This window comes from Streptomyces sp. RK62 (genome assembly GCF_018070255.1).
GTDB classification, from domain to species: Bacteria; Actinomycetota; Actinomycetes; order Streptomycetales; family Streptomycetaceae; genus Streptomyces; species Streptomyces nigra.
The window spans coordinates 1-109,469 of sequence record NZ_JAGPYD010000012.1 but is presented as its reverse complement, the minus strand read 5'-3'; the positions used below and the strand labels follow the sequence as shown (position 1 = coordinate 109,469).

Here is a 109,469-nt window from a genome sequence, read left to right as displayed (position 1 = left end):
GGCCCGCCCGCCGCGGACGACGACGCGCTCGACACGCTGCCCGCAGCGCACCTCGCCGCCGAGCGAGCGCAGCCGCCGGACCAGGGCGTCGGTGAGGGCGCCTGACCCGCCGGCCGGCACGGGGAAGCCGTAGGTCTGGCCGAGCATCGTCATCAGCCAGCCGAAGCCGCCGCTGCCCGCCGACTCCGGGGCGAGGTCCGCGTGCAGGGCGTTCCCGGCGAGCAGCACCCGGCCGCCCTCGCCGCGGAACTCCTCCTCGCCGAGCCTGCGCACCGGCAGGACCAGACTGCGCGCCATGCGCAGTCCGCCGGCGGCCCGCAGCCGCAGCGCGAGCCGTGCCCCCGCGCGCACCGGAGGGAACGGCGTGAACAGGGTGCCCAGCAGGTCGGGGCGCAGTTTCTCCCAGATGTCGTGCAGCCGCCGCCAGGCGTCCCCGTCGCCCGGGGCGAACGCCTCGAGGGACGCGGCGGTGACCTCGACATCGCGGTCCAGCAGGGCGCAGCGGCCGTCCGTGAGGGGGTGCGCGACCACGCTGGGCGCATGGCTCCACCGCAGGCCGTGCTCCTCCAGGCGCAGTCCGGCCAGGATCGGCGAGGCGGCGGCGAGCGGGTAGAAGGAGCTGAAGACGTCGCTGACGAAGTCGGGGTCGACACCCCGGTCGTGGCGGACGGCGCCGCCGGGCTCCGGCTGCTCCTCCAGCACCTCCACCCGCCATCCGGCGTCCGCGAGGACGTTGGCGGCGACCAGCCCGTTGGGGCCGGCGCCGATGACCACGGCGTCAGGCATGCCCGGCTCCACGGGCCTCCGCGGGACCGGCGGTGTCCTGGCGGTCGGGCCGCTCGTCAGGGGCGGCCTCGCTCTCGCAGAGCCGGGCGAGGCGGGCCAGCATGGTGCGGTGCCGGAGCTGGATCAGCACCTCGAACCCGGCGTTGTGCAGCGTGCCACCGGCCCCCTGCAAGGGGTGCTCGTCCACGATGACCAGCGTCTTCCTGCCCCAGGGCCGGACCTCGATCGAGATGCGCGCGGTACCGAGCGGGCCCGCCTTGGCCTCCAGCTCCAGACAGCGGCCCTCCTCGTAGCGGCGGACGACCGTCTCGTTGACCAGCCGGGCCGGGCCGACCTTGATCTCGTAGCGGATCGCCGAATCCATCTGCGGCCACTGTCCGCGTACGGGTTCGGACCGCGCGGTGCCCACGACCCACTCCGCGTACCGGGTGCCGTCCGCGAGGACGTCCCAGACGGCACTCGGCCCGACGTGTATCAGACGATGGCGTTTGGCCACGGAGACCTCCCAGATGCCAGGACCGTGTGTCGGTCGACTCCGGCGCCCCGAGTTCCCGCACTCCGGGTGTCCAACCGGCGCCGTATGCTGCCCCCGCACACGAGGGACGGGAGACCGCGATGACGGAGACGGCCAGGGCCGGGACGACGGTGGCCGAGGTGATGGCCGAGCTGGCCGCGCTGGAGGACCCGAAGACGCGCGCGGTGAACGAGCGGCACGGCGACGACCACGGCGTGAACCTGGGCAGGCTCCGGGCGATCGCGAAGCGGCTGAAGACCCGGCAGGACCTCGCGGAGGAGCTCTGGGCGACCGGTGACTCGGCGGCACGGCTGCTGGCGCTGCTGATCTGCCGGCCCAAGGCGTTCGGCCGGGACGAGCTGGACGCCATGCTGCGCGAGGCCCGCACCCCGAAGGTGCACGACTGGCTGGTGAACTACGTGGTGCGCAAGAGCCCGCACGCGGAGGAGCTGCGGGTGGCCTGGTTCGCCGATCCGGACCCGGTCGTCGCGAGCGCCGGCTGGGCGCTGACCACCGAGCGGGTGGCGAAGCGCCCGGACGGCCTGGACCTGGCGGGACTGCTCGACACCGTCGAGGAGGAGATGAAGGACGCCCCGCCGCGGCTGCAGTGGGCGATGAACCACTGCCTGGCCCAGATCGGCATCGAGCACCCTGAGCACCGGGCCCGGGCGATCGCCATCGGTGAGCGGCTGGAGGTCCTGAAGGACTATCCGACGTCCCCCGGCTGCACCTCGCCGTTCGCCCCGGTGTGGATCGACGAGATGGTGCGCCGGCGCGCCGAGTCGTGATCTTGCGCACAAGGGAGTGGACCGCCCCGGGCGTCAAGGGTGATCGTTGACGGCATGACGGACCTCTCGCCCCAGACTCCCCGCACGCCGTCCGCCGAGGCGGTGGAGGTCCGTCGCTTCTGGGAGGGGCTGGGGCTGCCCGGTCTGATCGACGTGCACACCCACTTCATGCCCGAGCGGGTGCTGCGCAAGGTGTGGGGGTACTTCGACGCGCTCGGGCCGCTGACCGGCGGTGTCGAGTGGCCGATCACCTACCGGCACGAGGAGGGTGAACGGGCCGATCTGCTCCGGGACTTCGGGGTGCGCGCCTTCACCGCGATGCTGTACCCGCACAAGCCCGGCATGGCCCGCTGGCTGAACGGCTGGGCCGTCGACTTCGCCCGCCGCACCCCCGGCTCCCTGCACACCGCGACCTTCTTCCCCGAGCCCGGCGTGGAGACGTACGTCCGGGAGGCCGTGGAGGCGGGCGCCCGGGTCTTCAAGGCGCATGTGCAGGTGGGCGCGTACGACCCGGCGGACGAGCTGCTGGATCCGGTGTGGGGGCTGCTCGCGGAGGCCGGCGTCCCCGTCGTGGTCCACTGCGGCTCGGGCCCCGCACCCGGCAAGCACACCGGGCCCGGCCCGATCGGGCAGGTGCTGGCCCGCCACCCCGGACTGCCGCTGATCGTCGCGCATCTGGGGATGCCGGAGTACGAGGACTTCCTCGGTCTCGCCGAGCGGTACCCGCGGGTGCGGCTGGACACCACGATGGCGTTCACCGATTTCTCCGAGGAGATGGCACCGTTCCCGCGCCGCGCCCTGCCCCGGCTGGCGGCGCTCGGCGACCGTGTCCTGCTCGGCTCGGACTTCCCCAACATCCCCTACCCGTACGCGCATCAGCTCCGGGCGCTGGAGCGGCTGGGGCTCGGCGAGGAGTGGCTGCGGGCGGTGTGCCACGACAACGCGGCGGCGCTGTTCGGCATCCGGTGAGCCGGACGGGCGGACGGGCGGACGGCCCCCGTACGGGGCTGTTCCGCCGAAGTGACTGGTGCGCACACGCTTCCGTGTGGTTCCCTGACTCCATGACCGTGCTCGTGACCCGCCGCCACGTTGACTACGTGCGTGTCACCACCACGGCCTGTTCCGTCGTGAGCTGACCTCGTCCTCCGACGTTCGAACCGCTTCTCCCACCGCGTCACGCCGACTCCTGACCCCTGCCCTTCTTCGGGCCGGTCCGGTCGGCGCGCGGTGACTTCACCTCCCCTTTCACCGTCCCAGGCATCGCCGCACCCGTACCCAGGGAGAGCCATGAGCCAGCCCCTCGACTCCGTCACCGCCGGCCACACCCCCGAGGACGCCCCGACCGGGCCCGACACCGCAGCCTGGTCCTTCGAGACCAAGCAGATCCACGCCGGCGCCACCGCCGATCCCACGACCGGCGCCCGCGCGACACCGATCTACCAGACGACGTCGTTCGTGTTCCGGGACACGCAGCACGCGGCCGACCTGTTCTCGCTGGCCGAGCCCGGCAACATCTACACCCGCATCCACAACCCCACCCAGGACGTCTTCGAGCAGCGGATCGCGGCCCTGGAGGGCGGGGTGGCCGCCGTGGCGCTGGCCTCCGGGCAGGCCGCCGAGACCCTCGCGATCCTGACGCTGGCGGGCGCGGGCGACCACATCGTCTCCAGCGCGTCGCTGTACGGCGGCACGTACAACCTGTTCCGGCACACCCTGCCCAAGTTCGGGGTGGAGGTGTCGTTCGTCGAGGACCCCGACGACCTGGACGCCTGGCGGGCGGCGATCCGGCCGGGTACCAAGGCGTTGTTCGCGGAGACGCTGGGCAATCCGCGCGGCAACGTCCTCGACGTACGGGCGGTCGCGGACGTGGCGCACGACGCCGGGGTGCCGCTGATCGTGGACAACACCGTGCCGACCCCGTACCTGCTGCGGCCGTTGGAGCACGGGGCGGACATCGTCGTGCACTCGGCGACCAAGTTCCTCGGCGGGCACGGCACCGCCATCGCGGGGGTGGTCGTCGACGGCGGCACCTTCGACTTCGGCGCGCACCCGGAGCGGTTCCCGGACTTCACCGAGCCCGACCCCAGCTACCACGGTCTGCGGTACTGGCCGGCGCTCGGTCCGGGCGCCTTCGCCGTGAAGCTGCGGGTGCAGCTGCTGCGCGACCTCGGGCCCGCGCTCTCCCCACACTCCGCGTTCCTGCTGCTCCAGGGCGTGGAGACGCTGAGCCTGCGCATCGAGCGGCACTCGGCGAACGCGCAGGCCCTGGCGGAGTGGCTGGAGCAGCGCGACGAGGTCGCCGCCGTCCACTATCCGGGGCTGGAGTCCAGCCGCTGGTACGAGGCGGGCCGGCGGTATCTGCCGCGCGGCGCGGGCGCGGTGCTCTCCTTCGAGCTGCGCGACGGTGTGGAAGCGGGCAAGCGGTTCGTGGACGCCGTCGAGCTGTTCAGCCATCTCGCCAACATCGGGGACGTCCGCAGCCTCATCATCCATCCGGCGTCCACGACCCACAGCCAGCTGGACGAGGGGCAGTTGGCGGCGACCGGCACCTCCCCCGGCCTGGTGCGCCTGTCGGTGGGCATCGAGAACCTCGCCGATCTGAAGGCCGATCTGGAGGCCGGGTTCCGCGCGGCGAAGGGCGCGTCCTGAACGCCGTGACGACCCCGTCCCCGGTCCCCCTCCCGCCGGCCTCCGGGGCCTGGCGGGAGGGGGACCCGCCCGGTCGGCGCCGGTGGCATGTGCGCGGACGGCCGCTGGCGCTGGAGGCGGGGGGTGAACTCCCCGATGTGCGGCTGGCGTTCGAGACGTGGGGGCGTCTCGCGCCGGACCGGCGCAACGCGGTGCTGGTCCTGCACGCCCTCACCGGTGACAGTCACGCGGCGGGCCCGGCCGGGCCGGGGCATCCCACGGCGGGCTGGTGGGACGCGCTGATCGGGCCGGGGCGCGCCCTGGACACGGACCGGTACTTCGTCGTGGCGCCGAACGTGCTGGGCGGCTGCCAGGGCAGCACGGGCCCCGCGTCGGCGGGCCCGTCCGGCCGGGCCTGGGGTGGGGACTTCCCCTTCCTGACCCCACGCGACCAGGTGGCCGCCGAGGTGGGGCTCGCCGACGCGCTCGGCATCGACCGCTGGGCCCTCGTGGTGGGCGGCTCGATGGGCGGGATGCGGGCGCTGGAGTGGGCGGTGACCCACCCGGAGCGCACGGACGCGCTGCTGCTGCTCGCGACGGCGGCCGCGGCGAGCGCCGAGCAGATCGCCTGGTCCGGCCTGCAGACACACGCCATCCGCTCCGATCCCGCGTGGCGGGGCGGCCACTACCACCACACCGGCTCGGGCCCCGACGCCGGTCTCGGCCGGGCCCGGCGGATCGCCCAGGTGACGTACCGCAGCGAACCCGAACTGCAGGCGCGCTTCGGCCGTTCGCCCCAGGGCACGGAGGACCCGTGGGGCGGGGGCCGCTACCAGGTCGAGTCGTATCTGGACCATCACGCGGCCAAGCTGGTGCGGCGCTTCGACGCGGGCAGCTACGTCGTCCTGTCCGAGGCGATGAACGCCCATGACGTGGGCCGCGGGCGGGGCGGGGTGCGGGCCGCCCTGCGCCGGGTGCGCGCCCGCACGCTGGTGGCGGCGGTCGACTCGGACCGGCTGTACCCGCCGTCGCAGCAGGCCGAGTTGGCGGCCGGGATCACCGGAGCGAACGTCCCACGGGTGATCGGGTCGCCGTACGGGCACGACGGGTTCCTCATCGAGACGGACCAGGTGGCCGCGCTGGTCCGTGAACTGCTGCCCGCGCCGGCCCACCGTGTGCCGCACTCCTCCGCCTTTCCGACCCCCTCTCCCCTTTCTCAGGAGCACTCATGACCGTCCAGGACACCTCCGCCGACCTCGCCTTCACCGCCGACTGGGAGGAGTGGCACCGGCAGAAGGACGCCTCCCTCGCCCGGGAGCACGGCTTCCTCGCCGTCACCGGCCTGCACTGGCTGGACGACGAGCCGCAGCGCTTCCCCGACGCGCCCGGATCCTGGTGGGCGGATGACGACGGGGTGGGCGTCGAACTCGCCGAGGGCGAGGAACTCGTCGTCGACGGCACGCCCGTACGGGGGCGGCATCTCTTCGGCGCCATCCCGGAGCGCGGCGGTGTCGAGGCCGTGTGGGGCGACGCCGTGATCGAGGTCGCCAAGCGCGGCGGGCAGGACCTGGTCCGGCCCCGGCACCCGGAGAACCCGCTGCGGGTCCGGTTCGCCGGGACTCCCGCGTACGCGCCGGATCCGCGCTGGGTGGTCACCGGCACGTACACGGCGTTCCCCAAGCCGCGTCCGACGACCGTGGGCGCGGCCGTCGAAGGGCTGCAGCATGTGTACGACGCGCCGGGCGAGATCGCTTTCGTCCTGGACGGCCGGCCGCTGCGGCTGACCGCGTTCAACGGGCACACGCCGGGCAGCCTCCAGGTGCTGTTCACGGACGCGACGTCCGGGGTCACCACGTACGCGGCCAACCGTGGCCTGCACATCGACGCGCCCGCCGCCGACGGCACGGTGACCCTGGACTTCAACCGGGCCACCAATCTGCCGTGCGCCTACACCGACCTGGCGACCTGCCCGCTTCCGCCGGCCGAGAACCGGCTGCCGGTGGCGATCGAGGCGGGCGAGCGGATCCCGTACGAGCGGATCTCCGAGTCCGCGTGACGCGTGGTGCGGGGCCTGTCAGGCGAGGCGCGCGCGGTGCGGGGCGCCTGTCAGACCAGGCCCCGCACCACGTACAGGCCGCCCACCGCCATGGCCAGGGTGCCGAGGAGCAGGCGGAGCGCCCGGTCCGGGAGGCGGGGCTGGAGGCGGGCGCCGAGGTAGCCGCCGATCAGGCCGCCGATGCCGCAGGCCAGGCCGAGGGACCAGTCGGGGGCGACGTCGGAGCCGGTGAGAGACAGCAGGGCGAAGGCGCCGGCTCCCACGACGGACGTGGCGAACGTGGACGCGAGGGCGGCCGGGGCGACCACGGCCACCGGCATGCCGCGGCCCACCAGGACCGGTCCGAGCAGGGAGCCGCCGCCGATGCCGTAGATCCCGCCGACGATCCCGACCACGAGGGCCAGCGCGGTCACGGCGCGCGGTGACGGCTCGGGGCGCGGGGGCGTCCGGGCGGGCCGCAGGGTGCGGGCGACGAGCCACAGGCCCAGCGGGGTGAGCAGTCCGGCCACCAGGAGCCGGAAGACGGTGGCGCCGGGGACGGCGAAGACCCGTACGGCGGCGCCGATCACCACACCGGGGAGGGTGCCGAGCACCAGGAGCCGTACGAGGGGGCCGCCCAGCGTGCCCTTGCGCCGGTGCCGCAGGAGGGCGCCGGGGCCGGCGACGACGTTGTAGAGCAGGTTGGTGGGGGTGACCGCCGGGCTGGGCACGCCGAACACGCTGAGTTGCACGGGCAGCAGGAAGACGGCTCCCGACACCCCGACCGGCGCGGTGACCAGGGCGATCACCAGGCCGGCGGCGAGACCGTACAGCTCCGTCGGCGCGGTCATCCCGGCTCCCTTCCCCTGGCCGGGACCCTATCCCGCGGTCGTGCGCTCCCCGTCGCCGCGCCGGGCCAGGGAGCTGGGCCACCAGGCACGGCGGCCGATGTCGAGCATCAGCGCGGGCACCAGCAGCGACCGGACGACGAGCGTGTCCAGGAGGACGCCGAAGGCGACGATGAACGCGATCTGCACCAGGAAGGCCAGCGGGATCACCATGAGAGCGGCGAAGGTCGCGGCGAGGACCACGCCGGCCGAGGTGATCACACCGCCGGTGGTGGTGAGACCGCGCAGCACGCCCTCCCGGTGCCCGTGCAGCAGCGCCTCCTCGCGGACCCGGGACATCAGGAAGATGTTGTAGTCCACGCCCAGGGCGACCAGGAACACGAAGCCGTACAGCGGTACCGAGGCGTCCGTGCCGCTGAAGCCGAGCAGGTGCTCGAAGACGAGCGTGGACACGCCGAGCGTCGCCAGGAAGTTGAGGGCGACGGTCGCGACGAGCAGCACCGGGACGAGCAGGGAGCGCAGCAGGAGCATCAGGATCAGCAGGATGATCGCGAGGACGACCGGCACGATGACCGTGCGGTCCCGGGAGGCGGTCTCCTGGGTGTCGTACTGCTGTGCCGTGTAGCCGCCGACCAGCGCGTCGGCGCCGGGGACGGCGTGCACCTCGGCGCGCAGCCGCTCGACGGTGGCCTTGGCGGCGTCGCTGTCCGCGGCGGCCTTCAGCGTGGCGTCGACGCGCACACGGCCGTCGACGACGAGGGGCTTGCCGCCCCCGGGCCGCCCGGCCTCGGAGACGGCGCCGGCGGAGGCAACGCCCTCGGTGTCCTCGGCCGCGGCGGTCACCTCGTCGACGCGGTCGGCGGCGGCGATGATGACGGCCGGGTTGCCGGAGCCGCCGGGGAAGTGCTCGCCGAGCGTGCGCTGGGCGGCCACCGACGGGGCGTCGTTGACGAAGATCTCGTCGAGCGGCACGCCCTTGGAGGACAGCTGGGGCGAGAAGGCCGCGAAGACGGCGAGGACCAGCGCGGTGACCACCCAGGTGCGGCGCGGCCGGCCGGCGACCGTGGCGGCGACCCGGCGCCATATGCCCCGGCCCTGCGCGGACTCCTCGGGCGGCTGCGGCTTGGACGGCCAGTAGGCGGCGCGCCCGAGCAGGGCCAGCACGGCGGGCAGGAACGTGAGCGTGGTGAGGACGGCGCACACGATGCCGATGGCGCCGACGGGTCCGAGCGCGCGGTTGTTGGTGAGGTCGCTGGCGAGCAGCGCCAGCAGGCCGAGCGCGACGGTGGCCGCGCTGGCGGTGATGGCGCCGAAGGACCGGCGTACGGCGGCGAGCGCGGCGGCGGCCCGGTCCCCGCCGCGGGCCAGTTCCTCCCGGAAGCGGGCGGCCAGCAGCAGCGCGTAGTCGGTGGCGGCGCCGATCACCAGGATGGAGAGGATGCCCTGCACCTGTCCGTCGACCCGGACGACGTCCCGGTCGGCCAGGACGTAGACGACGGCGCAGGCCAGCGCGAGGGCGAAGACGGAGCCCACGATGATCAGCAGCGGCAGCAGCACGCTGCGGTAGACGAGCAGCAGGATGACGAGCACCGCGCCGAGGGCGACCCCGAGGAGCAGTCCGTCGATGCCCGCGAAGGCGTCGGACAGGTCGGCCTGGCTGGCGGCCGGGCCGGCGATCTGCGCCGTGGTGCCGGACACGCCGTTCGCGGCGTCCCGCACCGCGTCGAGGGTGGTCTCCAGTTCGTCGCCGAGGTCGGGCCTCAGCTGGACGACGGCCTGCAGCGCCTCGCCGTCGTCGGAGGGCAGCGCGGGCGAGGGGCGGCCCACGATGCCCTGCTCGCCCGCGAGTCCGCCGACGGCCCGGGTGGCCTCGGCCTGCTGGGCCTTGGAGACGCGCTCACCGTCCGCCGTCCACACGACGATGGCGGGCAGGGTCTCGGACTGGTCGAAGGCCTTCCGGGCCTCCAGCACCTGGGTGGACTCGGCGCTCTGCGGGAGGAAGGCGGCCTGGTCGTTGGTGGCCACCTCGCCCAGCTTGCCCGCGTAGGGTCCGAGCGCTCCGCCGACGCCCAGCCAGACGAGCAGCAGAACGACGGGGACGAGCCACCGGGCCCAGCGCGGTGCGGTTCTCATCGGCATCCCATGCAATAGTCGAGTCAAGTTAGCTCAATGACAAAGTATCTCACTCATCGAGTGATCTTATACTGCTCTCATGAGCGGTTCCGAGGTGCCCTCCCCCACTGTTCCGGCGGACGACCCGACAGGGTTGCAATCGTTCGCCGTTCTTCTGCGCCGTATGAACAGCGAGTTCAACCGCATCGCGCAGGAGTTCGCCCAGGCCCAGGGGCTGCATCTGACGGACATGCAGGCGCTGATCGCCATCCTGGACGCGGATCCCGAGGCCGGGCCGATGACCCCGGGCCTGCTCCGTCGCCAGCTGAACCTCACGTCGGGCGCGGTCACCGCCTGTCTCGACCGGCTGGAGCGGGCCGGGCACATCCACCGGGTCCGGGCGGCAGACGACCGCCGTGTGGTGCACCTCCATTACGCCGAGCCCGCGAAGGCGGTCGCCCGGGACTACTTCCGCCCCCTCGCGCACAGCACCGACGCGGCCCGGAGCCGCTTCTCCCCCGAGGAGCTGGACGTGGTCGTGCGGTTCCTGCGGGAGCTGAACGCCGAGCTGGTCCTGCTGCGCAGCGGGCCCGCCTGACTCACATGTCCAGGACGACGTCGGTCCGGGGCCGGGAGCAGCAGATGAGGGCCTGCCCGGCCGGCGGCGGCTCCAGCGGCGCGGGCGCGTAGCCGACCTCCCCGGACAGGACCGGGGTGACACAGGTGTGGCACACCCCGGTACGGCAGGCCCAGCGGGCCGGCACATCGCAGGCGTCGGCGAGGTCGAGCAGGCTGCGCGCCCCGTCAGGGAACGGCGCCGTCACACCACTGCGGGCGAAGGTGACCCGCGGTCCGGTGCCGGGCGGGCCGGGCGGCGGGTGCGGCGCCGGGGCGGTGATCCCGGTGAGGCCGGGGGTGAGGGACGGCAGGGTCGCGAAGAGTTCGGTGTGGACGCGGGCCGGGTCGACGCCCGCATCGGTGAGGGCCTGCCGCATGTCCGTCATGAAGGAGTCGGGCCCGCAGACGTAGGCGCTCGCCTCGGCGGGTACGCCCAGGGCGCGGACGGCGTCCGGGGTGAGGCGCCCCGGGGACGCGTGGGCCCGGCGGCGCTCCTCGGGGGTGGCCGCGCTGTAGTAGACGTGTTCATGGGCGTGCGGCAGCGAGCCGAGTACGGCGTGGGCCTCTCCGCCCAGGGGGTGTTCGCGCGGTCCGCGGGCGCCGTGCAGCCACCACACCTCCCGCTCCGGCGTGCGGGCGGCGAGCTCGTGGAGCATGGCCAGGACGGGCGTGACGCCGATGCCGGCGGAGACGAGGAGCACCGGTCCGGTGCCGCCGTCCAGGACGAAGTCGCCGCGGGGCGCCGCGACGTCGAGGACCGCTCCCGGGCCCAGGGCGGTCGTCAGATAGGCGCTGGCCGTGCCGTGCGGTTCGCGTTTGACGCTGATGCGGTAGCGGCCGGAGCCGGGCGCCGCCGAGAGCGAGTAGCTGCGGATGGGGGCGGGCGGCCCGGCACCCGGGACGCGCACCGTGAGGTACTGGCCGGCCCGGGCGTCGGGCAGCGGCGTCCCGTCGGCCGAGGTCAGGTGGAGGGAGACGACGGTGTCGGTCTCGGCGACCACGTCGGACACCCGCAGACTCCGGAACCCGTCCCAGGCGGGCGCCCCACCGCCGGACTCCCCGCCCTCGGCCTCGGCCAGCAGGTCCCGGAACGAGCCCTGCCAGCCGGGACTGAGGGCGGGCACCGCGAGCGCGCGGCGCAGCAGCGCCGGGTCCCGGCCGGGGAGGTAGAGGAGGGCGTCCACGTCGGCCACACTCAGCGCGCCGGGGCCGGGCCGGGTCCGGACGATCGGGTCGCCCGCCTGGATCAGCCCTTCCCGGATGACCCGCATGTAGAAGCCGGGCCGGTGGTGGGCGACGAGCAGCGCGGGCATCTCGGGCACGCCCAGGCGCAGCCCGACGCGGTAGCAGGTCACACGGGGCTGGGTGACCTCGAACTCCGCCTCGCCGACGCGGTACCGGTCGCCGATGCACACCTCGTCGTCGGGCAGCCCCTCGACGGTGAGGTTCTCCCCGAACTGGCCGTACGTGAAGTCGTCCCGCCCCAGGTGCCGCTGCCAGTACCGGTAGGAGTCGATCTGGTACACCAGCACGGCGCGTTGCTCGCCGCCGTGCCCTTGGAGGTCACCCTGCCCGTCCCCGTCGAGGTTGAGCCGGCGGGCCATGACCGGGCCGGGTACGGAGTGCTTCCAGACGCCCGTGCGGACGGTTCTGCCCTGCCAGGGCACGTCCTGGGGCATCCCCACGTTCACCGACAGCAGTACGGGCATCCGGGCGCTCCTTCCGGTACCAGTCAAGACGGGTCGGCGTCCGGACTCATGTCGATCATTCGGCGGACGACACTCATGTCGATCACCCGGCGGGCGACGCCTCGCGCAGCCCGAGCCGCCCGCCTCGCACACGCCGGGGCCGGAACCGCACCCGGCGCCCGGTGCCGCCCTCGTCCGGGGCGGCCGCGGGGTCCCACCACTCCACGGTCGCCTCGCCGCCGAGGTGCAGGGTGCGGCCGGTGGCGAAGTCGAGGAAGAGCAGGGCCGCGGCGGGGTCGACGGTGAGGTTGCCGAGGCTGGTGAAGAGGTTGTTCCCGGCGTAGTCCGGCCACCACAGCTCCCCGTCCTCGATCCTTACGAACCCGGGCGCGCCGCCCTTGTGGGAGGCGTCGGTGCCCCGGGTGGGGTGGGTCGTGCCGAGGAAGAAGGTGTCGGCGCGCGCGATCAGGTCGCGGTCGTGCTCGTCGAGCGTGTCCCGGTCGGCCACGGGGGCCGGTTCGCCGAGAAGCGGGGCGGCGGTGTCCGGGGCGAGCAGGCGGGGCTGGATGTAGGCCGGGCAGTTCCCGAACGCCTGGTCGACCTCGACGGTCAGGGTGTCGTCCGTACGGCCGGTCAGCCGCCCGTTGACCCGGATCCGGCGCCGGAGGCCGAGGTCGATCGCGAGCAGCCCGGCCGGTTGCGGCACGGGCAGGCCGTGCAGCGGATCGCCGGCCGGAGGGACGGCGGCCACGGTGAGGGTGGTGCCCTCCCCCGCCAGGAAGCCGGGCTCCCCGGTGAGCGGGGAGATCCACAGCTCACCGTCCCGGTCCCGGGCGGTCAGGACAGCGAACGTCCGTGCGGCGAGGGCCGCCCGCAGTCCGCCGCCCAGCCACGGCGGCTGGAGCATGCCGTGCAGCCGTCCGGCCGCCTCCGTGGCACCGGCCCGTTCCTGGACGGCACGCTCCCCCTCGTGGAAGCCCGATGCGCTCATGGGGACTCCTCTCCTGCCCGCCGCGGCGGCGGGCCCGTTCGGGACGGTGGACGGGGTCAGTCGAGGACGCGGCCGAGGAAGGCGCGGATGTCCCCGGCGATGGTGTTCAGATGGGACTCCAGGGCGAAGTGCCCGGTGTCCAGCAGCCGGATGTCCGCGTCGGGCAGGTCCTGACGGAACGCCTCGGCGCCCGCCGGGCCGAAGATCTCGTCGTTGGCACCCCAGACGGCGAGCAGCGGGACCTGGCTGTCGCGGAAGTACCGGTGGACCCGCGGGTACAGCGCGACGTTCGTGAGGTAGTCGCGGAAGAGCTTGAGCTGGATCCGGTCGTTGCCGGGCCGAGCCAGGAGGGCCAGGTCGTGGGTCCAGGTGTCGGGGCTGACCAGGCTCGGGTCCGGGACGCCGGTGACGTACTGCCAGCGCACGCCCTCCGGGGTGAGCGCGAACCGCACGGGGCCCTCGGTGTCGGGGCCCGGGTTCTCGCCGTACGCGAAGACGTCCTTCCAGAAGGACGGGACGAGCCCCTCCTCGTAGCCGTTGCCGTTCTGGGTGACGATCGCGGTGATCCGGTCGGGGCTCCTCAGGGCGAGCCGCCAGCCGATGGGGGCGCCGTAGTCCTGCACGTACATCGCGAACCGGTCGACGCCGAGCTGCCGGAGCAGCCCCTCGGTGACGTCGGTGAGCGCGTCGAAGGTGTACGGGAAGTCCTCCAGGGCCGGCATCGCGGACTGGCCGAAGCCGATGTGGTCCGGGGCGACGACGTGGTAGCGGTCGGCGAGCGCCGGGATGAGCCGGCGGAACATGTGCGAGCTGGTCGGGAAGCCGTGCAGCAGCACGAGGGTGGGCGCGTCCGGGTCGCCGGCCTCGCGGTAGAAGACGTCCAGGCCGTCGACGACGGCGGTGCGGTGGTGCACTGCGTACTCCATGGTTCTAACCCTCCTAGAGCTTTTGACCGGTTACACACACAGTCGACCACGGCTCACCTAACCTGTCAACACGCTTTGAAGAGTTATCCTCGATCGAGGGCGGGCAGGCGGTAGCCTGCGCAGGTCGAGACCGAGGAGACGGAATGGAGAGCGCACGCGTGGACCAGGACGCGCTGCTGGAGCTGCTCAACAGCACCCCGGTGGTCGACGGCGACGTGGAGGACCTGCTCGCCGACCCCGAGGCCGCCCGCGCCTGGCAGCGGGCGCACGGCGGCAGCGGGACCGCAGCCGAGCGCCGGCATCTCGTCGAGGCGCGCGATCTGCTCCAGCAGGTGGTTCGCGGCGACCTGCCCGCCACCGCCCTCGCCCCGCTGCTGGAGGGCGTCACCTCGCATCCGCACGTCGGCCCGGACGGCGTGACCTGGGAGCCGAAGCCGCCCGCCGACCGGCGGCTCGCGGTCGAGGCGGTGCTGGCCTGGGGCGCGATCCAGGAGTCACTGCCCGGAAGACTGCGCCCGTGCGCCAACGAGGAGTGCCGGCGGTTCCTGCTGGACCGCAGCAAGACGAACAAGGGGCGCTGGTGCTCGATGGCCCTGTGCGGCAACCGTATGAAGGCCCGGCGCCACTACCAGCGCACCCGCGAGGCGGCCGCCCGCCCATCGGACTGACCCCGCCCCCACCACGCCGGACGGGGACGGGGCCCGCCGGTCACGGCAGGATGGCGTCGACGTATCCGCCGTCGACCCGCACCGCGCCGCCCGTCGTGGCCGACGCCTGGTCGGAGCTGAGATAGACGACCATGTTGGCGATCTCCTCCGGCTCGATCAGACGCTGGAGCAGGCTCTGCGGGCGGTACTCGCGCATGAAGGCCCGCTGTGCCTGGTCCCACGGCAAATTCTTGTCGACCAGCTCGTAGACGAAGTCCTCCACGCCACCCGTGTGGGTGGGTCCGGCGATGACGGAGTTCACGGTGACGCCGGTACCGGCCGCCTGCTTGGCGAATCCGCGGCTCACCGCGAGCAGGGCCGTCTTGGACATGCCGTAGTGGATCATCTCGGCCGGCGTCACGATCGCCGAGTCGCTGGCGATGTTCTGCACCCGCCCCCAGCCCCGCTCGGTCATCCCGGGCAGGAACCGCCGGATCAGCCGTACGGCCGACAACACGTTGACGTCGAAGTAGCGCCGCCACTCCTCGTCGCTGATCTCCAGGGGGTCGGCGGAGCCGAAGATGCCGAGGTTGTTGACGAGGATGTCCACCTCCGGCAGGAGCGCGGCCACCTGCTCGACACCCTCCTCCGTGGTCACGTCCGCCGCCACGGGCACCAGGTCGGCGCCGGGCACCCGGCTGCTGAACTCGGCGACACCGCGCTCCACCCGGTCCCGGCTGCGCCCGTTCACCCCCACCCGCGCCCCGGCCCGGGCCAGCCCGACGGCGATCGCCGCGCCGATGCCCTGGGTGGAACCGGTCACCAGCGCGGTGCGGCCCTTCAGATCGATCTGCATGCCTAGCCCTTTCCCGTGTCCGTGCGTACGTCTTCGGGTACCCCGCGGCAACCCTTGCGTACGCCCTCAACAGGCGGGCGCGCCCATACGGCGTTCAACAACGCCGGCACCGGGGACGGACTCCCGGTGCCGGCGGGCAGGGTGATGTGGGGTCAGTTGAAGGGTTCGAGGGTGATGAGGGCCTGGCGCGGGTCGCCGTCGTGGACCAGGGACTCGTGGTGGCCGACGTCGTCGAAGGCGAAGGCGTAGGCCTTGCCGTCGGACATCTGGGAGTGGATCACGCGGGCGTAGTGGTCGGTGACGCCGTCCCGGTAGAAGTTGTCCGCGTTGGCGTCGGGCTGGTTGGGGTTGACCAGCAGGGTGGAGCGGTGGAAGCCGGCGCACAGGGTGCGTGAGATCGGGCCGCGGACCTGGTCGTTGGGCGCGTCGAGCTTGCGGTGACAGCCGAAGATCGACGAGGCGTCCGGCTTCTCGAACTGGGTGACGACGGCACCGGCGCTGTTGGTGAAGCGCATGACCCCGCCGGAGACCCGGCCGAAGTACTTGGTGCCCGGCTGATCGGCGAACGGCGTCACCGTCAGGGTCGCGGAGGTGTACTTCTGCCACACCCGGTTGATGTAGTCGTCCAGCACCGAGGCGGGCAGCGCGCCGGTCTCCAGGCCGTACAGCGGGGACAGCGCGCGCAGCACGGTGCCGTCGGCGCGGGTCTGGATCAGGTTGCCCCAGCCGCCGGACTGGGACCTGAGTCCGTTGAGGACGGCGTTGTAGCCGCCCGCCTTGAGCTTGCCGGTGGTGGCGGTGCTGCCGTCGGGGCGCTGCACGCCGACCGAGTACGGCGCGGAGAGCATGTCGACCTGGGTGCTGTTGAGCCACAGCCCGCTGTCGTTGAGCGTGTACTCGGACCAGTTGAAGAGGATGTTGCGGTTCGGGTCGCTGGGGTTCTGCACGGCGGGCTGGACGAGCCCGCCGGTGGTCAGCTTGAACACCAGTTTCTGCCCGTACGAGAAGTATACGCGGCCGGAGAACTTGGGCATCCGGATGGTCGTGGACTGCCCGGCGGCGGGGCCCGGTATGGAGGCGTCCGGCGCGGGGGTCGGCGGGTTGCCGCCGGCCGGCCAGGGGTGGAAGGTGCCGTTGGCGTCGGCCCAGCCCTGCCGTCCGGAGGAGAGCTCGGTGCCGAGGTTGTAGATGTACACCTGGTCGCCGCGCGCCGAGTTGTTGGTGATCTTCAGGGGAATGGTCGCCGGGACGGCGGCGTGGGCGGGTGGGGCCGTCCCGGTCGCCAGCAGGGTGCCGCCGAGGACCGTGGCGAGGGCCATGCCCGCCGCCGCGAGCCGGCGTCGGAAGGTCTTGCGCATGCTCCGTCTCCGTTCGACTGGGGGATCGAGGATGTCTGAGAGCGCTCTCAATGTCCCGCGCTGGTATGGACCTGTCAACAACTCAACCAATATCGACTGTCCCGACTGCCAGATAGGGCACGGGAGTCGGAGATCTCCGGGGTACGGCGACGGGAGCGGGGCGGCCCAGCGAGCGGCCGCCCCGCCTGGTCGACGCCGGGTCAGGTCCCGTTCAGCCAGCGGTCCGTGACGGCCAGGGCCGCCGCCATGATGCTCAGCTGCGGATTCACCTCGGGGCAGCTGGGCAGCACCGAGCCGTCCGCGATCAGCACGCCGCGCACCCCGCGCAGCCGTCCCTCGGGGTCGGCCGGCGACCGGTCCTCGTCGGCGCCGGCCGCGGCCGTGCCGGTGGGGTGGAACGCGGACACGTGCAACTGCCGTACCGAGACGTCCGCCAGCAGGGCCTCCAGTTCCGCCATCGTGCGGGCCCGGGGGGCGTGCGGCACGCCGGTCAGGACCTCCTCGGCGCCGGCCGCGAACAGCAGGCGCCCCATGGCCCGTTGGGCGCGCAGCAGTCGGCCCGCGTCACGGCGGTCCAGGTCGTAGCGGAGCAGGGTGCCGTGCCGGCCGAGGACGCGGCCCGAGGGCCGGTCGGCGATCATCGCCCCGAGCGTCGCCAGGTGCTCGGTGTGCTCCAGGGCCTGTCGAAGGGCACGTCCGACGCCGGGGAGTACGAAGGAACTCATGCCGGGCGGCGCGGCGGTGGCCTCGATGAGGATGCCGTCGGCGTGCAGTTCCTCGACCGCGACGCTCTGCAGGACGGCCCGTCCGCCGCCGACGGGGGCGGAGAAGCGGCCCGCGACGCTGAGGGCGGGGTGGACGCTGAGGTTGCGTCCGAGTGCCGGGTGGGCGCCGAGGCCGGAGCGGCGCAGCAGTTGAGGGGTCTGGAGGGCGCCGGCCGCCACCACGACCAGCGGGCTGAGGATCTCGAGCTCGCTGCCGTCGGGGCGGCTCACCAGGACGCCCGCGGCGACGGGGCCGCCCGGCCGGTCGCGGTCGGTGAGGAGCCGCCGTACGCGGGCGCCCGTGACGATACGGGCGCCGGAGGCGCACGCCTCGGGCAGCACCGAGAGCTGGACGCTCTGCTTGGCGCCGGTCGGACAGCCGACGACGCACTGGCAGGAGCCCTGGCAGCCGGGGGCGTTGCGGCGCAGCGGTCCCGCGGCCCAGCCGAGGTTCCGGGCGCCGGACAGGGCGAGTCTGCCGTTCTCGCCGAGGACGTCGAGCGGCTGCCGGGCGACGCGCAGGGTGCGTTCCGCCTCGTCGAGGTGGCCGGCGAGACCGTCGGCGGCGGCGAAGCCGTGGGTGGTGCGCCAGCGGGTGAGGACGTGGTCCGGAGTGCGGTAGCAGGTACCGGAGTTGACGACGGTGGTGCCGCCGACCGCGCGTCCGGTGGGCACGACGAGCGGAGGGGTGCCGTACGCGATCGTGGCGCCCGCGTCGCGGTAGAGGGAGGTGAAGCGGTCGAGGGGGGTCCGGCGCGCGAACGAGGCGGTGGTGTGGTGATCGCCCTCCTCCACGACGACGACCCGCAGCCCGGCGCGGGCCAGGGTGCGCGCCGCCATGGCCCCGCCGGCGCCGGACCCGACGACGACGGCGTCGGCGGTGGACCGGCTCGGCCAGGCGTCGGAGGGCGTGCAGTCCAGGGGCGGGTCGTCGGGGACGGATCCCGACGGCGGGGGCTCGGCGGCCAGCATCCGTTCGGTCCCGGCGGCGAGCAGGACGGGCACCTTGAGCGCGTCCAGGACGGGCAGGGCCGTGCGGTGGGCGGCCAGACCGGTCAGCAGGCGTTCGCGCTCCTCGGGGGTGAGGCCGGCCAGGCGGCGTCCGGTGCGGACCATGGCGTAGGCGTCGAGCGCGAGGGCCGCGCCGTGGACACCGGCGCGGGCGGAGCGCGGCATCGCGGCCAGCAGGGTCCGCAGGCGGCCCGGCACGGCCCGTACCCAGTCGGTCGTACCGTCGTCGGCGAGGAACGCGGCGCTGAGCGCGGGGAGCGTGGCGTCGGGGCGGGTGCTCATCGCTCGCCGACCTCCGCGTGGGCGGTGCCCGCAAGCCGCCAGTGCGCCTCCGGCCGCCACCGTCCCCACCAGCGCTCCAGGGTGATCTCCGCGTCGGCGCTCTCGCTGTTGCGGCAGACCGCGGCGGACCCGTCGGGGTCGGTGTAGTCCAGGGCCAGCGTGCGCTCCGGCGGCTGGGTCACCGTCACCCGGATACGGCGGAGTCCGGCCCGGCCGGTGACCTGCCAGCGGGGCAGGGCGAGATCCGCCGTGAAGCGGCCGGCTCCCGCCCAGCCGACGGCGGTGCGCTCGGCGCGCCTCGGCCAGGTCCGCCCGCCGTGCAGCAGCCGCAGGAAGACGAGCGGGGGCAGCCGGTCGAGTCCGGGGCGGGTGGAGCGCGCGGCGACGATCTCGAGGATGTCGCCGTCGCCGAGGTCGGCGTGGAGCCAGCCCCAGCGTTGCGCGTTGCCGTGGCCGTAGATGCGGGCGCTCGCGCCGAAGGCGCCGTCGAGGCGCAGTTCTTCGTCGCCGTAGCGGACGGTGCCGGTGTAGCGGCACCTGGAGGCCGGCAACATATGGCTGGCGGGCAGCCAGGGGTGGCGCCACGACCAGCGGGGGAAGGTGTGCACCGGCGCGCCCTGCGGGGTCTCGGTGAGCGACCAGGTGACCGGCCCCGCGCTGCCGGACAGCGCTCCGGGGGCGACCCGGACGCCGTCGGCGGCGAATCCGTCGGGGTTCTCCGTCACCGGGACGGGGCCGAAGCGGGCGTGCCGCACAGGACCGTCCTGGGGGAAGACGGCGGCCCAGCCGTGCGCGTGGGCGGCCGAGCCGTCCGTGGGGGCGACGACCTCGTGGTGCAGCCACACCCCGGTGCCGGTCGCCGGGTCGGTGAGGGTCGTGTACCAGACCTCGGTGCGCCCGGGCTCGCCGTCCCAGCGCGGTGCCAGGTGCCGTCCGGGGTCGGGCGTGGACGGGCGGGGGGAGCGGAAGCTCGCGAGGAACGGCAGGAGTTGGGTGCCGAGCGGGAAGCGGAGGGTGCCCGACCCGGCCGGCCGGCCCTTCTCGTACAGGCTGTACGGCAGCACGGTCATCGAGGTGACGGGCCGTGCGGGCGTGAGGGACTTCCAGCCGTCCAGTTCCAGGCGCCGGCCCTCGAGGGTGAAGGTCAGCCGGTAGCGGATGCGGCGGCGGGTCAGCGGGGCTATCTCCAACTCCCCCACAGCCTCGGCGTCGTCGGCGCGTCCCGCGATCCGCACCCGTCCGGTGAGCCGGGCCCGGGTGGTGCGGTGCGGCAGCACCACGGCGTCGGCGCAGGCCACGAGGTCGAGGCGGACGGGCCGTTCGCGGTCCTCGCCTTCCAGACGTACACGGCCCAGCAGGGTCTCCCGGAACACCGTCCCGCGGGCGCTCACCGCTGTCCGCCCTGACCGCGGCCGGTGTCGGCCAGCCCTTCGAGCATGATGCGTTCGGTCGCCGACAGATAGGCCCCGGCGGCCGTGCGGGCCGCGGTCTCGTCACGGGCGGCGACGGCCTCGACGACGGGGGCCAGCCGGTCGTGGGCGGCCCGGGCGTCCTCGAAGGGGCCGACCAGCGCCGAGCGCACCGGGAGGTAGGCGTTGAACAGGGTGTTGGTCAGCAGGACGTACACCCGGTTGCCGGTTGCGCGGGCCAGCGCGCGGTGCACCTCGGCGTCCGCGAGCTGCGCGTCCTCGCCGCCCTTCGCGTCGGCGACGGCCGCGACGAGCCGGCGCAGTTCGGCGACCTGGGCCTCGGTGGCGCGCGAGGCGGCGCGTTCGGCGATCAACGCGCCGATGCTGTGGCGGACTTCGAAGATCTCACCGATCCAGTCGGGGCTGTGCCGCACCAGCATCGGCAGCAGGTCGGCGCCGCCCAGCCGCAGGAAGTCGCGGACGCGGGTGCCCACTCCGTGCCGGGTCTCCAGGAGTCCCGCGTGCACAAGACGGCCGAACGCGTGCTTGAGAGTGGTGCGGTTGACGCCGAACTCGTCGGCGAGTTCCCGTTCGGGCGGCAGATAGCTCCCGGCCGGGTGCCGCCCGGCGAGGATCCGTTCGCGCAGGCGCTGTTCCAGGACGTCGACGACGGTCTCGCGCGGCAGTGCTCCCATGGCGGGCCCCCAGCGTGGGTGTGGTCCGGTGATGGCGTGGTCCAGTGACTGAGCCACTGAACCACCGTGGTTGACCACGCGTCAACAAGTCGCGCACACACGGTTGTTGAATGGGCGCCGCTCAGGCGGGAACACGCAGGGCGAGGAGGGCCACGTCGTCGTCGTTGTCGGCGGGGCGCACCCGGCGCAGCACCTGGTCGGCGAGGACGGAGAGCGGGCGGTGCACGGACGCGGCCGCGTGCCGGTGCAGCCGGTCCAGACCGACGTCGAGGATCTTGCCGTGCTCCTCGACGAGGCCGTCCGTGTACAGCACGAGGGTGCAGCCGGGCTCGAGGACGGTCTGCGCGTCCGGCCGTCTGGTGCGCAGCCCCGTGCCCAGGGCGACGCCGTGCCCGGCCTCGAGGAATCTGCCCACGCCGTCCCGGGTGATCAGCAGCGGCGGCGGATGGCCGGCGTTGGTCCAGGTCAGCTGCCAGGTGCCGTCGTCCAGTGACTCGACCCGGGCGAAGATCATGGTGGCCATGCCGACGTCGGTGATGTGCTCCATCGCCTCGTCGAGGCGCCTCACGATCCGGCTGGGCGGTTCGTTCTGCGCCCAGGCGTAGGCGCGGAGCATGTTGCGCACCTGGGCCATGCCGGCCGCCGCCTCCAGGTCGTGCCCGACGACATCGCCGATGGCCAGGGCCGTGGCCCCGTCGGACAGCGGGAACGCGTCGTACCAGTCGCCGCCCACCTGCGAGGCGTCGGGAGCGGGCAGATAGCGGGCCGTCATTTCCAAGCCGGGGACGCCCGGCATCTGGGGCAGGAGATGGTTCTGCATGGTCTCGGCGACCTTGCGCTGACGCTGGTAGAGGCGGGCGTTGTCCAGGGCGAGCCCGGCGCGGCGCGCGATGTCCTCGGCCAGCGGCAGGTCCGCCGCGGTGAACGCCACCGGCTCCGTGGCCCGGCCCATGGTCAGCGCGCCCAGCACCTCGCGGGCGCCGCGGATCGGGGCGATGGCCGCCGAGTGCATGCCCGTACGGTCGAACAGACGGCGCTGCTCGACCGCGATCCCGGAGTCCGGGGTGCCGTGGTACTGCTCGGGTCCGGTGAGGGTGGAGGCCACGCCCCGCAGGGCCCGGGACAGCGGCCACTGGGACTCCGCCAGGACGGGTGGCATGGGCCCCTCCAGGTCCTCGTGCCGCTTGAGCGTCGTGCCGTCCGCGTGGACGACGAGCTCCCGCCACACCTCGTCGCGCTCGGAGAGCAGGTCCACGACCACCCAGTCGGCCAGCCGTGGCACGACCAGATGGCTGAGCCGCCGCAGCATCTCCTCGGTGTCGAGCGTCGAGGTCAGCTGGGCGGTGGCCTCGGCCAGCAGGGCCAGGCGTTCCAGCTCGGTGAGGGTGGCGGCCGGTGTCTCCGCCGGGGACGCCGGCTCCTCCGGGGCCTCCTGCGGGTGGAAGATCACCAGGGTCCAGCCGGCCTCGTCGCCGTCGGACTCGTAGGGCGTTATCAGCCAGGCGACGGCCCGGACGGAGCCGTCGGGCAGCGCGAAGTACTCCGGCGCCCCCTGCGCGGTCCTTCCCGCGTGGAAGGCCTGGCGCATGGAGCACCGACTGTGCGGCAGCCGGTGACCGTGCGGGTCGCGGTGCAGCAGGTCGTGTGCGTCGTAGCCGGTGAGGTCGCCGGAGGCGCGGCCGAGCATGCGCTCCGCCTCGGGGTTCACCGCGATGATGCAGCCGCGTTCGTCCACGACGTAGGCGCCGGCGCCGAGGGCGGCCAGGGCCCGGGACAGTTCGGCGGGCGCAGGCGGGACGGCCTCTCTGCGCATGCTCTCGGTGCCCTGCGGCCCTTCCACGTCCAGCCTCCCTGCCGATCGGTCCGGGATGCGCACGCGCGTCCGCGCGCCCTGCCGAACCACGCCCGCCGCTCCCAGTGTGCCCTCCGTATGCCCCGCGACGGCCGAAAGCCACCTTCCTTGCACGGCCGCCGTCCCGGCTGGAAGATCCACGTGACCGGAGCGTACGGCGTGGCCGTCGCGTACGCGCGCTCCGGTGGGGAGGAGCCGGCATGGAACGGCGGACGGGCGGCCCGTACGGCCTGTTCGTGGGCCTGTGCACGCTGGACGTCCTGCAGCTCGTGGACCGTTTGCCGGGGCCCGACGAGAAGGTGACGGCACGGGAGCAGCTCGTGGCCGCCGGGGGCCCGGCCACGAACGCGGCCGTGACCTTCGCCCATCTGGGCGGCACGGCACGGCTGCTCACCGCGGTCGGCGCACATCCGCTGGGCGAGGGCGTCCGGGCGGACCTGGACCGGGCGGGGGTGACGGTGACCGACCTGGCGGCGGGCCGGGCGGAGCCGCCCGCCGTGTCGTCGGTGCTGGTCACCGCGGCCACCGGGGAGCGCGCGGTCGCCTCCACCAACGCCCGTGGGCACCGGCTCGCCCCTCCCCCGGACCTCGACGCCCGGGTGGCCGCCTGCGACATCGTCCAGCTCGACGGCCACCACCCCGCCCTGGCGCTCGCCACGGCCCGCGCCGCGCGTGCGGCCGGACGCCGGACCGTCCTCGACGGAGGCAGCTGGAAGCCGGGCACGGACGATCTGCTCCCGTACGTCGACGTGGCCGTCTGCTCGGCGGCCTTCCGCCCGCCCGGCACCGCGACACCCGACGACACCCTGCGGTTCCTGCGCTCCCACGGCGTCCCCTGGACGGCCGTCAGCCACGGGTCACGCCCCCTGGTGTGGTCCGGCCCGGACGACGCCGGGACGGTGGAGGTGCCCGAGGTCCAGGTGGTCGACACCCTGGGCGCAGGGGACGTCCTCCACGGCGCCCTGACCCACGGATTGGCCCGCCTGCCCGACCTGACCGGCCCCGCCTTCGCCACCGCCCTGCGCGCGGCGGCGTCCCTGGCCGCCCGATCATGCACGTCGTTCGGGACGCGGGCGTGGATGCGGGGAGGCTGAGCGGGGGCTCACCCGGTCCGGCCCGGCGTGCTCGGCGGGCACGCCACGCTGAGCGGGCTCACCGAGCCTGCCCGGGTGGACTCGCCGGCGGTCCCCGGCGCACCCGGACGGCTGTACGGCCCACCCGCGACGAATCGGGAGCCCGGCCCTCGGCTGACGGAACCCGTGACGCGGCCGTGCTCCGCGTTCGGCTACTGGAACCTGCCGATGCGGCCGTGCTCCGCGTTCCGCACTCGGTACTGCAGCGGGGCGCTCAGCGCAGCCTTTCGGGCGGGCGGGTGCCGGAGCCGACCCGTGCGGCGGGCACCCGGTATCGGAGTGGGCCGTCAGTCCGGGTCCGGGGTCGTCGGGGGGCGCATGATCCAGCGGATGGTGCGGGTGAGGGCCTGGCCTGTGGGGCGGATCGCCAGGTCCTCCACGACCGGGACGCGGGGCAGCCACAGGAGGCGGCGGGCCCACGGGGGCAGCAGGGACACGGCGTTAACGGCCAGGCCGCCGTAGAGGGGGCGGACCGCGAGGGGGACGGGCGGCTGGAGAAGGAGGAAGCGGGCGGTCGCTCGGGCCTCCGGGGTGGCCCGGAGTTCGGGGCGGTACGCGGCGAGGCGGGCGGACAGCTCGCGTCGGTCGCGCGGCGGGTCGGTCACGCCCAGCGCCGACGCCACCCGGGCGGCGTCGGCGACGTAGCCGTCGTAGCCGGCGGCGTCCAGCGGGTGTGCGCCGAAGCGCTCGTGGGCGCGGAGGAAGCTGTCGGTCTCGGCGGCGTGCACCCAGCCGAGCAGATGCGGGTCGGCCGCGTGGTACGGCCTTCCGTCGGCCGCGGTGCCGCGGATCCGCTCGTGGATGGCGCGGACCTGGTCGACCGCCCGCTGCGCGTCCTCGGCGGTGGCGTACGTCGTCACGGCGAGGAAGGTGCTGGTGCGCTGGAGGCGGCCCCACGGGTCGCCCCGGTAGCCGGAGTGCCCGGCGACCGCCGCCATCGCCAGCGGGTGCAGGGACTGCAGCAGCAGCGCGCTCAGGCCGCCGATGAACATGGACGCGTCGCCGTGCACCGAGCGGATCGGGCGGTCGGGGCCGAACCAGCGCGGCCCCGGGGTCAGATGGATCCGGGCGCGGGTCGCCGGGCCGTCGGGGCCGGCGACCCGGCGGAACAGGGCCTGTCCCAGCTGGTCACGCACCTCGTTCAGCACGGTCGGGCTCCCTTCCGTCCTCGGCGTCGTTCAGCCGGCGGCGGCCCGGGGTCCCGCCTCCCGGTCGGAGGCCGGCCACACGTAGGGCAGGTCGTCGGCCACCCCGGGGAACAGGGCGGCATACACGCCGGGGTCCTTGCGGACCAGCGCCGAGCGGTGGCTCTCGTGGAAGGCCTCGTCGCCGAGCCACGGCGGCAGCTCACCGGCCGCCGCCAGCTCCTCCTGCCCCCGGACGGGACCGGGCCGGTGCGCGGCCAGCCCGGAGACCAGGGAGGCCGCGCAGCTGTCCTGGTGCCCTTGGTCGCGCCAGACCCGGCAGATCTCCAGGCCGTACCGCACCAGGGCCTCCTCGTAGCCGACCCACATACGGACGGCCGGGTGCCGGCGCCAGCCGTAGCCGGGCACGGTCAGGCCGCGCAGGACCTGGAGCGCCTCGACGCGCTGCTTGCCCAGCCGGCGCCGGTCCAGCAGCAGCGCCGTCCGCCCGAAGTCGGGGTCCGGCAGGAACGTCTGCATACCGCCCCGCTCACTTCTTCCGCAGCGCGGACGGCTTGTGGACGGCCGACCTGCCGGACTTCTCGCTGCGCACCTCGTACTGCGGTTCTTCCGCGGAGGCGTCCACGGTGCGGCCTGCGGCCTCCGTACGACGGGTGATCTTCCGTTCGATGGTGCCCTCGGCGGTACTCCCGTGGCTCTTCCACGTCACCTCGTCACCCTTGGACAGCCGCTCGTCGTCGGACTTCTTCGCCTTCTTCGCCACCGTGATCCCTCTCTTTCCTCATCCCCCGTCCCGCGCGGGCGGGGTCGTCGGCCGGGACCCGCCCCGAGTGCCCGGCCGGTACCGGCCCAACCGGCACGACCGCCCCGGATGCAGGGGCGCGGGCCGAGTGCTGCAATGACTTCAGGGCCGGAGCCGGGCCACGCGTATGCCCCGCCGCCGCCGGGAGCGACCGGGCCCGCAGCGTCGTGTGAGGAGTGGTCATGCACCAGGACATCGCGGACATGGGGCCCGTCGACTACCTGATCGTCGAGTTCCCCGGCAGCCGGATGACGGGTGAGGGGCTGCCCCTCCTCGTGGACCTGGTCGACCGGGGGATCATCCGCGTCCTCGACCTGGCCTTCGTACGCAAGGGCACCGACGGTTCGGTCGAGGCCCTGGAGCTGCGGAACATCGGGGACGAGGTCGACCTCACCGTGTTCGAGGGGGCCTCCTCCGGGCTGCTGGACCAGGGCGACCTGGAGGACGCCTGCGCCGCGCTGGAGGCGGGCAACTCCGCGGCGGTGCTGGTCTACGAGAACCTGTGGGCCGCTCCCCTGGCCCGTGCGCTGCGGCGCGGCGGGGCCGAACTGGTGGCGAGCGGCCGTATCCCCATGGACACCCTGGTCGCGTCGCTGGACGCGGCCGAGGCGGCGGCGCCCGCGGGCGGGTCCGTCGTCGCGCGGTGAGCGCGTCCGCCCCGCCCCGGGCACACCTCAGCAGGGAGACGAACGACATGCCAGGACTGCTCCGCGGGGTCGCCCGCACGGCCGTCATCTCCGGGACCGCCACGGCGGTGTCCAACCGTGTCTCGCGCCGCCAGGCCGGCCGCTGGGCCGAACAGGACCGGCAGCGGCAGATGGTGTACGAGCAGGAGGCGGCCCCCATGGCGCCCGCCCCGCCCCCGCCCACCCCGCCCGCGCCGGTGGCGGCCGACGACATGACCGCGAAGATCGAACAGTTGAAGCAGCTCGGTGACCTCAAGGCCCAGGGGGTGCTCACCGAGGAGGAGTTCCAGGCCCAGAAGCGCCGGATCCTCGCTTGACGCACGACGAGCAGGGCGCGCGGGAGCCGTCCCCGTCCGGGGGACGGACCCAGCCGGAGGAGGCCGACCGGCTGCGCGCGATGCTGCGCGACCCGGCGTATCTGAGGGCGCTCGTCTTCTCCGCGCTGATCGGCGTCCCGGTGTCGCTGCTGGCGTTCTGGTTCCTGGCCGCGCTGCACCAGCTGGAGCACGCGCTGTGGGCCGACCTCCCCGACGCGCTGGGCTGGGACACCCCGCCCTGGTGGTGGCCGCTGCCGCTGCTGGCGGTCGCCGGGGTCTGCGTCGGCCTGGTGGTCCGTCACCTCCCGGGTGCGGGCGGGCATGTGCCGGCGGCCGGACTGCACGCCCCCGGCATGTCCGCGTCCGCTCTGCCGGGTGTCGTCCTGGCCGCGTTCGCCAGCCTGCCGCTGGGCGCCACCCTCGGTCCCGAGGCCCCGCTGATCGCGTTCGGCGGCGGCCTGGCCATGCTGTTCGCCCGGCTGGCCCGCGCGCCGACGACCCCGCAGAGCGCCGCGCTGCTCGGCGCGGCCGGTGCGGCTGCCGCCCTGCCGGCGATCTTCGGCAACCCGCTGATCGGCGCCGTGATCCTGATAGAGGTCGCCGGGGTGGGCGGGCCACGGCTGTTCGCGGTGATGCTGCCTGCGCTCCTGTCCAGCGGTGTCGGCTCCCTCGTCTTCACCGGGTTCGGCCGCTGGACGGGCCTGTCCACCGGCGGCCTGTCCCTCCGGCTGGGCGTGCCGACGCCGCACATCGACGCCGGGGACGTCGTCTGGTCGGTCCTGCTGGCCGTGGCCATCGGGATCGCCGTGCACCTGGTCATGAACACCGGGCGGCTCGCCGCGGTCTTCGTCGCCGGGCGCCCGGTGACCCGTACGGCGCTCTGCGCGCTGGGCGCCGGGGTGTGCGGGGCCGTCTACACGCTCGTCACCGACCGGAACCCGGCGGACGTGGCGTCGTCCGGTCAGGCCACGCTGGCAGGCCTCGCGCAGGACCCGCACGCGTGGGGGGTGGGCGCGCTGATCGCCGTCCTGCTGTGCAAGGGCGCGGCGTACGCGCTGTGCCTGGGCAGTCTGCGCGGCGGCCCCATCTTCCCGGCGCTGTTCCTGGGGGCGGCGGCCGGGGTGCTGGTGGCGCCGCTGCCGGGGCTGGGGGTCGTGCCGGGGCTGGCGGCCGGGATGGCGGCGGCGGGCGGGGCGGCGCTGCGGCTGCCGGTGAGCAGTGCGGTGCTGGTCGTCCTGCTCCTGGGCCAGGCGGAGATGACACCGGTGGTGCTGCTGGCGGCGGTCGTGGGGTTCGCGACGGTCGAGCTGCTGCCGCCGGGCCGTGCCGTGCCACCGGTCGGGAAGCCCGCCGAGGCCGCCGCGCCGGGCGCGCCGGAAGCCCGTACCGGGAGCGCGGGCAGCGTGTGACGGGTGGCCTCCGGATGCCCCAGTCGCGGGCCCGGTGCAGGACCGCATGCAGGGTAATAGGCCGCGGTCGGAAGCCCGCCGAGGCCGCCGCGCCGCGCGCCGGAAGGCCCTACCGGGAGCGCGGGCGGCGGCTGACGGGCGGCCTCGGGACGCTTCAGCCGCGGACCCGGTCGAGGCGGCCTCGGGCGCCTCGGTCTCGGCTCCGGTCGAGGGGCGCCTCGGGATCGCCTCAGTCCCGGCCCCGGTCCAGGGCCGCGTTCAGGGTGAGGGCCGCGTCGACCAGGGCCAGATGGGTGAAGGCCTGCGGGAAGTTTCCCAGTTGGCGGCCGGTGGGCGCGATCTCCTCGGAGTACAGGCCCAGATGGTTGGCGTACCCCATCATCTTCTCGAACACCAGGCGGGCCCGGTCGGTCCGGCCCGCGCGGGCCAGGGCGTCGACGTACATGAAGGTGCACAGCGAGAAGGTGCCCTCCGAGCCGGCGAGGCCGTCCGGCGACGCCTCCGGGTCGTAGCGGTAGACCAGGCTGTCGCTGACGAGTTCCTCCTCCATGGCGGCGAGGGTCGACGTCCACAGCGGGTCCTGGGGCGTGATGAAGCCGACCGTCGCCATTCGCAGCAGCGAGGAGTCCAGGACGTCGCTGCCGTAGTGCTGGACGAAGCCCTGCCGGGTCTCGCTCCAGCCCTTCGTCATGACCTGCCGGTAGCAGGCGTCGCGGGCCCGGCGCCAGCGGGCGGGGTCGGCGGGCCGGCCGTTGGCGTCGGCGAGGCGCAGCGCGCGGTCGAAGGCCACCCAGGACATGACCCGGCCGTAGGTGAAGTCCTGGCGGCCGCCGCGGGTCTCCCACAGTCCCTCCTCGGCCTGGTCCCAGTGGTCGACCAGCCAGTCGAGGTTGGTGAGCAGCGCGGTCCAGCCGTGGTGGCCCATCGGATGTCCGTGCCGGTGCGCGAAGTAGATGCTGTCGAGGGCCTCGCCGTAGATGTCGAGCTGGAGTTGGCCGGCGGCGCCGTTGCCGATGCGTACGGGTGCCGAGCCGGCGTATCCCGCCCAGTGGTCGAGGGTCTGCTCGTCGAGGTCGGAGGAGCCGTCGACCCGGTACATGATGTTCAGCGGGCCGGTGGTGCTGTCGCGTCCGGCGCGTTCCCTGACCCGGTCGGTCAGCCACTGGATGAACGTCTGCGCCTCCTCGGTGAAGCCGAGGCCGAGCAGGGCGTACACGGAGAACGACGCGTCCCGGATCCAGGTGAACCGGTAGTCCCAGTTGCGTTCGCCGCCCAGTTGCTCGGGCAGTGCGGCGGTCGGGGCGGCGACGACGGCACCGGTGGGCGCGAACGTCATCAGTTTCAGGGTGATCGCGGACCGCTCGACGGTCTCGCGCCAGCGGCCGGTGTAGCGGGACTGGTGCAGCCAGGACCGCCAGTACCGCACGGTCTCGTGGAACTCCTCGGTGTACTCGGCGAGCCGGATGGTGCGCGGGGTGCCGTCGCCGCCCCATTCCAGGACGAGTCCGCGTTCCTGGCCGGCCTCCAGCGTCATCGTGAAGTGCAGGGCGTCGCGCCGGTCGGCGAGGACGTCGATCAGCCGCTCGTCGTCCGGTTCCCGGATCGGGTGCACGGTGAGGTGGGTGCCGTCGTCGGCCTCGAACGTCGCCCCGTGCGTGGTGATGTGCACCCGGTGCGGGCGGCGCCCGTAGTCGAACCGGGGGGCGATCTCGACCTCGAACGTCATCCGGCCGCGGACACAGCGGACCATCCGCACCAGCCGGTGACGGTCCGTGACGGTGGTGCCGGTGACGGGCATGAAGTCGTGCACCTCGCCGGCGCCGGCCTCGGTCATGTAGCGGGTCACCAGGATCGCGGTGTCCGGCAGATACAACTGCTTGGTCGCGTAGGCGCCGTGGCGCGGCCGGACCGTGCAGTGCCCGCCGGCGTCCTTGTCCAGCAGACCGCCGAAGACGCTCGGCGAGTCGAACCGGGGGGCGCAGAACCAGTCGACGGCTCCGTCGGTGCTCACCAGGGCGGCGGTCTGCAGGTCGCCGATCAGCCCGTGGTCCTCGATGAGGGGGTAGTCGTCCATCGGGGCGGACCTCCCGGTGTGCGCCGGTCCCGTCCCCCCTCCGCCTCAGGGTAGGACGGCGGTCCGGGTTCGGCGCGCGGGGCTCCTGGGTCAGTCGGCCAGCCCGGAGACGCTCGTCCCCACCAGGTAGAGCCCGATGGCGACACTGCCGACGACGATGGCCTGCTCGGCGTGGCCGGCCATCCAGCCGCGCATCGCGAGCAGCCGCTGCCGGGCCCGCTCGGGGCGCAGCGCGAGGTAGGTCTCGGCGGCGAGCAGACTGGCGGTCGCGAGGAGGCAGTACGCGACGAGGACGAACCATGTCGACGTGTGGGAGCCGTCGGCGTCCACTACTGTGACGGCCCCCGCCGCCACCAGACCCCACGGCTGGAGCAGTACGGCGAGGACGGCCGCCGGCCAGACGGCACCCCGCTCCAGCCGGGACGAGAGGAACGACGACGAGCCGCCGGTGCCGTCGCCCTCGGACTCACGGGCCTTCCGGGCGCGGTGCCCGCCCGGCTCGCGTCCGCTCCGGCGCAGCAGGTGCCGGCGCAGGCCGTAACCGACCAGCGCGACCCCGATGGCGAGTTTCACCGCGAGACCGGCCGTGGACGGTGGTGAGCGCGGTTCCGGCGGGCTGCCGCCGGTCAGGGTGAGCACCAGGACCAGCACGGCGACGAAGCACGCCGTCCAGCCGGCGATGAAGGCCAGCCCGATCCGCGGGCCCCGGGCCGACGCCACCACGAGGACGAACGCCATCAGCGGGAGGGGATCGAGCGTGATGGCGAGGGCGACGAGCATCAGGTCGAGGACCATGGGCGACCCCATCGGGCACGGTACGGGTCGAGCGTACGCACGGCCGTCGCCCGCCCGCATCTTCGCGTGGGCCCGCGCGCACGGCGGCGGACGGCGTGCCGGGCATCGCGTCCTCGCGCACTCTGGAGGTGGGAAGGAGCGGCTCGATGGAGACTCGCCGGCGTCGGTCGTCCCCGCTGCGCGCCGCCTGGTGGCGTGAGCGTTCCCGGGCGACGGTCGCGTGGGCGAAGGCCGTCCACGCACGGCTGGAGCGCCGTTTCCCGGTGATCACGGGGATCGTGGACCGGCTGGTGGCGGTGAACATCTTCGACTCCGCCACCCGGATCGCCGCGCAGTGCTTCCTGACGGCCGTGCCGCTGCTGTTCGTGCTGAGCGCGTACGCGCCGGAGGCGCTGCAGGAGCAGGTGACGACGTCCATCACCACCGTGTTCGGGCTGACCGGGCAGGCGAAGGCCGAGGTGGAGCGGACGTTCCAGCCGCCGTCGGAGGATCTGCGGCAGGCGACCGGCGTGGTGGGCGGTCTCATGGTGCTGCTGTCGGCGACGGCGGTGAGCCGGGCGGTGCAGCGGCTGTGCCGCCGGGCCTGGCAGATGCCCCGTTCGCGGACGAAGGTGGCGCCGTGGCGGTGGCTGGCCTGGATCGGCCTGTGGCTGGCGGCGCTGGTCGTCCAGGGGCTGCTGCACAACGGGTTCGGGTTGGGGGCGGCGCTGGGCTTCCCGATCGTCCTGCTGATGCAGGCCCTCATGTGGTGGTGGACGCAGCATCTGCTGCTGGGCGGGGCCGTGCCGTGGGGGCCGCTGCTGCCGGGCGCCCTCATCACGGCGGTCGCGGTCAGCGGTCTGTCGGTGACCGCGCACTTCTACATGCCGCGGGCGCTCAACAGGGCGCTCACCGACTACGGTTCCTCCGGTTCCGTCTTCGTGCTGCTGTCCTGGCTGATCGTGGTGTGCGTCGCCGTGGCGATCGCCCTGAGCGTGGGGGCCGTCCTGTCCCAGGAGCCGTATCTGAGGCGCCGGTTGGGCCCGCCCCCGGAGTCACCGGACGCGCCCGGGCCGGACTGAGCCACGGGGCTGCGGATACGGCGTGGACGGGGCGGTCGTGCTGGCCTATGGTTCGTCCGCACGCGATCTTCCGCGGGCTTTTCCACTCGTCGCCCGTGGGGGGTCTTCGTCATGTCCTTTTCCTCTGACCAGCAACCGCGTCCGCAGTTGCCCGGCGCCGCCCGGCCGTCGTCCCGGGTGCTCCTGGTCGTCGTCTGCGTGCTGCTGGGAGGCATGGCGCTGAGCGACCTGTTCGCGGTGTTCGCTGGTCTGCGGCTGCGCTCGCTGGCCGGGAGCTCGCCCGAACGGGCGCTGGACGGCGGCTATGCGCTGTTCGAACGGGCGGGTGACGTCCAGGGGATGGTGTCCCTGCCCGGCGCGATCGTCTTCGTCGTCTGGTTCTTCCTGATGCGACGGGACCTGGGCGTGCTGGCGCCCGACGGGTTCCGCAACGGCCGCGGCTGGGCCATCGGGGGCTGGCTGATCCCGCTGGTGAACCTCTGGATGCCGTACCGCGTCGCGGTCGACATGTGGGGCGCGGCGGCGCCTCTGCCCCACGAGGGGCGGCCGCGCGGGACGTCGTTCTGGCCGGTGAACCTGTGGTGGGGGCTGTTCGTCGGCGCGACGCTGCTCGGCCGGTTCGCCGCGTCGTACTACTCCGACGCCGAGAGTCTCCAGGAGGTGCGAGAGGCCACGGCGCAGTACGCGGTGGCCGACCTCCTGCACGCCGGTACCGCCGTGGCCGCCGGGTACCTCGCGATCCGGCTGACGGCGATGCAGCGGGTCAAGGCCCTCGAGGGGCCGTTCGCGAAGTAGGTGAGCCGGGCGTGCCGTGGGCCGCCCGGCTCACGGCACGTCAGAGCTGTGCCTCGCGCTCCTCGTCGTCGGAGGCGGCGGCGGGGGTGCCGGTGCGGTCGCGGGTGAACCAGGCGACCGCCCACAGCGCGACGCCGACCAGCAGCAGCACACCCGCGATGCGGTACTCGTCGCCGGGGCGTCCGGACGACCACGGCAGCACGAGGTAGAGGCAGGCGACCGCGCCCACGACGGGCAGGACGCGGCCGGCCCGGAAGTGCGGGGTTTCCACGGTGTCCTTGCGCAGCACCAGCACCGCCACGTGCACCCCGGCGAAGACGGTGAGCAGCAGCAGCGACGTCGTGCCGCCGAGCAGGGCGACGACCGGGCTGTCGGGGTTCAGCGAGACGAACGTGATGAGGCCGAAGGCGATGACGGTGGTGAACACGATCGCCGTCTGCGGGGTGCGCCGTACGGGGTGCACCTTGGCCAGGAACGGCGGCAGGACGCCCTTGCGGCTCATGCCGTAGAGCAGCCGGCTGGCCATCATCATGTTGATCAGCGCCGAGTTGGCCACGGCGAACATGGAGATGAACGGCAGCAGGTCGGAGATGGGAAAGTCGGGTGCCGCCGTCCGCACCACGGTGGCCAGCGGTGTCTCGCTCTCCGCGAGCCGGCCGACGGGCACGACCGCGACCGCGCACACCGACACCAGGACGTAGATCAGGCCGGTGATACCGAGCCCCGTGAACATCATGCGGGGGAAGATCCGCGACGGTTCCCTGGTCTCCTCGGCCATGTTGACCGAGTCCTCGAAGCCGACCATGGCGAAGAAGGCGAGCGAGGTGGCGGTGCTGACGGCGAGGAAGACGTTCTTGTCGGAGGCGCTCTCGAAGGCGACGACCCGGGAGAAGTCGGCGTTCCCCCCGGCGATGAACCAGCCGCTGATCAGGACGACGAGCAGCAGACCCGACAGCTCCACGGCGGTCAGGAACACATTGACCTTGAGGCTCTCGCTGACGCCCCGCAGGTTCACGAGCAGCACCAGCGTCATGAAGCCGAGGGCGATCGCGAGGACGAGCCCGTCGCCGCCGTCCAGTCCGAATCCGGTGACCAGGTTGGCGGCGAAGGCTCTGGAGGCCGCCGACGCCGAGGTGATGCCGGAGCACATGACGGCGAAGCACACCAGGAACGTCAGGAAGTGCTTGCGGAACGCCTTGTGCACGTACAGCGCGGCACCGGCGGCCTCGGGGTACTTGGTGACGAGTTCCAGATAGGAGCAGGCGGTGATCAGGGCCACGGTGAACGCGATGACGAACGGCAGCCAGGCCGCTCCCCCGACCTCGCCCGCGACCTGGCCGGTCAGGGCGTAGATGCCGGTGCCGAGGATGTCCCCGACGATGAAGAGCAGCAGCAGACCCGGGCCCATCACCCGCTTGAGTCCGGGCTCCCCGTCCGGGTCGGTGGCGGGGTGGTCCTTCTGTCCCGTGGTTGACATGGCGTACTCCTCGTCGTGGTGGCGGCCGGGACCTCACTGATGACGACTACTGCCCTGATCGAACGGCCGCATGTGCGCGACGGGAATCGGGCTGCTGTCCGGCCCGCGGTACGGCGCGGGGAAACGTACGAGGCCCGTCCGCGTGTCGCGGACGGGCCTCGTGTCGGAGCGCCGGGCAGGCCTTGCACCTGCATCTCCCCGCAGGAAGCGGGGCGTCTTTCCTTGGACCACCAACGCAGGGTCGGTGACCGCGCGTTGCGGTGACCGGCTCTGGGAGCAGCTTAGTACATGTGGGCGAGTGCCCGCGCCCCCGGGCCGGTTCGTCCGTCAGTCCGTCGGTCGATCAGTCGGGGCAGTCGCCCTGCTGGAGGCGCTGGGGCCGGGACAGGGCGACCTGGTCCCGGACCACGCCGTCCTCGTCCTTCACCGGGGAGACGGCCGTGAAGTCGGTGATGGCCCAGTAGTGGTGGCCGTGGCCCTCCATCGGGCCGGTGCCGGTGTGCTCGTAGTCGATCCACAGCACCCCGGTGACCTCCTGCCGCTGGTAGCGGTGCTGGAGGTGTGCCTTGTGGCCCTTGGGCACGAACGCGCTGAAGCTCTGCGTACTGCCCGTCGAACGGCCCCAGGTGTGCTGGTAGCTGGTCTGGATCGACGCCTTGACGAGTTCGCTGAGCCCGATCTCGACGCCGGCGCCCACCGTGACGCTGTTGGAGGTCGAATACTCGTTGCTGTGGGACCAGGTGAGGTTGTTCTGCTCGTTGCCGCCGTAGCAGTTGGAGAAGTCGGCGGTGAGCGGCTTCCAGGTGCCGTAGCCCGTGGTCCGCGGCTCGGCGTACGGGTAGAAGCCGCAGGCGACGCCGGGTATGTCCTGCTCGCTCTCGGCGGCGCAGTCGCGGACGATCTGCTCGGCGGTGATCCGGTCGTCGCCGGAGGTCTCCGGGTAGGCGTCGGCGGGGGCGCCGAAGGCGGTGCCGTTCTCCAGGCAGACGTATCTGCCCTGACAGAAGGAGGGTGTCTCCGCGTGGGCGGTCGCCGTGCCGAGGGCGCCGAAGCCGAGGGTGGCCGTGGTGACGGCGAGCAGCCGTGCTCTGCGAGGGTGCATGGTGAATCTCTTCGTGTGGTGGGGGGTTGGGGCGGAGCCGGCCCTTCCGGGGACGTCCGCGCGCTCAGACCCTAGGCAGCCGGCCGGGTGCGGTACAAGCGTTCGAGTCAGAACGGCCGCAAGGAGTGGGCGAGTTGGGCCGACCCGTCGGTAACGGCTAGCGTGACTCGGCTCGGTGCTCCGGCCCGTGCCGGTGGACGGCGCACGTCGCGGGCGCAGACGTCCGCCCCGCGTCCGGACCGAACGGACGGGGGCGGGGGCGGACTTCGGCCAGACCGGGCACCGGATGCCGGGGGATCAGCCGCCCAGGAGGGGCAGGGTGAGGCCGCAGCGGACGGGGCGGGCGTGCGCCGGGTCGAGGGCGTTGCGCACGAGCTGGGCGGCGTTGGTGTCGTAGGCGAGCGACAGATGGTCGGACATGTCCTGCGGGCACACGTCCTGGATGAGGATGTTGCGGACGGTGGCGCCCGGTCCCGCCGTCAGGAAGTTGTTGCGGTAGGGCGTGGCGAACAGGTCGTACCGGGTGGAGACCACCGTGTACGAGACGCCCGGCTGTGTGTCGCCGTCGCGGTCGAGCCGGCGGTTCACGGCGGAGCCCACCATCTGGTCCGACCACGCCTGCCCGACGACGGCGGACACGGCCGGGTCCAGGCCAAGGCGGCCGGTGACCGTGCCGACGCCGGAGATGTCGCCGCCGTGGTTGGACGGGGCGAGGGCGATCAGCCGGCGCACCTTGTTGCGCTTCGGCTGTGCCGGGTCGGTGCCGCCCTCGAACCGCAGATACCAGCGCGGGGTCGGGCCGCCGCCCTGCGAGTGCCCGACGAGGTCGACCTTGCGGGCGCCGGTGGCCTTCAGGACGCGGTCGACGTACCGGGCGACCTGCCGGGCGGACTTCGGGATCGGCCCGGTGGCCTTGAACGGATTCCCGGGCGTGCCACCGTAGTTGGGGGCGAAGACGCAGTACCCCAGGCTCTTGAGGTAGGGGGCGAGCATGCTCCAGTTGGCGTAGGCGTTCGCCGCCGAGCCGTGCAGCAGGACGACCGGGCGGGGGTGTTCGCGCGAGGGCCGGCACGACCAGTCGTCGGCTCCGGCGGGGGCCGCCTCCGGGTGGACGAGCCCGTACGCCGCCGCCGCGGCGACGTCGAGGACCGGGCGCGGCGGTGCGGGGTCGGCGGAGGCGGTGGCCGTGCCGGTCAGCCCGAGGGCCAGTGGCAGGGCGACTCCCGCGCAGAGCGTCGCCCAGCGGCCGCGCGGCCGGTGCGGCCGGCTCCGGGAAACCTTCCGGTCCGCCATGGTCACTCCTCGTCTCCGGGCCGGCCCAGCGCCGACGCGAAGATCATCGGGGACCGTGCGGGCGCGGGGTGCCGGGGCCGCTCACGGCACCTCCGATGGAGCAGACGCATTTCATCCGACCGGCCCAGCCGGGTCGTCAGGCGGCGGCCTTCTTGCGCCGGCGTCCGCCTCCGGCGAGGGCGTCGATCAGCTCCTGGCGGCTCATCCGGGACCGGCCGGGGATCTCCTGCGCGGTGGCGCGTTCGTACAGCTCCGCCTTGCTCAGCTCACGCAACTCGCTCTTCTTCGGGGCGGCGGGGCTCTTGCGTGCCGAACTCTTGGGCGCCGAGGTGGACCTGGACCGCTTGGACGCGGGCCTGGACTGCTTTGCCGCGGATCTGGTCCGCCCGGCCGGGGGCGTCTTGCCGCGGCCGGAGCGGGCGCGTTCGATGCTGCCCTGGAGGACCTCCATGAGGTCGACGACGTTGGTCGCGCTCGGCGGCTCCTCGGCCGGGGCGATCTCCTGCCCCTCGGCCTTGGCCCGCACCAGCTCGCGCACCTTCTCCTCGTAGGTGTCGTGGTAGCGCGTCGGGTCCCACGGGCCGCTCAGGGCGTCGACGAGCTGCAGCGCCATGTCGAGTTCCTTGCCGCTGCCGGCCCGGTGCTCCGGGAGCTGCGGCAGCTCGCGGGTGGGGTCGCGGACCTCGTCCGCCCAGTGCAGGGTCTGGAGCATCAGCACCTTCTCCTCGGCGCGCAGCGCGGTGAGGTACTGCTTGCCGCGCATGACGAAGGTGGCGACACCGATCCGGTTGGCCTTCTCCAGGGCGGCGCGCAGCAGTTCGTACACCTTGAGGTGCTCCTCGCCGCGCGGGGCGAGGTAGTAGGTGCGGGCGAAGTACACCGGCTCGATCTCGTCCAGGTCGACGAAGTCGGAGATCTCGATGGTCCGGCTGCGGCCCGGCGCGATCGCGTCCAGCTCCTCCGGTTCGATCACGACGTACTCGCCGTCCGCGATCTCGAAGCCCTTGACGATGTCGTCCGGGGAGACCTCCTCGCCGGTGCGCTCGTTGACCCGGCGGTTGCGGATGCGGTCGACGGTGCCGCGCTGCAGCTGGTGGAAGTGCAGGGTGTGGTCCTGGGTGGCGGTGTAGAGGCCGACCGGCACGCTGACCAGCCCGAACGTGATCACACCTGTCCAGATCGCCCGCGCCATGACCGTCCCGCTCCGTCCGTGTCCCGAGTGCTGCCCCCCACGCTGGCACCACCGCGGCGGGCGCGCGCGGCGAGCCGGCCCGGCCGGGGGCCGACCGGCGCAACCCGTCACACCGGGGGCGGCGAACGCGGATGAACTGTGCCGGGACTGGAAACCTGGTGCCCATGGCACGTGCGACACCGGGCCCGGGCACCTCGGGGATGACGACCTTCGCGACGCTGGACGAGCTGGCCGAGCTGGTCGCCGCCCGCCGGGGCCTGTACGTGCGCTGGTCCCTGGGCCCCGCCACGGACATGGCGGCGATGTCGAGCCGGGACGAGCTCACGGGGCTGGCCCTGCCCGGCCTGTCCGCGAACCCGCTGGACGTCGAGGAGTGGTGGGACGGCCGCCCGCTCCGCGTCTGGGTGGCCCGGCGCCTGTACGACTACTCGCATCTGCCCCGCATCAAGGACTCCCGCACCCGGCCCTGGGTCCTCACGGCCCGCGAGGCGGCCCGCGGCCCCGACAACGAGCCGCTGGTCACGGACGTACGCCCGCTGGGCTGGATCGAGGACCGGGTCATCAGCGAGGCCGACCGCGTCGTCCGGCACCACCGGACCTCGTGGGGACCGCTGGACCGGGGCGGCACGGCCGGCGCCTGAATGCCTCGTCCCAGCGGCCTGGGGTACCCGGCCCCTCCCCCACCGGATCGAGGAGGACCCCATGACTGAACCGACCCCGTCCCAGGCGGAGGGCGACCGCGACCAGGACGACACGCCGGACCAGACGGAGGAGGCGGCACGAACGACCCCGTCCCAGGCGGAGGGCGACCGCGCGGACGATGACGACGACCCGTCAGAGGCCCAGCGGGAATGGGAGAGCGGCTGGTCGGGGCCGTGAGCCCCGGCCCATCCTGGTCCGCCGCGCGGCGGACCAGGCGGTGCCCCTGACCGGCCCCTGCGCGTCTCCGGAGTCTTGCGGGCCGCGACCGGCTCGTACGCGACCGCCACGTCCACGGGGGTGCCGACGGCCTTCTGGTCGCGCAGGGCGCCGGCGAGCCGGGCGCCCGCCGGCTCGTTGCCCCGGTCACCGACCGGGGCCCCGGTCATGCGGCGGGCCGCCCGGCTACGGGACGCCGACGCCCCGGCGTCCCCCGCGAGCCGCGCGCCGGGGAGCCCGGGCTGAGGGCCTGGTCGCAGGGCGCCCGGGGACGACAAGCCGACTCCTGCCCGAGTTGCCCGCGCGGGAGGGCCCTGTCGTGTGGCCGCGCCCCTCACCGGCCGTTCGGGTCGCGCCCCGGCCGGTGCTGGTGCAGGTGTTCCAAGGCGTCCAAGACCACCGTGCGGCGGTACCAGCTGCGCCAGGCCGCTACGTCTGAGGCCAGGCGGAGCAGTTCGGCGCGGCGGGCTGGGCCCGGCCAGGTGCCCGGGTCGTTGCGGTGCAGGGTCAGGGTGCCGGTGCAGTATCGCTCGGGGGTGATCAGCGGCACGCTGTACACGGCGTGGCTGCCCGCCGCCAGGAGGGCCTGGCCGGCCGGGTGGGCCGCCAGGTTCTCGTCGGCGGCGACGTCGGGCACCGCGACGGGTGCGAGCCGGCTCTGGGCCAGGGCGCCGGGGACCGGCGGTTCGGTGACGAGGGCGACCTCGTCCCAGTAGGCGGCGTCGAGGCCCCGGTGGGCCTCCAGGAACAGCGCGTGGTCCTGGGCCGGGTCGGTGAGGTGCACCTCGCCCGCGTCGGCCTCGGCCACGGCGATCGCCGTGTCCAGGGCGGCGGCGATGATCTGCCGCCGGTCGGTGGCGTCTCCGCGGTAGGACCGCAGGAACGCGGTGTCGGGCGGCGGGGCGTGCGTCCCCCGGCCCGGGAACCACTCGTCGTCGCTCTGCGGCGGAGGCGCCGTGACGACGGCGGACGCCAGGACCCGCAGGGGGACGTTGCGCTGCTGGGAGCCCTCTCGCAGCAGGGCGAACGCGGCCTCGGGGCCGGGCAGGTCGTAGCGGGCGATGAGCATGCCCTGGGCGATGCCGATGAGCCCGGCGGTGCGTGCCTTGGCGCGGAGCCCGAAGACCTCGCCGCGCAGGCTCTCCGCGTCGGTCGCCGGTCGGTCGGGCCGCGGGACGGGCCGTCGGGGCGGGGACCGGTGCGGGGGGAAGCGTTGTCAGAGCCTCGGCGAGCGTGCCGTACAGGCGCAGGCCGGGGAGGTCCTCCTCCTGCTCCAGTTCCTTGCGCACCTCGGGTGTCGCCACGACCAGGACCGGGGCGTCCGCGAGGTGCAGGGTCTCGTCCCGCAGGGTCCGCCGGACCGTGGCGTCGACCGCCGGGACGGCGGCCAGGTCGAGGACCAGCCGGTGGCCCAGACGGGTGGCGCGGTCGAGCTGGTGCCGCAGTTCCTGGGCCAGCCGGACGCAGCCCTCGGCGTCCGGTGCGCCGGCCAGACACACCACCGTGACACGGTCGGTGGCCGGCACCATCGTGAGGGAACGACTCGTCATCGTGCCTCGCTCTTCCGCTCCTGTCGGCCGCGTGCGTCGGACGGGCGGTGCGCCGGGGTGGCCCCGCCGCCCGACCGCACATCCACCCTCGCTCGCGTGTGCCGGGAGGGCAAGGAGAGAACCCCGATGAGAGGGCGGATCGCCTGTCAGATCGGGGAGGGGGTGGGGAGGAGGGAGCGGGCCGCTACGACGACCTCGGCGGTGTCGATCCGCAGCAGGCATGGGTCGGGGGCGGTCCCGTGCGGGTCTCCGGGGGGTCCCGGCCACCACAGGGCGATGTGCCGGCCCCCGGGCGGCGGCCCCCAGAGGCGGGGCGGCACGGGGCCGAAGAGCGTCACGGACGGTGTGCCGTGTGCCACCGCCAGATGGGCCAGTCCGGTGTCGCCGCTGACCAGGAGTGCCGCGTGGGCGACGAGGGCGGAGAGGCGGGGGAACGGCAGGCCGCCCGGCAGCAGGTCCCACGGGGGGACGCCGGCGCGTTCGGCCACCTCCGTGACGAGGGCGTCCTCGCGGGGCCCGCCGGTCAGCACGACCCGGTGTCCCGCCGTCCTCAGGTGCCGTACGACGGCCGCGTACCGTCCGGCGGGCCAGCGGCGGGCGGCGGCCTCGGCGCCGGGGTGGACGACGACGGCCCCGGGGGCCGGTGACGGTGTGCCGGGCGGAGGCAGCCGTACGTCGTCCGGGTCGGCGGGGATGCCGTACGCGGTGAGGAAGCGGCACCAGCGCCGCCGCTCGTGCTCGTCGGCCCGCCAGACGGGGGGCGGGTCCGGGCCGTGGGCGGACCCGGCGAAGGCGAGGAGCCGGCGGGGACGCAGCGCGGCCAGGGCGTCGCGGCTCGCGGGCCCGTTGCCGTGCAGGTCGACGGCGAGGTCGGGCGGGGGCCCCGGCCAGTGGGTCAGGTCGGGGACGCCCCGGCCGGGGGCCTCGGCGGGCAGGACGTCGTCGACGGTCCCGGTGGCGAGGGCGGCCTCCCGGAGGGCGGGGGGCAGCGCGAGGACGACATGGTCCCCGGGGAAGGCGCGCCGCAGCCCCCGCAGCGCCGGTACGCCGGCCAGGAGGTCGCCCAGACCCAGGGCCCGCAGGACGAGCACCCGCCGCCTGGGGCCGGTCATCGCGCGGCCCGGCCGGGGGTGAGGGCGGCGCGTTCGGCGATGCCGGTGGTGGAACGGCCGTCCAGATAGGGGAAGAGGACGACCTGGCCGCCCCAGCTCTCCACGAGGGCCGCCTCCGGCAGCCGGGCGAGGGCGTAGTCGCCGCCCTTGGCCCAGATGTGCGGGCGCAGTTCGGCCAGGAGGCGTTCCGGGGTGTCCTCGTCGAAGACGGCGACGGCGTCGACGCACTCCAGGGCACGCAGCACGCGGATCCGGTCGGCCTCGGGGACGAGGGGCCGGCCGGAGCCCTTGCGGCGGCGCACGGAAGCGTCGGAGTTGACGCAGACGACGAGGCAGTCCCCGGTGCGCCGGGCGGCCTGAAGCAGCGCGACATGGCCGGCGTGCAGCAGGTCGAAGCAGCCGCCCGCGGCGACGACGGTGCCGCCCGCGGCCCGTACCCGGGCGGCGGTGCGCAGCGCGTCGCCGGTGGGCGCGCGGTCGGCGGTCCGGGGCTCGGCGCGGCCGGCGTCCACGGCGTCGGAGCGCACGCCGCCCTCGGCGACGTAGCGGGTGGCGGCGTGCACGGCCTGCCGTACGGCGGTCTCGACGAGTTCGCCGTCGGCGAGGAGCCCGGCGGCGGTCGCGGCGAACCGGTCGCCGGCGCCGCAGGCGTCGCCGTCGGCGGTGACGGGCGACGGCACGAGCAGCGGGGTGCCGCCGTGCGAGAGCAGGGCGCCGCGGCCGCCGAGGGTGACGGCGACGGAGGCCGCGTGCCAGGCGTGGACGAGCCGGTCGGCGTCCTGGGCCGCGGTGTGCAGGTCGTGGTCCGCCGTTGGGGAGGTGGCGGTGTGGGCGAGGGTGTGTGCCTCGGCGGCGGAGGGGGTGGCGAGGCGGGCGCCGGGGACGGGTGGGCCGCCGCGGGGGTGGGGGTCCCAGGTGAGGGGGACGCGGGCCGCCGCGAGGGCCAGGTCCTCGCGGAGCACGGCGGCGGTGTCCCGGCCGTAGTCGGATACGAGGACCGCTCCGGCCTCGGCGATCGCCCGGCGGGCGGCCTCGGTGGCCTCCCGCGCCCGGCCGTCGCCGTCGTCGAGGCGCAGCAGCGGCCGGCGGTCGACGAGGACGCGGGTCTTGCTGGACAGGTCGCCGGTGAGCGGGAGTTCGACCAGGTCGACCCGGCCGGCCAGGAGGTCGCGCAGGGCGCGGCTGGCGGGGTCGTCGCCGAGTGCGGTGACCAGGGTGACCGGGCGGCCGTCGGCGGCGGCGAGGCAGGCGGCGAGCGCGGCGCCGCCGGGGCGGGAGGCGCGCCGGGGCCCGCTGACGACGGGGACGGGCGCGTCGGGCGCGAGGCGGTCGACCCTGCCGTGGACGTCGTGGTCGAGCAGGGCGTCGCCGACGACCAGGAGCGGGGCGGGTGAGGTCATGCGCCCTCCTCGGTGAGCAGGGCCCAGCGCTGTTCGGCCTGGCGCCGGCGGGCCGTCGCCCGGCGTTCCACGGCCTCGTCGAACGCCTCGCAGAGCATGTGGACGGCGACGAGGTGGAGTTCCTGGACGGTGGCGGAGGTGGCCGCGTCGACGCACAGGGCGTCGTCGGCGGTGTGCGCGAGCGGGTTCGGCGCGGGGCCGGTCAGCGCCCAGACGGGCAGGCCGAGCCGGTGCGCCCGGTCGGCGGCGGCGAGCAGGTTGGAGCTGGCGCCGCTGGTGGACAGCAGGATCAGGACGTCCCCGGTCCGGCCGTGGGCGGCGACCTGCCGGGCGAAGATCTCCTGGACGCCGTAGTCGTTGGCGATGGCGGTCGTCGCGGAGGTGTCGGCGTGCAGGGCGACCGCGGAGAACGGGGCGCGGTCGTCGCGGTAGCGGCCGACGAGTTCGGCGCTGAGGTGCTGGGCCTGGGCGGCGCTCCCGCCGTTGCCCGCGACGAGGAGCCGGGCCCCGCCGTCGAGGGTGGTGGCGAGCGAGGTTCCCCAGCGCCGGAGCAGCGGTCCGGCGTAGCCGCGGAACCCGGTGAGTGCCCGCATCAGGTCGTCGCAGTGGGTGACGTCGGAGGCGAGTTTCATCGCAGGGCTCCCGAGAGCGAGGGGACGGAGGAGACCGCGCTGTAGGCGCGGGTGACGCCGTCGGCCACGCGGTCCCAGGTGTACCGGGACAGGACGCGGCGGCGGCCCTGGGCGCCGTACCGGGCGAGCCGGTCCGGGTCGGCGAGCAGGCGCCGGACGGCGGCGCTGATGTCGTAGTCGTCGTCGGCGGGTACGAGTTCGCCGGTCATGCCGTCGACGACGGTGTCGAGCTGGCCGCCGACGGCGGTGGCGAGGATGGGCGCGCGGCATGCCATGGCCTCGACGGGGACGATGCCGAACGGCTCGTAGCGGGGCAGGGAGAGCACGAGGTCGGCGCTGGACAGCAGGGCGGGCATGTCGTCGCGGCCGACCGCGCCGAGGAGGGTCACCCGGTCGGCCACGCCGTGCTCCTCGGCGATCGCGCGCAGCCGTTCGGCCTCGGGTTCGGCGGCGAGCAGGGCCGGTTCGGGGCCTCCGGCGATGAGGAGTTCGGCGCCGGGGACGTCGGCGAGGGCGCGGATCGCGCGGTCGAAGCCCTTGCGGGGCACGAGCCGTCCGACGGCGAGCAGCCGCCGCGGCGCGTCGGCGGGGCGGCGGGCGCCGGCGCGGGGGGTGAACCGGTGGGGGTCGACGCCGCACGGGACGACGGAGACGTTCCGCCGGGACAGTCCCATGGCCTCGAGTTCGCAGACCTCGTCCTCGCAGGTCGCGATGATCCGGCTGCATTCGCGGCCGATGACCGTCTCGATGGCGACGCGGTCGCGGGGGCTGGTGTCGGCGGCGCCCTGGTGGCGGCGCTTCACGGTGCCGAGCGCGTGGTACGTCTGCACGACGGGGATGCCGAGGCCGTAGGCGCCGGACAGGGCGGCCCAGCCGGACATCCAGAAGTGGGCGTGCACGACGTCGGGCGGGGCGGTGGCCCACTCGCGGGCCAGGAACGCGCCGAACTCGGGCATGTAGGGCGGGAGTTCGTCCTTGGGGACGGGTGCGGCCGGTCCGGCGGGGACGTGCACCACCTGGAATCCGTCGGGTGTGGTGACCCGTTCCGGCGACCGGGTGTCGTCCCGCCGCGTGTACACGGTGACGTCGTGCCCGCGCCGGACGAGGTGCCCGGCGAGCTGCGCCACGTACACGTTCTGTCCGCCCGCGTCGGGGCCGCCGAGCGCGGCCAGCGGGCTGGCGTGCTCGGAGACCATGGCGACACGGCCGGCCGAGGGGTGCCTCGTAGTCATCGGGTGACCTCCTTGATCAGGCGCTCCCAGTCGTCCAGGAACCGTCGTTCCGAGTAGCGGGCCTGTGCCGCGGCCCGGGCGGCCTCCCCCGTCGCGCGGGCGTCCTCGGGGTCCGCGAGGAACCGGCGCAGGGCGTCGTGCAGGACGTCGGGCCGGTTGGACACGACGCCGGCGCCGTCGGGGACGGCCTCGCGGACCTCGGTGGTGTCCAGGGCGACGACGGGCATGCCGAGGAACATCGCCTCCAGCAGGGACAGTCCGAGCGAGGTCCAGCGCACGGGGTGCAGATAGGCGCGGCACCGGGCCATCGCCGGGTGCAGCTCGCTCTGCGGCAGGTCGCGGGTGCGCAGCCGGGCGGGGTCCAGGCCGAGGTGGCGGGCGAGTCCTTCGGTGCGCATGCCGAACACGTCCAGCGGGGCGGCGCGGGCGAAGTCGGGCAGCAGGTCGGTGCCGGTGGTCCGGCCGCGCCGGACGGGCTCGTTGACGACGACGGCGGCGCGCGGCTCCTCGCCGGTCCACAGCGGTCCGGGGTCGATGATGCCATGCTCGACGACGGTGGTCGGGGCGCGGCCGTTGTCCCACATGAGCCGGTTGAAGTGGGTGACGTGCACGAGGGTGATGTCGGTCCGTTCGGCCAGCGGGTGCCGGGTGCCGACGGGGGTCTCGTGCGGGCTGTTGTGCTCGACGTAGACGGCGGGCACGTCGGTGCCGGGGCGGCGGCCGGTCCAGCGTTCGGCGAGGGCCAGTTCGTGCGGCCGCTGCAGCACCATGAGGTCGATGTCGGCGTCGCGCAGTTCCCCGGGCGTCACCTCCCGCACCCGTTCGGGCCACTGCCAGGTCCTGGCGCGGCCGAGGCCGTCGGGTCCGCGGTCGGGGGTGACGGGCACCAGGCAGGTGGCGGGGCCCTGGACGAAGGTGGTCAGCCAGGAGCCGTGCACGTGCCACACGAGTACGTTCATGTCGTCTCCGCCAGGAGTTTGTGCACCGCGGCCACCACGTCGTCGGCCGTGACCTCGCCGAGGCACGGATGGCCGGGTACGGGACAGGTCAGCGCCCTGCTGCCGGCGCAGGGCGCCCGCTGGTCGCCGAGGAGCACGCAGGGCACTCCGTACGGCGCCCAGCGCCCGGCCGGGACGACCGGGGCGAACAGCGACACCACGGGGGTGCCGACGGCGGCGGCCAGATGGGCGGGCCCGGTGTTGCCGCACACCACGGCGTCGGCGGTGCGCAGCACGCCGGACAGGGTGCGCGGGTCGGTGCGGCCGCCGAGGTCGACGGCCGTGCCGCCGCAGACCGCGCGGGTGAGGGCCGTCTCGCCGGGGCCGCCGGTGACGACGACCCGGTGACCGGCGTCGGCGAGCGCGGCGACGGCCTCGGCGCAGCGCTCCGGGCTCCAGGCGCGGGCGGGGGCGCTGGCGCCGGGGTGCAGGACGACGTACGGGCCGTTGCCGGTCAGCGCGATGGTGTCGGGCGGCGGCAGTACGCGGAGCCGTCCGTCGTCGCCGGCGGGCGGGGTGAAGCCGAGGGCGGCGGCGGTGTCGAGGGCGGCTTCGGCCTCGTGCCGGCCGGGCAGCCGCCGGTGCCGTACGTCGAGCAGCCGGCCGGGGTGGTCGACGCTGTCGGCGCCGATGCGGGGGACACCGGCGAGGCGCAGCAGCAGCGCGGTGGGCAGCGGGCTCTGGTGGAAGGAGGTGAGGACAAGCGCCGTGTCGAAGGCGGCGTCGCGCAGACGGCGGACGAGTCCTTCGGCGTCGGCCTCGGCGACGGACGGCGGGTCGAAGCCCTCCCAGGGCGCCTCCCAGACGCGGACGTCGTCGACGCCGGGCAGCAGGCGGGCGGCGGGTTCGCCCCGGGGGCCGCACAGCAGGGTGACGTGGTCCGAGCCCGCCGCCACGGCGCGGACGGCGGGTCCGGCCAGCAGTACGTCGCCGAAGCTGTCGAGTCGTACGACCAGGGCTTTCATCGCTTCTCCTCCCCCGGTTCGGCGAGGAGCCGGCGGACCGCGGCGAGCAGGTCGGGTGCGGTGGCGTCGGCCGCCTCGATCTCGGCGGGGAGGGTGACCGCGGTGGGCACCAGGACGCCCCGGGCGCCGGCGGCGCGGGCGGCCCGGACGTCGGCGCCGATGTCGCCGATGACCGCGCAGTGTTCCGGAGGGACGCCGAGGCGCCGCGCTGCCTCCACGACGAGTCCCGGGCGGGGCTTGCGGCAGGGGCAGCCGGTCTCGGGGGCGTGCGGGCAGTACACCCAGGTGTCCAGGCCGCCGAGCAGGGCGTCGACGCGGGCGTTGACCCGGTGGACGTCGTCCCGGGTGAGCAGGCCGCGGCCGATGCCGGACTGGTTGCTGACGACGCCGGTGCGCAGGCCGGCGGCCCGCAGCAGGTCCAGGGCGGGGCGGGCGGCCGGGAGCGGGCGGACCCGGTCGGGGTCGCCGTTGTAGGGGACGTCCTCGATGAGGGTGCCGTCGCGGTCGAAGAGGACGGCGGCGACGGTGCGCGCGGTCACGGGGCGCTCCTCAGGGCCGGGGCGCGGCGATGGCGTACGACGCCGTCGAGCCAGTGCCGGATCGCGAGCGGGGGGATGACGACGCTGGTGACGGCCATGGTGGTGATCTCGTCCGGGGTACGCGGTCCGGGCCGGATGCGGGCCAGGGCGAACTCGCCGGTGCCGAGCGCCCAGAGGGCCCCGGCCAGGGCGGCGGCGCGGCGGCGGCCGGCGAGGGCGAGCACGGGGGCGGTGAGCGCCATGGACGTGACGAAGGCGTGGCGGGGCAGGCGGCCGCGGGGGGCCCGGGCGCGTGTCCACCAGCCGGGGCCGTGCAGCCGGGTCATCAGGGCGTCGTCGGCGTTGCCGCGCTGGGCACGCACGGAGACCCAGCGGTCGGCGGGGCGGACGGGGTGCCGGGTGGTGCGCTGTCCGCGGCGCAGCGACCAGCCGGCCTCCTCGACGCGCAGGGCGAGGTCGGCGTCCTCGCGGAAGGCCCGGCCGAACCGCTCGTCGAAGCCCTGGACGTCCATGAGCGCGACCGTGCGGTACGCCATGTCGGCGGTGGCCCAGGCCGCCTGCTCCAGGCCGGCCGTGCCGCGCTCCCAGTCGGTGGGCCTGCGGTCCTCGGGCAGGGGGACGCGCAGCCGGCCCTGGACGCCGCCGGTGGAGGGCCCGGCGGCGGCGAGGTCGTCGGCGAGACGGCGGGACCAGTCGGGGAGCACCTGGACGTCGTCGTCGAGGAAGACGGTCCAGGGGGCGAGGACGGTGCGCCAGCCGGCGTTGCGGGCGGCGGCGGGGCCGCGTCCGCCGGTGCGCAGGGTGCGCAGCCGGCCGCCCAGCGGGCCGGCCGCCGCGAGCGGCAGGGGGCCGTCGGCGTCCGGGCGGTCGTCGACCACGACGATCTCCTCGGGCGGGTGGCCGTCGGCGGCGGCCAGCGCCCGCAGGCAGTCGGCGAGGCAGGGCCGGCCGATCGTCGGGATGACGACGCTGTAGGCGGGGGCGGCCGTCATGCGAGAACCTTTCCGCGGCGGATCGCGAACGGTCCCAGGGCGAGGAGGTCCACGGGGGCGGAGCCGAAGCACTCCAGGGCGTCGCGCGGGTCGTCGACCATGGGCCGTCCGGCGGTGTTCAGGCTGGTGTTGACGATGACGGGCAGCCCGGTGCGCCGTTCGAACCCGTCGATGACGCGGGCCACGAGGGGCTCGTCGGCGCGGTCCACGGTCTGGATGCGGGCCGTGCCGTCGACGTGGACGACGGCCGGGATGCGCCCGCGCCACTCCTCGGCGACGTCGTGCACGAACAGCATGTACGGGCTGGGCAGGGGGCCGTCGAAGAGTTCGGCGGCCCGTTCGGCGAGGACCATGGGGGCGACCGGGCGGAACTCCTCGCGGCCCTTGACGGCGTTGAGGCGTTCCAGGTTCTCCGGGCGGCCGGGGTGGGCCAGCAGGGAGCGGTGCCCGAGGGCGCGGGGGCCGTACTCACTGCGGCCCTGGAACCAGGCGACGACGCCGTCGGCGGCGAGTTCGGCGGCCACGGTCTCGGCGATGTCGTCGGGCTCCTCGTAGGGCACGGCGGCGCGTTCCAGCCAGTCCCGCAGTTCGGTGTCGCTCCAGCCCCGGCCGAGCGCGGCCGTCGGCATGGCCTCGACGGCCTCCTTCTGGTGGGCGATGTGCAGGGCGGCGCCGAGCGCGGTGCCCGCGTCCCCGGCTGCGGGCTGCACCCACACGTGCCGGAACGGTGTCTCGCGGGCGAGCCGGGTGTTGGCGACGCAGTTCAGCGCGACTCCGCCGGCGAGGGTCAGCACGTCCTCGCCGGTACGGTCGTGCAGCCGGCGGGCGAGGCCGAGCAGCACCTCCTCCAGGCAGGCCTGGGCGCTGGCGGCGAGGTCGGCGTGGTCCTGCGTCCAGGGGGAGCCCGCGGGGCGCGGCGGGACGAGGGCCGCCCAGGGCACGGGGCGGGCCCGGAAGCCGCCGTCGCCGTCGAGGTGGACGTGGGGCCGGAGCCGGTCGAGGAAGCGGGGGGTGCCGTAGGAGGCCAGGGCCATCACCTTGAACTCGTCGCTGCTGCGCAGGAATCCGAGGTGCTGGGTGAGGTCCTCGTAGAACAGGCCCATCGAGTCGGGCAGCGCCTGTGAGCCGAAGACGGTGAGTTCGCGGTTCGCGTAGCGTCCGGCCAGGTGGGAGCCGCATTCGCCGCGTCCGTCGAGGACGAGGACCGCGCTGTCGGGCCAGGGCCCGGCCTGGCCGGCGGACGCGGCGTGGGCGACGTGGTGGGCGACGAAGCGGACCTTGCCGGGGTCCAGTCCCGGCAGGGACTCGGCGAGGAAGCCGGGGGCCTGGCGGGCGTACTCCTGGCGCAGCCGGTCCCAGGGGTCGTGCAGTCCCAGCTGGTCGGCGGGGCGGGCCAGTTCGGGGTCGTAGGAGTAGGCGACCGCGTCGAGGTCGGCGGGGGTGAGCCCGGCCTGCTCCAGGCACCACCGGGCGGACAGCTCGGGGAGTTCCCAGGCGGAGAAGGGGACGGGCCGCTTGCCGTGCTTGCGCCGGCTGAAGCGTTCCTCCTCGGCCGCCGCCACGATCCTGCCGTCCACGACCAGGGCGGCGGCGGGGTCGTGGAAGAGGGCGTTGATTCCCAGAACGCGCATGCGTGCCTCCGTACGGGTGACGGGAAGGGCAGGGGGATCGCCTAGGCGGCGGGGTCGGGCGTCGGCTGGACCGCCGCGAAGTAGGCGATGGTCTGCTTGATGCCCTCCTCCCAGGGCACGCGGGGCGTCCAGCCGAGCAGCTCGCGGGCCAGCCCGGTGTCGGGGCGGCGCCGCTGCGGGTCGTCGGTCGGACGGTCGACGTGGACGATGCGGGAGGACGAGCCGGTGAGCTCGACGATGCGGCGGGCGATCTCGCCGACGGTGACCTCGTCGCTCCCGCCGATGTTGACCGGCCGCACGGAGTGGCTGGCGGCGACGAGCAGCACCCCGTCGACGGTGTCGTCGACGTAGCACAGGGACCGGGTCTGCCGGCCGTCGCCGGCGACCGTGAGCGCTTCGCCGGCCAGGGCCTGGCTGACGAAGGTGGGGACGGCCCGGCCGTCGTGGGCGCGCATGCGGGGCCCGTAGGTGTTGAACATCCGGACGATGCCGGCGTCGGCGTCCCGGGTCCGCACATGGGCGGTGACCAGCGCCTCGGCGAACCGTTTCGACTCGTCGTAGACGCTGCGGGGCCCGACCGGGTTGACGTTGCCCCAGTAGTCCTCGCGCTGCGGGTGCGTCAGCGGGTCGCCGTACACCTCGGAGGTCGAGGCGAGCAGGAATCGGGCCCCGTCACGCTCGGCGACGGCCAGGGCGTTGCGGGTGCCGAGGCTGCCGACGTCGAGCGTCTCCAGGGGCAGCCGCAGGTAGTCGACCGGTGACGCGGGGCAGGCGAAGTGCAGGACGAGGTCGTAGGGGCCGGCGAGCAGCTCGGGGGTGCCGGGCGCGCTGACGTCGCAGTCGACGAACCGGAAGCCCGGGTGTTTCTCCAGGTGGGCGATGTTCTCGCGGGTGCCGGAGCACAGGTTGTCGGCGCAGTCGACTTCGACGGCCGAATCCAGCAGGCGTTCGCACAGGTGGCTGCCGAGGAAGCCGGCGCCACCGGTCACCAGGGCACGGTGCCAGGTGCGCGTCGAGACAGCAGGCATAGGCGTTCCCTTCGTCCGCGCGCGGGCGCGGGCGTGGCGCGAGAAAGGGGGTTCTACCGGCCGGCGGGCTCCTGAGGAAGCCTTCGCCGGGTCTCCCGGGAGGGGAGTGCTCGGTCGGTGCGGACCGCGTGTGCGGCGGACCGCCGTCGGGGCGGTCGCCTCGTTCCGGACGCCGCACTGGCCTGGGTTCCCGGACGAGTAGCTTTCACACGTTGATTCATACTTACCCTGTTTTGCCCCGCTGTGAGCAACCACACTCACGCGCGAAATGCCCGCGGGCGACGCCCAGTTGCCCCCTCGGAGCACCGTCGGAGGCGGGCGCCACCGTCGTCCCGGGTTTCGGGTCTGCCACGATGGTCCGCGCCATGACGACTCGGTGGAACCCTCCGCGCAGCGCAGCCCGGTGACTCTCCGGTTCCCGGGTCCCCCGTCCTCCTGGTCTCCGGGTACACCTGTGTCCTTCACCCCTGCTCCGGCCGCCCCCGCGCCGGACACCGCCGCGCCCCCGTCCGGGGCCGCGTCCCGCTCCCCCTGGCGGTCGCTGCGCCACCGCAGCATGCGCTGGTGGTCCGTGGCGAACTTCGTGTCGAACGCCGGCACCTGGATGCAGCTCACGGTCCAGAATCTGCTCGTCCTGCAGATCACGGGGTCCGCCGCCGCCACCGGTCTGTCGATGTCGGTGCAGGCCGCGCCGGCCCTGTTCATGAGCCTGCTGGGCGGCACCGCCGTGGACCGCTGGCCGCTGAAGCTGACCGCCGCCGTCAGCCAGGCGCTGCTCGGCGCGATCGCCTTCACCACCGCCACCCTGGTGGCGCTGGACCTGCTCGACATGACGTCCCTGCTGGTGCTGGCCGCCGTGACCGGGATCGTCGCCACCGTCGACAACCCGGCGTGCGCCCTGCTCGGCAATGATCTCGTGCCGGCGGAGGACGTGCCGTCCGCCATCGGCGTCGGCGCGCTGGTGCACAACGCGGGCCGGCTGGCCGGCACGGCCCTGGCGGGCGTGACCGTCGCCTTCCTCGGCACGGCGGCCGCGTACGCGGCCAACGGGGTGTCGTTCCTGTTCGTGACGGCGGTCATCCCGCTCCTGCGCCCCGCCCCCGGCGCGGCCCGGCACATCGTCCGGGCGGGCGCGGGGCGGGGAGGCAAGACGTCCGACGCGGGCCCGGACCTGAGCGTGCGCGAGGGGCTGCGGTACTTCGCGCGCCGCCCGCGCCTGGTCGCGCTCGCCGCGGTCACGGGCGTCAGCTCGGTCTTCGGCCGGAACTACGGCCTCACCCTGGCGGTGCTCGTCACGGGGCCGCTCGCGGGCGGCGCCGGCTCCTTCGGCACCGTCTCCACGGTGCTCGCCGTCGGCGGCATCCTGGGTGCCGTCCTCGGCGCGCGGCTGCGCCGGCCGTCCGTGCGGGTCGTGGGCACGCTGGCGGCGGCGGGCGGTCTGCTGCAGGTGGCGGCCGGTCTGTCGCCGTCGCTCGCGGTGCTGCTGGTCCTGGTGCTGCCGATGGCGATCGTCGAGTCGGTGTCCGACACCGCGGGGACGGCCGTCCTGCAGACGGATCCGCCCCCGCATCTGCGCGGACGGGTGCTCGGCGTGTGGAGCAGCATCGGCACGGCCTGGGGCCTGGGCGGGCCTCCGGCGCTCGGCCTGCTGATGGAGACGGCCGGTGCCCGCGGCGCCCTCGTGGTGGGCGGACTGCTCATCGCCGGCTCCATCGGCGCGGGAACGCTGCTGCGCCGCCGCCGCTCGGCGGCACCGGTGGCGGTCGAGGCGAAGGACATGGGCGCCGCGCCGCGCCCGGCGCTGGAGGCGGCTGCCTGACTGGCCGGCCTACGACGGTCAGCCGCGCGTCCCGGCCCTGGACAGCAGCTGCGGGGACAGCGTCTTGATCATGGTGTTGGTCCAGCGCATCTGCCGCAGGGTCTGCGGATGGCAGGCGGTGGCGAGGTCCAGCAGGCCGGTGTCCTTCTCGGCCTGCGCCGCCTGGGCCAGCATCTCCCAGTCCAGGGAGTTCCCGGTCGCGGCCAGGTGCAGTGCGCGCAGGTCGTTCAGCAGGTCCAGGCCGGAGCGGGCGTCGTCGAGGGCGCGGGCCGCGCGTTCCCTTCGCTCCCCCGGTCCCGGCAGCCCCTCGGAGGAGGCGGGCAGGCGCAGCCCGTACGGCTCGGCGGCCCGGGCGAGGCGCTCGGCGTGCTCATGGGACCAGCGGGCGAGGTCGATCGCCACATGGTGCACCTCGTGCTCGGCGGCGTCCCGCTCGGCGGTCTCCAGCAGCTTGCGTTCCATCGCGCCTTCCCCCTCGTAGAGGGCCCGCAGAACGGTGGGTACGGCGCTCATGACCGCTCGCCTCCCTCACCGGCGCTCTGCAGGGCGACCGCGGCCGGGCCGCCCGTCGTCGGCGGGGCGGCGCCCGGATCGGCCGGCGCGGAGGCCGTCGTGGTGGGCGCGGGCGACACCGCCCCGTCGGCGCGCTCGACCAGGGTGAGACGGGCCACCCCGGTCTTGAACAGGGGCTGCTTCGAGACCGGGTCCCAGTCGGTCACGGTGGTCTCGTTGGCGGCCCGGCCGCCGTCCTCGCCGGGGCCGTCGCCGCGCGGGGTGTCCCAGTAGCCGTAGTGGAACGGCAGGAACACCAGGCCGTCCCGGATCCCGGTGATCCGCAGCCGGCCGCGTACGGAGCCGCGGGGGCTGGTGACCTCGACGAGGTCGCCCTCGGCGACGCCGTGCCGCCGTGCCTCGGCGGCGGAGGTCTCCACCCAGACGTCGGGGGCTGCGGCCCGGAGCTGGGGGCTGCGGCCGGTCTTGGTGCGGGTGTGGAAGTGGTACAGGGTGCGGCCCGTGGTCAGTTGCAAGGGGTACTCGTCATTCGTCGCTTCGTGGGGCGGCAGATACTCGGCGGCCTTGAGGACGGCTCGGCCGTGCGGGTTCAGCGCCCGGTACTCGGTCTCGGACACGGAGGCGCCGGTGACCAGGTCCCGGCCGTAGGTCTCGCAGTCGTCCGGGGCGGCCCAGGCGACGCCGTCGGTGTAGAGGCGTTCGGTGCCGTCGGGTGCCTCGTCGGTGCAGGGCCACTGGATGCCGCCGGTGGCCCGGAGCCGGTCGTAGGTCAGTCCGGTGTAGTCACAGGGGCGGCCCCGGCTGCACTCCTTCCACGCCTCGAACGCCGACTCGGGGTCGTGCCAGCCGACGAGCGGGCGGCCGTCCCGGTCGCGGAAGTCCATCCAGCGGGCGTACTCCAGCCAGATGTCCAGGTCGGGGCGGGCGTCACCGGGCGGTTCGACGGCGCGTTCGGAGAGGTGGACGGTGCGGTCGGCGTTGGTGAGGGTGCCGGTCTTCTCGGCCCAGGTCGCGGCGGGCAGGACGACGTCCGCGAACCGGGCGGTCTCGGTGAGGTACAGGTCCTGAACGACGGTGAAGAGCCCGTCCCGGCGCAGGATGCCGCGCACGCGCTCCAGCTCGGGCAGGGAGACCGCCGGGTTGGTGCCGGAGATCCACAGCATCCGCACGGAGCCCTGCTCGGCGTAGCGGAAGATCTGCATCGCCGCGGTGGGTGCCGTGTGGCTCGGGATGTCGGTGGCTTCCACGTTCCAGACGCGGGCCAGGTCGGCCACATGGGCGTCGTTCTCCCAGTTGCGGAAGCCGGGCAGATCGCCGTCCGCGCCGCACTCGCGGGTGTTCTGCGCGCTGGGCTGGCCGTTCATCTGGAGCACACCGCAGCCGGGGCGGCCGAGCATGCCGCGGATCAACTGGACGTTGTTCACCTGGACGGCGGCGGCGGTGGCCTGGTGGGACTGGTAGACGCCCTGGAGGACGGTGGACAGCAGCCGCTGGGCGTCCCCGAGGATCTCGGCGGCCTCGGCGATCGCGCCGGCCGGGACGTCACAGAGTCCGGCGGCCCACTCCGGGGTGCAGTCGGCGACGCGCTCGGCGAGTTCGTCGAAACCGACGGTGTGGGCGGCGACGAAGTCCCGGTCGATCCGGTCGGTGCGGATGATCTCGTGGAGCAGCGCGTTCAGCAGTGCCACATTGGTGCCGGGGCGGGGCGCGAGGTGGACGGTGGCGTGCCGGGCGACCTGTGTCGGGCGCGGGTCGACGCACACCAGGCGGGGCGGCTCGGGGCCGGCCAGCCGGTCGAGCACCCGCATCCACAGCACCGGCTGGGTCTCGGCCATGTTGTGCCCGAACAGCGCGAGGACGTCGGCGTGGTCGACGTCCGTGTAGGAGGCGGGCTGGCCGTCGCAGCCGAAGGTCTCCTTCAGCGCCTCGGCCGCCGTCGCCGTGCACAGCCGGGTGTTGCCGTCGATGTGATGCGTGCCGATCCCGGCCCGGGCGATCACGGCGAGGGTGTAGTACTCCTCGAGGAACAGCTGACCGCTGGTGTAGAAGCCGATCGAGCCGGGCCCGTAGGCCTCCAGCAGATCCTTGCCGCGGTCGACGATCCTGGCCATCGCGGTGTCCCAGTCGCAGGGCTCCAGCCGTCCGCCGCGGCGCACGAGGGGCGTGGTGAGCCGGTCCTCGGACCGGTTGGCCTGCCAGCCGAAGAGGTCCTTCGGCCCGAGCCGCCCGTGGTTGACGCGGTCCCGGGCGCTGCCGCGGACCCCGACGATCCGCCCGCGGGCGACGGCGACGTCCATGGCGTCCCCGTTGGAGTGCAGCACGGACGCCGTCGGCACCCAGGCGTCCACGTCCCCGGCCGTGACGCCGGGTTCCAGATAGGAGTCCACCCGTACCGGCCACGGGGCGCCGCGGCCGTACGGGGTGCGCTCGCCCCACGGTTCGGCGATCCGGTCCACCTCGGTGCGCATGCGCGTCACCACGCTTCCCACGTCGGGACGATGTGCGTCCCGTCCCCGCCGGACGGGCCGACCGGCCGGTCCGCCGTGGTGCGGACCGGCCGGGAGTGCTCCGTGCGCGCCGTCAGAGGACGGTGCCGGGGTCCTCCGGCCGGATGCGTCCGCGCCATCCGCCGGTGCTGCCGCCCTTCTCGACGTACTCCTTGAAGCGGTGCAGGTCGCCCTTGACGCGCCGGTCGATCATGCCGAGGGCGTCCGCGCCCTTCTCGGCCATGCCGGTCGGCTCGACGTCCATGGTGAGTTCCACGCGCGTGTGCGCGTCGTCCAGCGGTTCGAAGCGGACCGAGCCGCGCTGCTTGGTGTCGCCGCTCACGGATCGCCAGGTGATGCGGTCGTCGGCGAGCTGGTCGACGATCTCGGTGTCGAACTCGCGCCGCACCCCGCCGATGCTCGTGACCCAGTGGTTGTGCCGCTCGTCGAGCTGGCGGACCTCCTCGACGCCCTCCATGAAGCGCGGGAAGTCCTCGAACTGGGTCCACTGGTCGTAGGCCTGGCGCAGCGGAACCTCCACGTCGACCGTTTCCTTGACCGTGCTCATCGATCCTCCTGTGCGCTCGTCCAGCGGGCCGGTTCCGCGCGTCACGGACCGGCCTGTCGTGCGTTGCGGGGGTCGGGTACCCGTGTTACGCGATGTAAAAGTCCGTGGGTCCGGCAAAGGATCGCGGTCCGGTGATGCGGCGTGTGTTCCCGGCCTGCCGGGAACCCGGCGCCCATGAACGCTGAGAGCACGCCCTACGAGTCGTACTGGCTGCGGACCGCACCGCCCGGCGATCCCGCTCCCCCGCCGGACGGTGACCTCTCCGTCGACGTCGCCGTGGTCGGCGGGGGCATCGCCGGGCTGAGCACGGCGTGGGAGCTGGCCCGGCAGGGCCGTGAGGTGGTGGTGCTGGAGGCGGGGCGGCTCGCCGCCTCGGTCACCGGGCACACCACGGCCAAGCTGACGGCGCTGCACACCCTGGTCTACGACCGGTTGCGCCGCACCCGGGGCCCGGAGGCGGCCCGGCTGTACGCGCGCTCGCAGTCCGAGGCGATCGGGCACGCGGAACGGGTCGCGCGGGAGCTGGGCGTCGACTGCGAGTGGGAGGAGGCCGCGGCCCACACGTACGCCGAGGACCCGCGGCACGTCCCGGAGCTGCGCGCCGAGGCGGAGGCGGCCCGGGAGGCGGGTCTGGACGCGGAGTTCGTCACGGAGACGGATCTGCCGTTCCCGGTGGCCGGCGCGGTCCGGGTGAACGGGCAGGCCCAGTTCCATCCGCGCAAGTACCTGCTGGCGCTGGCGGAGGACCTGCGGCGGCTCGGCGGCACCGTGTACGAGGGCACCCGGGTGACCGGGCTGACCGAGGGCGAGCCGTGCGTCCTGACCACCGAGGCGGGCGTGCGGGTGCGCGCCCGCAAGGTCGTGGTGGCCACGCACTACCCGGTGTTCGACCGCGCCCTGCTCTTCGCCCGGCTGTCCTCGCGCCGGGAGCTGGTGGTGGCGGGCCCGATCGCCGAGGAGCACGCGCCGCGGCAGATGTACATCACGCCGGAGCGGAACACACGCTCGGTGCGCACGGCACCGCTCGACGACGGACACCGGCTGCTGATCGTCACCGGCGAGCACTTCACGCCCGGCACCGCCGACGCCGAGGAGCGCTTCGAGCGGCTGGCCGCGTGGACGGAGCGGTACTTCCCTGAGGTGACGCTCACGCACCGGTGGGCCACCCAGGACAACGACCCGACGGACACCGTGCCGCTCGTCGGCCCGTTCCACGCCGGGAGCGAGCACACCTACGTGGCGACCGGCTTCGGCGGCTGGGGCATGAGCGGCGGCATCATGGCGGGCCGGCTGCTCGCGGATCTGATCGGCGGACGCGAGGTGGCGTGGAGCGGGCTGTACGACCCGCGCCGGCTGGGCCCGGTCGTCCGCGAGGGAGGCCGGTTCCTGGCGCACCAGGCGCAGGTCGCGCGGCACTTCGTCGGCGACCGGATCACCCCGCTGCCCGGCAGCGGTCCCTCGCCGGACGACATCGCGCCCGGCGACGGCGCCGTGGTGCGGTCCGGCGCGGGACTGTGCGCCGTCCACCGGGACGCGGACGGCACGCTCCACACGCTGTCGGCCCGCTGTACGCACCTCGGCTGCATCGTGTCCTTCAACCGGGCCGAACAGGCGTGGGAGTGCCCCTGCCACGGCTCCCGCTTCGCGCCCGACGGCGAGGTCGTCCAGGGCCCGGCGGTACGGCCCCTGCCCCGGCGCGATCTCTGACCCGCGTTTCTCCGCCGCGGGTCGGGGGCACCCGGTCGGCACCTCAGGGAGCCGCGACCGGGCTCCCGTCCGAGCAAGGAAGAAGTTGAAGCGCCGTGACCGCGCGGACCGCGAAGAAGAAAGTCCTGCACCTGCCCCGGACCGGCTGGATGGAGTCCCGGCACCCGGAGGAGAAGGCGATACGTACGTGCGTCGCCGCCGTGGAGGACAGAAGCACGCAGCCCTCGGCCCGCGCGGAGGCCGAGTGGAACATCGTCCGGGGCGAGGACTGAGCCCCTCCCCGGCCGATGGCCGACCCCCGTCCTCGATCCCCGGAGCGACTGTGAAAGCACTGGTCATCAACTGCACCCTGAAGGTGTCTCCCGAGCCGTCCAACACCGAGGCCTTGGCCTCGGTGGTCGCCGGTCGGCTCGCCGAACAGGGCGTGGAGGTGTCGTCCGTACGGGCCGTCGACCTGAAGATCGCCCCCGGTGTCGTGACCGACGCGGGCGACGGCGACGAGTGGCCCGAGGTGCACGAGCGCATTCTGGACTCCCAGATCCTCGTCATGGCCTCGCCGACCTGGCTGGGACGTCCGTCGTCGGTGGCGCAGCGCGTCCTGGAACGCATGGACGCGATGCTGTCCGAGACCGACGACCAGGGACGCCCCGTCGCCTACAACCGGGTGGCCGGCGTCGTCGTCACCGGCAACGAGGACGGGGCGCACCACGTCATCAGCGAGATCTCCGGGGCGCTGGCAGACATCGGCTTCACGATCCCGGGCCAGGCCTGGACGTACTGGCATCTGGGCCCCGGTCCCGGGCCCGACTACCTGGACGAGCAGAAGGGCCGCGACTGGGCGCACAGCACCGGTCGCACCATGGCCGACAACCTGCTCGGTGTCGCCCGTGCCCTGTCCGAGCGGCCGCTGCAGGCCACGGGCTGAGGAGCGCGTCCATGACCACAGAAGCTCTCGCTCCGCACCCTCCCCTGCGCTGCTGGGTGCTCCCGGGCGTGTACCGCCCCCAGTTCGACACCCGGCTGCTGACCCGCGCCCTGCACCGCGAGGGGGTCACCGCGGGGACCGACGTACTGGATCTCGGCACCGGCAGCGGCATGCTGGCGGTCGAGGCGGCCCGCCTGGGCGGACGCGTCACCGCCGTGGACATCTCCCGGCGGGCGCTGGCCGCCGCCTGGTGGAACGCCCGGCAGAACGGGCAGACCCTGCGGCTGCGCCGCGGCGACCTGATGACGGCCGTGCCCGGCCGTCGCTTCGACCTGGTCGTCTCCAACCCGCCCTATGTGCCCGCCCCCGGCGAGCACCCGCCCAGGGGCGCGGCCCGGGCCTGGGACGCGGGGGCGGACGGACGGCTGCTGATCGACCGGATCTGCGACCACGCGCCCGCGCTGCTGCGCCCCTCGGGGAGGCTCCTGATGGTGCACTCGCATCTGTGCGGGGTCGAGGCCACGCTGGCCCGGCTGACCGCGGCCGGGCTGCGCGCGCAGGTCGTGGAGCGGGCCCAGCTGCCCTACGGCCCGGTGCTGCGCTCCCGGGCGGAGTGGCTGCGCGAGCGCGGTCTCGCGGACGAGGATCTGACGGAGGAACTGGTGGTGATCCGCGGTGAGCGCGTCTGAGCGGCCCCGCCGCATCCGGGTGCAGCGGGACGGCCCGCTGCTGATCGAGGGCCCGGTCGAGGTGGTCGGCGAGGACGGCGAGGTGACGGTCTGCGACCGGTTCAGCGTGGCCGTCTGCACCTGCCGCCGCAGCAAGATCTTCCCCTGGTGCGACACCAGCCATCGCAAGCGCGCGAAACGTACGACGACGGACGAGGACGGGACCGCATGACCACGACGACTCCCCGGCGGCTCTCGCGGCGGACGGTGCCGGCGCTGCCCGAGCCGCGCGGCCCGCTCTCCGCCGCCGTCATGGACCTGATGCGCGGCGCGCGGGACGTGGAGGTGCCCGCGCCGGCCGGGGCGGATCCGTACGGTGACGATCTGCAGCTCGCCCTGTACGTCCTGTACGAACTGCACTACCAGGGCTTCGAGGGCGTGCCGGAGGCGCGGGAGTGGGACAGCGGCCTGCTGTCCGTGCGCGGCGCGATCGAGGAGCGGTTCCTGGGCGCGCTGCGCGCCGACGTGCCGGCCGACGACACGGACAGCGCCTGGGCGGCGCTGGACGAGCTGCAGGTCGAGCCGGTGGACGGCACCGGCAGCGTCTCGCACTTCCTGCGCGACGAGGGCACCCTCGGGCAGCTGCGGGAGTACGCGGCGCTGCGCTCGCTGTACCACCTGAAGGAGGCCGACCCGCACGCCTGGGTCATCCCCCGCCTGTACGGGCGGGCGAAGGCGGCGATGGTCGCCATCGAGTTCGACGAGTTCGGCGGGGGCCGGGCGGACGAGATCCACGCCCAGCTGTTCGCCGATCTGATGGCGGACCTGGGCCTGGAGACGGCGTACGGCCACTATGTCGATGCGGCGCCCGCCGAGATGCTGGCGACGGTGAACCTGATGTCGCTGTTCGGTCTGCACCGGGCGCTGCGGGCCGCCCTCGTGGGGCACTTCGCCTCCGTCGAGGTCACCTCGTCCCCGGGGTCCCGGCGGCTGGCCGAGGCCCTGGAGCGGGTGGGCGCGGGCCCGGCCGCCGTGCGGTTCTACGCCGAGCATGTGGAGGCGGACGCCGTGCACGAGCAGGTCGTACGGCACGACGTCGTCGGCGGGCTGCTGGAGGAGGAGCCGGCGCTGGAGGCCGACGTGGTGTTCGGCATCCGCGCGACCGGCCATCTGGAAGACCGGCTCGCGGCCCGGCTGCTCGCGGTGTGGCGGGACGGCGGGTCGGCGCTGCGGACCCCGGAGCCGGTGGCCGCGACCGCCTGACGTCCGGCCCGGCATCGGGGACGGCACTCGGGGAACCCGGCCCCCATGGGAATGAACCACGCCGAAGCCCCGGTCCTCGACGCGCTCGCCGCCTACGGGAACGAAGACGAACTCGCCTTCACTCCCCCGGGTCACAAACGGGCCCGGGGCGCAGACCCCCGGGCCCGTGCCGTGCTGGGCGACGCCGTGTTCTTCGGGGACGTCCTCGCCAACGGCGGCCTCGACGACCGGCTCGCCCGCAACCAGATCCTCGTGCGGGCCGAACAACTGATGGCCGACGCGGTGCACGCGGACCACACGTTCTTCTCGACCTGCGGCAGCTCCCTGTCGGTGAAGGCCGCGATGCTGACGGTGGCCTGCCCCGGCCACAAGCTCCTCGTCGGCCGCGACGCCCACAAGTCGGTCGTCGCCGGGCTCATCCTGTCCGGGGTCGAACCGGTGTGGGTGGAACCCCAGTGGGACGCCGAGCGGAGCATCGCGCACCCGCCGTCCACGGCCGCCTACGAGAAGGCGTTCGAGGAGCATCCGGACGCGGACGGCGCCCTGGTCACCAGCCCCACCCCGTACGGCGCGGCCGCCGATCTGAGCGGGATCGCGGAGGTCTGCCACCGGCGCGGCAAGCCGCTGGTCGTGGACGAGGCCTGGGGCGCGCACCTGCCCTTCCACGCCGATCTGCCGGCCTGGGCGATGGACGCGGGCGCCGACATCTGTGTGACCAGCATCCACAAGATGGGCAGCGGTCTGGAACAGGGCTCGGTCTTCCATCTGCAGGGCGATCTGATCGACCCGGCGGAGCTGGCCTCCCGTGCCGACCTGCTGGACACCACCAGCCCCAACGTGCTGATCTACGCCGGGATCGACGCCTGGCGGCGGCAGATGGTGCAGCACGGCCACGACCTCGTCGGCGGGGCGCTGAAGCTGGCCGCCCGCACCCGCGAGGCGATCGAGGCGATCGACGGCATGCACGTGAACGACGCGGACGACTTCTGCGGCCCCCATCTGGCCGCCGGCTTCGACCCGCTGCCCGTGGTGATCGACATCAGCGCGCTCGGCACCACCGGCTACCGGGCGGCGGACTGGCTGCGCGAGCACCACCACATCGACGGGCACCTGTTCGACCACCGCAGGGTCAGCGCACAGCTCACCCACGCCGACGACGAGGAGACCACGGGCCGCCTGGTCACGGCGCTGCGCGACCTCGCGGAGCACGCCCCGGAGCTGCGCGACGCGCCGCGGGTCGCGGTCCCCTCCCCCGCCGGGCTGCGGATGGAGCAGGCGGACCTGCCCCGGGACGCCTACTTCGCACGGCACGAGAAGGTGGCACCGCGGGACGCCGTCGGCCGGGTCGCCGCCGAGATGATCACCCCGTATCCGCCGGGCATCCCCGCCGTCCTGCCCGGCGAGCGGCTGACCGAGCCGGTGCTGGAGTATCTGCTGACCGGTGTCGAGGCCGGGATGTTCCTGCCGGACGCGGCCGACCAGCGGCTCGGCACCGTCCGGGTCGTCGCCGAGGACTGACGCCCGTCCCGCGGGCCTCACCCGTACGCCCCCGTTACAGCGGCGCCGTCGCCGGGTACTCGACTGCGCGTTTCCCCCATACCGGCCCGTTTCCCCAGGGAGAGGCGTGACTGACGACAGCGGGAGCACCCCGCGCACCGACCCGACGGACACGACGAAGGTCGCCCTCCTCGTGATCGACATGATCAACACGTACGACCACGAGGACGCCGAGCTGCTCGTGCCGTCCGTCGAGCGGGTCGTGCCGGTCCTCGCGAAGCTGATCGAGCGGGCCCGCGCGGCGGACGTGCCCGTGATCTACGCGAACGACAACTTCGGGCGCTGGCGTTCCCACCACGGCGAACTCGTGGAGAACGCCCTGTCCCGGCCGCGCGCCGACCTGGTCGAGCCGATCCGCCCGGACGACGAGTCGCTGTTCGTGGTGAAGGCCCGCCACTCCGCCTTCTACGAGACCCCGCTGTCGTATCTGCTGTGGCGGCTGGGCGTGGGACACGTGGTGGTGACCGGGCAGGTCACCGAGCAGTGCGTGCTGTACTCCGCGCTGGACGCGCACATCCGGCACCTGGACGTCACCGTCCCCCGGGACGCCGTCGCCTCCATCCATCCGCGTCTGGCGTCCGCCGCGCTGGAGATGATGGAGCTCAACATGGGCGCCTCCATCGTGGACGCGGCGGACGTCGACTTCGGCGCGTGAGTCAGCGCCGGGCCCCGGTCACCGCCTTCGCGGGGTCTTCCGGGACTCGTTCGGCGGGCCGGTCACCGGAATCGGTGCCGCCGCGGACGACGAGCACGGCGGCGAGGGCGACGGCGAGTCCGAGGGCGGTCCGGACGCCGAAGGGCTCGCCGAACATGAGCGCCCCCCAGACGGCCGTCACGGGTGCCATCAGGAACATCAGGGTGTTCACCTGGGTGACGCCCGAGCGGCTGAGGATGATCCAGTACAGGCCGTAGCCACCGAAGGTGGCGAGGACGACGAGCCAGGCGGTCGCGATCCAGAAGGCGGGTTCGGCGGGCGGGACGGCCGCGCCGGAGCCGACGGCCAGCGCGGTGAAGACGACGGCGCTGGTGAGGCAGTGCGTGGTCAGCGCGGCCTCGGGCGCCACCTTCGTACGGGAGCGGCCCTCGAGGAAGGTGGCGGCGACCAGCGACAGCATGCCGAGGAACGGGACGGCGTAGGCCCACCATGCGGCGTGCCCGCCGGACGCGGCGTCCGCGCTCGTGACGACGGCGACGCCGGCCACGCCGAGGCCGAGACCGAGCCACTGGCGGCGTGTGACGTACTGGTGGAGGAGCGGACCGGCCAGGGCCCCGGCGACCAGGGGCTGCACGCCGTCGATCAGGGCCGTGGTGCCGCTGGAGACGCCGAGCTGGATGGCCCAGTACACGGTGAGCAGGTAACCGCTCTGCGAAAGGGCACCGATGACGACCTGCCGGGCCACGTCCCGCGGGGCGAGGCCGCGCCAGGAGGCCCGGGCCAGTGCGACGGCGAGCAGCACGAGGGCGAGCGGCAGGAACCGCCACATGAGGAGGGTGACGGCGGAGGCGCTCCCCGCGCCGAGCTTGGCCCCGATGAAGCCGGAGCTCCAGCAGATCACGAAGGCGGCCGACAGCAGCGCATTCATGCGCGGCCTCCAGTAAACAGATCGGTATAGTCAGTACCCGGCCAACTATACAGATCGGTATACACTGGGGCCATGGAGAGCGTGCGGAATCCGCGACGGATCACGATGACGCCGGCCGCCCTGCGGGTGCGGTCGGCCGCGGACCGGCTGTTCTACGAGCGGGGCATCCACGCCGTCGGCGTCGACCTGATCGCCACCGAGGCCGGGGTCACCAAGAAGACGATCTACGACCGGTTCGGCTCCAAGGAGCAGCTGGTCGTGGAGTACCTCGCCGACCGGGACGAGCGCTGGCGGGCCTTCCTCGACGGCCGTCTGGACGCCGCCGGGCCCGGCGCCCGCGCCCGCGTCCGGGCCGTCTTCGACGCCTCGCTCGCCTGGGCCGCGGACCACAACTCCAAGGGCTGCAGCATGGTCAACGCCCACGCCGAGATCAGCGACCCGGCCCATCCCGCGTACCCGGTCATCACCGGCCAGAAGGCATGGATGCTCGCCCTCTTCACCGACCTGGCGCGGGAGGCCGCACCCGGCGAGGCCGAACGGCTCGGCCGCTCACTGATGCTGCTGCACGAGGGAGCGCTCGTCGCGTACGGCCTCGGTGTGTTCCCGGACCCCATCGGCCACGCGCGCGACCAGGCCGAGGCCCTGCTCGACGCGGCCGGGCGCGGCGCCCGGGCTCAGCGGCCCTGACGCCGGCCGCGCACCAGCAGATACAGGAAGTACGGCGTGCCGATGGCCGCCGTCATCAGGCCCGCGCCGAGCTGCGCCGGGGCGATCACGGTACGGCCCAGCAGATCCGCCGTGCCGACCAGCACCGCGCCCAGCAGGACGGCGACGGGCAGCACCCGGACGTGCCGGCGGCCCACCAGGGCCCGCGCCGCGTGCGGGGCCACGAGGCCGACGAAGCCGATCGTGCCGGCGGCGGCGACCGCGGTGGCGCTGAGCAGGACGGCGAGCACCAGGAAGCCGAACCGCCCCCGCGCCAGGCCCAGTCCGAGCAGCCGCGGGGTGTCGTCGTCGAGCGAGACGAGGTCCAGCTCCGTGCGCCGGGCCACCGCGACGGCCAGCCCGAGGACGAGGACGACGGCGAGCGGCACGACGTCGGGCAGGGTGCGGCCGTAGGTCGAGCCGGACAGCCAGGTCAGCGCCTTCGTCGCGTTGAACGGGTCGGTGAGCACGATGAGCAGGCTGATCAGCGCGGTGGCGGCGGTGGCGACGCCGATGCCGACGAGGACGAGCCGGTTCTGCCGGAAGCCGCCGCGCGCGGCGAGTCCGAAGACAAGGACGGAGCTGACCGCGGCGCCCGCGAAGGCAGCACCGGCCATGCCCCACGATCCGGCCATGGGCACCGTCGTCACCAGGAGGACCGCGCCCAGCGCGGCGCCGCCCGAGACGCCGAGGACGCCGGGCTCGGCGAGGGGGTTGCGGGTCACGGCCTGGACGAGGGTGCCGGCCAGGGCGAGGGACGCGCCCGCGAGGAGGGCCGCGAGGACCCGGGGCACGCGGGTGTCCAGGACGAAGGAGACACCCCGGCCCGCCCTGCCCTGCGCCCAGTTCGCGACGTCGCCCAGCAGCAGTTTGCTGTCGCCCAGCAGGAGGGCCGCGATCGTGACGCCCACGAGCACGGCGGCCAGCACGGCCGTCGTGGTGAGGAACACGGCCCGGCTCCGGATGCGCAGCCGGTCGGGCGGAGCCGCCCCCGCCGTGTCCGTCAGCCGGGTCGCCATGACGACGAGGAACACGGCGCCGACGAGGCTGGTGACGACACCCGTCGGCACGGCGACCGCGAGATCGGCGGGCACGAGGGCGCGCAGCAGGACGTCCGAGCCGAGCACCAGCGCGGCGCCCGTGAGGCCCGCGATCGGCAGGCGCACGCGCGAGCGGGTGAGGCCGCGGGCCCGGCGGGCGAGGGCCCGGACGAGGGCGGGGGCGCAGAGGCCGACGAAGCCGATGGGCCCGGCGAGGGTGACGGCGGTGGCCGAGAGCAGCGAGGCGAGCACCACCGCGGTGACGCGGGTGGCGCGCACGGGGACGCCGAGGCCGCGGGCGGCGTCGTCGCCGAGGGCGAGGGCGTCGACGCGCCGGGCGACCAGCAGCAGCCCGGCGAGTCCGGCGAGGGCCAGCGGCGCCGTCTGCAGCAGGCCGTCGAAGCCGCTCTGCGCGATGCTGCCCTGGTTCCACTGGTAGAGGCCCTGGGTCTCCTGCGGGAAGAGCAGCAGCAGTCCCTCGGTGACGGCGGTGAGGCCGAGGGCGAGGGCGGTGCCGGCGAGCACGAGCCGTACGGTGCCGGCGCCCAGGCCGGAGAGGCCGAGGACGACGGCCGCCGCGGCGAGGCTCCCGGCGAACGCGATACCGGAGGAGGCGAGCAGCGGCAGCGAGACACCGGTGACGGCGGCCAGTGCGAGGGCGAGATAGGAGCCGGCGTTGACGGCGAGGGTGTCCGGGGAGGCCAGCACATTGCGGCTGACCGCCTGGAGTGCGGTGCCCGCCATGCCGAGGACGGCGCCGACGAGGAGGCCGGCGGCGGCCCTCGGCAGCCGGGAGGCGACGACGACGGAGGCGTCGCCGGCGTCGGCCCGGCCGGTGAGGGCCTTCCAGACCTCACCGGCTCCGACGTCGGCGGTGCCCTGGGTGAGGTCGGCGACCGCGAGGGCCACGACCAGCAGGATCAGTGCGGCCGTCACCGCGGCCGTGCCCGTCCTGGAGGGGGCGGCCGCCGACCGGGCGACGGAGGGGGGCGCGGTGACGGCCATGTACTACTTCGTCAGCTCGGCGACGACGGCGTCGACGTACCGCTCCATGGAGCCGGGGCCGCCGAACATCCAGATGCCGTCGGGCAGTCGGTGCACCTCCCCCTTCTTCACGAAGGGCAGCGAGGTCCACACCTTGTCCTTGGCGAGGGCGCCGGTGAAGGGGGTGGCGCTCTTGTCGCCGTCGTTGCCGATGTAGGCGAACCGCACGTCGGCGGGGAGCTTGGTGAGGCCTTCGACGTCGGTGGTGCCGAGGCCGTAGTCCTTGTCGCCCTCGACGGTCCAGGCGTTCTTCAGGCCGAGCTTCTCGTTGACGGCGCCGATCAGCGAACCGCTGGTGTACGGCCGGATGGAGACCTGGTTGGAGATGTCGTAGCCGTCGGCGAAGGCGAACTCGGCGCCGCCGAGACCGGCGTCGGCGAGGGTCTTGGCGCCCTCGGCGAGCTTGGTGTCGAAGTCCTTCTTGAGGGTGGCGGCCCGTTCGGTGGTGCCGGTGGCCTCGGCGATGAGGTCGAGGTTCTTCGTCATCTGGCCGAGCGGGTCGGAGGCACTGGCGGAGCGCACCTCGATGACCGGGGCGACCTTCCGCAGCTGCTTGACGGCGGCGGGCGGCAGATCGGTGCTGGCGACGATGAGGTCCGGGGAGAGCGCGGCGATGGTGTCCATGCTGGGCTCGCCGCGGGTGCCGATGTCCTTGGGCTCGTTCTTCAGCGGGACGGCCTGGTCCCAGGTCTTGTAGCCCTTGACGTCGGCGACGCCCACCGGGTCGACGCCGAGCGAGACGAGCAGCTCGACCTCGTGCCACTCGGTGCCGACGACCTTCTTGGCGGGCCCGTCGAGCTTCACCTCGGTGCCGGAGGCGTCGGTGACGGTGACGGCCTGGTCCTGCTTCTTCGCCGCGGCGTCGTCGGCCGCGGGCTCGGTGGTGCCGCAGGAGGTCAGGGCGAGGGCCGCGGCGGTGGCGACCGCCGCGGTGGTGATCAGGCGTCTCATGAGGGTGTGCCGAGCCTTTCGGTTCGCGTGTGGTGGCGGCCGATCGCGCGGGTGCGCAGCCGGCCGGTGAGCGGGTCGGTGCCGACCTCGATACGGATGCCGTAGACACCGGTCAGCCGCTCGGCGGTCAGGACGTCGTCGGGGGTGCCGTCGGCGACGACACGTCCCTCGTGCAGCAGGACGACGCGGTCTGCGAGGGCCGCGGCCTGGTCGAGGTCGTGCAGGACGGCGCCGACGGCGATGCCGTGGTCGTCGGCCAGGTCGCGGACGAGGTCGAGAAGTTCGATCTGGTAGCGCAGGTCGAGGTAGGTCGTCGGTTCGTCGAGCAGGAGCACGCCGGTCTCCTGGGCGAGGCAGCTCGCGAGCCACACGCGCTGCAACTGGCCGCCGGAGAGGTGCTCGACGCCGCGTCCGGCGAGGTCCTCGACGCCGGTCAGGGCCAGCGCGCGGTCGACCGCGGCGGTGCCGTCCGGGTCAGCGCCGCCCCACCGGCCCCGGTGGGGGTACCGGCCGAACTCGACGACGTCCCGTACGGTCAGGCCGCTGGGGGTGGGGCGGCCCTGCGTCAACAGGGCGACGCGGCGGGAGAACTCACGCGGGGTCAGCGCGAGTCCGTCGGCCCCGTCGACCACGAGGGCGGCGGTGCGCGGCCGCTGGAGGCGGGCGACGGTCCGCAGGAGGGTGGACTTCCCGCTGCCGTTCGGCCCCACCAGCACGGTCACGTGACCGGGCCGGAGCGACAGCGACGCGCCGTGGACGACGTCGACGCCGTCGTACGCCACGGTGACGTCCGTGGCCGACAGTTCATGACCACGACGGGGACGCGCCGCCGCCGAGGCCGTTTCCTCTGCTTGCACGTGACAGAGGTTAGCCTAACCTAAGTCGACTTCAGGAGGGGGTCCACCCGATGGACACCCGGCGCCCTCCGGTACGCTTCCTCGACTTACGGCGTCCGGCGCCTACTGTGACGATCCACGCGATCTCGCCGTACCGGAGGAGGATGACCGTGGACCGGGCGCGGCCGACGGGCGAACGGCGGGGCTGGGCACCACTGCTGGCCGTGTGCGCCGGCTACTTCATGGTGATCCTGGACGTGACCGTCATCAACGTCGCCGTCCCCGTCATCGGCCGCGAGCTGTCCGCCTCGCTCACCGGCGTCCAGTGGGTCACCGACGGCTACACGCTCGTCCTCGCCGGCTTCCTGCTGACCGGCGGCGCGCTGGGCGACCGGCTCGGGAACCGCCGCGTCTTCTGCGCGGGCGTCGCGGTGTTCACGGTCTCCTCCGCCGCCTGCGCGCTCGCGCCCGACGCGCCGTTCCTCATCGCCGGACGCCTCGTGGAGGGGCTCGGGGCGGCCCTCATCGTCCCTGGCTCCCTCGCGCTGCTGCAGCAGGCGTACCCGGAACCGGCGGCCCGCTCGCGCGCCTTCGGGCTGTGGGGGTCCATGGCGGGCATCGCCGCCTCGGCCGGTCCCCTGCTCGGCGGCGCGCTCGTGTCCACGGTCGGCTGGCGCTGGGTCTTCCTCATCAACCTCCCGGTCGGCGTGGCCTGTCTGGCGCTGACGCTGCGGCACGTGGCGCCCTCGCCGCGCCGCGCCGACCGCGCCCTGGACTGGCCGGCGCAGTGCGCGGTGGTGGCGGCCGTCGCCCTGCTGACCACCTCGCTCAACGAGGCCGGACGGCGGGGCTGGACCGATCCGGCCGTCCTCGCGGGCCTGGGCCTGGCGCTCCTCGCCGCCGCGCTGTTCGCGGTCCGCGAGAAGCTGGCCCGCTCCCCCGCGCTGCCCCTGCCGCTGCTGCGCACACCGGCGATGAGCGGTGGGGCCGTGATCGGCCTGCTGTTCAACTTCGCCTTCTACGGCATGGTGTTCACGGCGAGCCTGGAGTTCCAGCAGGAGCGCGGCTACAGCGCCTTCGAGACGGGGCTGGCGCTGTTCCCCGCGGTGGCCATGACCATGTTCGCCTCCGTCCTGTCCGGCCGGCTGGCCCGCCGCACCGGCGACCGGCCCCTGGTGATCAGCGGCATGCTGCTGGCCGCGCTGGGGCTCGCCGGGTGGGCGGCCGCGGGCCCCGACCCCGGCTACGCCCTTCTCGTCGCCCCGATGATGGCGGCGGGCTTCGGCACCTCGTTCGCCCTCACCGGCTCGACCACCACCGTCATGGGCGCCGTACCCGCCGGGTACGCGGGAACCGCCTCGGCGCTGTTCAACACCACCCGCCAGATCGGCAGCGCCACCGGCGTCGCCCTCGGCGGCAGCCTGCTCCTGTCGGCCACCACTCCGTCGACCGGCCTGCGCCTCAGCATGGCGATCGGCGCGGCCGCCTATCTCACGGCCGCGGCCCTGGCCTGGAGGTGCGTGCCGAGGCGGTGACGGCCGCCGCGCCCCGGCCTCGGACGCGCTACTGTCGCCGATCATGGACGACTCATGGCGCGAGGACAGGATCGGCAGCGCGCTGCGGGGAGCCAACCCCACGGTGCTGCGCCGGCTGAACGCCGGGTTCGCGGTGATCGGGGACGTGCAGTTCCTCCCCGGCTACTGCGTGCTCCTGTCGGACGACCCGACGGCCCAGCGGCTCTCGGACCTGCCGCGGGAGAGGCGGTCGGCCTTCCTGTCCGACATGGACCGGCTCGGCGAGGCCGTGGAGCGCGCCTGCGGACGGCTGGACCCGGGCTTCCGGCGGGTCAACCTCGAGATCCTCGGGAACACCGACCCCTTTCTGCACGCGCACGTGTGGCCCCGCTACGACTGGGAGCCGGACGATCTCGTGCGGATGCCGGTGTGGCTGTACCCGCGCGACTCCTGGAGCGCCCCGGAACACGCCCTCGGCCCGCGGCACGACCCCCTGCGGGCGGCGATCGGCGCGGAGCTGGACAAGTCGGCGTCACGCCTCTGACCTGCGCGGACGATCGCCGTACGCCGCGTCGCCGTACCGCTCGCGGCGCTCCGTGGAATGCTGAAAGGGCGCACGCCGAGACGTGGAGGACGGGATGGACTGGGCCTGGTTCGCGCGGCAGATGGCGTCGATGGCACGCGATCTCCTGGCGCAGGAATCGGTCGACGCGACCCTGGGACGGATCACCCACACCGCCACCGAGCTGGTGGAGGGCTGCGACGCCGCGGGAATCCTGGTGCTGCGCGGCGACGCGGTGCGGACGCTGGCCGCCACCGACGACCTCGTCGTGGTCAGCGACCGGATCCAGGGGGAGCTGCGGGAGGGTTGCCCTGCTTCGACGCCGCGCGCTCCCGAACGGGCGAACGGGTCTACCGCATCCCCGACTTCACCGCGGACGCGGGGCGCTGGCCCCGCTACGCTCCCCGGGCCAAGGAGCTCGGGGTCGGCAGCATGATGGGTTTCCTGCTCTACACGGAGGACGAGGATCTCGGGGCCCTGAACCTCTACTCCCGCAGGCCGGGTGCCTTCACCGAGATGAGCGAGCTTGCCGGGTGGCTGCTCGCCTCCCACGCCGCGATCGCCTTCTCCAGCGCCCGCACCCACGCCCAGATGGAGGAGGCCGTCGCCACCCGCCATGTGATCGGCGAGGCCATGGGCATCCTCATGGGCCGTCACGGACTGGACGAGACGCAGGCCTTCGACGTCCTGCGCCGCTACTCGCAGGAGAACAACGTCAAGCTCCGCGAGGTCGCCCGGCAGATCTGCGAGAAGGGCGCCCTGACCTGAGCAGCGGGCACCCACGCGCGGGGAGGGCCGCCCCCTAGACCACGGCCCCGGCGCCACGCCCGGGGGGCCGTGTTCGACCTGGCCGAGCCGGGAGTGGAGAATCAGGGGCATGAGCGAGAACGTGTTTTTCCAGATCTCGGCCGACGGCGAGGACCTCGGCCGCATCGTCTTCCGGCTCTTCGACGACGTCGTGCCGAAGACCGCGCGCAACTTCCGTGAGCTGGCGACCGGCCAGAACGGCTACGGCTACAAGGGCGCGCCCTTCCACCGGGTGATCCCCGAGTTCATGCTGCAGGGCGGCGACTTCACCAACGGCAACGGCACCGGCGGCAAGAGCATCTACGGCGAGAAGTTCGCCGACGAGAACTTCCAGCTGAAGCACGACCGTCCGTTCCTGCTGAGCATGGCGAACGCCGGACCGAACTCCAACGGTTCGCAGTTCTTCATCACCACGGTCGTCACGCCGTGGCTGGACGGCAAGCACGTCGTCTTCGGCGAGGTCGTCGAGGGTGAGGACGTCGTCAAGGCCGTCGAGGCCCTGGGCAGCCGCTCGGGCTCGACCGCGAAGAAGATCGTCATCGAGGACTCCGGCATCGCCGCCTGACACACCGTCAGTACGGATACGGCCCGGCGTGGATCCCACGCCGGGCCGTATCCGTCAGCGGAGGTCAGGCGTCGCCGGGAGCCTCCGGGGCGCCGCCCGCGCCGGTACCCAGCCGCCGGTACGCGGCGCGCGCGTGCCGCAGCCGGGCCAGGACCGTGCCCACCAGCGCGGCGGTCAGCAGGCACGCCAGCCAGAACGTGTCACGGGACCCGGCCCAGGTGAGCGTGCCCTCGGGCGGCACGCCGAACGCGTTGAGGAACAGCCAGCACAGGACGGCCGTCCCGGGGGCGGCGCTGAAGCGGGCGCCCAGCCCCAGGAACGCGGCCAGCAGCGACAGCGCGGTCAGCGCCAGGGAGGGCCGGTCGGGGCCGACGACGGCGTTGACGAGTGCCACGAGGACCAGCGCGCCGCCGAAGGCCCCCGCCCACACCAGACGGGTGGGCACGGGCTGGGGAACGGGCCTGGCGCCATTGCCGAGGGACACCCATTCGATCACTGCGGTGCTTCCTTCCGGTCCACCCCCGCCGCCCGGCGATGAGGAGAGTCCCGGTCGCCACGGCGCATGAAACTGAACCGTGATTGTCTCACTGGTCCCTGTACGGCCTCCGCGGCCGGTTCGGGGGTCGCTCGTAGGGTGGCACCGGCGGTGCGCCGGGGGAACCGCTCTTCCGGCCACGTGCTTCGGGCCGCCGGGGCGGGCTCCCGCAGCGCTCCACGGCGATCCCGGCGAGGACCAAGCCGGCCGCGATGAACAGCCCGTCGGCCACGGCGATCCCCGTGCCGAGGCTCGTGAGGCCGGCCGCCAGCAGCCACCAGGCGCGGGTCCGCCGGTACTCGCGGGGCCGAGCGGGCCGGCCCGCGCGGAACCGCCGGATGAACCGTGGGTCGTCGCGCAGGAGTTGGTCCTCGAGGGCGACCAGTCGGTCGTGGTCGGACGGGGGCATGGCTCCTCCTTCCCGGAGCGCGTCACCGCGCCTGGAGCCGATCCGATCGAGAGGGGTACCGACAGTCGAACCCGGGCGGTCGTGCCCCCGCCATCGGTCCCCGCACCCATGTTTCCCGGACCGCGACACCCACAAGCCCGGAGGGCGGGACCTGCACGAACCCCTCGCACCAAGGGCCCGGGCGGCGGCCCCGGCGGGATGTACCCCACCGGAGACCGCCGCCCGGGCCGTTCGTACTTCAGGTGCTGCGGCCGTCGCTCACGCCGTTCCGGCCGGTCCGCTCTGGACCGTCTCGGCGGACTCCTCGGGGAGCCGCTCCGTCGCCGGGGGCGGCGTGGAGCCGCCCTTGCGGCGGGCGAAGAACGCCGCGACCGGCTCGGTGTAGCGGGCGGTCAGCGGGCCCACGACGACGAGGATCAGGACGTAGGCCGTGGCCAGCGGGCCCAGCGAGGGCTCGATGCCGGCGGTGACGGCGAGTCCGGCGATGACGATGGAGAACTCGCCGCGGGCGACCAGTGTGCCGCCGGCCCGCCAGCGGCCCTTGACGCCCACTTCGGCGCGCTTCGCCGCCCAGTAGCCGGTGGCGATCTTCGTGGCGGTCGTGACGACGGCCAGCGCCAGGGCCGGCAGCAGCACGGGCGGGATGCTCGCCGGGTCGGTGTGCAGTCCGAAGAAGACGAAGAACACGGCGGCGAACAGGTCCCGCAGGGGCGCCAGCAGATTGTGCGCGCCCTCGGCGACCTCACCGGACAGGGCGATGCCGACGAGGAAGGCGCCGACGGCCGCCGAGACCTGGAGCTGCTGGGCGATCCCGGCGACCAGCAGGGTCAGGCCGAGCACCACCAGGAGCAGCTTCTCCGGGTCGTCGCTGGAGACGAAGCGCGAGATGTGCCGTCCGTAGCGCACGGCCAGGACGAGGACGAGCCCGGCGACGCCGAGCGCGATGGCCAGCGTGAGGCTGCCCGCCGCGATCCCGGCCCCGGCCAGCAGGGCGGTGAGGATCGGCAGGTAGACGGCCATGGACAGGTCCTCGAGGACCAGGATGCTCAGGATGACCGGGGTCTCGCGGTTGCCGAGCCGGCCCAGGTCGCCGAGGACCTTGGCGATGACGCCCGACGACGAGATCCAGGTGACACCGGCCAGGACGACGGCGGCGACCGGCCCCCAGCCCAGCAGCAGCGCCATGGCGGCGCCGGGCAGGGCGTTCAGGGTGGCGTCGACGAGTCCCGCCGGGTACTGCGTCTTCAGGTTGGAGACGAGGTCGCTGGCCGTGTACTCCAGGCCGAGCATGAGCAGCAGCAGGATGACGCCGATCTCGGCGCCGATCGCCACGAACTCCTCGCTGGTGCCGAGGGGGAGCAGCCCGCCCTCGCCGAAGGCGAGACCGGCGAGCAGGTAGAGGGGGATCGGCGAGAACTGCAGGCGTCCGGCCAGCCGGCCGAGCAGGCCCAGGCCGAGGATGATCGCACCGAACTCGATGAGGAAGATGGCGGAGGAGTGCATCGAATCACTCCCGCCCGAGTATCGCGGCGGCCGCCTCCACGCCCTCGCGGGTGCCGATGACGATCAGGATGTCTCCCCCGGCCAGCCGGAAGTCCGGCGTCGGCGAGGGGATCGCCTGGGCGCGCCGCAGGACGGCGACGAGGGAGGCACCGGTCTCGGTCCGCATCTTCGTGTCGCCGAGGACGCGTCCGTTCCAGTACGAGGTGGAGGACAGCTCGACGCGCTCGGCCACCAGACCCAGATCGGTCGTGGACAGCAGGTTCGGGCTGTGGTGGGAGGGGGCCAGCGCGTCGATCAGCGAGGCGGTCTCCGCTTCGTTCAGGTGCAGCGACTGGGCGCACGCGTCCGGGTCGTCGGCCCGGTAGACGTTCACCGTCCGGGTGCCGTCCCGGTGGGCGATCACCGACAGATGCCGGTGCTCCCGTGTGGTGAGGTCGTACTGGACACCGATCCCCGGCAAGGGCGTGGTGCTCATCCGCGGAGCAGGCACAACCCCTCCCCTCCATGTTCGTTCGCGACTGTGGTGCCGGCACGGCTCGTCGGCCCGGTGGCCCACCGTGCGGTGTTCATCGTGCCAGGTGCGCGCGAGCTGGGGATATGGGTGTCAGCACGGATGGACGCGGGGCGGCGCGGGCGGTGAGAATCGGTGCGGGGCAGTGGGCCCTTTCACAGGCCGGGCCCCCGCCGGGGGGCGTCCGGCGGCCACGGGAGACAGTGGAGGTGAGCGGCAGCGGGAAGGGCGGCGATCATGACGTTGTACTGGCGGATCTTCCTCCTGAACGCGGCGGTCCTCCTCGCCGCGGTGCTGCTGCTCCTGGGACCGGTCACCGTGTCCACGCCCGTGCTGTTCGGGGAGGCGCTGGTCCTGCTCACCGGGCTCGTGGTGATGCTGGTCGCCAACGCGGCGCTGCTGCGGTTCGGGCTCGCCCCGCTGGCCCGGCTGACCCGGGCGATGGCCACCGCCGATCTGCTGCGCCCCGGCAGCCGTCCGAACGTCACCGGGCCCGGTGAGATGGCCGAGCTGACCAAGACGTTCAACGCGATGCTCGCCCGTCTGGAGGCGGAGCGGGCCACCAGCACCGGCCGGGTCCTGTCGGCGCAGGAGGCCGAGCGGCACCGTCTCGCGCAGGAGCTCCACGACGAGGTCGGCCAGACCCTCACGGCGGTCCTGCTCCAGCTCAAGCACGCCGCCGACCGGGCGCCCGAGACGGTCCGCGCCGATCTGCGCCAGGCGCAGGAGACCACCCGCGCGGGCCTGGAGGAGATCCGGCGGATCGCCCGCCGGCTGCGCCCCGGCGTCCTGGAGGAGCTGGGGCTGCACAGCGCCCTGCGCGCCCTGACGAACGAGTTCACGACGTCTCGGCTGAGCGCGACGACGCATATCGCGCCCGGCGTCCCCGCCCTCGATCCGGCGACCGAGCTGGTCCTGTACCGGGTCGCCCAGGAGGGGCTCACCAACACCGCGCGGCACGCCGGTGCCACCCGGGTCGAGGTGCGGCTGCGGCCCGAGGCCGACGGCCGGGTCACCCTGCTGGTCACCGACGACGGGCGGGGCATCGGGTCGGCGCCGGAGGGCGCGGGGATCAGCGGGATGCGGGAGCGCGCCCTGCTGGTGGGCGCCGACCTCTTCGTCGGCCCCGGCCCGCGGGGCGGCACCGAGATCCGTCTGTGCGTCGACGGCAGTCCGTCCGGCCCCGGCCCCCAGGAGAACGCACGATGACCGCTCCCGCCCGCATCCTGCTCGCCGACGACCACGCCCTGGTGCGTCGCGGAGTGCGGCTCATCCTGGACGCCGAACCCGATCTGACGGTGGTGGCCGAGGCCGCCGACGGCGCGGAGGCCATCGAGCGGGCCCGGGAGCTGGGCGACGGCGTCGACCTGGCCATCCTCGACATCGCCATGCCCCGGCAGACCGGCCTCCAGGCGGCGCGCGAGCTGTCCCGGGTCCAGCCGGGCCTGCGCACGCTGATGCTGACGATGTACGACAACGAGCAGTACTTCTTCGAGGCGCTGAAGGCGGGTGCCTCCGGCTATGTCCCGAAGTCCGTCGCCGACCGTGATCTGGTCGAGGCGTGCCGCGCGGCGCTGCGGGACGAGCCGTTCATCTATCCGGGTGCCGAGTCGGCCCTCATCCGCACTTATCTGGACCGCATCCGCTCGGGTGACCGGCTGCCGGCCCGCCCGATCACGGAGCGGGAGGAGGAGATCCTCAAGCTCGTCGCCGAGGGGCACTCCTCCAAGGAGATCGCGCGGCTTCTGGTGATCAGCGTCAAGACGGTGGAGCGGCACCGCGCCAATCTGCTGCAGAAGCTGGGGCTGCGCGACCGGCTGGAGCTGACGCGCTACGCCATCCGCGTAGGACTCATCGAACCGTAGGGGATGTCCCGCCGTGTACTCCGCCCCGCTCGGGGTACGCCCCTTTGCACTGATGAAGTCCAGGCAGGACGGACCATGCCCCCCGAACAGGATTCCCCCCTCCCCTCCTACGCCGTCGGACGCGAGACCGTCGAGGCCGTGGAGGGCCTGGTGACGTTGTGGTTCTCGGCGGTCGCGGATGTGAATCCGCGGCTGTCGCCGCGTCAGGTCCGGGCCCTGAGAGCCGTACGGCGCCGGCCCGAGCTGAATGTGACCGCGCTGGCCGGGCATCTGCGCATCGGCCTGCCCACCGCGAGCCGGCTCTGCGACCGGCTGGAGGCGGCGGGGCTGCTGAGGCGCTGTGTGCAGCCGGACAACCGGCGTGAGGTGCGGCTGGAGACCACGGCCCAGGGCGACCGCTTCCTGGCGGAGCTCACCCGGCTGCTGTCGGTGCGGCTCACGGCCGCGTTCGAGGGCGTCGCGGTCCATCAGCGGGTGGGCCTCGAAGGGGTGCTGCGCGCCCTCGACCACGGCCCTCTGGACCCCGAGTAGCCGCCGTGGGGCTCAGACGGGCTGCTCGTCGCCGTGCACGTGGCACAGCAGCAGGCAGACGTCGTCGTCGTGCTCGGAGTCGTGCAGCAGCGGGTGCAGCAGCCGGTCGGCGGACCCTTCGAGGTCCTGGTCGAGTTCGTCCGCGCGGAAGGTGGCCAGGGCGTCGGTGAGCCGCCCGATGCCGGGGTCGATGCCCTGGGCCCGGCGCTCCACCAGCCCGTCGGTGTAGAGGGCGAGCGTGGAGCCGGGGGGTACGGGCGCGGTGTGGTCGGCGATCCGCTGCTGCAGGGGGATGCCGAGCATCGCGCCCGGCTTGGCGTCCAGGGTGATCACCTCGCCGTCGGGGGTGCGCAGCACCGGTGGCGGGTGGCCGGCGGCGGCCCAGGTGAGGGTGTCGTCGTGCGGGTGGAAGCGGGCGATGACGGCGGTGGCGTACAGGTCCATGCGCAGCCGGTGCAGGAACTCGTGGAGCCGGGTGAGGAGTTGGCCGGGGCTGCTGCCGTCGACGGCGTAGGCGCGCAGGGCGGTGCGCAGTTGGCTCATCATCACCGCGGCGTGCAGCCCGTGCCCGGTGACGTCGCCGACGACGGTGATGAGGCTGCCGTCGGGCTGGCGGAAGGCGTCGTACCAGTCGCCGCCGATGTTCAGGCCGCGGGTGGCGGGGAGGTAGCGGGCCGCGAGGGTCAGTCCGGGGGTCCGGGGCAGCTCGGTGAGCAGGGCGCGCTGCAGGGTCTCGGCGATGTCCCGGTTGTGCTCGAACCGCCGGGCGTTCTCCAGGGCGATGCTGGCGCGGCGGGTCAGCTCGACGAGCATGACGGCGTCGTCGGCGTCCCAGCCCTCGTCCGGGGACGTGAGGGTGAGGACGCCCTGCGGGGTCCGGCGGGTCGGCAGGGGGATGCAGAGCAGGGGCCGGCCGGGGTCGAGAGCGGACGGCGGATGGTCGTCGACGCCGGGCAGGCCGCCGGGGTGGTCGGCCGCGTACTGGGGGCGCTCGCGGCGGGCGGCGACGACCGCGGCGGCGGGGTGGGAGGCGCCGCGGTCGGGGCTGCTGCTCTCCGTGCCGTCGAAGAGCCAGATGTCGACGGCACGGGCGTAGCGCGGGACCAGCAGGGCGGGCAGCAGCCGCACGATGGCCTCGTGGTTCAGGGAGGCGGTCAGGGCGGCGCTGGCGTCGGCGAGGAAGGTCAGCCGGCCGCGGGCCGCCTCGGCTTCCCTGCGGGCCTTCTGCTCGGCGTCGAAGAGGCGGCGCTGGGCCTGGTTGGCGGCGTCGAGTTCGGCGTGCAGGGCGAGGACGCCCTGGTTGGTCTGGTGCAGTTCCTCCCGGTGGAAGGCGACGAGGGCCTCCTGCTCGTCGAGCCGTTCCAGCAGCAGGGCGGCGTCCTCGTCGGCGCCGAACAGGGCCTCGGCCAGCGAGGCGGGGTCGTCGGCGCCGTGGTCGCCGTCGGAGAGGTCGACGTCCTCGGCGCAGGAGATCGCCATGCGCCAGGGGCCGGGGCGGTCCTGGGAGCCGCGGCCGACCGGTTCGACCTCGAGGACGAACTCGCCGCCGCCGGGAATCGGAGTCGCGGTCACGCCGACCCGCCAGGTGCCGCCTTTGGTGAGGCACTGCCGCAGATGCGCGGTGAACGCCGTGACCAGACGGGTGCGTTCGACCGTGCTGACCCCGCAGGTGGCCGCCAGCCGGGCCGCGGCGATACGGGCCCGCGCGGCCTGGGTGACGGTGCGGACAGACCAGGTTCGGATCATGAGGAGCGGTCCGGGGGGCTGGGGCTGAGGACGGCGACGGCGGTGTCGTCGCGGACCGGGCGGGCGGAACTGCTGGCGTCCCGCATGATCGAGGCGGCGACGACGGCGGGGTCGAGCAGGGGCGGTCCGCCGGTGGCGGCGCCGGGGCTCCAGCGGCTGGGCAGCCCGTCGGAGTGCAGGACGAGGAGGCTGTCGGGGGTCCAGTCCTCCCGATGCTGGTGCAGATGTGTCGGAAGGTGGGCGCCGACGATGCCGGGGCGCGAGACCAGTCCGTGCCAGGTGTCGCCGCGACGCAGCCGGGCCCCCGCGTTTCCCACCCCGGCAAAATACAACTGACCGGCACTGACGTCGAGTTGGGCCACGGCGACGGCCGCGCCCCGGGTCTCGCGCAGCGCGGTGTGCATCCGCCGCAGCAGCTCGTCCGGGGGCAGATGAGCCGCCTGGTGCAGGGCGTGTGTGGCCGCCGAGGAGGCGCGGGCGGCCTGGGGGCCGTGCCCGAGCCCGTCGGCGAGCATCAGCGTGACGCGGTCGGCGGTGCGTACACAGGTCCAGGCGTCGCCGGAGAACTCGCCGCCGGCCAGCGGGACGTTGACCCCGCCGGCCCGCACCGGGACCCGCGGCGGGTAGGGACCGGTGCCGGGCCGGTCGGTCCGGGGCCCGATCCTGGCCATCGCGACGGTCCCCTTGCCGGGCACGCTGTGCAGGCCGAAGCCGTCGGAGGTACGCCGGCAGGTGCCGAGGCCGGCGCCGAGGGAGTCCCTGGTGGAGAAGCCGTCCATCAGCGCCGTCTCGACGTCGGCGATGCCGGGGCCGTGGTCGACGGCGACGATCTGCACCAGCCGGAGGAGGTCGTCGCCGTAGGACGGCGCGGCCGGGACGACGAGGTCGAGCAGGACCCGTCCGCCGCCCGCGTGCTTGAGGAGGTTCGTCGCCAGCTCGGTGGCCACGAGTTCCGCGGCGGCGACCCGCTCCTCGGGCAGCAGGGCGCGCCCGGCCGCGTCCCGGGCCGCGACACGGACGTCGCGGACCCGGGTCGAGTCGTGCACCGGGACCTCCCAGACGCGCGGCATCAGGGTGCCTCTCGCTGCCGGGGCGGACCGGCGACCCAGGACGTCACGGTGACGGTGGTGCCCTGGCCGCGGGCGCTGTCGACGGAGAACTCGTGGACCAGGCGCCGGGCGCCGGGCAGGCCCATGCCCAGTCCCTCGCCGGAGGTGTAGCCGTCGGAGAGGGCCTGGTCGAGGTCGGCGATGCCGGGGCCGTCGTCGCTGAAGACGAGGCGCAGGCCGCGTACGCCGCCGGCGGTCACCTGCGTGCACTCCATCCGGCCGCCGCCGCCGTGGACGAGGGCGTTGCGCGCCAGCTCGCTGGCCGCGGTGACCAGCTTGGTCTGCTCGACCAGGCTGAACCCGAGCTCGGCGGTCATCTGCCGCACATGCTGCCGGGCCCGGACCAGGTCCAGGTCCGAGGTCAGCGGCAGACGGGCGGAGACGCTTCCGGTGCTGTGGGTCACGGCCGCTCCCGGCGGGCGCCGACGGCCCGGGGCAGGTGCGCGACCTGGGCGCCGAGCAGGTTCATGGCCTCCTCGGTGCTCAGCGCGGTGCGCAGCCCCGGCAGGGTCAGGCCGAGTTCCACCAGGGTGATGGCGACGGCCGGGCGCATCCCGGCGACGACGGTCTGCGCGGCGAGCAGCTGGGTCATGGCGGCGATGTCGCTGAGCACCCGGCCCATGAAGGAGTCGACGATCTCGACGCCCGACAGGTCGATGACGACACCGGTGACCGCGTCGTCGGAGACGGTGCGGCCGATGTCCTGCCGCAGCCGTTCCGCCGTGCTGTCGTAGAGGTCGCCCTGCAGGGTGACGAGCAGGATCCCGCCGAGGCGCAGCACGGGCACATAGCCGTCGGGCGGTGTGGCGGCCCCGGTCACCGCGGCTCCACGACGGGGCCGGCGGAGGGCACGATGTGCGCGCCCTGCTGCTGGAGGGCGTAGGCCAGGGCGTCCGCGAGGCTGGCGCGGGTCTGGATCGAGCTGAGGTCGATGCCGAGGTGGACGATGGTCTGCGCGATGGCCGGCCGGATGCCGGAGACGATGCACTCGGCGCCCATCAGCCGGGCCGCCGCGACGGTCTTCATCAGGTGCTGGGCCACGAGCGAGTCGACGGTCGGCACCCCGGTGATGTCCAGGATCGCGATCCGCGCGTGCTGTTCGACGATGGCGTCCAGCAGGGTCTCCATGACGACCTGGCTGCGGGCGCTGTCCAGCGTGCCGATGAGCGGGACGGCGACGATGCCCTCCCAGAGTTTGATCACGGGGGTGGCGATCTCCAGCATCTCCAGCCGCTGCCGGTTGATGAGGTCCTGTCCGGCGACGGTGGTCGTCTCCAGCATGACCAGCCGCAGGGTGCCCATCAGCACCGCGAGGACGGTGGTGCACTCGCGGACGTGGTCGGCGGGCGCGCCGGACAGCTCGTCGAGCAGCAACTCGGTGACGGGCGGGCGCAGCGCCTCCATCTCCGCCGAGATCTGGCCCATGGTGGCGCCGGCCCGGGCGCGGGCCTGCGCGGTGCGCGCGAGCTGCTCGCGGACCACGGCGAAGCCGTCGGCCTCCAGGTCCTCGATCCGTCCGGACGCGGCCACCGCGGCCAGGGCCTCCACGACGGAGCGGCCCGCCTCGACCGCCTCGTCGCGGGAGACGGTGAACACGGTGCGGAACACCGCGGCGTCGGCCCAGCGCTGGGCGATCTGCTCGCGCCGCTCCCGCAGGAAGGCGGCCACCTCCTGCTTGGGATCGGTCCTGTCCTTGGCCGTGTGCTGTTCCGGCACGAAGTTCCCTCCTCGTTGGTTGTGCGCTGCCCCGACCCTACGGGGAAGCCTGGCCGCCGGTCAGGCCACCTCGGGCGGCCCGAACCAGTCGAGACACACCACGAGCGCGTCGTCGGCGGGTTCGGTGGCGCCCCGGTGGCCGGACAGCTCCCGCAGGACGGCCCGGGGGACCTCGGCGGCGGGCAGCAGGCTGGTGGAGACGATGGCGCGGGCCAGGGAGCGCTCCCCGTACTCCTCGCCGCCGGGCGCGCAGACGGCGTACACCCCGTCGCTGACGAAGAGGAGCCGGTCGCCGGGGGCGAGGTCGACCTCGTGGGCGACGTAGTCGGTCTCCTCGAACATGCCGAGCGGAAGCTGGGCCTCGAGGTCGACGGGGGTGACGGTGCGGCCGCGCAGCCGCAGCATCCGCGGGGACCCGGCGTCGACGACGCTGAGCCGCCCGGTGCGCAGCTCCAGGTCGACGAGGAGCACGGAGATGTACGACTCGCCGCGGTACTGGGCGAAGACGGCCTGGTCGGCGAGGGCGGCCTGGTCCTCGATGGAGAGCCCGGCGCGGCGCGCGTTGCGCAGGGCGTTGATGCCGAGGTTGGTCAGCAGGGACGCCTCGATGCCCTCGCCCATGCCGTTGGTGACGTAGACCATCAGGCGTTCGGCGTCGGCGGACCAGTCGAAGTTGTCGCCGTGGATCGCGTAGGCGGGCTCCAGCTGGGCACCGACGGCGTACTCGGGGCCGGCGCAGGAGCGTCCGGGCAGGAGCTGCCACTGCATCTCGGCGGCGAGGGTGAGCCGGTCGGCGCGACGGGCCCGCATATAGAGGTCGGTGTCCCGGTCGGCGACGACGATCTCGTGCCCGAGCACCTGCGCGATATCGGCGAGCTCGTCCAGGGCGCCGTCGGCGCCGTCGGCGGAGGGCATGGTCACGATGAGGACGCCGAGCCGGTCGCCGCGCACGGTCACCGGCAGGTGCAGCCGCACCCGGCCGCCGGTGAGGTCCTCGGTGTACGGCTCCTGGGAGCCGAAGGCCCGTCCGGCGGTGCTGCCGCGGGCCGGGACGGACTCGGCCCGGCCGTCGGTCGCGTGGACCTCCTGGAGCTGGACGAGGGCGTAGTCGGCCAGGTACAGCTCGACGGACGTCGCCTCGTACTCGGCGCACAGCACGTCCCGCACCGCCTCCACGAGCCGGTGCGGTGCCGCGGAGCGCAGCGCCCTCTCGGCTGCCACGAATCTGTTCACGATGTCGGATCGGCCATCCTCGTCACGGTGACGGCGCCCGGCCCCCACGTCACCGCGGGAACCGCCGTCGGTCCCTCTTGTCCGTATCTATCGTTCTGCACGTATTGCCCGGAACAGCGGGCTGACAGCATCCGCCAAGCCTGAAAGAGTGGGGCCGTGACTTCCTCCTACGCCCATCCGCGGCCGGACGAGGTGGCACACATGACCTCCGAGGCCGCCGAGTTGCTGGAGGTCCTGTGGGGCCGAGCCTCGACCGCCCCGGTGTCCGCCTCCCAGATCCGCGTGCTGTTCATCCTGGAGCACAGCGACGGCATCAATCTCCGGATGCTCGCGGAGGCGCTGGGCTCCACCCCGCCGTCGACGAGCCGGCTGTGCGACCGGCTGCAGGCGGTGGGCTTCGTCGAGCGTGAGACCAGCGCCGCCAGCCGCAGGGAGCTGCGGCTGCATCTGAGCCGGCGCGGCCGGACGTTCCTGGCGGAGCTGCGCGCGCGGCGCGAGGCCGCCCTGCAGTCCGTCCTGGAGCAGATGCCCGTGGCCAAGCGGGACGCGCTGCTGGAGGGCCTGGAGGCCTTCTGCCGCGCGGCGTCGGCGGAGATCCACGAGAGCGACGAGGAGCCGGACGCCCGAAGCGCCTGACACCCGTCGCCGCGCGGTCACGGGACCGGGACGGGACGCGGTCCGCGCCACCGGACGGCGGCACGGACCGTCGTTGCTGAACGGCACGCTCCCCACCCCTCCCGCGCTATGACTCGCTCACTCTGTTGCCTCATGGCCATAGTTGTCAAACGGCAACTATTGTGCCTGCGGGGGCAGGAGACGCCCTGCCGGGCCGTCCCGGTGGAAACCGATGGGAAGCGGCGCTCAGTCCTCGTCCGGGGGCTCGGGGGCGGCCGGGCCGCCGGAGTCCGCCACGGCCAGCGCCTCCTCGACGCTCTCCACGATGGGCACGGTGATGCTGACCCCGGTGAGATCCATGATCCGCCGGACCGCGGGCGTCGGCGAGATCACGTACACACCGCCGGGGATCTCCCGCACCTCCTGGTAGGCCCGCAGCACGATGTTCATGCCGGACGAGTCCATGAAGGGCACACCGGCGATGTCGAGCAGGAAGTGGCGGCGGCCGTGATGGAGCTGGTTGGCCAGGTGGTGCTGCAGCTCGGTGGCCGTGTCCATGTCCAGGTCGCCCTCGACCGTCAGCAGCACGGCGTCCTCCCTGGGCACTTCCACCTTGATCGACAAGGGATTCTGGGCAATGGACACAAGTACCTCCCACAGGCGTTGGCGATCGGGACGGGTTCCCCGAACGGCCGGTTCGATGCATCGCGGAACATGTCGTCCGGCACCGGCCCGGGCCGGTCGTCGGCGGTCCGGGGTCGGCGCCCCTCGACCCGGCCGTGGCTCACGGCCCCGACCGTGCGTCGACGCGTTCCGCTCGGCCGTCTACCCCCGGATCCTCCCCGTACACGGACCGGATCCCAGACACTTCCCCGCAGGTCACCCGTCCGGACGGCCGTACGGACACACGCGCGGGGAAACGGTTTGATCCCCTTCCGTCTGGTCACGCGAAAAGGGAGGGAACGTCACAGATCGTGGAGGAGGGAGGAAAGCGGGTCCGCCCCCGTCCGCCCGGGACGCCCGGTGACCGGCCCGTCTTCCCGCCCTCCGGTCAGGGAGCTGCAGCATGAGTCAGGAACAGGGGGTCCACACCCCCACCGGCCCGGCCGGCGACCCCACGCGCCACGGACCGCTCAACCCCGCCGAGGCGCGGGGAGCGGTACGGCGCGCTCTCGCCGAGTGCCCGACCGGCCAAGGTGCCCCGTACACGCCCGACTCGCTGTCGGACGCGCTGCTCGTCGCCTCGGAGCTGACGACCAACGCGATGCTGCACGGCGGCGGCATCACCGACTTCGACGTCGAGGTCGTCGGCGAGAACCTCCATCTGTCCGTGTGCGACCGGGAGCGCCGGCGGCCGGTGACGCTGGAGTCCGTCGACCGCCGCGGCCGGCACCGCTGCGGAGGGCGCGGCTGGCCGATCGTGTGCCGGCTGGCCTGCGAGGTCGAGGTGGCCGACCTGCCCACCGGCGGCAAGCGGGTCACCGCGGTGATCCCCCTCCTCGGGCCGCACCAGGAGGGCGCCTGACCCCGGACACACGGGTGGGCCGCCGGCCTCGCGGCCACGGCCCACCCGCGACGCCTCGGCGCCGCGCTTTCCTGCGACTTCCCTGTCCCGGGGTCAGGCGACCCCGGGCTCCAGCAGTCCGACCCGCAGCTGCTTGATGATGCGGCTGATGAGCCGCGAGACATGCATCTGCGAGACACCGATCTGCTCGGCGATCTGCGACTGGGTCAGCTCCTCCACGAACCGCAGGTGGATGATCTTCCGTTCCCGGTCGTCCAGTCCCGCGATCAGCGGGGCGAGCGAGTGGAAGTCCTCCACCAGCTCCAGCGACGGGTCCTCCTCGCCGAGGAGGTCCGCCAGCACCGACTCGCCGCTCTCCGCGTCACCGGAGACGGCGGCGTCCAGCGAGGCCGACTGGTAGCAGTTGGAGGCCTTGCGGGCCTCGATGACCTCTTCCTCCGACAGCGACATCAGCTCGGACAGCTCACGGGTGGTCGGCGTCCGGCCGAGCCGGGAGCTGAGCTCCTCGGTGGCCTTGGCCAGCTCCACACGCGCCTCCTGCAGCCGGCGCGGCACATGCACGGCCCAGCTGGTGTCACGGAAGAAACGCTTGATCTCACCGACGATGTACGGCACGGCGAAGGTCGTGAACTCGACCTCGCGAGAGATCTCGAACCGGTCGATCGCCTTGATCAGCCCGATCGTGCCGACCTGGACGATGTCCTCCAGCGAGTCCCCGCGGGCACGGAAGCGCGATGCCGCGTACCGCACGAGGGACAGGTTCATCTCGATCAGGGTGTTGCGTACGTACTGGTATTCGTGCGTGCCCTCTTCCAGCACATCCAGTCGGTCGAAGAACTGACGCGACAGCTCGCGTGCGTCCTGGGGCTTCACCCGCGACGGGTCCTCGATCAGCGGCAGCGCCGCCTCCGTCGCTTCCTTCTCCTGTGCCGTGGCCGTTGCCTGCGCCACCGTCACGGCTGCCATGTGCCGCCCTCCCGATGCCAGAACCTGTTGTCGTACCCCCGGATGCCCCCGATCCCGCGGGTCAATCCCGAGGAAACCGAGAATCTCGAGGAACTTCTCGAACGCGGTGACTTCTCGCCGGAAACCACGTCCGGATGCATCCACCATAAGCCGCGTCCGCTCCCAGGGACCCCGCCGGGCCCCGCCCATCCGGCCCGCGGACTTCTTTCCCCTTCTTCTGCGTGCGCGCTGTTTGCACCACAGGACCCGGGGCATGCGGGATTTCGTGCTTCGGACCAGAGGCGCGGCGGTGCGAACGACGTGAGCCGCTGCGGGGCCAGCGTGCCCCGTGCACCGTTTCCACACGCACATCCCTGAGAAAGCCGTTCAGGAGCTGTCTTCATGCTGGTTGAAACGTCCGCACATGGTTCCGACCTCCCTGCCCGCCCCCGTGTCTCCGGTGGGCGCGTCCACGACGACGCCCCCGACACGGCGAGCAACTTCGTCCGGCTGGCCGAGCTGCCGCACGGGCCCGAGCGGGACGCGCTCCGCGACGAACTGACCCGGGCCTGGCTGCCCATGGCCCACCGGATCGCCGGCCGCTTCCGCAATCGCGGGGAGTCGCTGGAGGACCTGCGCCAGGTCGCCGCGCTCGGCCTGGTCAAGGCGATCGACCGGTACGAGCCCGGGCGGGGCGCCTTCGAGAGCTACGCCGTGCCCACCATCACCGGTGAGATCAAGCGGCACTTCCGCGACCGGATGTGGGCGCTGCGGGTGCCGCGCCGCGTCCAGGAGCTGCGCAACAAGGTGCGGATCGCGCGCCGTGAACTGACCGAGTCCGGCTCGGGGGCGACCGCGTCCGTCGCGGACATCGCCGCCCACACCGGGCTCACTGAGGACGAGGTGAACGCCGGCCTGGAGGCCCTGGAGAGCTACAGCACGCTCTCCCTGGACGCCGAGATGTCCGCGAGCGAGGACGGCTTCAGCCTCGCCGACACGATCGGCGGAGTCGAGGAGGCGTACGACGTGGTCATCGACCGGGAGGCGGCGAAGGAGGGACTGCGGCGGCTGCCCGAGCGGGAGCGGACGATCCTCTACATGCGCTTCTTCGAGGACATGACGCAGAGCCGCATAGCCGACCAGCTCGGTATCTCCCAGATGCATGTCTCACGGTTGATCAGCCGGTGCTGCGCGAAGGTCCGGGCCGAGGTGCTCGACCAGGACGCCCGCCCGCAGCGCCGCGGCGGAGGCCGCTCCGGCTGAGACCGCCGGCCCCTCCCCCGTACGACGACTCCACCCGTGCGACGACTTCATCCGAGGAGCGGACACCGATGCTGATGCCCCACCCGACGCTGTTGCGCCGGCTCGTCGACGAGTACGAGGCGCTCATGACGCGGACGGCCCCCGGGGAGCGCCCGGACCGGCACGACCCGCGGGTCCAGGACCTGGCGTACACGCTGTGCGTCTCGACCGGGACGCGCGAGGTGGGACAGGCACTGGAGACGGCGCGGCACATGCTGGCCGCGTCTCTGGACGAGCCCGCGGCACACCGCGCGGCGGCCGCCGCCGTATAGACGGGCCGGCGGCACGGAGGTGAACGGTCATGACGGAAGGGAGCGATGTGGGCACCGACGGAATCTGGTCCTACCGGCCCGGCAGCGGGCACCGGGAGGGGCTGGACCTCACCGGGTTCAGAGTCGAGGCGACCGACGGGATCATCGGGCATGTGGACCGGCAGGCCGACGACACCCCTCAGCGCCATCTGATCGTCGACACGGGCGCCTGGGTGTTCGGCCGGAGCCTGGTGATCCCCGCGGGCACGGTGACCGGGGTGGACGAGCGGGAGCGGACCGTCACGGTCGCGTGCACCCGCGCGGAGGCCAAGGAGGCCCCCCGGTTCGAGACGGACCGCGAGACCCGTGATCCGCGGTACCTCGCAGCCGTCGGTGCCCACCACGCGCGGCTGTCCCATGCGTCGCAGGCTTCGGGGTAGCCGGGTGGTCATGCACGGGAACGGGACGAAGGGCACGGGACGAGAGTGTCCGAGGGATGGTGGCATGACGACAGCCGCACAGCACCGGGTGCGCGCCTGCCGGGCCTCGCGGGCCGGGGCGCGCACCGCGGGCGGACGCTCGTGAGGCCGGCGGAGGACCGGCGGGCCGGGGACGGAGGCGTGCTGCGGTTCCGGCCCGCCGAGGTCAGCAGCGCATCGGCGGCACGCGGCTTCGTGAAGTCGGTCGTCGAGGAGCACGCGCGCACCTCCCCCGTGGACGAGCGCGCGGTGATGGACCTGATGCTGGTGGTGTCCGAGCTGGTCACCAACGCGATCCGGCACGGCGACGGCCTCGCCGGGTTCGAGGTGGCCGTGGAGCGCGATGGACTGCGGCTGCGCGTGCACGACTACAGCGACACCGTTCCGGCCGCCGCCTTCGGTCCGGGCACGCTGCCGCAGACCCACGAGGGCAGCGGGTACGGCTGGCCGCTGATCATCCGCCTGACGCGGGAGATCCGGATCGACCGCCGCCGTGAGGGAGGCAAGACGGTCAGCGTCCTGGCGCCGCTGACATGAAGGCCCGTCCCGCGGCCGGGCGGCCCTTCCGCAGGACGGTCACACGTCATGGTTCACCAGGGCAGGAAGGCGTGGACGTCCTTTCCTTCCTCGCGCACCACCACGCTGACCTGGTCGCACAGCGTGTGGATGAGATACCAGCCGATGCCTCCGCCCTTGCCCGTCCCGGGGTGGAAGGGGCGCGGCGCCGGCGGGGTGGTGCTGGTGTCGCCGAGCGTCACATGGACGCCGTCGAACGCCTTGCGCATGGTCAGCTCTATGGGACCCGGCGCGTACTGGATGGCGTTCGAGACCAGCTCGCTGACCACCAGCAGGATGTCGTCCCGGTACTCCGGGGTCGCCGGGGGCGAGGCCCTCGCGAGTCGGTTCAGATACTCCTCCGCGCCCAGACGCGCACGCGTCACATCGCCGAACCCCCCGTCGAAGCGGGCCCCCCACTCCTGTGTCTGTTCCATAGACGGCTTCTTGCCGCCGTCCTGTGATTCGGTCGCCATCACACCTTCTTCGGCCCCGTCCGCCGTTCGGCCGCGGTGACTTGTCCTTGCTGCTTACTCCGCTGCTGGTTCCCAGCGAGAGCGCGGCTACGCGTCCCGAACCGGGTGCAGCCTGCCAGGTTCCCCTTCGACGGGGAACCCACACGGGACACCGAGTGCCATCACCGGGCAACTCGGACCCGGGGCCTGCCTCCCGGTCCCCTGCGGTGTGTGCGTGATCACAGGCGCGGGGACGCCACGGCCGTCCCTCCCGGTCGCCGTCCGTGCGGTCCTCCGATGGGACGTCCCGGCGGCTGACCTATCTTGGCGCCATGCAGGCATACACGATCGGTCAGGCGGCGCGGCTGCTGGGTGTCAGTCCGGACACCGCCCGGCGCTGGGCGGACGCGGGCAGGGTGGCCACCCATCGCGACGAGAGCGGCAGGCGCCTCATCGACGGCAGGGATCTCGCCGCCTTCTCCGTGGAGCTCGCCCGCAGCGGCGCGGGCGAGGAGGCGCCCTCGTCCACCTCCGTGCGCAACGCCTTCCCCGGCATCGTCACCGCGATCAAGCTCGGGGACGTGGCGGCCCAGGTGGAGATCCAGGCCGGACCGCACCGGCTGGTGTCGCTGCTGACCCGGGAGGCCGTGGAGGAGCTGGGTCTCGAGGTCGGCATGGAGGCCACCGCCCGGGTCAAGTCGACGAATGTCCATATCGACCGCACATGAGTCGGGCAGCCCTGCCGTAGAAACGCACATGCCAGGGCAGTGGCTCCAACAAACGGCTCATGCGAATCAACCAGAGTCTTTTCCCTTGCATCTGCGGCATTATGATCGGTGTACGCGTTCGTTCGCGACCGAGGGAGTGCCTCCGTGCCCAGCCGTTCTTCGCGCCGGATCCGGCGTGCCCTGTCGTCGGGTGCCGTGGGGGCCGCCGCGCTGCTGGTCCTGAGCGCCTGCTCGTCCTCCGGGCCGTCGCCCGCCTCGGGAGCGGGCGGTGTGTCGGGTGAGGTGACCGTGTTCGCCGCGGCCTCCCTCAAGGAGAGCTTCGAGGAACTGGGCGAGCGCTTCGAGCGCGAGCACCCGGGCGCCCATGTCACCTTCAGCTTCGGCGGCAGCGACGCGCTGGCCGCGAGCATCACCGGCGGCGCGCCCGCCGATGTCTTCGCCTCGGCCAGCCCGAAGACGATGAAGATCGTCACGGACGCCGGGGACGCCTCCGGCACTCCCGTCACCTTCGTGCGCAACCGGCTGGAGATCGCCACCCTCCCCGGCAACCCCGACCGGATCGGGTCCCTCGAGGACCTCACCCGCAAGGGCCTCAAGGTCGTCCTGTGCGACGTCTCGGTGCCGTGCGGGGCCGCCGCGGAGAAGGCCCTCGACGCGAGCGGGCTCGAGCTCACCCCCGTCTCCTACGAGGAGGACGTCAAGTCCGCGCTCAACAAGGTCGTCCTGAAGGAGGCCGACGCGGCCGTCGTCTACAGGACCGATGTGCGGGCCGCGGGTGACAAGGTGGAGGGCGTGGAGTTCCCCGAGTCGGCCGACGCCGTCAACGACTACCCGATCACCGTGCTCGAACGGTCGGAGAACGCCGAGGCCGCCGAGGCGTTCCTCGCGCTCGTGCGCTCCCCCGTGGGCCGAAAAGTCCTGACCGGGGCCGGGTTCCTCGCGCCGTGAAAGCCCAGGATTCCCCGGCCGTTCCCCGGCGCCGCCGTCTGGGCCGGGGTGCACCGCTGCCGCTGCTCGTGCCCGCGCTGATCGGGGTCGCGTTCCTCGTGCTGCCGCTGGTCGCCCTTCTCGTACGGGCTCCCTGGCGGAGCATGCCCGATCTGCTGACCAGCACCGAGGTGTGGCAGGCGCTGCGGCTGTCCCTGGTCTGCGCGACGGCGGCGACCGTAGTGAGCCTGGTCGTCGGCGTGCCGCTGGCCTGGCTGCTGGCCAGGGTCGAGTTCCCCGGCCGGCGGCTGGTCCGGGCGCTGGTCACCCTGCCGCTCGTCCTGCCGCCCGTGGTCGGCGGTGTGGCGCTGCTGATGGCGCTCGGCCGCAACGGCGTGGTGGGCCGGCTGCTGGACGACTGGTTCGGTGTGACCCTGCCGTTCACCACGGCGGGCGTGGTGGTCGCGGAGGCGTTCGTGGCGATGCCGTTCCTCGTCATCAGCGTCGAGGGCACCCTGCGCGCCGCCGACCCGCGCTACGAGGAGGCCGCGGCCACCCTGGGCGCCTCCCGCTTCACCGCGTTCCGCCGGGTCACGCTGCCGCTCGTCGCGCCCGGGATCGCGGCCGGCGCCGTCCTCGCCTGGGCGCGGGCGCTCGGTGAGTTCGGGGCGACCATCACGTTCGCCGGCAACTTCCCCGGCCGGACCCAGACCATGCCGCTCGCCGTGTATCTGGCCCTCCAGAACGACCCCGAGGCGGCGATCGCCCTCAGCCTGGTCCTGCTCGCCGTGTCCGTCGCGGTGCTCGCGGGCCTGCGTGACCGCTGGATGACCGCCTCATGACCGCGACGGCCCACACCAGCGTGCCCGCTCGCGACGGCGAGGGGCTGGACGCCCGTCTGGTCGTGGAGCGGGACGCGTTCCGTCTCGACGTGACGCTGCGCGCGGCGCCCGGTGACGTGGTCGCGCTCCTCGGACCGAACGGCGCCGGCAAGACGACCGCCCTGCGCGCGCTGGCCGGCCTTGTCCCGCTGTCCGCCGGGCATCTGCGGCTGGACGGCGCCGATCTCGACCGTACGCCGCCGGAGTCCCGCCCGGTCGGGGTCGTCTTCCAGGACTATCTGCTCTTTCCGCATCTGTCCGCGCTGGACAACGTGGCGTTCGGACCGCGCTGCCACAAGGTGCCCAAGGCCGCCGCCCGGGCGCAGGCAGCCGCGTGGCTGGAGCGCATGGGGCTCGCCGAGCACGCCGCGAGCAAACCGCGCCGGCTGTCCGGCGGGCAGGCCCAGCGGGTCGCCCTCGCCCGCGCCCTGGCGACCCACCCGCGGCTGCTGCTCCTCGACGAGCCGCTCGCCGCGCTCGACGCCCGGACCCGGCTCGACGTACGGGCGCGGCTGCGTCACCATCTGGCGGACTTCGAGGCGGTGGCCGTCCTCGTCACCCACGACCCGCTGGACGCGATGGTGCTGGCCGACCATCTCGTCGTGATCGAGGACGGGCGGGTCGTCCAGGAGGGCGGCCCGCCCGACATCGCGCGGCATCCGCGCAGCGACTACATCGCCCGGCTCGTCGGCCTCAACCTCTACCGGGGCGAGGCGCGCGGGCACACCGTCCAGGTCGACGGCGGCCCGCTGGTCACGACCACCGAGGAGCTGACCGGTCCTGTCTTCGTCGCGTTCCCGCCCGGCGCGGTGACCCTGCACCGGGAGCGTCCGACCGGTTCCAGCGCCCGCAATCTGTGGCGCTGCGAGGTGGCCGGTCTGGAGACGCACGGCGACCAGATCCGCGCGGCGCTGTCCGGTGAACTCCCGCTGGCCGCCGACCTGACGACGGTCGCCGCCGCCGAACTCGACCTGCGTCCCGGCGCCGCGGTGTGGGCGACGGTCAAGGCGACGCAGACCCACGCCTATCCCGCCTGAGGCCTGCCACCCGCCCGGGGGGACAATGAGCCTCCCCCGTACGGAAGCAGAGGACATGAGCGCCGAGGACATCCGCGTCGACCACGCACTCGTCGAGGCCGCGGGCCGCGTCGCCCGCGAGGCGTGCCGGGGCGACAACCACACCGTGGCGGCCGCCGCCCGCGCCCGGGACGGCCGGATCGTCACCGGCGTCAACGCCTACCACTTCACGGGCGGTCCGTGCGCCGAGCTCGTCGTCATCGGGGCGGCCGCCGCACAGGGCGCCTACGAGCTGGACACGATCGTCGCCGTCGGCGACCGCGACCGCGGTGTCATCCCACCCTGCGGGCGCTGCCGTCAGGTCCTGTTCGACTACTTCCCGTCCCTCGACGTCGTCGTCGGCTCCGAGGAGGGCCTGCGGACCGTTCCCGTAAGGGAGTTGTTGCCCGCGACCTACGTCTGGGCGGACCACCAGCTCGACGCCGGCTAGGGCGGCGCGCGGCGACGGCGCTCTGCGATGCTGGACGCGTGGTCGAGCCGTCAGCCGTCTCCCCGGACGCCCCCTCCCGTATCCGCAGCCCGCTGCTCACCCAGCGCTGGCTCGATCTCGCCTTCCTGCACTGGGCGGTCGACCCGGCGGCCGTGTCCGGGCTGCTGCCGCGCGGCACCGTCCCCGACACCTACGACGGGGCGACCTACGTCGGTCTGGTCGCGTTCCGGATGCACCGGGTCGGCTGGCTGCGGCTGCCCGGGGTGCCGTATCTGGGGACGTTCCCCGAGACCAATGTGCGGCTGTACTCGGTCGACGCGCACGGGCGGCGCGGGGTGGTGTTCCGCTCCATGGACGCCGCCCGGCTGATCCCGGTGGTCATGGGACGCGTCGGCTTCAAGCTGCCGTACCTCTGGTCCCGGATGGCCGTGCGCCGGGCGGGCGACACGGTGACGTACACGAGCTCACGCAGATGGCCGGGGCCGCGTGGCGCGTACAGCCGGCTCACCGTGCGCGTCGGGGAGCGGATCGCGGAGCCGACGGGTCTTGAGCACTTCCTCACCGCCCGCTGGGGCATGCACAACGCCTTCTTCGGCGAGGCCGGGCCCTCGGCGTATCTGCCGAACGACCATCCGCGCTGGCCGCTGCACCGCGCCGAGGCGGTCGTCCGCGAGGAGAACCTGATCACGGCGGCCGGGCTGCCCGCGCCCGAGGGCGATCCGGTCAGCGTGCTGTACTCCCCCGGTGTGCCGGTGCGGCTGGGGCGTCCGGCGCGCCCGGCGGGCCTTCCCACACCCTGACCGGGACGGCGGCAGCACGAAGGGCCCGGACCGGTGTACCCGGTCCGGGCCCTTCGCCGTCACAATCACCGTGTCAGGTGTGGCGCGTCACTCCCTCAACGGGCGTACCGCCTGGTGCGCATGAGCACCACGAACCCGGCGATCAGCAGAATGGCTCCGCCCGCGGCCGGCCACAGCGAGGTGCCGGTCTCGGCGAGGTCGCCGCCGACCGCCTGGGCCCGCGCACCGCCCGTCAGGGAGTCGGTGTCGCTGGTCGGGGGCTGGGTCTGCGCGGGGGTGCCGATGGCGTCCGCCTCGTCGCCGCCCTCGTCGTTCCCGGCGTCCGGCTCACCGCTGGACTTGGGCGCCACCGTGCTGGACACGGTGGGCTCGTCGTCCTGCGGCTGCCCGGCACCGGCGCCGCCGTTCCCGCCGTCGTCGTTCTTGCCGCCGTCGTCGTTCTTGCCGCCGTCGTCGTTCTGACCGCCGCCGTTGTCCTGGCCACCGTTGTCCTGGCCGCCGTCACCCTTGCCACCGTCGCCGCCGTTGTCGGCCGGCGGGGTGGTGGGCGCCTCGGTGGCGGGCTCCTCCGTGGCGGGCGGCTGCGTCTCGTCGTCACCGTTGCCGCCGCCGTCGCCGTTGCCGCCGCCGTCGCCGCCGTTGTCGGCGGGCGGGGTGGTGGGTGCCTCGGTCGGCTCCTCCTGGCCCGGGTCGCCGCCGCCGTCACCGGCGCCGACGCCGCAGGTGCGGCCCTCGTTGATGCAGTCGACCATCTCGCTCATCAGCTTCTCGTCGAAGACGTTGATGAAGTCGCCGTGGTCGGTGACGGGCTTGTGCAGCTGCTCGGGGAAGGAGTCCACCGCGAACAGCGGGGTGGTCCTGCCGCCGTCCTGGAGGCTGGGCGCGTCGACGTCGTAGACGATCCGCTGCACGAGCTGCGGGATGGCCTTGAAGCCGTTGCCGCAGCTGCCGTCGGCCGCGGCGAACGCCACGTGGGCGCGGTGGTTGGCGCTGTCGATGTTCTGGCCGTCCCAGCAGCTCTGGAACTTGAACGAGCGCACCACGTCACTGCCCTGCGGGCACAGCGGGTACTTGTCCTTCAGCTGCCGGTCCTCGAAACCGGTGCAGCTCCAGGACGCGTTGGCGTTGGCCGGGCCGTTGACGAACGCCTTGGCGTCGCCGGTGATGATGCGCAGGAGACGCGGCATCTCGGTGACCTTGCTCTGCGGGTTGCCCACGAAGTTCAGCGTCACCTCCTTGGGCTGGACGATCTCGCCGGCGTTGCCCTCGATGCCACCGCCGGGCTTGTTCGCGTCCTGCTCCTGCTTGCCGTTCTGCAGACGCAGCACCGGCCAGTAGTACGTGGACTTGTCACTCTTGTCCACGCAGCTGGTGTCGGCGTTGGCCAGGTCCTCGTCGCTGGCGAAAGCGGTGTTGGACTGGTTGCCGATGTAGTCGTGGAAGTGGTGGGCGCCGTTGGAGACACCGGGGGCCACGATCACGTTGTCCGAGTTGAACAGCCCGTTCTCGTTCACACCGCAGCTGGTGGCGAAGGAGCCGCTGGAGCCGCCCTGGCGCACGGCCGGCTCGGAGACGTTGGGCTGGACGGACTTGATGTCGACGTAGTCGGCGGCGACGGGGCCGTTGCCGGCCTGACCGCCGTTGCCGTTCTGGCCGTTGTCGCCGTTCTGGCCGTCGCCGTTCTGCCCGTCGCCGCCCTGTCCGGCGTCGCCCTGGCCGTCACCGCTCTGCTGGCCGCCGTCGCTGGGCTGCTCGGCGGGCGCGCTGCTCTCCGGGGCGCGCAGGGTGCAGGCGGCGAGGGCGTCCAGGCCCTCGGGCCGGTCGCCCTGGCGGTCCACGGCGATGGCGATCCGCTCGATCGTCGCCGCGCGCTTCTCCTTCAGCGGCGTCATGATCGAGTTCTCTGCGAAGGCCTTGTCCTGCTCGATGGCCTGTCCGGCGTTCATCAGTCGCTGGTAGGCGTCGGCGATCTGCTGGTCGAGGAGGGCGAGTTCCTTGGCGACGTCCTCCTTCGCCCCCTCCGGCACATTGGTCAGCTTGGTGCCGACGTCGGGGCAGTCGATCGTGCCGGCCGGGGTGGACAGCGTCTGGGCGGAGTCCGTTCCGCCCTCCTCGGTGGCCGAGGCAACGACGTTGGCCGCGACGAGGCCGCCACCACCCAACATCAGCGCGACCGCTGCAAAGGTCGCGCGCCGTGCGCCCGTGGGGCGTCTCCGCGTGCTGCGTCCCAAGGAATTACTCCATCGCCTCGTGATCGGTCAGGGCATGAAAATCCCCCTGCTCCCATACGGAGGCGAGCCCCTCTGTGTTCAACCGCCTCGGAAATTCTCACAAGTTTCTCAGTGCCCGACGGTTTGAAACGCTCTCACCTGCGTCGACGCAGGTGAATTGGGCGCGGATCCCTCAGGGCATGAGACCCGCGGCGAGCGTGGCGCCCAGCTCCCAGCACGCCTGGATGTCGTCCTTGCCGGGCTCGCCCGTCACGGTCACCGGATGGGCCGACCGCTGCCAGCCGAGACCGGTCGTGATGGTGTCGACGGCCCGCAGGGCGCCGGTGACGTCGCTGCCGCCGTGCACATAGTGCCCGAAGGGGCGGCCGCGGGTGGCGTCGAGGCACGGGTAGTAGATCTGGTCGAAGAAATGCTTCAGGGCGCCGGAGATGTACCCGAGGTTGGCCGGCGTCCCCAACAGGTAGGCGTCGGCGGCGAGGACGTCGGAGGCGGTGGCGGACAGCGCCGGGCGGCGTACGACGTCGACGCCCTCGATCTCGGGCGCGGTGGCACCGGAGACGACCGCCTCCAGCAGGGCCTGGCAGTTGGGAGACGGGGTGTGATGGACGATCAGCAAGGTGGGCACGACCGCACCCTGCCCCCGGAGCGCGGATCCGCGCAAGCGGCACGCCCGGTGCCGGGCGGGTGCTCAGCCGTCGGTGACCTGGACGCGCCCGATGGCCGAGGACAGTTCCGCCCGCAGCTTTGCGGGCAGCGGCGTGCCGCCCTGGGCGGCCTCGACGAGCTCCCCGGCGAGCAGATGCGGCTGGGTGCCGCCGCGCTCGGCGGCCGTGACGAGCACCGCCCAGGCGTCCTGGGGGCCCAGGCCGTAGTAGGCCATGAGGATGCCGCGGGCCAGGTCCTCGGTGGGCCGGGTGCGCATGGCCCGGCGCAGTTGGGCGAGTTCGGTCCGCAGGTCGTGGTCGGTCGCGTCCGCCACCTCCCCGTCCGGTGTCCGCTCCGTCGCGTCGGCGCCGTCCGGGTCGGGGCCGGTGAACAGGTCCCGGGTGCCGGTCAGCAGGAGCAGCCGGTCGACCGTGGCGCTGCTGCCCTGCAGCGCGACGGTCTTGCCGTCGGCCAGGGCCCTCTGGCGCACCGCGAGGAGGATGTTCAGGGCGGCGCAGTCGCAGAACGTGACGCCTCGCAGATCGAGGTCGACGCCGCGCACCGAGCGGTGCAGGGCATCCCGCAGGATGCGTCCGAACCGGTCCCCGGAGTCGAGGTCCAGCTCGCCGCGGACGACCACCCTGGTGCGGTCGCCCTCGGGACACAGGGCCGCGACCAGCGGTAGCGGCGGGTCCACCAGCGGTGCGCCTGCCGCCCCGGCGTCCGTGGCGTCGCCTGCGGCAGAAAGGTGTACCGACGCGAGCTCGGGCATGTCCGCCTCTCCCTCAGATCTCCCCGTCTCCCGTACAGCTTGAACCCGAAGCGCCGTTCACGTCAACTGATACGTGAAACGCAGTACGTGTTTTTGTATACGTGAATGCGAAGTCGTAAGGTAGGGCCATGGATGCAGTCCCTGAGCCGCACACCGGGTGGACGTTCCTCACCAATCACGCACGCGTGCTGGCCACGATCGCCGACAATCCGGATGTCCGTATCCGGCACATCGCGGCGCACTGCCGGCTCACCGAGCGCGCGGTCCAGAAGATCATCTCGGAGCTGGAGCGGGACGGTTACCTGTCCCACAAGCGCGAGGGCCGCACCAACACCTACCGGGTCGAGTCGGGCAAGCTGCTGCGGCACCCGGCCGAGGCAGGGCTGCCCGTCGCGGCGCTGATCGGCCTGCTCATCCAGGACCATGCGCAGCGGGAGACCGCGACCGAGCAGTTGCGGGCGACGCGCTCGCCCATCCAGATGGAGGGCTCGTCCGTCCAGGCCAAGGGCGGCTGACGGACGCCCCGGAGAGTCCGCGGCCGCTCAGCAGAGGACGCGCAGGGCGCCCGGCAGGACCCGGACGGTGACGGGGAGCGTGGCGTCCACCTCGCCGTCCGCGCCGTAGGGCACGTCCCGGTCGGCGGCGATCCGTATCTCCTTGCCCCGCAGGATCTCCACCTGCGGGCGGTTCACATGCGTTCCGTCCTTGAGCTCGTTCATCAGGGCGAAGAAGAGCCGGCGCGGGGCCTGACGGATCATCACGACGTCGAGCAGTCCGTCGTCGACGCGCGCGTCCGGCGCTATGCGGCGGCCGGAGCCGTAGTAGCCGGAGTTGGCGGCGACGACCGTGTAGCCGATGTGCAGGTGCTCGCGGCCGTCGACGGTGACGCGGTAGCGGGCGGGGCGCCAGGTCGTGACGGCGCGCAGGCCGCCCGCGTAGTAGGAGGCGGCGCCGCGCAACAGGGTGGCGTTGTTGGCGTGGCGGTTGGCGAGGGCGTCGACCCCGGCGTACACGCTGCCGAGGACGACCGTGCGCGGGTGGACGGCCGACTCGACCTCGATGGTGTCGACCGCGCAGGGCTCGGCGTCGAGCAGCACCTTGGCGAGCGCCGCCGGGTCGGTGGGCAGGCCGAGGGCGCGGGCGAAGTCGTTGCCGCGTCCGGCGGGGACGAGCCCGAGCAGGGCGTCGGAGCCGCTGAGGGCCCCGCCGACACCGCCGGCCATGCCGTCGCCGCCGACGGCGAGCACCACGCGTCCGCGCTCCCCGGCGTCCCGGGCCAGTTCCTGGGCGTGCGCCAGGCTGCGGCTGTACAGGGTCTCCAGATCGGCCCCGGCCTCCCGCAGCGGCCGGGCCACGTCCAGCAGCGCGGCAGCCGCGGCGGACCCGCCCGCCGTGGGGTTGACGATGGCGGTGAACTGTCGCATCGGTGTGCCTTTCGGGCCGGCGGTCAGGAGCCGCCAGAGGCGGGGAGGTGGAGGGAATGTACGGTGCGGTGGCGCGTCAGTCGAGGGGCAGCAGGACACCCGGGTTGAGCAGGCCGGACGGGTCGAGGCGGCGCTTGACGGCACGCAGCGCCTCGACGCCGAGGGCCCCGGCCTCGAGGACGTACCAGTCGCGGTGGTCCGTGCCGACGCCGTGGTGGTGGGTGATGGTGCCGCCGGCCTCGATGATCGCGTCGTTGGCGGCGCGCTTGGCCCGCTCCCAGTGCTTCAGGGGGTCCTCGCCCTGCGCCGAGACGACGGTGAAGTACAGGGAGGCGCCGTTCTCGTAGACGTGCGAGATGTGGCACATGACCAGGGGCGGGGTGCCGGCCTCGGTGAGCGTGCCGGTGAGGGCGTCGCGGACGGCGGCGTAGAGGCCGGGGATGCCCGACCAGAAGGTGGCGGTCTCCAGGGTCTCGGCGAACGCCCCGGCGTCCAGGAGGGAGTCCCGCAGATAGGGGGCGGAGTAGCGGCCGTGCGCCCAGCGCCGGCCCGGTTCTTCGCCGAGCGGGGTGCCGCCGCAGGCGCGCAGTACGGCCGCGGCCTGCTCGCGCCGGTGGGCGGTGTCCTCCTCGGTGCCCTCGTAGCCGGTGATCGCGAGGCAGCCGGCGTCGGTCGGGAGGCCGCCGCCGATCGCGTCGGGCTGGGCGAGGCCGACGAGGGTCTCGGTCTCGTCGGACAGGCGCAGCACGGTCGGGCGCGGGCCGTCCTGGGCGAGGCGGCGCAGCGCGGTGGCGCCCTCCTCGAAGGAGGCGAACCGCCAGCCCTCGTAGACACGGGTCTGCGGGACGGGCCTGATCCGTACGGTCACGGAGGTGATGACGCCGAACGCGCCCTCCGAGCCGAGCAGAAGCTGGCGCAGATCGGGGCCGGCCGCCGAGCGGGGGGCGCGGCCGGTGTCGAGGGTGCCCTCGGGGGTGGCGACGGTGAGGCCGAGGACCATCTCGTCGAAACGGCCGTAGCCGGCGGAGGCCTGGCCGCTGGAGCGGGTGGCGGCGAAACCGCCGATGCTGGCCCACTCGTAGGACTGGGGGAAGTGCCCCAGGGTGAAGCCGTGTTCGGCGAGCAGCGCCTCGGCCTGCGGGGCGCGCAGGCCGGGCTGCAGGGTCGCGGTGCGGGAGACCGGGTCGAGGGCGAGCATCCGGTCCATACGGCGCAGGTCCAGGGCGACGAAGGGGCGGCGCCCGGCGGGCGCGAGGCCGCCGACGACGGAGGTGCCGCCGCCGAACGGGACGACGGGCAGGCCGTGTCCGGCGCAGACCCGCAGGACCGCGACGACCTCGTCGTGATCGGCGGGCAGGACGACGGCGGCGGGGAGGTCGGCGTCGACCTCGCCGTCGCGGATGCGCAGCAGGTCAGGGGTGGACTTGCCCCGGGTGTGCCGGACGCGGGTCTCGGCGTCGGTGCTGACGTGCTCCTCGCCGCCGGCCGCGGCCACCAGGTCCTGGAGGGCGGCGGGTTCGAGCCCGGGCTCGGGTACGGCGATGTTCGCGAGGGCGATCGGCTCGGCGGTGCGCGGCCTGACGCCGAGCAGGTCGCGCAGCAGCCCGGTCACGGTCTCGGGCAGCGGTGCCGCCTTGGCGGGGTCGCCCCAGCCACTCCACAGCATGTCCATCGGCTGTCGTCCTCACGGGTCGGGTCGGGCGATGCCGTGTCCCGGACGGCCTCGCAGGCGTTACACTGTGACACATGACGCCTATTCGTCACAACCACTCGGACGGCGACGCGGTGCTCGACGCGGTACGCGACTGCGTCCTCGCCGTCGGAGTCCGCCGTACGACGATGACCGACGTGGCCCGCCGCGCCGGGGTCTCCCGGATGACGCTGTACCGGCGGTGGCCCGATGTGCGCTCCCTGGTCGGGGACCTGATGACCCGTGAGTGGGTCGCGGCCGCCACCGGCGCCATGCCCGAGCGGCGGCCCGGCACCCTCACCCGCGACCTGATCGCCGACGGGCTGGTCGCCGGGGTGGCCGCCTTCCGCGCGCACCCGCTCTTCCACAAGATCGTCGACGTCGATCCGGAACTGCTCCTGCCGTACATGCTGGACCGGCGCGGCGCGAGCCAGGAGGCGCTGCTCGCCCTGCTCGCCGACGTGCTGCGCGAGGGCCACGCCGACGGATCGGTGCGCCAGGGGCATGTCGAACGGCAGGCGCGATCCCTGCTCCTGATCGTGCAGTCCTTCGCCCTGTCCCTGCGCACCATGACCGACGCGGACGACACCGAGCTGAACGGCGACGCCTTCCTGGCGGAGCTGCGCGGCATCCTCGAGAGGACCCTGACGCCATGAGCACCGCCACTCCTCCGCCCGGCGGGGCGTCGCTGTCCGCCGCCCGGCGCACCCGCGAACTCACCGCGACCGTCGGCGGTCCGGCCGTCGACGTCCTGGTCGTCGGGCTCGGCGCGACCGGCGCGGGCGCCGCCCTGGACGCCGCGTCCCGCGGTCTGACGGTCGCCGCGATCGACGCGCACGACCTGGCCTTCGGCACCTCGCGCTTCAGCAGCAAGCTCATCCACGGCGGGCTGCGCTACCTGGCCTCCGCCCAGTTCGACGTCGCTCACGAGAGCGCCGTCGAGCGCGGTGTGCTGATGGAGCGCACGGCACCGCACCTGGTGCGGGCCCAGCCCTTCGTCCTGCCCCTGACCCCGATGGTGTCCCGTGCCCAGTCCGCGCTGGCCTGGGCCGGCTTCCGGGCCGGCGACACCCTGCGCCTCGCGGCACGCACCGCCCGCGCCACCCTGCCCGCCCCGCGCCGCCTCTCCGCGGTCGAGACCCGGCACCTCGCGCCCGCCCTGCGCACCCAGGGCCTGCGCGGCGGACTGCTGTCCTGGGACGGCCGCCTCACCGACGACGCCCGGCTGGTCACCGCCGTCGCCCGGACCGCCGCCGCGCACGGCGCCCGCGTGCTGACCCGCGTCCGGGCCGTGGAGCTCGGCACGTCCGGCGCCCGGGTCCGGGACGAACTGACCGGTGAGGAGGGCGAGATCAGGGCCCGTGTCGTCGTCAACGCCACCGGCGTCTGGGCGGACGGCCTGGTCGAGGGCATCCGCATCCGCCCGTCACGCGGCACGCATCTCGTGCTGCGCTCCGACCGGCTCGGCCCGCTGCCCGCGGGGCTGCACGTGCCCGTGCCCGGCGAGACCAACCGCTTCGTGCTGGTGCTGCCGCAGGGCGACGGCCGGGTGTACGTCGGCCTCACCGACGAGCCCGTGGAGGGTCCCGTCCCCGACGTCCCCGAGGTCCCGGAGACCGACATCGGCTTCCTGCTCGACGTACTCGGCTCCGTGCTGGACGCGCCGGTCGGACGCGAGGACGTCGTCGGCGCGTTCGCCGGGCTGCGGCCCCTGCTGGACACCACCGCCGAGGACGGCTCGGCGGCCGGCCGCACCGCCGACGTCTCCCGCAGGCACGCGGTCCTCACGTCGTCCGAGGGCGTGATCACGATCGTCGGCGGCAAGCTGACCACCTACCGCCGGATGGCCGAGGACGCCGTCGACGCCGCCGTGGCCACCGGCCGGGTGAGCGCCGCGCCCTCCCCCACCGCCTCGCTCCCCCTGGTCGGCGCCGCGTCGCCCACCGCCCTCGCGGCCGTCCGTGCCCCGCGCCGCCTCGTCCAGCGCTACGGCACCGAGGCGGCGGCCGTCCACGCGCTCGGCACCTCGAACCCCCGTCTGAACGAGCCGGTGCTCGCCGGGCACCCCGTCACCGCCGCCGAACTCCTGTGGGCGGTCCGCCACGAGGGCGCCCTCGACGCCTCCGACCTCCTCGACCGCCGCACCCGCATCGGCCTGATCCCGGCGGACCGCACAGCCGCGATGGACGCGGTGCGCGAGGCGCTGGGAGAGGAGACGCCGACGGGTGCATAGGCGGGTTCAGCGGCGGCGGAAGTGCCACACATGGTTGTCCCGGTGGCCCTGGACGCCGTCGGGGGACGTGTGCGGGCTGCGCACGGTCTCCTGGGCGACCACGCTCCACTCCCCCTCGGGCAGGGCCAGTTGCTCCGGGACCTCGGCCAGGGTCGGGAACCGAGCCGGGAAGGGCGGCTCGGTCTGCCAGGACGGCCAGCCCGCGTGCAGGACGATCAGCAGGGTGCCGCCGGGCGCGACGGCATCGGCGGCCCGCCGCAGCACCGTCTGCTGGTCGAGCGGGACCGGCGACTGCAGGAACTGCGCGTTGACCAGGTCGTACGTGCCACCCGGGAACGTCTCCCCGAGGACGTGCCGCTCCCAGGTCGTGCGGTCGGCCACCCCTGCCTCGGCGGCGTGCCCGGCGGCGCGCTCCAGGGCCGTGCGGGAGATGTCGACACCGGTCACCCGCCAGCCGCGCGAGGCGAGCCACACCGCGTCGCCGCCCTCCCCGCAGCCGAGGTCGAGCGCGGCGCCCGGGGTCAGCTCCTCGGTCTCCCGGACGAGCAGCGCGTTGGGCCGGCCGCTCCACACGGGGCCGCCGTCGCGGTAGCGGGCCTCCCAGAACTCGGCGGCCTCCAGGGCGTGGGTCTCGGTCACGGTGCCTCCCGGTGTGTAGATGCGTACGGCCAGCCTGCGGGGGCGGCGAGCTACGCGACAAACACCGTTGCCGTTCCGGCAAAACACGCGCCCGGTCAGTCGTCCGGGGCCTCCAGCCAGAAGCCGGCGCGGGTACGCCACAGGTCGAGGAGTGCGGTGTCGCCCCGGGTCACCACGGCCGGTGCGGGACGCCGGTAGAAGTACAGGAGCAGGTCGGTCACCGGGCCGCGCGCGGTGGCCGCGGGGTCGCGGGACCCGGCCCGCAGGACCGGCCGTTCGCCGGTGAGGTCGACGTGCCAGGTGCCCGCGCCGGGGGCCTCGAAGCGCAGGGTGCGGCCAGGGCCGAGCAGGTCGGGCAGGTCCGGCCGGGACGCGTGCGCCTCAGGGAACGTGGAGAACTCCAGCCACTCCTCCACCGCGTCGGCGGCGAGGTCGGAGTCGAGGGTGAACGGCTGCCCGGCCGCGAGCGCCGCGTCGGCCCGATGCACCGCCGTTTCGTACGCCATGCGCCGGGCCCAGAACCGTACGGGCGCCGGGCGGTCGGCGGCGGGGTTCCAGGCCAGGGAGTCGGGGGCCGCCGCCCGCAGGGTCGCGCTCAGGCGGGCCGCGCCCTCGGTGAGCCACGACAGGAGGACCGCCCCGTCCGCGCGCGGATCGGCGGGCGGGGCGTCCACCAGGTCGTCCGCGACGGGACCGGCGGCCCGGGTGCGGACGATCTCCTCGGCCCACCGGTGGTCACCGCCGATGTGCAGCAGCAGTTGCCCGAGATTCCAGCCGGGGCAGGTGCGTACCGGGGCGGACAGGTCGGCGCCCCGCACATGGGCGGTGAGCCGTTCGGTCTCGGTGACGATCGCGTCGCAGTGGCGCTCGAAGGTCGGTGGGGTCATCGCCTCATGGTGCCGCAGGCCCGCCGGGGTGCACGGCCCGCGGCTCGGCTAGTGTGGGTCGGCTGATCAGGACGGCTGGGGAGAGTCGATGCGGGTGGGGACGGTACGGGTGCGGCGCGGGGTGGCCCAGGTGGCCTTGCTGGCCGGGGTGCTGACGGGGTGTTCGGGCGGCTCCGACGAGGAGCCGGAGAGCCGGGCGAGCGCGTCGGCCGAGGCGTCCGGCGGAGGCGGGTCCAGCGCGGTCAAGAGCGGCGGAAGCGTGGGCGCCGCCGGGTCGGCCTGCGCGCTTCCGGTGACCTTCGACGTCGCCGAGTCATGGAAGCCGAAGGCCGTCGAGGCGGGGTCCGCCGAGGGTGAGGGCGAGCTGGCCGAGGAGCTGGCCGCGGCCCTGCTGCACCAGGGGCCGGTGACCGCGGCCTGTGAGATCGACGCCAAGCCGGCCGGGAACATCGGTTTCCTGCGGGTCTGGACGGGTGAGCCGGGCGATGCCGACGCGCGCACCGTCCTGAAGGAGTTCGTCGCCGCCGAGAAGGGCGCCGAGCAGGCGAAGTACCGCGCCTTCAAGACGGCGGACGGGGTCACCGGCGCCGAGGTGACGTACATGTACACCAGTGAGGCCCTGGACGAGACGAAGGAGGAGCGGGCGCTGGCCGTCGGCACGAAGCGCGGCCCGGTCGTCCTCCACCTCGGCGGACTCGACACCGACGAGCACCGGGCGATGCTGCCGGCCTACGAGCTGGCCCGGCGGACCCTGCGCGTCGGCTGACGCCGGGCGCCGCCGTCCGTTCAGTCGCCGCGCGTGAGGAAGCGGTCGAGGACGGCGGTCAGTTCGGCCGGCTTCTCCACGGGCAGCTCGTGACCGGCGTCCAGCACCCGGACCTCGGCGTCCGGGTACGCCGTGGCCAGCCGGAGCATCGGCGCGATCGGCAGCTGGACGTCGTGGTAGCCGTGCACCAGCAGGGTCGGTGCCTGGATCGCGCCGATCCGGTCCGAGACGTCGAAGGCGCGCATGGCGCCGTACAGCGTCATGACGACCTCGCGCGGGGTGCCGGCGGAGGCGCGGATGTACTCACGGACCTCCTCGCGCGGGTAGCCGGGGGCGAAGGCGCGCTGGATGTTGGCGGCGACGAACAGCTTGAACGGCACGAGGGTCGAGGCGGCCATCAGCAGGGCGCGGCCCCGGCTGTAGGCCATCTTGCCGATGGAGTTGACCAGCACCATGCGCTCCACCCGCTCCGGGTGGGACAGCGCGACGGTCTGGGCGATCATGCCGCCCATCGAGTGCCCGACGATCACGAACCGCTCGATCTTCAGATGGTCCAGAAGGGCGAGCACGTCGGCGGCGAGATCGTCGACACGGCGCACGCCCGCCCCGGTGCTCTCGCCGTGCCCGCGCAGATCGAGCCGCACGACCCGGCGCCGCTCGGAGAAGTGGGCCGTCTGGTGGTCCCAGCGGTGCCGGTTCGCCGTCCAGCCGTGCACGAACACCAGGGGCACACCCTCGCCGTCGCGGGGGCCCTCGTCGTCGTACGTCAGGGTGGCGCCGTCGACTTCGAGCTGCGGCATGGAGGGCCTCCTGGGGAGCGAGCCGGGTTACTGACCGGTACGGTATCCGGCCGTGCGGCCCGCCGTCACCGGCGTTCGCCGAGGAAGTCCAGGATGTGACCGAACACGTCCAGGGCCGCGCCCCGGCCGAGGAACGTGTCCAGATGCCCGTAGCCCGGTATCTCCGCGTAGCGGACGTCGAGTTGGGGCTGGCGGCGGGCGAGGACGTCGTGGCACAGCTTCTGCGAGTCGAGCCACAGGCCGTTCTCGCTGCCGGACAGCAGCAGCACCGGGGTGTCGATCCGGGCGGCGGCGTCCAGGGCGTTCTCCGGCAGGGCCCGGTAGCGGTGGTCGGTGTCGTTCCAGCGGACGACCGTACGGGCCAGTTCGATCCGGCGCAGATGCGGCAGGATCCACAGCGGAGCGGGGCCGAGCAGCTCGGCCAGCCGGTCGTGCGTGGCGTCGGACAGGTGCTCGTGGACGAACAGGGAGGCCCCGGTCCCCCACGCCGAGTGGTGCAGGATCTGGCAGGTGGGGTCCGGGCAGGCCGCGCCGCGCGAGGCCAGCGCGAACAGCGGGGTGTACTTCGACCACAGGCCGACCTTGCGGAAGTCGACGGGGATGTGGTCGATCCGGGACCGCAGCAGCTCGCCCGCCAGCGTCATGCGCAGGGAGGTGCGGCCGGCGAGCTTCGGGGTCAGGAAGACGCCCTGGGACACCACTCCGGCCAGCCCCGGGACCAGGCCCGCCGTCATGCTCAGCGACAGCGTGAGGGAGCCGATGCAATGGGCGACCACGAAGAGCGGCCGGTCGCCGATCCGCGCCCGGATGTGGGAGACGGCCGCCGGGATGTCGTGCAGCGCCACGTCGTCGTACGTGTACCGGCCGCCGGTCTCGTTGTACGGCAGCCGGCAGCTGCCCCGCCAGTCCAGCAGCCAGGGCTCGTAGCCGTCGTCGAGGAGGACGTCGACCAGGTTGCGGGTCTCCGGCAGCAGGAACATGTCGGCGGAGGCGGTGTGCCCGTGCAGGAGCAGCACGGCGGGCCGGCCGCTCTCGCCGGGGTCCACCCGGGTCAGACCCAGGCGCACCCCGTCGCCCGCCCGCAGCGGGATCTCCTCGACGGCCGCCGGGTCGAGGCGGTGCCGCAGCGGCCGGGGCGTCACGGTGCTGCGGACCCTGCGCAGGGCCGGCCGGGTCGTCCGGGTGACGGGCGTACGGAAGATCATCGGTGGTTCTCCGTCGGGTTCGGGGTGCGGCGCAGGTCGAGCAGGTCCGCGGCGGCCCGGGCGAAGGGCCCGGCGAGGCCGCGGCCCATCTCCAGACCGAACCAGGCCAGCCAGGTCAGCTTGGCGGCACGTTTCTCCCGCCCGGTCAGGCGCGGGTCCACACGGATGCCGTCGATCTGGTCGCGGACGTAGGTGTCGGCGGGGACGACGACCTCGCCCGCCAGGCTCGCCGGGTCGCCCTCACGGCCGAGCTCCACGGTCAGGGTCCGGGTCTGGCGCCACAGATCGCGGCGCGCGCGGGCGTACTTGTGGCCCTCCAGCCACCAGCGGCCCCCGTCGGCGTCGGTCAGCTCCAGGCGGTAGCGCAGCAGCGGATGGCGCAGGCCGTGCTGGTGCGGGATGCCCTCCTCGGGGCGGACCCAGAGGTCGCCGCGGGCCACGGTCAGCGGTGCGGAGTGCGCGGCCGGGCAGCTGACCTCGCCGCGGACGTCGACGCGCCGCTCCGTCGCCAGCTGGTGCATGCTCGCGACGGACAGGGTGAGGGTCATCGAGCAGGGCGAGTCGGGGGCGCCGCCGACCGGTCCGACCCCGCCCTCGGTGGTCTCGGAGAACCACAGGTAGGGCTGGTCGTCCTTGTGCGGCAGCCGGGCCAGACCGTCCCCGGCGAGGCGTTCGAACGTCTTGAGCTGCGCCCGGGCGTCGTAGCGGACGGCGGGCGGCAGACCGAGCGCGTCGACGAGCGCGTCGGTCCGCTCGGCGGTGGCCGCCGGTCCCGTCAGGGTCGCCTCGCACAGCTTCAGGGCGGTCGGGCTGCGCAGCACCCGGGTCAGGAAGGCGAGTTCGGGGACGGGCTCGGCCTCCAGGCGGGCGAGGGTGTCCGCCCGCCACTCCTCCCAGTCCCGCACGCGCACGTGCATCCCGCCGAAGGCCATGTCCCGGACGACGTCGTCGAGGGTGTTGGGCACGCCGGTGAGGTTGTAGTCGAAGCCCCATGCGTCCGGTTCGCAGATCACGGCGACGGCGGTCCGGCTCACCCAGTCGACGGGGGCGGCGTTGAGATACCGGAAGGCGGGGACGGATCGGAAGCGGGCGAACGCCGAGAGGAGGCCGCTGCTGAGGTCCTGGGGGTTGTAGGCGCCGGTCCTGGTGTGCCCGCCGATGCCGCCGGGGCGCAGGGCCGTGACGACCAGGCCGTGGTCGCGGGCCCGGCGCAGGGCGACCTCGGCGGCCCACTTGGACTGGTCGTACCCGGCGACGAGCCGGTCGACGTGGGCGAACGGGTCGTCCTCGCCCATCGAGGGGATGCCGACCTCGTTGAACACGGCGACCGAGGAGATGTGGTGCAGCGGCTTGGGGCGGCCCGTCGCGGCGAGTTCGGCCAGCGTGAGGGAACCGAGCACGTTGCTCGCGTGCAGAGACGGGTAGCCGCGCAGGAAGTCCACGGCGGCGGCGACCGAGACGACGCTGTCCAGCTCCTCGGCGAGCCGGTCCCAGAGGTCGGCTGTCAGGCCCAGGCGGGGTTCGCGGATGTCGCCGGGGAGGACGGTGACACGCCGGCGGACCTCCGACGACCAGGGCAGCGCGTACCCCTTGAGCGCGTCGCCCAGCCGGGCCACGGCCGCCTCCTCGTCGGCGGCGCGGACCAGACAGTAGACGTGGGCGTCGCTGTGCCGCAGCAGGTCCAGGAGCATATGGCTGCCGAGGAATCCGGTGGCGCCGGTCAGCAACACCCGGCGGGGCGGAGCGGGTTCGGGCGACGCGACGAACGGCAGCCGGTCGGCCAGGGAGAGATCGGCGAGTATCTGCGCCAGGTCCTCGGGGCGGGCGGCGGAGTCGGTGGGGGTGGACGGG

The 109,469-nt window shown here is 73.8% G+C and carries 111 protein-coding genes (1 of these 111 running past the window's edge); 48 read left to right on the top strand and 63 right to left on the bottom strand.

The genetic code is table 11. The features are described from left to right. Together KBY32_RS23605 and KBY32_RS23600 are read right to left on the bottom strand one after the other, a co-directional pair. Positions 1–786: the beginning of an NAD(P)/FAD-dependent oxidoreductase gene (locus KBY32_RS23605; protein ID WP_210981517.1), read on the bottom strand. 834 nt of this gene lie to the left of the window's left edge; the window shows 786 of its 1,620 coding nt (coding positions 1–786); the start codon lies at positions 784–786; its stop codon lies beyond the left edge, outside the window. Then, entirely contained in the window at positions 779–1,282 is a 504-nt protein-coding gene (locus KBY32_RS23600; RefSeq protein WP_210981516.1) for an SRPBCC family protein, read from the bottom strand. The genes KBY32_RS23605 and KBY32_RS23600 overlap by 8 nt, the downstream gene beginning before the upstream one ends. A 119-nt stretch (positions 1,283–1,401) precedes the next feature. Between KBY32_RS23600 and KBY32_RS23595 the strand changes: the two genes are divergently transcribed. From KBY32_RS23595 to KBY32_RS23575, 5 genes are all read left to right on the top strand, one after another. Then, complete coding sequence (locus tag KBY32_RS23595; RefSeq protein ID WP_210981515.1) at positions 1,402–2,088, top strand: DNA alkylation repair protein; 687 nt, start codon at positions 1,402–1,404, stop codon at positions 2,086–2,088. 54 nt (positions 2,089–2,142) lie between these two features. Next, a complete protein-coding gene (locus KBY32_RS23590; RefSeq protein WP_210981514.1) occupies positions 2,143–3,057 on the top strand; it encodes an amidohydrolase family protein in 915 nt (304 codons plus the stop codon). 318 nt (positions 3,058–3,375) lie between these two features. Beyond that, positions 3,376–4,737, top strand: coding sequence for a bifunctional o-acetylhomoserine/o-acetylserine sulfhydrylase (locus tag KBY32_RS23585; protein ID WP_079033722.1), 1,362 nt, complete (start codon positions 3,376–3,378; stop codon positions 4,735–4,737). A gap of 5 nt (positions 4,738–4,742) precedes the next feature. Next, positions 4,743–5,948 (top strand): homoserine O-acetyltransferase, encoded by a 1,206-nt coding sequence (locus KBY32_RS23580; protein WP_210981513.1) that lies wholly within the window; start codon positions 4,743–4,745, stop codon positions 5,946–5,948. Beyond that, the gene (locus tag KBY32_RS23575) at positions 5,945–6,772 is read left to right on the top strand and encodes a DUF1684 domain-containing protein (protein ID WP_210981512.1); all 828 of its coding nucleotides are present in this window, start codon (positions 5,945–5,947) and stop codon (positions 6,770–6,772) included. The genes KBY32_RS23580 and KBY32_RS23575 overlap by 4 nt, the downstream gene beginning before the upstream one ends. 50 nt (positions 6,773–6,822) lie before the next feature. Here KBY32_RS23575 and KBY32_RS23570 read toward each other — a convergent pair whose 3' ends face one another. After that, positions 6,823–7,602, bottom strand: coding sequence for a sulfite exporter TauE/SafE family protein (locus tag KBY32_RS23570; protein WP_210981511.1), 780 nt, complete (start codon positions 7,600–7,602; stop codon positions 6,823–6,825). 27 nt (positions 7,603–7,629) lie between these two features. Further along, positions 7,630–9,732 carry an MMPL family transporter gene (locus tag KBY32_RS23565; protein WP_210981510.1) on the bottom strand — a complete coding sequence of 701 codons (2,103 nt, stop codon included), beginning with the start codon at positions 9,730–9,732 and terminating at the stop codon, positions 7,630–7,632. A 79-nt stretch (positions 9,733–9,811) separates the two neighbouring features. Here KBY32_RS23565 and KBY32_RS23560 point away from each other — a divergent pair, with 79 nt between their 5' ends. Further along, complete coding sequence (locus KBY32_RS23560) at positions 9,812–10,309, top strand: MarR family winged helix-turn-helix transcriptional regulator (protein ID WP_199835443.1); 498 nt, start codon at positions 9,812–9,814, stop codon at positions 10,307–10,309. 1 nt (position 10,310) lies between these two features. Here KBY32_RS23560 and KBY32_RS23555 read toward each other — a convergent pair whose 3' ends face one another. The 3 genes from KBY32_RS23555 to KBY32_RS23545 all read right to left on the bottom strand — a co-directional run bounded on the left by KBY32_RS23555 (position 10,311) and on the right by KBY32_RS23545 (position 13,934). Then, positions 10,311–12,038 (bottom strand): MOSC and FAD-binding oxidoreductase domain-containing protein, encoded by a 1,728-nt coding sequence (locus tag KBY32_RS23555; RefSeq protein WP_210981509.1) that lies wholly within the window; start codon positions 12,036–12,038, stop codon positions 10,311–10,313. 82 nt (positions 12,039–12,120) lie between these two features. Further along, entirely contained in the window at positions 12,121–13,008 is an 888-nt protein-coding gene (locus tag KBY32_RS23550; RefSeq protein WP_210981508.1) for a pyridoxamine 5'-phosphate oxidase family protein, read from the bottom strand. Between the two features lie 56 nt (positions 13,009–13,064). Beyond that, entirely contained in the window at positions 13,065–13,934 is an 870-nt protein-coding gene (locus KBY32_RS23545; RefSeq protein WP_210981507.1) for an alpha/beta fold hydrolase, read from the bottom strand. Positions 13,935–14,077: 143 nt separating this feature from the next. Here KBY32_RS23545 and KBY32_RS23540 point away from each other — a divergent pair, with 143 nt between their 5' ends. Then, on the top strand, positions 14,078–14,602 hold the full coding sequence (locus KBY32_RS23540; RefSeq protein WP_210981506.1) for a CGNR zinc finger domain-containing protein: 525 nt from the start codon (positions 14,078–14,080) through the stop codon (positions 14,600–14,602). Positions 14,603–14,642: 40 nt separating this feature from the next. Here KBY32_RS23540 and KBY32_RS23535 read toward each other — a convergent pair whose 3' ends face one another. From KBY32_RS23535 to KBY32_RS23510, 6 genes are all read right to left on the bottom strand, one after another. Further along, positions 14,643–15,437 carry an SDR family NAD(P)-dependent oxidoreductase gene (locus KBY32_RS23535; protein ID WP_210981505.1) on the bottom strand — a complete coding sequence of 265 codons (795 nt, stop codon included), beginning with the start codon at positions 15,435–15,437 and terminating at the stop codon, positions 14,643–14,645. A 152-nt stretch (positions 15,438–15,589) separates the two neighbouring features. After that, positions 15,590–16,795 (bottom strand): glycoside hydrolase family 64 protein, encoded by a 1,206-nt coding sequence (locus KBY32_RS23530; RefSeq protein ID WP_210981504.1) that lies wholly within the window; start codon positions 16,793–16,795, stop codon positions 15,590–15,592. 200 nt (positions 16,796–16,995) lie between these two features. Next, positions 16,996–18,852 carry a GMC family oxidoreductase gene (locus KBY32_RS23525; RefSeq protein WP_210981503.1) on the bottom strand — a complete coding sequence of 619 codons (1,857 nt, stop codon included), beginning with the start codon at positions 18,850–18,852 and terminating at the stop codon, positions 16,996–16,998. Then, positions 18,849–20,243 carry a hypothetical protein gene (locus tag KBY32_RS23520; RefSeq protein ID WP_210981502.1) on the bottom strand — a complete coding sequence of 465 codons (1,395 nt, stop codon included), beginning with the start codon at positions 20,241–20,243 and terminating at the stop codon, positions 18,849–18,851. Before KBY32_RS23520 ends, KBY32_RS23525 begins: the two co-directional genes overlap by 4 nt. Continuing rightward, positions 20,240–20,956 (bottom strand): FadR/GntR family transcriptional regulator, encoded by a 717-nt coding sequence (locus KBY32_RS23515; RefSeq protein WP_210981501.1) that lies wholly within the window; start codon positions 20,954–20,956, stop codon positions 20,240–20,242. Before KBY32_RS23515 ends, KBY32_RS23520 begins: the two co-directional genes overlap by 4 nt. Before the next feature lie 121 nt (positions 20,957–21,077). Further along, a complete protein-coding gene (locus KBY32_RS23510) occupies positions 21,078–22,769 on the bottom strand; it encodes a SpoIIE family protein phosphatase (RefSeq protein WP_210981659.1) in 1,692 nt (563 codons plus the stop codon). Positions 22,770–23,008: 239 nt separating this feature from the next. On the opposite strand from KBY32_RS23510, the gene KBY32_RS23505 reads away from it, so the two are divergent. Continuing rightward, a complete protein-coding gene (locus KBY32_RS23505) occupies positions 23,009–23,902 on the top strand; it encodes a PfkB family carbohydrate kinase (protein ID WP_210981500.1) in 894 nt (297 codons plus the stop codon). 326 nt (positions 23,903–24,228) lie between these two features. Here the strand turns inward: KBY32_RS23505 and KBY32_RS23500 are convergent, their stop codons facing one another. The 3 genes from KBY32_RS23500 to KBY32_RS23490 are packed head-to-tail and all read right to left on the bottom strand — an operon-like array spanning position 24,229 to position 25,849. Continuing rightward, positions 24,229–25,089 carry an oxygenase MpaB family protein gene (locus tag KBY32_RS23500; RefSeq protein ID WP_210981499.1) on the bottom strand — a complete coding sequence of 287 codons (861 nt, stop codon included), beginning with the start codon at positions 25,087–25,089 and terminating at the stop codon, positions 24,229–24,231. Positions 25,090–25,119: 30 nt separating this feature from the next. Beyond that, positions 25,120–25,605: an MSMEG_6728 family protein gene (locus KBY32_RS23495; RefSeq protein WP_210981498.1), complete on the bottom strand. Its 486-nt coding sequence runs from the start codon at positions 25,603–25,605 to the stop codon at positions 25,120–25,122. 10 nt (positions 25,606–25,615) lie between these two features. After that, complete coding sequence (locus KBY32_RS23490; protein ID WP_210981497.1) at positions 25,616–25,849, bottom strand: DUF2945 domain-containing protein; 234 nt, start codon at positions 25,847–25,849, stop codon at positions 25,616–25,618. Between the two features lie 221 nt (positions 25,850–26,070). Between KBY32_RS23490 and KBY32_RS23485 the strand changes: the two genes are divergently transcribed. The 3 genes from KBY32_RS23485 to KBY32_RS23475 are packed head-to-tail and all read left to right on the top strand — an operon-like array spanning position 26,071 to position 28,300. Then, entirely contained in the window at positions 26,071–26,535 is a 465-nt protein-coding gene (locus tag KBY32_RS23485) for a DUF6325 family protein (RefSeq protein WP_234350887.1), read from the top strand. A 47-nt stretch (positions 26,536–26,582) separates the two neighbouring features. Beyond that, entirely contained in the window at positions 26,583–26,891 is a 309-nt protein-coding gene (locus tag KBY32_RS23480; RefSeq protein ID WP_210981496.1) for an SHOCT domain-containing protein, read from the top strand. After that, on the top strand, positions 26,888–28,300 hold the full coding sequence (locus tag KBY32_RS23475; RefSeq protein ID WP_308293780.1) for a chloride channel protein: 1,413 nt from the start codon (positions 26,888–26,890) through the stop codon (positions 28,298–28,300). Before KBY32_RS23480 ends, KBY32_RS23475 begins: the two co-directional genes overlap by 4 nt. Positions 28,301–28,529: 229 nt before the next feature. Here the strand turns inward: KBY32_RS23475 and KBY32_RS23470 are convergent, their stop codons facing one another. Beyond that, complete coding sequence (locus KBY32_RS23470) at positions 28,530–30,374, bottom strand: glycoside hydrolase family 15 protein (protein ID WP_210981495.1); 1,845 nt, start codon at positions 30,372–30,374, stop codon at positions 28,530–28,532. Positions 30,375–30,464: 90 nt separating this feature from the next. Further along, complete coding sequence (locus KBY32_RS23465) at positions 30,465–31,181, bottom strand: GAP family protein (RefSeq protein ID WP_247689891.1); 717 nt, start codon at positions 31,179–31,181, stop codon at positions 30,465–30,467. Positions 31,182–31,315: 134 nt separating this feature from the next. On the opposite strand from KBY32_RS23465, the gene KBY32_RS23460 reads away from it, so the two are divergent. Continuing rightward, positions 31,316–32,230 carry a YhjD/YihY/BrkB family envelope integrity protein gene (locus tag KBY32_RS23460; RefSeq protein ID WP_107096792.1) on the top strand — a complete coding sequence of 305 codons (915 nt, stop codon included), beginning with the start codon at positions 31,316–31,318 and terminating at the stop codon, positions 32,228–32,230. 111 nt (positions 32,231–32,341) lie between these two features. After that, positions 32,342–33,025 (top strand): DUF4328 domain-containing protein, encoded by a 684-nt coding sequence (locus tag KBY32_RS23455; protein WP_210981494.1) that lies wholly within the window; start codon positions 32,342–32,344, stop codon positions 33,023–33,025. Positions 33,026–33,065: 40 nt separating this feature from the next. On the opposite strand, the gene KBY32_RS23450 is transcribed toward KBY32_RS23455, so the two are convergent. From KBY32_RS23450 to KBY32_RS23435, 4 genes are all read right to left on the bottom strand, one after another. Beyond that, on the bottom strand, positions 33,066–34,502 hold the full coding sequence (locus KBY32_RS23450; protein WP_210981493.1) for an APC family permease: 1,437 nt from the start codon (positions 34,500–34,502) through the stop codon (positions 33,066–33,068). 343 nt (positions 34,503–34,845) lie between these two features. Further along, positions 34,846–35,604 (bottom strand): hypothetical protein, encoded by a 759-nt coding sequence (locus KBY32_RS23445; RefSeq protein ID WP_210981492.1) that lies wholly within the window; start codon positions 35,602–35,604, stop codon positions 34,846–34,848. A 297-nt stretch (positions 35,605–35,901) separates the two neighbouring features. Next, entirely contained in the window at positions 35,902–36,897 is a 996-nt protein-coding gene (locus KBY32_RS23440) for a triacylglycerol lipase (RefSeq protein WP_210981491.1), read from the bottom strand. Between the two features lie 136 nt (positions 36,898–37,033). Further along, positions 37,034–38,089, bottom strand: a complete 1,056-nt coding sequence (locus tag KBY32_RS23435) for a Ku protein (protein ID WP_210981490.1) — start codon at positions 38,087–38,089, stop codon at positions 37,034–37,036. 164 nt (positions 38,090–38,253) lie between these two features. Between KBY32_RS23435 and KBY32_RS23430 the strand changes: the two genes are divergently transcribed. Together KBY32_RS23430 and KBY32_RS23425 are read left to right on the top strand one after the other, a co-directional pair. Further along, on the top strand, positions 38,254–38,730 hold the full coding sequence (locus tag KBY32_RS23430) for a DUF6098 family protein (RefSeq protein ID WP_374224985.1): 477 nt from the start codon (positions 38,254–38,256) through the stop codon (positions 38,728–38,730). 61 nt (positions 38,731–38,791) lie between these two features. Beyond that, on the top strand, positions 38,792–38,968 hold the full coding sequence (locus KBY32_RS23425; RefSeq protein ID WP_210981489.1) for a hypothetical protein: 177 nt from the start codon (positions 38,792–38,794) through the stop codon (positions 38,966–38,968). Between the two features lie 373 nt (positions 38,969–39,341). Here the strand turns inward: KBY32_RS23425 and KBY32_RS23420 are convergent, their stop codons facing one another. The 11 genes from KBY32_RS23420 to KBY32_RS23370 form a co-directional block, all read right to left on the bottom strand. Continuing rightward, positions 39,342–40,145: a GAF and ANTAR domain-containing protein gene (locus KBY32_RS23420; RefSeq protein WP_282108019.1), complete on the bottom strand. Its 804-nt coding sequence runs from the start codon at positions 40,143–40,145 to the stop codon at positions 39,342–39,344. Positions 40,146–40,703: 558 nt separating this feature from the next. Further along, complete coding sequence (locus KBY32_RS23415) at positions 40,704–41,669, bottom strand: glycosyltransferase family 9 protein (protein ID WP_210981487.1); 966 nt, start codon at positions 41,667–41,669, stop codon at positions 40,704–40,706. Then, positions 41,666–43,069 carry a D-glycero-beta-D-manno-heptose 1-phosphate adenylyltransferase gene (gene rfaE2 / locus KBY32_RS23410; protein ID WP_210981486.1) on the bottom strand — a complete coding sequence of 468 codons (1,404 nt, stop codon included), beginning with the start codon at positions 43,067–43,069 and terminating at the stop codon, positions 41,666–41,668. Before rfaE2 ends, KBY32_RS23415 begins: the two co-directional genes overlap by 4 nt. Beyond that, positions 43,066–43,701 (bottom strand): SIS domain-containing protein, encoded by a 636-nt coding sequence (locus KBY32_RS23405; RefSeq protein WP_210981485.1) that lies wholly within the window; start codon positions 43,699–43,701, stop codon positions 43,066–43,068. The genes rfaE2 and KBY32_RS23405 overlap by 4 nt, the downstream gene beginning before the upstream one ends. Further along, the gene (locus tag KBY32_RS23400; RefSeq protein WP_210981484.1) at positions 43,698–44,933 is read right to left on the bottom strand and encodes a glycosyltransferase; all 1,236 of its coding nucleotides are present in this window, start codon (positions 44,931–44,933) and stop codon (positions 43,698–43,700) included. Before KBY32_RS23400 ends, KBY32_RS23405 begins: the two co-directional genes overlap by 4 nt. Beyond that, a complete protein-coding gene (locus KBY32_RS23395) occupies positions 44,930–45,892 on the bottom strand; it encodes a glycosyltransferase (RefSeq protein ID WP_210981483.1) in 963 nt (320 codons plus the stop codon). Before KBY32_RS23395 ends, KBY32_RS23400 begins: the two co-directional genes overlap by 4 nt. Beyond that, positions 45,889–46,896: a glycosyltransferase family 9 protein gene (locus tag KBY32_RS23390; RefSeq protein WP_210981482.1), complete on the bottom strand. Its 1,008-nt coding sequence runs from the start codon at positions 46,894–46,896 to the stop codon at positions 45,889–45,891. Before KBY32_RS23390 ends, KBY32_RS23395 begins: the two co-directional genes overlap by 4 nt. After that, entirely contained in the window at positions 46,893–47,435 is a 543-nt protein-coding gene (locus KBY32_RS23385) for an HAD-IIIA family hydrolase (protein WP_210981481.1), read from the bottom strand. Before KBY32_RS23385 ends, KBY32_RS23390 begins: the two co-directional genes overlap by 4 nt. Continuing rightward, positions 47,432–48,427 carry a glycosyltransferase family 2 protein gene (locus tag KBY32_RS23380; RefSeq protein ID WP_210981480.1) on the bottom strand — a complete coding sequence of 332 codons (996 nt, stop codon included), beginning with the start codon at positions 48,425–48,427 and terminating at the stop codon, positions 47,432–47,434. Before KBY32_RS23380 ends, KBY32_RS23385 begins: the two co-directional genes overlap by 4 nt. Continuing rightward, complete coding sequence (locus KBY32_RS23375) at positions 48,424–50,058, bottom strand: carbamoyltransferase C-terminal domain-containing protein (protein ID WP_210981479.1); 1,635 nt, start codon at positions 50,056–50,058, stop codon at positions 48,424–48,426. The genes KBY32_RS23380 and KBY32_RS23375 overlap by 4 nt, the downstream gene beginning before the upstream one ends. A gap of 41 nt (positions 50,059–50,099) precedes the next feature. After that, positions 50,100–51,086, bottom strand: coding sequence for an NAD-dependent epimerase/dehydratase family protein (locus KBY32_RS23370; protein ID WP_210981478.1), 987 nt, complete (start codon positions 51,084–51,086; stop codon positions 50,100–50,102). Between the two features lie 454 nt (positions 51,087–51,540). Here KBY32_RS23370 and KBY32_RS23365 point away from each other — a divergent pair, with 454 nt between their 5' ends. Further along, positions 51,541–52,905, top strand: a complete 1,365-nt coding sequence (locus KBY32_RS23365) for an MFS transporter (RefSeq protein ID WP_210981477.1) — start codon at positions 51,541–51,543, stop codon at positions 52,903–52,905. A gap of 18 nt (positions 52,906–52,923) precedes the next feature. Here the strand turns inward: KBY32_RS23365 and KBY32_RS23360 are convergent, their stop codons facing one another. From KBY32_RS23360 to KBY32_RS23350, 3 genes are all read right to left on the bottom strand, one after another. After that, positions 52,924–53,418 carry a hypothetical protein gene (locus KBY32_RS23360; RefSeq protein ID WP_210981476.1) on the bottom strand — a complete coding sequence of 165 codons (495 nt, stop codon included), beginning with the start codon at positions 53,416–53,418 and terminating at the stop codon, positions 52,924–52,926. Beyond that, positions 53,415–55,886, bottom strand: coding sequence for a molybdopterin oxidoreductase family protein (locus tag KBY32_RS23355; RefSeq protein WP_210981475.1), 2,472 nt, complete (start codon positions 55,884–55,886; stop codon positions 53,415–53,417). Before KBY32_RS23355 ends, KBY32_RS23360 begins: the two co-directional genes overlap by 4 nt. Before the next feature lie 112 nt (positions 55,887–55,998). Next, entirely contained in the window at positions 55,999–56,472 is a 474-nt protein-coding gene (locus tag KBY32_RS23350) for an SRPBCC family protein (RefSeq protein WP_210981474.1), read from the bottom strand. A 174-nt stretch (positions 56,473–56,646) separates the two neighbouring features. On the opposite strand from KBY32_RS23350, the gene KBY32_RS23345 reads away from it, so the two are divergent. The 8 genes from KBY32_RS23345 to KBY32_RS23310 all read left to right on the top strand — a co-directional run bounded on the left by KBY32_RS23345 (position 56,647) and on the right by KBY32_RS23310 (position 63,247). Then, complete coding sequence (locus KBY32_RS23345) at positions 56,647–58,179, top strand: FAD-dependent oxidoreductase (protein ID WP_210981473.1); 1,533 nt, start codon at positions 56,647–56,649, stop codon at positions 58,177–58,179. Positions 58,180–58,274: 95 nt separating this feature from the next. Then, positions 58,275–58,451: a hypothetical protein gene (locus KBY32_RS23340; protein ID WP_210981676.1), complete on the top strand. Its 177-nt coding sequence runs from the start codon at positions 58,275–58,277 to the stop codon at positions 58,449–58,451. A gap of 50 nt (positions 58,452–58,501) precedes the next feature. Further along, positions 58,502–59,104: a flavodoxin family protein gene (locus KBY32_RS23335; RefSeq protein WP_210981472.1), complete on the top strand. Its 603-nt coding sequence runs from the start codon at positions 58,502–58,504 to the stop codon at positions 59,102–59,104. Positions 59,105–59,115: 11 nt separating this feature from the next. Next, on the top strand, positions 59,116–59,793 hold the full coding sequence (locus KBY32_RS23330; protein ID WP_210981471.1) for a HemK2/MTQ2 family protein methyltransferase: 678 nt from the start codon (positions 59,116–59,118) through the stop codon (positions 59,791–59,793). After that, a complete protein-coding gene (locus tag KBY32_RS23325; RefSeq protein WP_108710057.1) occupies positions 59,780–60,004 on the top strand; it encodes a CDGSH iron-sulfur domain-containing protein in 225 nt (74 codons plus the stop codon). The genes KBY32_RS23330 and KBY32_RS23325 overlap by 14 nt, the downstream gene beginning before the upstream one ends. Then, positions 60,001–61,035, top strand: coding sequence for an iron-containing redox enzyme family protein (locus tag KBY32_RS23320; RefSeq protein WP_210981470.1), 1,035 nt, complete (start codon positions 60,001–60,003; stop codon positions 61,033–61,035). The genes KBY32_RS23325 and KBY32_RS23320 overlap by 4 nt, the downstream gene beginning before the upstream one ends. A 45-nt stretch (positions 61,036–61,080) precedes the next feature. After that, positions 61,081–62,553, top strand: a complete 1,473-nt coding sequence (locus KBY32_RS23315) for an aminotransferase class I/II-fold pyridoxal phosphate-dependent enzyme (protein WP_210981469.1) — start codon at positions 61,081–61,083, stop codon at positions 62,551–62,553. A gap of 181 nt (positions 62,554–62,734) precedes the next feature. Next, positions 62,735–63,247 carry an isochorismatase family cysteine hydrolase gene (locus KBY32_RS23310; protein ID WP_247689912.1) on the top strand — a complete coding sequence of 171 codons (513 nt, stop codon included), beginning with the start codon at positions 62,735–62,737 and terminating at the stop codon, positions 63,245–63,247. Position 63,248: 1 nt separating this feature from the next. Here the strand turns inward: KBY32_RS23310 and KBY32_RS23305 are convergent, their stop codons facing one another. Next, positions 63,249–64,175 (bottom strand): DMT family transporter, encoded by a 927-nt coding sequence (locus KBY32_RS23305; protein WP_210981467.1) that lies wholly within the window; start codon positions 64,173–64,175, stop codon positions 63,249–63,251. A 72-nt stretch (positions 64,176–64,247) separates the two neighbouring features. Between KBY32_RS23305 and KBY32_RS23300 the strand changes: the two genes are divergently transcribed. After that, on the top strand, positions 64,248–64,862 hold the full coding sequence (locus KBY32_RS23300) for a TetR/AcrR family transcriptional regulator (protein WP_247689890.1): 615 nt from the start codon (positions 64,248–64,250) through the stop codon (positions 64,860–64,862). Here the strand turns inward: KBY32_RS23300 and KBY32_RS23295 are convergent. The 3 genes from KBY32_RS23295 to KBY32_RS23285 are packed head-to-tail and all read right to left on the bottom strand — an operon-like array spanning position 64,850 to position 68,772. Beyond that, positions 64,850–66,925, bottom strand: a complete 2,076-nt coding sequence (locus KBY32_RS23295) for an iron ABC transporter permease (protein ID WP_210981466.1) — start codon at positions 66,923–66,925, stop codon at positions 64,850–64,852. The two genes, KBY32_RS23300 and KBY32_RS23295, sit on opposite strands and share 13 nt — an antisense overlap. Positions 66,926–66,928: 3 nt before the next feature. Beyond that, positions 66,929–67,915, bottom strand: coding sequence for an iron-siderophore ABC transporter substrate-binding protein (locus KBY32_RS23290; protein WP_210981465.1), 987 nt, complete (start codon positions 67,913–67,915; stop codon positions 66,929–66,931). Continuing rightward, positions 67,912–68,772, bottom strand: coding sequence for an ABC transporter ATP-binding protein (locus KBY32_RS23285; RefSeq protein ID WP_055623029.1), 861 nt, complete (start codon positions 68,770–68,772; stop codon positions 67,912–67,914). The genes KBY32_RS23290 and KBY32_RS23285 overlap by 4 nt, the downstream gene beginning before the upstream one ends. Positions 68,773–68,993: 221 nt before the next feature. Here KBY32_RS23285 and KBY32_RS23280 point away from each other — a divergent pair, with 221 nt between their 5' ends. The 4 genes from KBY32_RS23280 to KBY32_RS23265 all read left to right on the top strand — a co-directional run bounded on the left by KBY32_RS23280 (position 68,994) and on the right by KBY32_RS23265 (position 72,199). Beyond that, a complete protein-coding gene (locus tag KBY32_RS23280) occupies positions 68,994–70,286 on the top strand; it encodes an MFS transporter (RefSeq protein WP_247689910.1) in 1,293 nt (430 codons plus the stop codon). 43 nt (positions 70,287–70,329) lie between these two features. After that, a complete protein-coding gene (locus KBY32_RS23275; RefSeq protein WP_210981463.1) occupies positions 70,330–70,809 on the top strand; it encodes an HIT family protein in 480 nt (159 codons plus the stop codon). A gap of 57 nt (positions 70,810–70,866) precedes the next feature. Next, complete coding sequence (locus KBY32_RS23270; protein ID WP_247689889.1) at positions 70,867–71,595, top strand: GAF and ANTAR domain-containing protein; 729 nt, start codon at positions 70,867–70,869, stop codon at positions 71,593–71,595. A gap of 109 nt (positions 71,596–71,704) precedes the next feature. After that, a complete protein-coding gene (locus KBY32_RS23265) occupies positions 71,705–72,199 on the top strand; it encodes a peptidylprolyl isomerase (RefSeq protein WP_055623026.1) in 495 nt (164 codons plus the stop codon). Positions 72,200–72,263: 64 nt separating this feature from the next. Here KBY32_RS23265 and KBY32_RS23260 read toward each other — a convergent pair whose 3' ends face one another. From KBY32_RS23260 to KBY32_RS23245, 4 genes are all read right to left on the bottom strand, one after another. After that, positions 72,264–72,695 (bottom strand): hypothetical protein, encoded by a 432-nt coding sequence (locus KBY32_RS23260; protein WP_210981462.1) that lies wholly within the window; start codon positions 72,693–72,695, stop codon positions 72,264–72,266. An 88-nt stretch (positions 72,696–72,783) separates the two neighbouring features. Further along, the gene (locus tag KBY32_RS35875; RefSeq protein ID WP_210981461.1) at positions 72,784–73,143 is read right to left on the bottom strand and encodes a DUF3040 domain-containing protein; all 360 of its coding nucleotides are present in this window, start codon (positions 73,141–73,143) and stop codon (positions 72,784–72,786) included. Positions 73,144–73,401: 258 nt separating this feature from the next. Then, entirely contained in the window at positions 73,402–74,646 is a 1,245-nt protein-coding gene (locus KBY32_RS23250) for a cation:proton antiporter (protein ID WP_107096791.1), read from the bottom strand. Positions 74,647–74,650: 4 nt separating this feature from the next. Next, a complete protein-coding gene (locus tag KBY32_RS23245; RefSeq protein ID WP_210981460.1) occupies positions 74,651–75,136 on the bottom strand; it encodes a cation:proton antiporter regulatory subunit in 486 nt (161 codons plus the stop codon). Positions 75,137–75,394: 258 nt separating this feature from the next. Between KBY32_RS23245 and KBY32_RS23240 the strand changes: the two genes are divergently transcribed. From KBY32_RS23240 to KBY32_RS23230, 3 genes are all read left to right on the top strand, one after another. Continuing rightward, positions 75,395–76,366 carry a HAMP domain-containing sensor histidine kinase gene (locus KBY32_RS23240; RefSeq protein ID WP_210981459.1) on the top strand — a complete coding sequence of 324 codons (972 nt, stop codon included), beginning with the start codon at positions 75,395–75,397 and terminating at the stop codon, positions 76,364–76,366. Beyond that, entirely contained in the window at positions 76,363–77,022 is a 660-nt protein-coding gene (locus KBY32_RS23235) for a response regulator transcription factor (RefSeq protein WP_055623023.1), read from the top strand. The genes KBY32_RS23240 and KBY32_RS23235 overlap by 4 nt, the downstream gene beginning before the upstream one ends. A 75-nt stretch (positions 77,023–77,097) precedes the next feature. Beyond that, on the top strand, positions 77,098–77,553 hold the full coding sequence (locus KBY32_RS23230) for a MarR family winged helix-turn-helix transcriptional regulator (protein WP_210981458.1): 456 nt from the start codon (positions 77,098–77,100) through the stop codon (positions 77,551–77,553). A 12-nt stretch (positions 77,554–77,565) separates the two neighbouring features. Here the strand turns inward: KBY32_RS23230 and KBY32_RS23225 are convergent, their stop codons facing one another. The 6 genes from KBY32_RS23225 to KBY32_RS23200 are packed head-to-tail and all read right to left on the bottom strand — an operon-like array spanning position 77,566 to position 83,357. Beyond that, the gene (locus tag KBY32_RS23225) at positions 77,566–79,299 is read right to left on the bottom strand and encodes a PP2C family protein-serine/threonine phosphatase (protein ID WP_210981457.1); all 1,734 of its coding nucleotides are present in this window, start codon (positions 79,297–79,299) and stop codon (positions 77,566–77,568) included. Beyond that, positions 79,296–80,369, bottom strand: coding sequence for an ATP-binding SpoIIE family protein phosphatase (locus KBY32_RS23220; protein WP_210981456.1), 1,074 nt, complete (start codon positions 80,367–80,369; stop codon positions 79,296–79,298). The genes KBY32_RS23225 and KBY32_RS23220 overlap by 4 nt, the downstream gene beginning before the upstream one ends. Then, complete coding sequence (locus KBY32_RS23215) at positions 80,369–80,812, bottom strand: anti-sigma regulatory factor (protein WP_055623019.1); 444 nt, start codon at positions 80,810–80,812, stop codon at positions 80,369–80,371. Before KBY32_RS23215 ends, KBY32_RS23220 begins: the two co-directional genes overlap by 1 nt. Continuing rightward, a complete protein-coding gene (locus KBY32_RS23210; RefSeq protein ID WP_210981455.1) occupies positions 80,809–81,228 on the bottom strand; it encodes an STAS domain-containing protein in 420 nt (139 codons plus the stop codon). Before KBY32_RS23210 ends, KBY32_RS23215 begins: the two co-directional genes overlap by 4 nt. Then, entirely contained in the window at positions 81,225–82,124 is a 900-nt protein-coding gene (locus KBY32_RS23205) for an STAS domain-containing protein (RefSeq protein WP_210981454.1), read from the bottom strand. Before KBY32_RS23205 ends, KBY32_RS23210 begins: the two co-directional genes overlap by 4 nt. A 60-nt stretch (positions 82,125–82,184) precedes the next feature. Continuing rightward, positions 82,185–83,357: a PP2C family protein-serine/threonine phosphatase gene (locus KBY32_RS23200; RefSeq protein WP_210981453.1), complete on the bottom strand. Its 1,173-nt coding sequence runs from the start codon at positions 83,355–83,357 to the stop codon at positions 82,185–82,187. A gap of 201 nt (positions 83,358–83,558) precedes the next feature. On the opposite strand from KBY32_RS23200, the gene KBY32_RS23195 reads away from it, so the two are divergent. Beyond that, positions 83,559–83,993, top strand: coding sequence for a MarR family winged helix-turn-helix transcriptional regulator (locus KBY32_RS23195; RefSeq protein ID WP_210981452.1), 435 nt, complete (start codon positions 83,559–83,561; stop codon positions 83,991–83,993). Positions 83,994–84,218: 225 nt separating this feature from the next. On the opposite strand, the gene KBY32_RS23190 is transcribed toward KBY32_RS23195, so the two are convergent. Next, positions 84,219–84,617 (bottom strand): STAS domain-containing protein, encoded by a 399-nt coding sequence (locus KBY32_RS23190; RefSeq protein WP_055623014.1) that lies wholly within the window; start codon positions 84,615–84,617, stop codon positions 84,219–84,221. A 421-nt stretch (positions 84,618–85,038) separates the two neighbouring features. Here KBY32_RS23190 and KBY32_RS23185 point away from each other — a divergent pair, with 421 nt between their 5' ends. Continuing rightward, positions 85,039–85,497, top strand: coding sequence for an ATP-binding protein (locus KBY32_RS23185; protein WP_210981451.1), 459 nt, complete (start codon positions 85,039–85,041; stop codon positions 85,495–85,497). 93 nt (positions 85,498–85,590) lie between these two features. Here the strand turns inward: KBY32_RS23185 and KBY32_RS23180 are convergent, their stop codons facing one another. Beyond that, a complete protein-coding gene (locus KBY32_RS23180; RefSeq protein ID WP_079033716.1) occupies positions 85,591–86,463 on the bottom strand; it encodes an RNA polymerase sigma factor SigF in 873 nt (290 codons plus the stop codon). Positions 86,464–86,844: 381 nt separating this feature from the next. On the opposite strand from KBY32_RS23180, the gene KBY32_RS23175 reads away from it, so the two are divergent. The 4 genes from KBY32_RS23175 (at position 86,845) to KBY32_RS23160 (ending at position 89,011) form a co-directional block, all read left to right on the top strand. Further along, positions 86,845–87,705 (top strand): SigB/SigF/SigG family RNA polymerase sigma factor, encoded by an 861-nt coding sequence (locus KBY32_RS23175; protein WP_055623012.1) that lies wholly within the window; start codon positions 86,845–86,847, stop codon positions 87,703–87,705. A gap of 68 nt (positions 87,706–87,773) precedes the next feature. Next, positions 87,774–88,016, top strand: a complete 243-nt coding sequence (locus KBY32_RS23170) for a DUF5133 domain-containing protein (protein ID WP_210981450.1) — start codon at positions 87,774–87,776, stop codon at positions 88,014–88,016. Between the two features lie 29 nt (positions 88,017–88,045). Continuing rightward, positions 88,046–88,435, top strand: coding sequence for a PRC-barrel domain containing protein (locus KBY32_RS23165; protein WP_247689887.1), 390 nt, complete (start codon positions 88,046–88,048; stop codon positions 88,433–88,435). A 141-nt stretch (positions 88,436–88,576) separates the two neighbouring features. Beyond that, positions 88,577–89,011, top strand: a complete 435-nt coding sequence (locus tag KBY32_RS23160) for an ATP-binding protein (protein WP_308293778.1) — start codon at positions 88,577–88,579, stop codon at positions 89,009–89,011. Between the two features lie 53 nt (positions 89,012–89,064). On the opposite strand, the gene KBY32_RS23155 is transcribed toward KBY32_RS23160, so the two are convergent. Further along, complete coding sequence (locus KBY32_RS23155; RefSeq protein ID WP_210981449.1) at positions 89,065–89,505, bottom strand: ATP-binding protein; 441 nt, start codon at positions 89,503–89,505, stop codon at positions 89,065–89,067. A gap of 311 nt (positions 89,506–89,816) precedes the next feature. Here KBY32_RS23155 and KBY32_RS23150 point away from each other — a divergent pair, with 311 nt between their 5' ends. From KBY32_RS23150 to KBY32_RS23125, 6 genes are all read left to right on the top strand, one after another. Further along, entirely contained in the window at positions 89,817–90,212 is a 396-nt protein-coding gene (locus KBY32_RS23150) for a molybdopterin-binding protein (RefSeq protein WP_115505446.1), read from the top strand. A 144-nt stretch (positions 90,213–90,356) separates the two neighbouring features. After that, positions 90,357–91,160, top strand: coding sequence for a molybdate ABC transporter substrate-binding protein (modA, locus tag KBY32_RS23145; protein ID WP_210981448.1), 804 nt, complete (start codon positions 90,357–90,359; stop codon positions 91,158–91,160). Further along, on the top strand, positions 91,157–91,981 hold the full coding sequence (gene modB, locus KBY32_RS23140; protein ID WP_210981447.1) for a molybdate ABC transporter permease subunit: 825 nt from the start codon (positions 91,157–91,159) through the stop codon (positions 91,979–91,981). The genes modA and modB overlap by 4 nt, the downstream gene beginning before the upstream one ends. Beyond that, the gene (locus tag KBY32_RS23135) at positions 91,978–93,057 is read left to right on the top strand and encodes an ABC transporter ATP-binding protein (RefSeq protein ID WP_210981446.1); all 1,080 of its coding nucleotides are present in this window, start codon (positions 91,978–91,980) and stop codon (positions 93,055–93,057) included. Before modB ends, KBY32_RS23135 begins: the two co-directional genes overlap by 4 nt. 55 nt (positions 93,058–93,112) lie before the next feature. Next, the gene (locus KBY32_RS23130; protein WP_210981445.1) at positions 93,113–93,526 is read left to right on the top strand and encodes a cytidine deaminase; all 414 of its coding nucleotides are present in this window, start codon (positions 93,113–93,115) and stop codon (positions 93,524–93,526) included. 38 nt (positions 93,527–93,564) lie between these two features. Continuing rightward, positions 93,565–94,326, top strand: a complete 762-nt coding sequence (locus KBY32_RS23125) for a YqjF family protein (protein ID WP_210981444.1) — start codon at positions 93,565–93,567, stop codon at positions 94,324–94,326. Positions 94,327–94,421: 95 nt separating this feature from the next. Here the strand turns inward: KBY32_RS23125 and KBY32_RS23120 are convergent, their stop codons facing one another. The 3 genes from KBY32_RS23120 to KBY32_RS23110 form a co-directional block, all read right to left on the bottom strand. Then, positions 94,422–96,491, bottom strand: coding sequence for a DUF1996 domain-containing protein (locus tag KBY32_RS23120; protein WP_210981443.1), 2,070 nt, complete (start codon positions 96,489–96,491; stop codon positions 94,422–94,424). Positions 96,492–96,729: 238 nt separating this feature from the next. Next, on the bottom strand, positions 96,730–97,182 hold the full coding sequence (locus KBY32_RS23115; protein WP_210981442.1) for a flavodoxin family protein: 453 nt from the start codon (positions 97,180–97,182) through the stop codon (positions 96,730–96,732). Positions 97,183–97,245: 63 nt separating this feature from the next. Next, positions 97,246–97,974, bottom strand: a complete 729-nt coding sequence (locus KBY32_RS23110; protein ID WP_247689886.1) for an STAS domain-containing protein — start codon at positions 97,972–97,974, stop codon at positions 97,246–97,248. Between the two features lie 128 nt (positions 97,975–98,102). On the opposite strand from KBY32_RS23110, the gene KBY32_RS23105 reads away from it, so the two are divergent. Next, positions 98,103–98,489: a helix-turn-helix domain-containing protein gene (locus KBY32_RS23105; RefSeq protein WP_055623001.1), complete on the top strand. Its 387-nt coding sequence runs from the start codon at positions 98,103–98,105 to the stop codon at positions 98,487–98,489. A gap of 27 nt (positions 98,490–98,516) precedes the next feature. On the opposite strand, the gene KBY32_RS23100 is transcribed toward KBY32_RS23105, so the two are convergent. Together KBY32_RS23100 and KBY32_RS23095 are read right to left on the bottom strand one after the other, a co-directional pair. Beyond that, positions 98,517–99,398 carry a YegS/Rv2252/BmrU family lipid kinase gene (locus KBY32_RS23100; RefSeq protein ID WP_210981441.1) on the bottom strand — a complete coding sequence of 294 codons (882 nt, stop codon included), beginning with the start codon at positions 99,396–99,398 and terminating at the stop codon, positions 98,517–98,519. Between the two features lie 76 nt (positions 99,399–99,474). Further along, complete coding sequence (locus KBY32_RS23095; protein WP_210981440.1) at positions 99,475–101,070, bottom strand: FAD-binding oxidoreductase; 1,596 nt, start codon at positions 101,068–101,070, stop codon at positions 99,475–99,477. 74 nt (positions 101,071–101,144) lie between these two features. On the opposite strand from KBY32_RS23095, the gene KBY32_RS23090 reads away from it, so the two are divergent. After that, positions 101,145–101,744: a TetR/AcrR family transcriptional regulator gene (locus KBY32_RS23090; RefSeq protein WP_055622998.1), complete on the top strand. Its 600-nt coding sequence runs from the start codon at positions 101,145–101,147 to the stop codon at positions 101,742–101,744. Further along, a complete protein-coding gene (locus tag KBY32_RS23085; RefSeq protein ID WP_210981439.1) occupies positions 101,741–103,321 on the top strand; it encodes a glycerol-3-phosphate dehydrogenase/oxidase in 1,581 nt (526 codons plus the stop codon). The genes KBY32_RS23090 and KBY32_RS23085 overlap by 4 nt, the downstream gene beginning before the upstream one ends. A 6-nt stretch (positions 103,322–103,327) precedes the next feature. Here the strand turns inward: KBY32_RS23085 and KBY32_RS23080 are convergent, their stop codons facing one another. Together KBY32_RS23080 and KBY32_RS23075 are read right to left on the bottom strand one after the other, a co-directional pair. Further along, positions 103,328–103,960 carry a bifunctional 2-polyprenyl-6-hydroxyphenol methylase/3-demethylubiquinol 3-O-methyltransferase UbiG gene (locus KBY32_RS23080; protein ID WP_210981438.1) on the bottom strand — a complete coding sequence of 211 codons (633 nt, stop codon included), beginning with the start codon at positions 103,958–103,960 and terminating at the stop codon, positions 103,328–103,330. Between the two features lie 95 nt (positions 103,961–104,055). Further along, positions 104,056–104,847, bottom strand: coding sequence for a maleylpyruvate isomerase family mycothiol-dependent enzyme (locus tag KBY32_RS23075; protein WP_210981437.1), 792 nt, complete (start codon positions 104,845–104,847; stop codon positions 104,056–104,058). Between the two features lie 88 nt (positions 104,848–104,935). On the opposite strand from KBY32_RS23075, the gene KBY32_RS23070 reads away from it, so the two are divergent. Continuing rightward, a complete protein-coding gene (locus KBY32_RS23070) occupies positions 104,936–105,613 on the top strand; it encodes a lipoprotein (protein ID WP_210981436.1) in 678 nt (225 codons plus the stop codon). Positions 105,614–105,633: 20 nt separating this feature from the next. Here the strand turns inward: KBY32_RS23070 and KBY32_RS23065 are convergent, their stop codons facing one another. The 3 genes from KBY32_RS23065 to KBY32_RS23055 form a co-directional block, all read right to left on the bottom strand. Beyond that, positions 105,634–106,413 carry an alpha/beta fold hydrolase gene (locus KBY32_RS23065; protein ID WP_210981435.1) on the bottom strand — a complete coding sequence of 260 codons (780 nt, stop codon included), beginning with the start codon at positions 106,411–106,413 and terminating at the stop codon, positions 105,634–105,636. 65 nt (positions 106,414–106,478) lie between these two features. Beyond that, the gene (locus KBY32_RS23060; RefSeq protein ID WP_210981434.1) at positions 106,479–107,618 is read right to left on the bottom strand and encodes an alpha/beta hydrolase; all 1,140 of its coding nucleotides are present in this window, start codon (positions 107,616–107,618) and stop codon (positions 106,479–106,481) included. Continuing rightward, a partial coding sequence (locus tag KBY32_RS23055) for a thioester reductase domain-containing protein (RefSeq protein WP_210981433.1) occupies positions 107,615–109,469 on the bottom strand: 1,855 nt, incomplete at its 5' end. The genes KBY32_RS23055 and KBY32_RS23060, both read right to left, overlap by 4 nt.

Bases quoted from the DNA above. Each gene is read 5' to 3' on its own strand.
- KBY32_RS23470 (WP_210981495.1), bottom strand. From the start codon at position 30,374: ATGGACGACTACCCCCTCATCGAGGACCACGGGCTGATCGGCGACCTG.
- KBY32_RS23530 (WP_210981504.1), bottom strand. From the start codon at position 16,795: ATGCGCAAGACCTTCCGACGCCGGCTCGCGGCGGCGGGCATGGCCCTC.
- KBY32_RS23240 (WP_210981459.1), top strand. From the start codon at position 75,395: ATGACGTTGTACTGGCGGATCTTCCTCCTGAACGCGGCGGTCCTCCTC.
- rfaE2 (WP_210981486.1), bottom strand. From the start codon at position 43,069: ATGACCTCACCCGCCCCGCTCCTGGTCGTCGGCGACGCCCTGCTCGAC.
- KBY32_RS23595 (WP_210981515.1), top strand. From the start codon at position 1,402: ATGACGGAGACGGCCAGGGCCGGGACGACGGTGGCCGAGGTGATGGCC.
- KBY32_RS23170 (WP_210981450.1), top strand. From the start codon at position 87,774: ATGCTGATGCCCCACCCGACGCTGTTGCGCCGGCTCGTCGACGAGTAC.
- KBY32_RS23330 (WP_210981471.1), top strand. From the start codon at position 59,116: ATGACCACAGAAGCTCTCGCTCCGCACCCTCCCCTGCGCTGCTGGGTG.
- KBY32_RS23250 (WP_107096791.1), bottom strand. From the start codon at position 74,646: ATGCACTCCTCCGCCATCTTCCTCATCGAGTTCGGTGCGATCATCCTC.
- KBY32_RS23350 (WP_210981474.1), bottom strand. From the start codon at position 56,472: ATGAGCACGGTCAAGGAAACGGTCGACGTGGAGGTTCCGCTGCGCCAG.
- KBY32_RS23460 (WP_107096792.1), top strand. From the start codon at position 31,316: ATGGAGACTCGCCGGCGTCGGTCGTCCCCGCTGCGCGCCGCCTGGTGG.
- KBY32_RS23065 (WP_210981435.1), bottom strand. From the start codon at position 106,413: ATGCCGCAGCTCGAAGTCGACGGCGCCACCCTGACGTACGACGACGAG.
- KBY32_RS23280 (WP_247689910.1), top strand. From the start codon at position 68,994: ATGGTGATCCTGGACGTGACCGTCATCAACGTCGCCGTCCCCGTCATC.
- KBY32_RS23290 (WP_210981465.1), bottom strand. From the start codon at position 67,915: ATGAGACGCCTGATCACCACCGCGGCGGTCGCCACCGCCGCGGCCCTC.
- KBY32_RS23535 (WP_210981505.1), bottom strand. From the start codon at position 15,437: ATGCAGATCGATCTGAAGGGCCGCACCGCGCTGGTGACCGGTTCCACC.
- KBY32_RS23225 (WP_210981457.1), bottom strand. From the start codon at position 79,299: ATGATCCGAACCTGGTCTGTCCGCACCGTCACCCAGGCCGCGCGGGCC.
- KBY32_RS23220 (WP_210981456.1), bottom strand. From the start codon at position 80,369: ATGCCGCGCGTCTGGGAGGTCCCGGTGCACGACTCGACCCGGGTCCGC.
- KBY32_RS23120 (WP_210981443.1), bottom strand. From the start codon at position 96,491: ATGTTGGGTGGTGGCGGCCTCGTCGCGGCCAACGTCGTTGCCTCGGCC.
- KBY32_RS23095 (WP_210981440.1), bottom strand. From the start codon at position 101,070: ATGGACATGCTGTGGAGTGGCTGGGGCGACCCCGCCAAGGCGGCACCG.
- KBY32_RS23435 (WP_210981490.1), bottom strand. From the start codon at position 38,089: ATGGCGCGGGCGATCTGGACAGGTGTGATCACGTTCGGGCTGGTCAGC.
- KBY32_RS23195 (WP_210981452.1), top strand. From the start codon at position 83,559: ATGACCTCCGAGGCCGCCGAGTTGCTGGAGGTCCTGTGGGGCCGAGCC.
- KBY32_RS23180 (WP_079033716.1), bottom strand. From the start codon at position 86,463: ATGGCAGCCGTGACGGTGGCGCAGGCAACGGCCACGGCACAGGAGAAG.
- KBY32_RS23445 (WP_210981492.1), bottom strand. From the start codon at position 35,604: ATGCACCCTCGCAGAGCACGGCTGCTCGCCGTCACCACGGCCACCCTC.
- KBY32_RS23300 (WP_247689890.1), top strand. From the start codon at position 64,248: ATGGAGAGCGTGCGGAATCCGCGACGGATCACGATGACGCCGGCCGCC.
- KBY32_RS23060 (WP_210981434.1), bottom strand. From the start codon at position 107,618: ATGATCTTCCGTACGCCCGTCACCCGGACGACCCGGCCGGCCCTGCGC.
- KBY32_RS23130 (WP_210981445.1), top strand. From the start codon at position 93,113: ATGAGCGCCGAGGACATCCGCGTCGACCACGCACTCGTCGAGGCCGCG.
- KBY32_RS23415 (WP_210981487.1), bottom strand. From the start codon at position 41,669: ATGACCGGCCCCAGGCGGCGGGTGCTCGTCCTGCGGGCCCTGGGTCTG.
- KBY32_RS23375 (WP_210981479.1), bottom strand. From the start codon at position 50,058: ATGCGCGTTCTGGGAATCAACGCCCTCTTCCACGACCCCGCCGCCGCC.
- KBY32_RS23235 (WP_055623023.1), top strand. From the start codon at position 76,363: ATGACCGCTCCCGCCCGCATCCTGCTCGCCGACGACCACGCCCTGGTG.
- KBY32_RS23465 (WP_247689891.1), bottom strand. From the start codon at position 31,181: ATGGGGTCGCCCATGGTCCTCGACCTGATGCTCGTCGCCCTCGCCATC.
- KBY32_RS23425 (WP_210981489.1), top strand. From the start codon at position 38,792: ATGACTGAACCGACCCCGTCCCAGGCGGAGGGCGACCGCGACCAGGAC.
- KBY32_RS23360 (WP_210981476.1), bottom strand. From the start codon at position 53,418: ATGAGCGCCGTACCCACCGTTCTGCGGGCCCTCTACGAGGGGGAAGGC.
- KBY32_RS23390 (WP_210981482.1), bottom strand. From the start codon at position 46,896: ATGAAAGCCCTGGTCGTACGACTCGACAGCTTCGGCGACGTACTGCTG.
- KBY32_RS23320 (WP_210981470.1), top strand. From the start codon at position 60,001: ATGACCACGACGACTCCCCGGCGGCTCTCGCGGCGGACGGTGCCGGCG.
- KBY32_RS23270 (WP_247689889.1), top strand. From the start codon at position 70,867: ATGCTGAAAGGGCGCACGCCGAGACGTGGAGGACGGGATGGACTGGGC.
- KBY32_RS23135 (WP_210981446.1), top strand. From the start codon at position 91,978: ATGACCGCGACGGCCCACACCAGCGTGCCCGCTCGCGACGGCGAGGGG.
- KBY32_RS23585 (WP_079033722.1), top strand. From the start codon at position 3,376: ATGAGCCAGCCCCTCGACTCCGTCACCGCCGGCCACACCCCCGAGGAC.
- KBY32_RS23150 (WP_115505446.1), top strand. From the start codon at position 89,817: ATGCAGGCATACACGATCGGTCAGGCGGCGCGGCTGCTGGGTGTCAGT.
- KBY32_RS23265 (WP_055623026.1), top strand. From the start codon at position 71,705: ATGAGCGAGAACGTGTTTTTCCAGATCTCGGCCGACGGCGAGGACCTC.
- KBY32_RS23310 (WP_247689912.1), top strand. From the start codon at position 62,735: ATGATCAACACGTACGACCACGAGGACGCCGAGCTGCTCGTGCCGTCC.
- KBY32_RS23515 (WP_210981501.1), bottom strand. From the start codon at position 20,956: ATGGGAGCACTGCCGCGCGAGACCGTCGTCGACGTCCTGGAACAGCGC.
- KBY32_RS23400 (WP_210981484.1), bottom strand. From the start codon at position 44,933: ATGACTACGAGGCACCCCTCGGCCGGCCGTGTCGCCATGGTCTCCGAG.
- KBY32_RS23545 (WP_210981507.1), bottom strand. From the start codon at position 13,934: ATGGAGTACGCAGTGCACCACCGCACCGCCGTCGTCGACGGCCTGGAC.
- KBY32_RS23560 (WP_199835443.1), top strand. From the start codon at position 9,812: ATGAGCGGTTCCGAGGTGCCCTCCCCCACTGTTCCGGCGGACGACCCG.
- KBY32_RS23175 (WP_055623012.1), top strand. From the start codon at position 86,845: ATGCTGGTTGAAACGTCCGCACATGGTTCCGACCTCCCTGCCCGCCCC.
- KBY32_RS23355 (WP_210981475.1), bottom strand. From the start codon at position 55,886: ATGCGCACCGAGGTGGACCGGATCGCCGAACCGTGGGGCGAGCGCACC.
- KBY32_RS23090 (WP_055622998.1), top strand. From the start codon at position 101,145: ATGACGCCTATTCGTCACAACCACTCGGACGGCGACGCGGTGCTCGAC.
- KBY32_RS23230 (WP_210981458.1), top strand. From the start codon at position 77,098: ATGCCCCCCGAACAGGATTCCCCCCTCCCCTCCTACGCCGTCGGACGC.
- KBY32_RS23345 (WP_210981473.1), top strand. From the start codon at position 56,647: ATGAACGCTGAGAGCACGCCCTACGAGTCGTACTGGCTGCGGACCGCA.
- KBY32_RS23165 (WP_247689887.1), top strand. From the start codon at position 88,046: ATGACGGAAGGGAGCGATGTGGGCACCGACGGAATCTGGTCCTACCGG.
- KBY32_RS23450 (WP_210981493.1), bottom strand. From the start codon at position 34,502: ATGTCAACCACGGGACAGAAGGACCACCCCGCCACCGACCCGGACGGG.
- KBY32_RS23565 (WP_210981510.1), bottom strand. From the start codon at position 9,732: ATGAGAACCGCACCGCGCTGGGCCCGGTGGCTCGTCCCCGTCGTTCTG.
- KBY32_RS23155 (WP_210981449.1), bottom strand. From the start codon at position 89,505: ATGGCGACCGAATCACAGGACGGCGGCAAGAAGCCGTCTATGGAACAG.
- KBY32_RS23440 (WP_210981491.1), bottom strand. From the start codon at position 36,897: ATGGCGGACCGGAAGGTTTCCCGGAGCCGGCCGCACCGGCCGCGCGGC.
- KBY32_RS23525 (WP_210981503.1), bottom strand. From the start codon at position 18,852: ATGAGCACCCGCCCCGACGCCACGCTCCCCGCGCTCAGCGCCGCGTTC.
- KBY32_RS23110 (WP_247689886.1), bottom strand. From the start codon at position 97,974: ATGCCCGAGCTCGCGTCGGTACACCTTTCTGCCGCAGGCGACGCCACG.
- KBY32_RS23405 (WP_210981485.1), bottom strand. From the start codon at position 43,701: ATGAAACTCGCCTCCGACGTCACCCACTGCGACGACCTGATGCGGGCA.
- KBY32_RS23485 (WP_234350887.1), top strand. From the start codon at position 26,071: ATGCACCAGGACATCGCGGACATGGGGCCCGTCGACTACCTGATCGTC.
- KBY32_RS23590 (WP_210981514.1), top strand. From the start codon at position 2,143: ATGACGGACCTCTCGCCCCAGACTCCCCGCACGCCGTCCGCCGAGGCG.
- KBY32_RS23085 (WP_210981439.1), top strand. From the start codon at position 101,741: ATGAGCACCGCCACTCCTCCGCCCGGCGGGGCGTCGCTGTCCGCCGCC.
- KBY32_RS23510 (WP_210981659.1), bottom strand. From the start codon at position 22,769: ATGCGCAGAGAGGCCGTCCCGCCTGCGCCCGCCGAACTGTCCCGGGCC.
- KBY32_RS35875 (WP_210981461.1), bottom strand. From the start codon at position 73,143: ATGCCCCCGTCCGACCACGACCGACTGGTCGCCCTCGAGGACCAACTC.
- KBY32_RS23505 (WP_210981500.1), top strand. From the start codon at position 23,009: ATGGAACGGCGGACGGGCGGCCCGTACGGCCTGTTCGTGGGCCTGTGC.
- KBY32_RS23185 (WP_210981451.1), top strand. From the start codon at position 85,039: ATGAGTCAGGAACAGGGGGTCCACACCCCCACCGGCCCGGCCGGCGAC.
- KBY32_RS23550 (WP_210981508.1), bottom strand. From the start codon at position 13,008: ATGAGCGCATCGGGCTTCCACGAGGGGGAGCGTGCCGTCCAGGAACGG.
- KBY32_RS23370 (WP_210981478.1), bottom strand. From the start codon at position 51,086: ATGCCTGCTGTCTCGACGCGCACCTGGCACCGTGCCCTGGTGACCGGT.
- KBY32_RS23570 (WP_210981511.1), bottom strand. From the start codon at position 7,602: ATGACCGCGCCGACGGAGCTGTACGGTCTCGCCGCCGGCCTGGTGATC.
- KBY32_RS23315 (WP_210981469.1), top strand. From the start codon at position 61,081: ATGGGAATGAACCACGCCGAAGCCCCGGTCCTCGACGCGCTCGCCGCC.
- KBY32_RS23105 (WP_055623001.1), top strand. From the start codon at position 98,103: ATGGATGCAGTCCCTGAGCCGCACACCGGGTGGACGTTCCTCACCAAT.
- KBY32_RS23540 (WP_210981506.1), top strand. From the start codon at position 14,078: ATGGAGAGCGCACGCGTGGACCAGGACGCGCTGCTGGAGCTGCTCAAC.
- KBY32_RS23430 (WP_374224985.1), top strand. From the start codon at position 38,254: ATGGCACGTGCGACACCGGGCCCGGGCACCTCGGGGATGACGACCTTC.
- KBY32_RS23455 (WP_210981494.1), top strand. From the start codon at position 32,342: ATGTCCTTTTCCTCTGACCAGCAACCGCGTCCGCAGTTGCCCGGCGCC.
- KBY32_RS23100 (WP_210981441.1), bottom strand. From the start codon at position 99,398: ATGCGACAGTTCACCGCCATCGTCAACCCCACGGCGGGCGGGTCCGCC.
- KBY32_RS23380 (WP_210981480.1), bottom strand. From the start codon at position 48,427: ATGACGGCCGCCCCCGCCTACAGCGTCGTCATCCCGACGATCGGCCGG.
- KBY32_RS23275 (WP_210981463.1), top strand. From the start codon at position 70,330: ATGGACGACTCATGGCGCGAGGACAGGATCGGCAGCGCGCTGCGGGGA.
- KBY32_RS23495 (WP_210981498.1), bottom strand. From the start codon at position 25,605: ATGCAGACGTTCCTGCCGGACCCCGACTTCGGGCGGACGGCGCTGCTG.
- KBY32_RS23480 (WP_210981496.1), top strand. From the start codon at position 26,583: ATGCCAGGACTGCTCCGCGGGGTCGCCCGCACGGCCGTCATCTCCGGG.
- KBY32_RS23070 (WP_210981436.1), top strand. From the start codon at position 104,936: ATGCGGGTGGGGACGGTACGGGTGCGGCGCGGGGTGGCCCAGGTGGCC.
- KBY32_RS23395 (WP_210981483.1), bottom strand. From the start codon at position 45,892: ATGAACGTACTCGTGTGGCACGTGCACGGCTCCTGGCTGACCACCTTC.
- KBY32_RS23295 (WP_210981466.1), bottom strand. From the start codon at position 66,925: ATGGCCGTCACCGCGCCCCCCTCCGTCGCCCGGTCGGCGGCCGCCCCC.
- KBY32_RS23305 (WP_210981467.1), bottom strand. From the start codon at position 64,175: ATGAATGCGCTGCTGTCGGCCGCCTTCGTGATCTGCTGGAGCTCCGGC.
- KBY32_RS23575 (WP_210981512.1), top strand. From the start codon at position 5,945: ATGACCGTCCAGGACACCTCCGCCGACCTCGCCTTCACCGCCGACTGG.
- KBY32_RS23555 (WP_210981509.1), bottom strand. From the start codon at position 12,038: ATGCCCGTACTGCTGTCGGTGAACGTGGGGATGCCCCAGGACGTGCCC.
- KBY32_RS23075 (WP_210981437.1), bottom strand. From the start codon at position 104,847: ATGACCCCACCGACCTTCGAGCGCCACTGCGACGCGATCGTCACCGAG.